We start from the raw sequence: 115343 nt of genomic DNA, 5'->3' as shown, positions 1-115343 counted from the left end.
ATTACAGTTACAACTAAAGATGGCAAAAAAACTGCCAAGTGTACTGTAACTGTAACCGCGAAATCCGAAAGCGAAAGTGAAAGTGTTGGGTTGGACAGCGTAACCATTTACAGCCCTCCCGATAGAATAGAAGTGGGCAAAACACATACTTTCAGTGCTTATGTTGCTCCCGATAATGCTACCAATGTTACCTACGAATGGTCGGTAAGCAATACGAATATTGCAGTAATTAATAAAACCAGTGGCTTGTTTACCGCTAAGGCAGTAGGCAGCGTTAAAGTTACAGTTACGGCAAAAAGCGGGGGAGTTGCCAAAACCGATTATTATACCGTTGATGTTTTGGATAAAATTATAAGTGTCACCGGTGTATCACTTAATCCTACTTCATTAACATTAAATGCAGGTGAATCCAAGCAGCTTGTAGCAACGGTTTCACCAAGCAATGCAACCAATACTGGGGTGAAATGGAGTGTTTCGGGTGACAGTGGTATTACCGTAGATAGAAATGGTGTTGTCAAAGTAAGTGAAAACATCACCAAAGATGTTAGAACTACTGTGACGGTTATCACCAATGATGGTAGGAAAACGGCAAAATGTGAAATAATTGGCAAAGCAAAATCGACGCCATCTTCTTCCTCACAGTCCGAGCCGTCATCCTCTAATTCTGAAACAAGCAGTTCCAGTAAACCTGAGAGCAGCAGCCAAGAGGCAACACCGCCTGATGCTAAATCCTCTGAAAGCAGCGCCTCAGAAAAAAGCACCTCCTCAGCACCTCCCGCCGTGACAAGTTCAAGTTCACCCCAAACAAATTCATCTGCTGCTACGTAGCGCAATATCAACGATATAATCCCTATATAAAAAATACATAATAAAATTTTATTAAAAAAGAGCAGGATTCTACAAATTTCCTGCTCTTTTCTGTTGATTTAGCTAAGAATATGCGCTATACTAAATAATTGGATGATAAAAAAACATCTTAATGTTATTAATTTAACAATAATTGAAAAATTATGATAAAAGGGAGTGCTAACCTTGTTTAAAATAATTAAGAAAAAGCAATTGAACAGTGCCGTTACATTAATGGAAATTGAAGCGCCGTACATTGCCAAAAAAGCAAAAGCAGGTCAGTTTATTATTTTTCGCGTTGATGAGCACGGCGAACGCATACCTCTCACCATTGCAGACAGCGATGCAGAGCGCGGTACCGTTACGATCATCTATCAGGCTGTTGGGCGTTCTACTATTATGCTCTCCCAGATGAATGAAGGCGATTCCATTTTGGATTTTGTTGGTCCTTTAGGCACTGCTACACATCTTGATGGTTATAAAAAGGTTTGTGTTGTCGGCGGCGGCGTCGGCAATGCAATTGCATATCCCTCGGCAAAAGCATTGTTCAACAATGGCGCGGAGGTTGATGTTATTGCAGGCTTCCGCAGTAAAGATATTGTAATTTTAGAGGATGAATTCAAAGCGGTATGCAGTCATTTGTATATCACTACGGATGATGGTACCTACGGCGAAAAAGGCTTTGTCACCAATAAATTGCAAAGTCTTATCGATGCAGGCAATCAATACGATTTGGTCATCGCGATTGGCCCTATCCCAATGATGAAGTTTGTGTCGAAGGTTACGGAACCTTACGGCATAAAAACATTGGTTTCTCTTAATCCCATCATGATAGATGGTACAGGTATGTGCGGCGGGTGCCGTGTTACAGTCGGCGGCGAAATCAAGTTTGCATGTGTTGACGGCCCCGATTTTGACGGGCACCAAGTGGATTATGATGAATTAATGAAGCGTAATTCGTTCTATAAAGAGAGAGAGCATTGCGATGTTGATACCTGCCGCATGCTCAATGCAAAACCGGAATAACACCGAATACTTGAACTAGATGGAGGTTGAACACCATGCCAAATATGGCTCCGAAAAAAGTTCCCATGCCGGAACAAGACCCTAATATTAGAAATAAAAATTTTAAAGAAGTTGCCGAAGGATATACCCCTGAAATGGCAATTGAAGAAGCAAAACGTTGCCTAAACTGCAAACACAAACCCTGCGTTAACGGTTGCCCTGTTAATGTGCGGATCCCTGAATTTATTGCACAGGTGGCAGAAGGCAACTTTGCAGATGCGTATAAAATTATTACAAGTACCAATGCGCTGCCGGCGGTATGCGGCAGAGTATGCCCGCAGGAGCACCAGTGCGAGGGCAAGTGTGTTCGCGGTATAAAGGGTGAACCTGTTGCCATAGGCAGGCTGGAGCGCTTTGTTGCTGATTGGTATATAGAAAACGGTACCGAAAAAGCAGAAAAACCCAAAAGCAATGGGCACAAAGTTGCAGTAATTGGTGCGGGGCCTGCCGGCCTTTCCTGTGCAGGCAGCTTGGCGCAAAAAGGTTTTGATGTTACAATTTTTGAAGCGTTCCATACTGCGGGCGGCGTGTTAGTTTACGGTATTCCGGAGTTCCGTCTGCCAAAATCCATCGTTGCAAAAGAAATTGATAAGCTCAAAGATATGGGCGTTAAAATTATGACCAATATGGTTATGGGTAAGGTACTGTCCATTGACGAACTAATGGATGATATGGGCTTTGAGGCTGTGTTTATCGGTTCAGGTGCAGGTTTGCCCAGCTTTATGGGTATCGAAGGCGAGGCTTTGGTCGGCGTCTACTCTGCAAACGAGTACCTCACCAGAATCAACTTGATGAAAGCTTACAAAGAGGGTTACGATACCCCAATTGACAGATGCAAGAACATTGCTGTTGTAGGCGGCGGCAACGTTGCTATGGATGCTGCACGCTGTGCAAAACGTATGGGCGCCGAGAACGTGTATATTGTTTACCGCCGTTCTATGGAGGAACTCCCTGCTCGTGCAGAAGAAGTGCACCATGCAAAAGAAGAAGGCATCATCTTTAAATTGCTTACCAACCCCGTTCGTATTTTGCCTGATGAAAACGGCAGAGTTCGCGCAATGGAATGCATTGAAATGAAGCTTGGCGAACCGGATGCTTCCGGCAGACGCAGACCGGTTGAAATTGCCGGTTCCAATTTCGAATTGCCTGTTGATAGTGTGGTCATGTCCATTGGCACTTCGCCCAACCCCTTGCTTCGTACTACTACTCCTGGGCTTGAAGCGAACAAACGTGGCTGCCTGGTTGCAGACGATAAAATGCACACCACCCGCGAGGGCGTGTTTGCAGGCGGTGACGCTGTTACAGGTGCGGCAACTGTTATTCTTGCAATGGGTGCAGGTAAAACTGCAGCAGATTCTATTGAAGAATATATACTTAACAAGTAATACAAAACTAAAAAACCTATCAGTCTTATGACTGATAGGTTTTTTTATAAGTATTTATACTTTCTTTTTTCTGTTTATAGTGGTAATGATGATAAAGCTGATAACTGAAATTGCTATAAATACATAAGTTAGAGGAATTAACGCAAACGGTTCGATAAGTATTCCTTCTGGTGATAATCTATTACCTATGATTGTATAGCCAACAGCGCACGAAATTGCAATTAATATTGATAATATTGGCAGCCAGTACCTTTTTAAAATATGCTTCATATAAATTCTCCTCTATTATAAAGTGCAAGATTACTCTCTAATATCTATTATACAGTTTCTGTTCTTATAGAAATATTATTATTTTTTAAACTAATCGTAAATTTTTCAAATTAATATAATGCAAATAATGCCGATTCTAAAATAGCGTTGGGGTTATAATTATTGGGTGCTTTTAGTGTTTTAACCAATGCTTCTGCCTGTTTGGATGTTAGTTGGCTTGGCTCAACATTATAATAATGTAATGCAGCTTCTTTTATTCCGTAACAGCCTTCTCCAAAATAAGTAATATTGCAGTATAATTCTAAAATTTCTTTTTTTGTCAGTTTCGTTTCAAGGTTCAAAGCAACAAGCAGTTCGGCAACCTTTCTTTCATATTTTTTCTCAAAAGAAAAATACAGGTTTTTAGCAAGCTGTTGTGTAATTGTACTTCCGCCCTGGATAAAGGCTCCTGCTTTTATATTGTTGTACATCGCTCTTGCTGTAGCAATAAAATCAATTCCGCAATGCCAATAAAAACGTCGGTCTTCCGAGTCGATAACCTTGTCCAAATATTCTTGTGATATTTGATCAAGCGTTACATAAGTTTCTTTGGTTTTGATTTTTTTAATTTTATCTTGTATGCTTGTTTTTTCGACAGCGCTTTGATACATTTCAACTCCTGTGGATACAACAGGGGCATATCTAATGGACGAAAAGCACACACAAATTAAAAAAGTAACCGAAAATAAACATAAAACTATTTTTTTCATAATACATCCCTCAATATATAAAACGATTCTCTAACTGTTTTTTCTTCAACTTAAAAATAGTATATTATATGGCGGCATCTCTATATCTCTTGTATATTATTATAATATTTGCCAGGTTTTCTTGCCATTGAACCGGCTTACATTTACCTTACATTTCTGTCACACAAAACTGCTGTTTGCACGGTGTTGTTTGTTATGTTTGATGTTTGTCTGCATTTTTTTATCTGTACGCTCATATGATTAAGATGAAAGTAAAACCTGAAAGCAAAGGAGCGTATACAATGATGAGCAGAGCAGAAAGAAACCAAGCACGGCAAAGATCGTCCCATCGGCAATACGGGCAGTCGCAGCGTCAGGATGCGATACTTTCTACTATGCTTGCACAAATTACGGTCTGCTTAATATTGCTGGTACTTGCTTATTGTTTTAAAATTTCGGGGCTGCCTATTTACGAGAACACAAAAGCAGCTGTCAGTGAACTACTTGGGCAAGAGCTTCACCTAAGCTTTATCGATGATGTTATGAGCAGGTGGAATGTACAGCTTCCGGTTTGGTCAGACAATAAAGAACAACCTCAACCCCAGCAACCGTCATCGCAGGCAAGCGAGAAAGAACAGTCCCAGTTAATTGATTCTGAATTAGCAGGCTATATCGAGGAGTATTTGCCGCAAGATACGCAACCTGAGAGTTCGGCAGATGAAACAACAGAAGATGAGGCACAGCCTTCATCCAAAACCAAAGTATCCGGTGAAAATAATCAAGACGGGCAGGGGGGCGGAATTAACCCTGTCCGTCTTGTTGGTACAAAGCGGAGGTTGACCGCACCAAACACGGCAACACTTTCGCCATTTTTTATAACAGACAAGCCTATCCTGCCTGTAAAGCTTGGTACGTTAACTTGCCGTTTCGGTTTTCGTAAACATCCTATAACAGGTAAAGATGACTTTCATACAGGTGTGGATATCGCTGCCCTGGAAGGAACCCCTATTTCAGCAGTGCTAAACGGGACTGTAACCGAAATCGGCGAATCTGCAATTTACGGTAATTTTATTGTTATTCAACATAGTGTGGGGTTCGAAACGGTCTATTGCCATTGCAGCGAGATTCTTGCACCTGCGGGTGCGGTGGTGCGCCAACGCGAAATTATTGCAAAAGTAGGCAGTACGGGCATGTCGACAGGCAGCCATGTCCATCTCGAATTTAAAGTAAACGGTTTGCAGGCAAACCCTGCGTGGGTGTATGATGAGTTTTAATATATTAGGCGTCTCTGTGAGCGTGAGCTACCCTTTTTTGGCGGTACTCACGGCTTTTTTAACTTTCGATAAAACGGGCCTCGGCGGGCAGATGTTTTGCGCCGCACTTTTGCACGAGTTGGGGCATCTTACGGTGATGTACCTATTTCGCCAGCCACCGCGTAGCATCGATTTTGTTTCGTTTGGCATCCGCATCCGTAAGCAACAGAGCACGGCTCTATCATATGGCAAAGAAGTTCTTGTTTTTTTAGCCGGCCCGCTTTCTAATTTTATTTCCGCGGCAATACTATACATAATAGCAGACGCGCAGTTTACACAACTTGCACTGGTACATATTCTTTTGGGGTTGTTCAATTTATTGCCCATCGGTGCATTGGATGGGGGGATGATAGTTGGAAATCTAGCGCACTGTTTTACAAGCGAGCATACTGCTAAGGTAATTTCACTTACTGTGTCGCTGCTATGTCTGCTGCCGATTATGGCAGCCTCTTTTATCTTGGCAATTCAAGGTAAAGCAAACGTCACGCTGATTGTCACATCTTTTTATCTTGCTTTCACCATTTTTGCAAGTAAAGACAGATAGTGCTTTTTGTTGAAATTATGTCCGATTTGCTGTATGATAGATAAGATAATGTCAAACAATAATAAACTGTTGTTTGTTTGGAGGTTTCAATGGAGAGCATTAAAACACAATTAGATAAAATTCTGCTTAAAGTTCAGCGCCCTGCACGTTATGTAGGCGGTGAACTGAACAGTGTAGTAAAGCAACGCGAAGAGGTAGATTTCCGCTTTGCGTTTTGTTTCCCCGATACCTATGAAGTGGGTATGTCACACCTCGGTATGAAGATTTTGTATTCTCAGCTTAACGAAATGGATGGGGTTTGGTGCGAGCGCGTGTTTGCACCCGAATCCGACATGGAGAAGCTGATGAGAGAGAACCATATTCCTCTTTACGGGCTCGAAAGCATGGATTCCATCGCAGATTTTGATATGATTGGGTTTACCCTACAGTATGAGCTTAGCTTTACAGGGGTCCTCAATATGCTCGACCTTGCGGGTGTACCTGTACGCAGTGAGCAGCGCAGCAGTTTAGCACCCTTAATTGTTGCTGGCGGTCCTTGTGCATGTAACCCAGAGCCCATCGCCGATTTTATTGATTTGTTTATGCTTGGCGAGGGCGAAGAGGTTTTGCCCGAACTGGTAAATGCTTACCGCGATGCAAAAGCCAAAGGGCTTTCTAAAGCAGAATTTCTCAAGATAGCTGCACAGATTCAAGGCGTTTATGTTCCGTCTCTTTACGAGTTTGCGTATAACCAAGACGGTACCGTCAAATCAATCACTCCGCGTGATGGTGCCCCTGCTGTTGTAACCAAGCGTATTATAAAAGATTTGGACAAGGTGTATTTCCCAAAAGAATTCATTGTACCGTTTGTTGAGCCGGTGCACGACCGCTCTATGATTGAGGTGCTGCGCGGCTGTATCCGCGGGTGCCGTTTTTGTCAGGCGGGGTTCATCTATCGTCCATTCCGCGAAAAATCTCCCGAAACGCTCAATAAAAACGGTTGGGACCTCACCTGTAATACAGGCTACGAAGAAATATCGCTTTCGTCTCTTTCTACCAGCGATTATTCCAAACTAGGAGATTTACTGGACAAAATGCTTGTGTGGACGGATAAAGAGCAGGTAAACTTGAGCCTGCCGTCGCTGCGTGTGGATAACTTCTCTGAAAAACTGCTTGAGCAGATTGCAAAGGTTCGCAAAAGCGGGCTTACTTTTGCACCCGAAGCAGGTACGCAGCGTATGCGTGATGTCATCAATAAAAATGTTACCGAAGAAGAGGTCATCCACACCTGCACCACGGCATTTCAGGGTGGATATACTGCGGTAAAGCTTTACTTTATGCTGGGGTTACCCACCGAGACCAACGAAGACTTAAAAGGCATTGTCGACCTTGCGCAAAAAGTGGTTGACCTTTATTACTCTTTGCCCGATAAACCAAAGGGAAGGGGAGTTACGGTTTCCATCAGCCTTGCAGGTTTTGTGCCCAAGCCGTTCACGCCCTTTCAGTTCGAGCCGCAGGCGACGATGCAAGAACTTCAGGAAAAACAAAAATACCTGTTATCCTGTGTGACAAGCCGCAAAATTAATGTAAAATATCACGACTCCAAAACCAGTGTTCTTGAGGGTGTCTTTGCTCGGGGCGACCGTCGCCTGTGCAATGTTATCGAAACAGCGTGGCGCAGCGGTTGTAACCTTGATGGCTGGGACAATCATTTTAAATTTGAAAACTGGATGGCGGCTTTTGATGCATGCGGCATTGACCCGACGTTCTATGCCAACCGCACCCGCCCCTACGATGAAATTATGCCTTGGGATCACCTGGATTACGGTGTTACCAAACGTTTTCTGATTGAAGAAAATAAAAAAGCACATGCCGATACCGTTACCCCCCACTGCCGTTTAAAATGCGGCGGCTGCGGTGCAAATAAACTAAACGGAGGGTGTAAGTTTTAATGGATATGTCAAACGTCCGCGATATTCGCGTGTTCTTTACCCGCCGCGATGCTGCAAAATATATTTCTCATCTTGATGTAAACCGCTGCTTTCAACGTGCGCTTGCACGTTCGCATTTGCCGGTGTGGTATACGCAGGGCTTTAATCCCCACATTTACATCACTTTTGCAATGCCCACACCTCTTGGTTATGAAAGTGATTGCGAGACAATGGACTTGCGCGTGACCGAAGAAATCTCGATGAATGAAATTAAAGACCGCCTGAATGCTGCACTGCCAATGGGGCTACGTGTTTACCATGTTGCTTCGCCAATACACAAACCCGATGACATTGCATCATGCGATTACCAGGTGTTGGTGTCTGCACCGAGTAAAACAAGTGCCGAACTGCAAGAAATGTTTCAAGCAATGCTCAATCGCGATATAATCCCTGTAGAAAAGAAAACAAAAAAAGGCTTTAAAGAAATCGACCTTAAACCATTTATCGGTTTAAAAGGCTTAGATTCTTACGAAGACGGCATTCGCCTTTTACTGCGCCTTGCAGCAGGCACTACTACAAATATCAACCCCACACTGGTGTTTGATGCTTTTTCAAAACTGTACAATATGGAGCTTGATTGCATTCGTGTAAAGAAGCTGCAGGTTTATACCGATAACCCCGTAAAAGATGAGATTTTCGAATAAAGCACTTGCATTTATTAACAAAATATGATATTCTATTAAGGCATTTAGTGGCCGCTTTGCGCCTTGCGCAGGGTGGGGATTAATGCCCGGTCTCAATGGCCGCGACATTAAAGCGGGCAGTCCTCTGTCACTTCAAAAGGGTGAGTACGAATGTCTGAAATATAAGGAGGAAGTATCAATGGATGCTTTAAAACTCATTGCACAGGATTCCATCAAATCCGAAGCCCCTTCTGTAGAAATTGGTGATACCGTTAAAGTTCACGTAAAAATCAAAGAGGGCGACAGAGAGAGAATCCAGTTGTTCGAAGGAACTGTCATTGCAAAAAGACATGGCGGGGTAGCAGAAACTTTCACTGTAAGACGTGTAGCACACGGCTGCGGAGTTGAGAGGGTTTTCCCGATTCATTCCCCGAACGTTGATAAGGTAGAGCTTGTAAGACATGGTAAAGTACGCAGAAGCAAACTGTATTATCTGCGTGACAGAGTTGGTAAGGCTGCAAAAGTTAAAGAGCAACTTCGCTAATGAATGCAAAAGGGACGTTTTTTTCGTCCCTTTTGTTGTTTATATAACACTTTTTAGTATGCATTTTTATACAGAAGGGCGGCGGTTTTACGATGAATGAATGGGAAGAAAATACATCGGAATACGAACAGAAAAACAACCGTCTGTTTGTTAAAAACGCCTTTGAATGGGTTGAATCAATCGCATTTGCGGTGATTACCGTTGTACTTATTTTTACATTTCTGTTTCGAGTTGTAGGGGTCGAGGGCAAATCTATGGAGCCCACCTTGCATGACGGTAATTTTATTGTTATATCTGACCTGTTTTTTCAACCAAAAAATAATGATGTTGTAGTCATCACACCCACCACAAGCCTCGACATTCCCATTGTTAAACGCGTTATCGCTACAGGCGGGCAAACGGTGGATATCGACTTTAAAAAAGGAATCGTTTATGTTGACGGCAAAGCGCTGGATGAGCCGTATATTGCCGAGCCAACCAATCTATACTATGATATAGTCTTTCCGCAGACGGTACCCGAGGGTTATATTTTTGTTATGGGTGACAATCGTAATCACTCACTCGATAGCAGAGACAGCACCATTGGTATGGTGGATATGCGGTATGTTTTGGGTAAAGCACTGGTGCGGATTTTACCCGTTACACAAATTGGCATTATTCGTTGATGTAAACTGTTTTTGAACGGGTAATTTATTGATATTACCCAACTAAGAACCTGCAAGGAGGAATAAACAATGACTGAGATACCATCTATTCAGTGGTTTCCGGGGCATATGGCAAAAACGCGTCGGCTGATGCAGGCAAATCTGCCGCTTGTTGATATTATTATCGAGCTTACCGATGCACGCATTCCCGCATCCAGCCGTAACCCCGAAATTGATAAACTGACAGGGGGAAAACCCAGAGTTGTTCTGCTCAATAAATGTGACGCTGCCGATGAACATATCATTGCAAAATGGTGTGATTATTATAAAAAGCAGGGCGTAGCGGCACTGCCCACCGATTGCCGCAGTGGTAAAGGGCTCAAGCAATTTATTCCCCTCGTTAAAGAAGTACTAAGCGATGAACTAGAACGCCGCGAAAAAAAGGGGATGTCCGGCAAACCAATACGTATGATGATTGTCGGCATTCCCAACGCGGGCAAATCCTCTTTTATCAACCGCATGGCAAATTCGAAACGCGCTAAGGTAGAAGACCGCCCTGGTGTAACTCGCGGCAAGCAGTGGGTGAGTTTAGACAAAGGCTATGATTTGCTGGATATGCCCGGTGTTTTGTGGCCCAAATTTGAAGATCCTACGGTAGGCGAGCATCTTGCATTTACGGGAGCGGTGAAAGACGATGTTCTTGATATTGAGCTGTTGGCAATGCGTTTGCTTGACCTTTTAAACCGAGAATATCACAATTTGCTTTGCTCGCGTTATAATCTGACCGACGAAGAAACCGCCGAGATTGAGCCGTACGATTTGCTCAAACTTGTGGGCAAAAAACGCGGCATGCTTATTTCGGGCGGAGAAGTGAACACCGAGCGTGCAGCGATTATGGTGCTTGATGAATTTCGTAGCGGAAAAATAGGCCGTATCACGCTGGAGAACCCGCCGGAGGTAACTGCATGAGTTTGTACGAGTTTGAAAAACAGGCGTATGCAGAGCATAGCTTTCGCACGATTTGCGGCATCGACGAGGCGGGTAGAGGCCCTTTGGCAGGCCCTGTCTATGTGGCTGCCGTTATTTTGCCCCGTGATATTGAAATTGAGGGGTTAAACGATTCTAAAAAAATTTCTGAGAAGAAACGTGAGATTCTTTTTCAAAAAATTATTGATAAAGCTCTGGCATTTCGCATTGAAGCGGTAGATGAACAAGTTATTGACGAAATTAATATTTTAAACGCTACTATGCTCGGGATGAAACGTGCGGCAGAAGGGCTTGCAATAAAGCCCGATATCGCTTACATAGACGGTAACAAGTGCCCTGATTTAGAGGGAATTCAAGCGGAATTTGTTATCGGCGGTGATGCAAAATCGGCATCCATCGCCGCTGCGTCTATACTGGCAAAAGTCAGCCGGGACCATTATATGCTTGAGCTTGCACAAAGCTACCCTCAATACCAATTCGAGCGCCACAAGGGCTATGGTACGAAACTGCATTATGAAATGCTTGAAAAATACGGTATTTCGCCTGTGCATCGCCGCAGCTTTCTTAAAAAATTAACGGGGGCAGCCAAGTGAATACCGTTGAAATTGGCCGTATCGGCGAAGAATATGCAGCGGGTATTCTGCAAAAGATAGGGTTAACGGTAATTGCACAGAATTACCACTCTCGTTTTGGAGAAATTGACATTATTGCCGTAAATGAACAGTATATTGTATTTGCAGAGGTAAAAACACGTGTACAGGGGTGTTTGGGTGTACCTGCAGATGCAGTAGGCATACAAAAGCAACGGCGCATTATTAAAACTGCTGCCCACTATTTAATTAGCCACCCTGTCAACCTGCAGCCCCGTTTTGACGTAGTAGAAATCATAACTTCACCCAACGGCGAAGTTATTTCAAGCAATCATTTTGCAAATGCGTTTTGTGCACAATCCAGTGACATTTTTTAGAGGGAGGACAACACTGTGAAAGTATTTGATTTGCACTGCGATACAATCATTGAGCTTTGTGCGTCCGGTGAAAATCTCATCAATCATACACGCCAGCTTTCAATCGACCGCGCATGTTTTGAAAGTTATGTGCAAACCTTTGCAGTTTTTATGCCCGATCAATATCGTGGTAAGGCTGCAATCGACTACTTTAATCGTAATCTGCATTATTTTAAAAGCCAGATGCAACGTTACAGTGAGCTTATCGAACAGGCGTATACAGGCGGCGACCTTACCCGCATACTGCAAAACGGTAAAATAGCTGCGGTTCTTTCGGTTGAGGGCGGTTCCGTATTGGCGGGCGACCTTTCTTATGTGCCATATTTAAAGCAGCAGGGAGTCTCGCTCTTAACACTTACTTGGAACGGTGAGAACGAACTGGGCAGTGGAACCGTTGCAAACAGCCATTTAACCGATTTTGGCAGAGATGCCGTTGCTGCTCTTGAGCAAAATGGAATTATCGTTGATGCATCTCATCTTTCGGACAAAGGTTTTGATGACCTTTTAGAGATTGCCTCAAAACCTTTCGTAGCCACCCACTCCAACGCCCGTGCCGTATGCGATGTACCACGAAACCTGCGGGACGACCAGTTTCAAGAAATTGTAAAGCGTCAAGGGCTGGTTGGTATTAATTTTTATCCCAATTTTTTGTGCAAACAGGATAAAGAAAACGCCGGTTTTAAAGAGATACTGTGCCATGTCGAGCATTTTCTTGCACTCGGCGGAGAAGACGCATTGGCACTGGGCTCCGATTTTGACGGCGCCTCTATGCCGGCAGATTTAAATTCTCTTGAAAAAATTGCAAATCTCTATGAGTTTATGTTACAATCTATTTCAGACAAAAAGCTTGTTGATAAAATGTTTTTTGATAATGCTTATCGCTTTTATCAAAAGCATTTGGGATAGTTTATAGAAAAAGAGGTCTTACCATGAACTACATCAGCACCAGAGATAAAACTCAAAAAGTACCCTCTGCCGTTGCCATTGCAAATGGTATTTCAAAAGAGGGCGGGTTGTTTGTGCCCGAAAGTTTTCCGCAGATTACCGAAGAGCGTCTGCTCAAGCTTTCTAAAATGAGCTACACAGAGCGAGCTAAAAACATTCTCGGCGATTTTCTCACTGATTTTACCGACGATGAATTGTATCATTGCGTTACAGGTGCGTATACCGACAAATTTGAGGATGATTCTGTTACCCGTATAGCAAAACTGGGTGACGATATTTATATGCTCGAGTTATGGCATGGCCCCACATGTGCTTTTAAAGATATGGCACTGCAACTTTTGCCCTATCTTCTCAAGACCTCTGCTGAAAAAACTGTGGACGGCAAAGAAATCGTTATTTTGGTTGCCACCTCAGGTGATACGGGCAAAGCAGCGCTGGAAGGTTTCAAAGACGTAGAAGGCACACGGATAATGGTGTTCTACCCAGAGCAGGGTGTCAGCCCCATGCAAAAACTGCAAATGGCAACACAAGAGGGCGAAAACGTTACAGTTTGTGCAATCAAGGGGAACTTTGACGATGCCCAAACCGCTGTGAAGCAAATCTTTACCGACAAAGCGCTGGCAGAACGGCTTGCTGCAAACAATATGATGTTTTCTTCTGCAAACTCCATTAACTGGGGCAGGCTTGTGCCGCAAATTGTATATTATATCAGTGCGTACTGCGATTTGCTTGCCGATGAAGAGATTGCCATAGGCGATAAAATCAATGTTTGTGTGCCTACCGGTAACTTTGGCAATATTCTTGCTGCATATTATGCAAAAAAAATGGGGCTTCCCATCGCCAAATTTATTTGTGCATCCAACGAAAACAATGTACTAACCGATTTTATACGAACCGGTACCTACAACAAAAAACGCGAGTTTCATGCTACCATATCACCGTCCATGGATATCCTTATTTCATCAAACTTGGAACGTTTGCTCTTTTCGTTGTATGAGGGCAATGATGTGGCAGTGAAAAAGTTGATGAGCAACTTGAATGAGCGAGGCAGTTATGCTGTATCAGATGTTGTACGTGAACATTTGCAGGCAGAGTTTTACGGCGGTTACTGCGACGATGTATCAACCAAAGCAACCATTAAGAATACTTTTAAAAACTATTCCTATCTCTGCGATACACATACAGCAGTTGCTATGAATGTCTACAATGGGTATGTTAAAGAAACGGGCGATAAAACAAAAACAGTGATTGCCTCAACAGCAAGCCCATTTAAATTTGCACAAAGCGTACTTGAATCGGTTGCAGGCACAACGGATGGATTTACTGAATTTGAAATGACAGATAAGCTTGCAGAACTCACCGGCTGTGCTGTCCCCGATAGCCTTGCACTACTCAAAGATAAAGCACCGCGTTTTGCCGATGTGTGCAATAAAGCAAAAATTGAAGAGTATGTAGTTTCGCAATTAAACTTAAAGTAAGGGCTAAATCAGCTAAACAGAAAGAGGAATTCATGAGCATATTTGCAATCGGCGACCTGCATCTTTCCTTGGGCACCGATAAACCAATGGATATTTTTTCGGGTTGGCATAATTATGTGGATCGTCTTACCCAAAACTGGAATAATTCCATTACACAAAATGATACCGTTGTTATCGCCGGGGATACATCATGGGCAATGTCGCTGGAGCAAACTCTTACCGACTTTCAATTTTTAAACAGCTTGCCAGGTGAAAAATACATTATTAAAGGTAACCATGATTATTGGTGGACATCAAAAACCAAGATGGAAAATTTTTTTGCTTTAAATGGGCTTTCTACACTGCATATATTGCATAACAGCGCTGTACAGGCAGAGGGAACCGTGCTTTGCGGCACACGAGGCTGGCTGTTTGAAAAAGGCGAAGCGCATGATGTTAAAATCCTTGCGCGAGAGGCTGCAAGATTGCAGCTTTCCATTGATGCGGCAAAAAATATGCAGGGCGAACGTATTGTGTTTCTGCACTATCCGCCTGTTTACGGCGATGAAATCTCTGCCGAGATTGTTGATGTTCTTTTTCGCAACGGGATTAAAAAGTGCTATTACGGGCATATTCACTCGGGAGGCTGCAACTATGCGCTTAACGGCGAATATATGGGGATTGACTTCAGGCTTATTTCGAGCGATTTTTTGCGTTTTAAACCCTTAAAAATACACGAAATGGTAGAATTTTAAAATAAGATATGTTATAATAAAAAATGTTTCGCACTCGTACAGCATTTGCGTGGCAGATGGGTTGCATTTTGGCTTCCTGTCCGATGCGCATCGCATCGCAAAATGGCAAAACTGCGGTGGGTAGTGTATAGTTTGTGCATCATTACAGGAGGAAGTAAACAATGAAATTAGTCAAAGCAGAAAAGATTGAGACCAACAAATATCAGCTTGAAATATCCATCGGTGCTGAGGAGTTTGAAGCAGCAATTGAAAAAGCATACCGCAAAAATGTAAAACAAATCAACATGCCCGGCTTCAGAAAAGGCAAAGCACCAAGAAAAATGATTGAAAAAGTTTACGGCGAAGGCGCTTTCTATGAGGATGCTATCAATGATATTTATCCCAAAGCATACAGTGATGCTGTAGACGAGGCTAAAATCGAGCCCGTGGACAAAGCTGAAATCGAAATGTCTGACGTTGACAAAAACGGCTTTACTTTTAAAGCAACTGTTACTGTAAAACCTGAAGTTTCGGTTAAAGATTACAAAGGCATAAAAGCAGTTAAATATACCGCAGAAGTTACCGACGAAGAGATTGACGCCGAACTTAACAGAATGCGCGAGCGTGCAGGCAGAATTGTACCTGTTGAAGGCAGAGCTGCACAGATGGGCGACACTGCTGTTATCAACTTTGAGGGCTTCTGTGACGGTGTTGCGTTTGAAGGCGGTAAAGGCGAAAACTTCCCTCTGCAACTCGGCTCCGGCCAGTTTATTCCCGGTTTTGAAGAGCAGGTTGTCGGCAAAGAAATTGATGCAGAGTTTGATGTTGAAGTAACCTTCCCCGAGCAGTACGGCGAAGAAAGCCTTGCAGGCAAACCTGCAGTTTTCAAATGCAAGCTGAATGAGCTTAAAACAAAAGAACTTCCCGAAGTTGATGACGAACTGGCAAAAGATATGAGTGAGTTTTCTACTTTGGATGAACTGAAAGCTGATATCAAGGCAAAAGTACAGGAGCGCAAAGACAAAGCTGCACAGGATGACCTTGAGAACAGACTCATTGATACCGTAATCGAAAACATGGAGGCGGAGATTCCTCAGTGCATGTTTGATACTAGAATTGACCAAAGCGTAAAAGAATTCGAGTACAGACTGCAGTCTCAAGGCTTAAATCTCGATTCTTACCTGCAATATACCAATATGGAGCTTGATGCATTCCGCAAAACTTTTGCTGAACAGGCAGATAAGCAAGTAAGAATCCGCCTTGCTCTTGAGAAAATCGTAGAGCTTGAGGGGCTTACCGCTTCTGAGGAAGAAATCAGCAAAGAATACGAGAATATGGCGAAAAACTATGGTATGCCTGTTGACCAAATCAAAAAGGTTCTTCCTGCAACAGAAATTGCACAAGACCTTGCTGTAAACAAAGCAATTGATTTGGTACGTGACAGCGCAGTTGTTACTACCGAGGCTGCTCCTCAGGCAGAAGAAGAGGCACCTGCTAAGAAAAAGGCACCTGCTAAGAAAAAAGCACCTGCTAAAAAGAAAACAGAAAAGGCAGAAGATGCCGAATAATTGTGCAAAGTAATAAAACTATTTGCAAAGCTTAATGGTTCGGTAAAATAACCTGTTTTTTCTTGAGTTTATGTGTGCTGTAAGGCGCATAGAAGCGGTGTAATTGACCAATCATTTAGATTGAGATTATCGCGCCGCATCGTTTAATGAGGTGTGATTTAGGGCAGGGTTTTGCTCGCGGCTTACGAAGGATATCTTCCCGCACGAAGATATCCTTCTCGTTAAATTCTCATTAAATTAATGACCGTGCGGAGAATGGGTGATTACTATGGCTTTAGTGCCAACCGTCATCGAGCAAACCAACCGTGGTGAGCGTGCGTATGACATTTTTTCCAGATTATTAAATGACCGTATCGTCATGTTGTGTGACGAAGTGAATGATACAACAGCCAGCCTTGTTGTTGCTCAGCTTTTGTTTTTGGAAGGACAGGATCCTGATAAGGATATCTCTCTTTACATCAATAGCCCAGGTGGTTCTATTACAGCAGGTATGGCAATTTTAGATACCATGAATTACATTAAGTGCGATGTTTCTACCATCTGCGTAGGTATGGCAGCGTCCATGGGTGCTTTTTTGCTTACTTCGGGCGCAAAAGGCAAACGTTTTGCATTGCCCAACAGCGAAATTATGATTCACCAGCCGTTAGGTGGCACACAAGGTCAGGCAACCGATATTAAGATTCACGCTGAGCGTATCCTGAAAATTAAAGCAAATCTTAACAAAATGATGGCAGAAGCCACAGGTCAGCCCCTTGAGGTTATTGAGCGCGATACCGAGCGCGATAACTTTATGTCTGCTGAAGAGGCACAAAAATACGGCTTAATCGATAAGGTTATTGTTAAGAGATAATACAATTAATATCGGAGGCTGATCTGATTCTTCGGGTCAGCCTGTCCGCTTTTTTAAGAGCTTATGGAGGGTAATACCAATGGCTAGATATGATGATAACAAACCGCTGCGCTGCTCATTCTGCGGCAAAACACAAGAGCAGGTTACACGTATGATTGCAGGTTCGGGTGTATGCATCTGCAATGAGTGTGTTGAGCTTTGCCAGCATGTCCTGGATGATGAGGGGTATATTCCGCAAAAGAAAAAATCTTCAAAAGAAGACCAGCAACCGGTTATTCCCAAGCCGCGCGAAATTAAAGAAACACTGGATGAATACGTCATCGGACAGGAAAAAGCCAAAGTTGCACTTTCGGTTGCGGTATACAATCATTACAAACGCATATATTTTGGTGCGGGCTCTGATATTGAACTGCAAAAGAGCAACGTATTGATGGTAGGCCCTACCGGTGTTGGTAAAACACTGTTAGCGCAAACGCTTGCTAAAATTCTTGATGTCCCTTTTGCCATTGCAGATGCCACTACTTTAACAGAGGCTGGCTATGTGGGCGAAGATGTTGAAAATATTCTTCTCCGTTTGATTCAGGCTGCCGATTTCGATGTTCAAAAGGCAGAACGCGGCATTATTTACATCGATGAAATCGATAAGATTGCAAGAAAATCAGAGAATCCGTCTATTACACGTGATGTCAGCGGCGAGGGTGTGCAGCAGGCTCTCTTGAAAATTCTCGAGGGCACGGTTTCAAACGTTCCTCCGCAAGGCGGGCGCAAACATCCCCAGCAGGAGTTTATCCAGATAAACACCTCAAATATTCTTTTTATCTGCGGTGGTGCATTTGACGGTATCGAAAAAATTATCGAAAAACGTTTGAATAAATCCGCTTCTGTGGGCTTTGGCGCACAGCTAGTCGATAAAAAGACAAAAGAGAAAGATTATCTGGTGCAAAAGATTGAGGCACACGATCTTGTAAAATTTGGCTTGATACCCGAATTGGTTGGGCGTGTTCCTGTGCTCGCACCGCTTGAAAACCTTGATGAAGATGCTCTTGTGCGTATTCTTACAGAGCCGAAAAACTCGATGATGAAGCAGTATACACGCCTGTTTGATCTTGATGGTATTGCGCTCAACTTCGAGCACGACGCCCTCATCAGTGTGGCTGAAAAGGCGATTGCTCAAAAAGCGGGCGCGCGCGGGTTACGATCCATTATGGAGGGGATACTCTCCGATGCTATGTTTAATGCTCCGTCCGATCACACGATTGAGACAATAACGGTTACAAAAAACTGCGTTGAAGGCAAAGAACCACCCATCTTTTCGTATAATCCTGCAAGAAAACCGTCAAAGATGCAGATTTCATCGAAGCGCACCCAGTCGCGTTCAAAGTCATCTTCTTCCGTATCTTAAGCACTTCAAACAGAAAAGCAGCCGGTTTACGGCTGCTTTTTGTGTATCTGTAAAATGCAGGAAATAAGCTTAACTCTTGCAAAATTTACATTTATCATGTATAATTACAATCAATACAAAAACAATCAACATTTTAAATATATGTTTTTCGTAAATTGTGAAAAACAGGTGTTGGTATTGATTACTCCAATACTAAAATGCAGGTAACTTGTTTTAAAGTTGCTGCAACGTCAAATTTCCAACAAAGGAGGAAACTTTATGGAAAATATTACAGAGCAGGAAAACCGCTTTACTATACCAATGCTTGCCCTAAGAGGTTTGGTTTTGTTCCCCAAAATGATACTTCATTTCGATGTGGGCAGAGAAAAATCTGTTACCGCTTTGAATGAGGCGATGAAAAAAGACCAGCAGATTTTTTTGGTAGCACAAAAAGATATAAAAGTAGACGACCCCAAAGAAGAAGATTTATATCGCGTAGGTGTTGTTGCAGAAGTTCGGCAGATTTTAAAATCTTCAGGGAACACTTTAAGGGTTCTGGTGGAGGGCAGTTATCGTGCACGCCTGATAGATGTTATTGATGAAGGAAATTTGCTTCAGGCAACCGTTGAAAAATATCCGCTTAAAACTCCGCGTTACCCGCGTACTGCCCTTTGTGATGCGCTTATGCGCACAGTGAAGGAGCTTTTTGAGGAATACTGCTATCTTACACCCAAAATGCCGCGCGATATGATTGTTAACGCAGTTTCCAGCGAAGACCCTGTCTATCTCTGCGAATACATAACCGCTAACATTCCTTTAAATGTCGAAGAAAAACAGCGCATACTTGAGGAATCGGTCATCGTAAAACGTCTTGAAGACCTTGCAGGTGTTTTGGAAAACGAAAATAATATACTTAGCCTCGAAAAAGATATCTACGATAAGGTCAAAGAGCAAATTGACCAAAATCAACGCGAATACTTTCTCCGTGAGCAGATGAAGGTGATTTCAGACGAATTGGGAGAGTCTGAATCACCCATGGATGAAGCAGATGAATATGTGGAGAAAATCACCAAGCTTAAACTCGGTGAAGAGGCTGAAAATAAGCTGAAACAAGAGGCGGAACGCCTTTCTCGCCTACCAAATAACTCGCAGGAAGCTGCTGTTATACGCACTTACCTCGATACATGCCTTGAACTCCCGTGGAATACTGTTACAAAAGAAAAAACCGATATTGCTCGTGCCAAAAAAATACTTGACAGTGACCATTATGGGCTAACCAAAGTAAAAGATCGTATTTTGGAGCTTGTTGCTGTACGTAAGCTTGCTCCCGATATTAAAGGGCAAATCATTTGCTTGGTCGGTCCTCCGGGAGTGGGTAAAACTTCTATTGCAAAATCAATTGCAAAGGCATTAAACCGCAACTACACACGCATTTCTTTGGGCGGCGTGCGTGACGAATCGGATATTCGCGGCCACCGCAAAACTTATGTGGGTTCCATGCCGGGGCGTATTATCAATGCGCTGAAACTTGCCGGCAGTAAAAATCCGCTCATTTTGCTGGATGAGATTGATAAACTCGGCAACGATTTCCGCGGCGACCCATCTTCTGCATTGCTCGAGGTGTTGGACAGCGAGCAGAACAATGCATTTCGCGACCATTACATCGAACTGCCGTTTGACTTAAGCGAAGTGTTGTTTATTACCACTGCAAACAACCGTGACGCTATCCCCGATCCGCTGCTCGACCGTATGGAAATCATCGAACTTACCAGCTATACTCGCGAGGAAAAGTTCCATATCGCGAAAAAATACCTTGTACCAAAACAGTCAAAACGCCATGGTTTATCGGGCAAAACACTTAAAATTGCCGATGATGCAATTTATGCACTCACCGATAACTATACGCGCGAAGCAGGTGTTCGTACTCTCGAACGCACGATTGCATCTCTCTGCCGCAAAGCTGCAAAGGTTATTGTAGCAGGCAATGAGAAAAAAGTGACGATTAACAACAAAAACATTACAAAATATTTAGGTCCGCATCGTTTCAAACCGGAAGAAGTCGAACACAAAAACGAAATTGGTTTGGTTAACGGCCTTGCTTGGACTTCGGTCGGCGGTGAAATGCTGCAAATTGAGGTTGCCATTTTAGACGGAACGGGAAAGCTGGAACTTACAGGGCAGCTCGGCGATGTCATGAAAGAATCGGCACACGCAGCGCTCAGCTACATTCGTTCGCGTGCAACATCGCTCAACATCGAGCCGGATTTTTATAAGAATAAAGATATTCACATCCATATTCCTGAAGGAGCAATTCCTAAAGACGGGCCGTCGGCGGGTGTTACTATGTGCACTGCGGTGGTGTCAGCATTGTCTGGTACACCGGTTCGCTATGATGTAGCTATGACGGGCGAAATTACTCTGCGCGGGCGTGTTCTGCCTATTGGCGGGCTCAAAGAAAAAACGATGGCAGCGTATCGTGCAGGCATCAAAACCGTTGTCATCCCTAAAAATAATGAGCCAGACTTGGCTGAACTTGACTCTGTTGTAACCGATAATATTAAATTTGTTACGGCAGAACAGGTTGATACCGTATTAAAAACGGCTCTTATTTCAGCTTACGAAAGCCATATGATACCAAACACTCCGTCCCTCGTTAAACCAACTGAGATTGTACCGCAGCAGGAAGCCATTACACAATAAGGAGAAAGCCATGAAGTGGAATCAAGTAGAATTTGAGGCATCGTATGGTCTGTTTGAACAGATCCCGCCTTGTGAAACGATTGAGTTTGCTTTTTCAGGCAGATCCAATGTAGGCAAATCTTCTCTGATCAATAAAATATTCAACCGCAAATCCATTGCCAGAGTAAGCTCTATGCCGGGTAAAACCACTACCATTAACTTTTTTAGATTGGAAAACATTCGTTTTGCCGATTTACCGGGTTATGGTTATGCCAAGGTTGCTAAAACCGAGAAAAAAAGATGGTCAGAACTGATCGGCAACTATCTGCACAGCGATAGGGATATTGTTTTGGTACTTCAGCTCGTGGATATTCGCCACGCGCCTACCAAAGATGATTTACAGATGATTGATTATCTGATTGAATCCGAAACCCCATTTGTCATTGTGCTCACCAAAGCAGATAAGCTCGGCAATCGCCAAAAAGAAGAACGCCTTGCGGCGCTGAAAACAGAAATCCCTTATGCCGACCAAATAACCATGATACCAACCTCCGCTGAAACGGGTGAGGGGATGGAGCAAATTCGTGAGATTATTGAAGAGCTAGCGCAAGCAAATGACGGCATTGAAAGCGAAAACTCCGCTATGGATGAGTAATGCAAATAATGTGTTCGTATCTTTAATCTTTACAACGAACCTGCGCTTAAAAGCTCTTATCATTCCTTGCCCTGCGGGATAAGAGACATAGTTATACTGACTAGAAATGCCGATGCAGGACGGCGGAATGGAGCTTATTATGTTTGTATCAGATTGCCTTAATGTAAATAAATTAGGCCACCTCACCATTGGCGGAATGGATACCGTCGCCCTTGCTGAACAATACGGAACTCCGCTTTATGTCATGGACGAGGCGCAGATACGCAGCAACTGCCGCAAATATAAAAACTCAATCGACCGATTTTACAGCGGTAATGGTATCGCTGCCTATGCAAGCAAGGCACTTTGCTGTAAAGCTCTGTGTAAAATCGCAATGGAAGAGGGGATGGGACTTGATGTAGTGTCAGGTGGTGAGCTGCACACCGCCATGAGCGTGGGTTTTCCCCCCGAGCATATTTTTTATCATGGAAACAATAAAACGGTTGAAGAACTGGTGACAGCATTGCAGTATGGCGTTGGCAGAATTGTTGTCGATAATCTTACCGAATTAGATGTGCTCAATCAGCTTGCGTCAGCGCAAGGCAAAAATGTCAGCATCTTTTTTCGCGTTAAGCCTGGTATCGATGCGCACACCCACGAGTTTATCCGTACAGGGCAAATCGACAGCAAGTTTGGGCTTGCGCTCGAAACCGGTGAGGCAATGCAAGCAGTAAAACTGGCATCCGCCTACAAGAATATTACCCTGAAAGGGCTGCACTGCCACATTGGTTCACAAATTTTTGATATTGAACCATTTGAACTGGCTGCACAGGTAATGCTCGGCTTTATCGCAGACATCAAGCGTGAAACCGGCATGGAATTGCAAGAACTCAATCTTGGCGGAGGTTTTGGCATCAAATATGTGCCCGACCACCAGCCGGTGGAATACGACCGTTATATGGAGCGTGTTTCTAAGGTTGTACACCAAACATGTGCACAGCTTGGGTTGCAGATTCCGTATATCATTATTGAGCCGGGGCGCTCGGTGGTTGGCAATGCAGGCATTACACTGTATACCATCGGTGCCGTAAAAAACATCCCCAATGTTCGTACCTATGTTTCGGTGGATGGCGGTATGACCGACAACCCGCGTTATGCACTCTACCACTCCGAATATCATGCATTGGTTGCCAACAAGGCAAATCAGCAGCGTGATATGACTGTAACTGTAGCAGGTAAATGCTGCGAAAGCGGGGATCTCATAGGCGAAGGAATGCTCATTCAAAAAGCACAGGCAGGTGACATATTGGCTGTGCTTGCAACAGGGGCATACAATTATTCCATGTCATCCAACTATAATCGCTTGCCAAAGCCACCTGTCGTTATGGTGAAAGACGGCGAATCCAGGGTGGTTATTAAGCGCGAAACTTATGACGATATTCTCAAAAATGATTTGCTTTAATACATAAAAAATTAAAACTGTCAATTAAAATTCATATTTATGTTGTTTACTTTCACGGTTTAGTATGTTAAACTAAAAGTAAACGCCACTTTAACAATCACAAGCGTTAAACAGTCAGATGTGTTGTCTGCTCACGCTTAACATAACATTTTGGAGGGCATATCTATGAATTCTAAACTTAAGGATATTAATGTCGAGATTTTATTTAAGGCGGTACTTTCACTGCGAACCATGGAAGAATGCTACGATTTTTTTGATGATTTGTGCACAGTACCTGAACTCAAAGCATTGTCTCAACGCCTACAAGTAGCTAAAATGCTGGATGAGCATAAGGTTTACAGCGATATTGTGAATGCCACAGGGGCATCTACCGCTACCATAAGCAGGGTAAACCGTTCGCTCAATTACGGCTGTGACGGTTATCGCATCGTTTTTGACCGTTTGGATGCTATGGATGAACAGGAAAAGGAAAAATAACCATGGCATATGCTTACTTTGCCAACCATTACGACCGTCTTACAGGCAATGTGTCTTATATTGACCGGGCACGTTATTTTGATACGATAATTAAACAACATACAGATCATGTCGAATTACTACTTGATTTGGCGTGCGGAACAGGCAGCCTGTCGGCAGAACTTGTAAATCTTGGTTACGATGTAATTGGGGTGGATAGTTCGGCTGAGATGCTGTCTTTTGCTGCGCCCAAAGTACCTACTGCACTTTTTCTGTGCCAAGACATGACTTCGCTTAATCTTTACGGGACAATCGACGTTACCATCTGTGCGCTTGACAGCCTAAACCATATTACAGACGAGCAAGCACTTCAGCAGGCGTTTAACAGGGTTGCTATGTTCACCGCACCGGAGGGCCTTTTTATTTTTGATGTAAACTCAGTATACAAACACCGCGAAATACTTGGCTGCAATACTTTTTTTTATGAAAATGATGATTGTTGCTGTGTGTGGCAGAATGAGTACACCAAACACCACCATATTGTTAATATTGATCTCGACTTTTTTGTTAAGGATGGAGAACACTATTTTCGCGAAAGCGAATGCTTTAGCGAACGTGCTTATACTCCAAACGAGATGGATGCTTTTATTAAAACAGCAGGGCTTGAGACAATAGCTGTTTATGGCGATGATACGTTCAATGACCCTACAAATACCACACAAAGGCTTATTTATGTTACGCGCAAACTGCCCGTTGAACGCGGGGGCATTTCCGCAAATAATACCAAATCTATTCGCATTCGGAGGAAAACCACATGAGCAAAATTGTACGAGCTATTTCTGCAAACGGGGGCATTGTTTGCACTGCCATAGATTCTACCGATATTGTCGCTAAAGCGGAGCAGATCCATAAAACTTCTGCTGTTGTAACGGCAGCCATTGGCAGGCTCGCAACCGCTGCATCTATGATGGGTTCAGCTCTTAAAGGTGAGCAGGATTCCATTACAATTCGCCTTGCAGGTGACGGACCTGCCGGCTCTGTTATCGCTGTATCGGATTCACACGGCAACCCGCGTGTTTATGTGCAGAACCCCATTGTAGAGCTGCCACTCAACCAGTATGGCAAGCTTGACGTAAAGGGCGCCGTGGGCACACAGGGAAGCTTGCAGGTTATTAAGGATATTGGCTTAAAAGAGCCTTACGTGGGACAAATTCCAATTGTATCGGGCGAAATTGCCGAAGATATCACAAGCTACTTTGCTGTAAGCGAGCAGATTCCCACCGTTTGTGCTTTGGGTGTGCTTGTTAATCCGAACCTTACCGTAAAAGCGGCAGGAGGATATTTAGTGCAGCTTTTGCCCGGTGCAACCGATGAAGAAATCGATTTGATTGAGAAAAATGTAAATCAGATGCCTGCTATTTCAAAAATGATTGCCGATGGTGCTACGCCTGAGCAGGTGTGTTTCAAAGTGTTGGAGGGCTTTGACCCCAATTTGCTTGATGAAGCTGCTGTTGAGTACCGCTGCAATTGCAGTAAAGAGCGTATAGAGCGAGCGCTGATTTCTTTGGGTAAACAAGAACTTAATGATATGGCGGACGAACAACCTATAACAGAAGTTGCCTGCCACTTTTGCAATAAAAAGTATCGTTTTACAAGCGAAGACATTCGTTTATTGGCCGCAAATAGCTAGTAATTATAAGGTTTTTTATGATTTGTGTAGTGTTTATGTCGAAAAAAAGAAAAAATTTCAAAAAATGCATTGACATTAAGTACAAGGTATAGTATAATAAATCTCGTCGCTAAGGAAAAGAAAAGAAAATGATGTGGGAGCATAGCTCAGCTGGGAGAGCATCTGCCTTACAAGCAGAGGGTCACAGGTTCGAGCCCTGTTGTTCCCACCACATTTGGCCTGGTAGTTCAGCTGGTTAGAACGCTAGCCTGTCACGCTAGAGGTCGTGGGTTCGAACCCCATCCAGGTCGCCATTTTCTTTCTCTAAAGCGATATGCCTTTGTAGCTCAGTTGGTAGAGCAGAGGACTGAAAATCCTCGTGTCGTTGGTTCGATTCCGACCGAAGGCACCATTTGCGGGTTTAGCTCATTTGGTAGAGCGCCACCTTGCCAAGGTGGAGGTAGCGAGTTCGAACCTCGTAACCCGCTCCAACAAAAATAAAAGGCATTTAGTAATAGCTAAGTGCCTTTTAGTATATAATAGAATGTGGCGCCATAGCCAAGCGGTAAGGCAGAGGTCTGCAAAACCTTTATCCCCGGTCCGATTCCGGGTGGCGCCTCCAAAATTACCCTCCGAGTAACTGTTTCGGAGGGTAATTTTTTTAATTGTTATCAACTTGTGTATCAAAACCCTGACAACGGAGGTATCATATGATTGCAATGCAAAATAGAGATATTATCTCAATTGTTCGTAAAACCCTCAACTTGGTAGACCATAGGCTTGTCGATCATGGTGAACGGGTTGCTTATATTGTTTGCAAAATGTTACAGTGCCAGGGCACTTGCTCCGATTATTTAATACAAAGAATATGTTTTTTAGCAATGATGCATGATATAGGTGCTTATAAAACCGAAGAGATAGATAATATAGTGGAGTTTGAAACCAAAAGTGTTTGGGATCATTCCGTATATGGCTACTTGTTTATAAATAATTTTTCACCTCTGTCAGATTTAGCAGAGGCGGTTCTTTATCATCATTTAGATTATGATAAAATTTTAGACTTAGATTGCACTCATAAAGAGATTGCAATGATGATATCGTTAGCGGACAGGCTGGACATCTATCTTAAAAACACCGGCTATCAATTTGATGAATCGCTTAGCAAGTCGTTCCCCCCAAAAAAATTCAGCGCAGAATTGTTTGAACTTTTCCTTTTAGCCAACGAGCAATTCGATATTGTTACACGTATTGCAAACGGAAGTTACCTTGAAGAATTAATTGACTTTGTGGCTCATTATGATTTCACACCTGCTGAGGTGGACCGTTATTTAAAACTGCTCGTCTATGTTATAGACTTTCGCAGCGAAGCGACGGTAACTCATACAATTTTAACGGTTGGCATTAGCATGCAAATCGCAAAACGAATCAATTTAACAGAGCCTCAAAAAAATGCAGTTTATTATGGTGCATTGCTTCACGACCTAGGTAAAATCTCAACTCCAATTCAAATATTAGAAAATCCAGGCAAGCTTACACGCCCCGAAATGGAGATAATGAAGCATCATGTAGTGGTAACCGAAGAAATACTAAAGGATTACATTGACCCGGTAATTTGCAAAATAGCAGTGCGCCACCACGAAAAAATGGACGGTTCAGGCTATCCGCGAGGATTGACAGCGCAGGACCTTACTTTAAGCGAACGGGCAGTTGCAGTTGCAGATATTATGAGCGCGTTGTGCGGTAAACGAAGCTACAAGGACAGTTTCAGCAAAGAAAAAACAATTGAGATACTCACCAAAATGGCACGTGATAATAAAATCTGTAATGAGATTGTGCAGGTTGTGGTCGAGAATTTTGATGACATACTCTACAATGCAAATAAAGATTATGAGCATGTGTTCGAAGCATATCGCAGCTTAAAATCTTCTTATATAAACCTCTACAAGCGGTGTATCGAAATATGAATCCAAAATGAACTTTTTGCAACATTTTGGATACAGTTTTGTTGTATTTGGACAAACTATATGATATAATTATCACAATATGTCTAGAATATCACGAAATGAGGACGATTATGTTAACAGCTTCAAAAATAAAATTTATAGAATTTATGATGAGCGCAGATGTTCTGCGCTTTGGTGAGTTTAAAACCAAAAGTGGCAGGTTATCGCCTTATTTTGTAAATACAGGTAACTACCGTACAGGTGCACAGATTTCTGAGTTAGGCAAATTTTATGCGCAATGCATCAAAGATACCTGCGGTAATAATTTTGATGCGATGTTCGGGCCGGCATACAAGGGGATTCCTCTTGCAACATCTGCGGCAGGGGCTTTAGCACGAGAATTTGATATTGATAAGCCGTTTTTCTTCAATCGCAAAGAAGCAAAAGATCATGGCGAAGGCGGCAGCTTGGTGGGCTACAAACCACAAGATGGTGACCGCATTATTATTATCGAAGATGTAATCACCGCAGGTACAGCAGTGCGCGAAACGGTTCCTGTTCTGCTTTCGGCAGCTAAGGTAACGGTAACCGATATGTTTATCTCGGTAAATCGTTGTGAAATAGGCCAAAATCCCAATAAAACTGCGGTTATGGAAGTGAAAGACGAGTTTGGCATTGATGTGCATTCTATTGTCGATGTACGTGATCTTTGCGAGTACCTTAAAGAAAATGGCAATTATACTCAAGTTCTTGCCGCAATGGAACGATATATTGAACAGTACTGTAAATTTTAAAAATTTTTATTCTACAAGAATTATCCTTCAGCTTTATTCATAGTTTGCTATAACAGACTTATAAAAACAAAATAGGAGGCTACATATCATGACATGTCCAAAATGCGGTGCAAACTTACCTGATGAATCGGTTTTTTGTGCACAATGCGGCTACAGCTTAAGCGGTGAGGGTCAAACCGGTAATAATACACAGCCACCACCTGTTTATGGTGAGCCACAGCCAATACCTCCGCAGTATTCTTACGATGCTCAGCAGAATAATAACATCAAATCAATCAATGGTACAACCTACTTGGTGTTTGCTATTCTCGCTACAGTGCTTTGCTGCTTACCTTTTGGCATTCCTGCAATCGTCTATGCAACAAAAATTGACAAGGCACAAGCTCTTGGCGATTTACTGGGTGCACAAAGTGCAGCTAAAAAATCCAAGATGTGGTCTATTATTGCGGCTGTATCTGCCGTTGTAGTTTTTGTTCTTTATATCGTTATTATGGCAGCTTTGGGCTTTAGCCTTGCAGAAAGCGGCATGTACGGCGGCAACTTTTAATAAATTGTGAAAAAGCGTATCTTTGTAGTCACAATTATCTGTGTTCTGATGGTATTAGGGGCAATTTGGCTTTATTTCAGCAGCCCTCAAGGTGCAGGCATCCCTTGCCCTGTGCGTTTACTTACGGGCTTTTACTGCGCAGGCTGTGGTACATCACGTGCACTTCACAGCATATTGCATCTAAAGTTTTATCAAGCGTTCCGTTATAATCCTGCTATGGTCATATTGCTGCCTTTTATTATGGTTTACATTGCAGCACGCATAATTGATTATTTAAAAACAGGGCAAAACAACATCGATAAGCGTTTGTCTTTTCGTGCATTGTTATGGGTTATAATATTGCTGCTCGTGTACAGCGTGGTGCGTAATATCCCTATATATCCATTTAATCTGCTTGTTCCTACAATTATATAAGCATAATAAAACCTCCGACTAAAAATCGGAGGTTTTTTATGCTTGCGCAGGTTATAAGCAAAGCGTCTGTAATCATTTATAAACCACACGCAGCAGCGGAGAGTTAACCTTTAGGTACACCGATTTTTACTTTTCCGGTAAGGTGGGGTAATTTGTGTCGTTTCCTATTTTGTATGCTTCAGATGAATTTTGTTGGAATTCAGTTAGATACGTCCAATAACGTTTCGGCATATGTGTCATACGGCATTTGGGATTGTAGCGTGACTCAATTGCAATGGTATCGTAATATTGCTTCCAAAGTTTGCGGTATTGCTGCTCTGTTTCATCTTCTTTGGGTAACTGCAAATGCTCTATCGGTATAATTTCTGCCTTATAAGGTGTATAGATGAGTGCCATGCCGTGTGTGACATCGTATATTAAAAAATGTTCTTCTGCATATCTTTCACAGAAATGAGCTTTCAGCAGGGGCAAAACAAAATTTTTAGGTTCTATTTTGGCAACCAGTGCACCTTTGTATTCAGAAAAGCGAATAAAACCGGTTAACAGATGTCGTTCATTAAGCAAAGATTTTACTGCATTGGTAAGTGCACAAACTGTACTATTTGTAAGCATTTGTGCTGTTTTTCCTCCGTAACGGTAGCCTAGGCAAATAAAACGGTAGATTAACATTGCTTTATCGGGTGCACAGGTTAAAAAGCCAAGCCGCGCAAGCTCTTCGGCTTCTGATGAAATACGGGTTGAAAGCGATGTGTAAACACGATGTGCGTGTGCCTCGTTTGTTGTAATTTCTCGCGTAGGGTAGAGAATTCCTTGTGGTTCATCTGCTGATAAAATATCAACAGGGGTTTCGTGCCGCGTGTAACTTTCATATACGCAGCACAACAGCCCGTCAAAACTGCCGTCGTACAGATACACTACAGTTCCCCAGTCAGGCACTGTATCACATCCTCTCTGGTAAGTTGCGGGGTGAATAAAGATAACTGCTCGGGTTGGTATGCCGGCAGCATACCTGCACAGCGTTCCGATATCAAAGCGCGCATTGCCCCCTCAGGTGTGATTTTCAATCCTTCTGCAATCTTGCCGTTGCAAGTGATGAAATACTGAGCACGCTTTAATACAATACCGATTTTTTTGAGCCCTGTAAAATCGATTGAAGTTGCACGCCGCGCAAGCAGTATGCGCTGTGCGCTTTTTACACCAATACCCGGTACACGCAGCAGGGTATCGTATGGGGCGGTGTTGATTTCAACTGGGAACATATCCATGTGGTTGAGTGCCCAGTTACACTTTGGGTCGATATAAGGATTAAAATTCTGATGCTGCTCATCCAGCAGTTCAGAGGCATCAAAACCGTAAAATCGCAAAAGCCAATCTGCCTGATATAATCTGTGTTCGCGCAGGAGGGGTGGCTTGGTATCCAGAGAAGGCAGCAGAGAGTGACTTTGTACCGGAGTGTAGGCTGAAAAAAATACGCGTTTTAAACCAAACTTGCGGTACAAATTCTGTGTAAGGTTTAGAATTTTAAAATCACTATCGGGAGTTGCACCAATAATCATCTGTGTGCTTTGCCCTGCAGGAGAAAACTTGGGTGCATGGCGGTAACGTATCAGGTCTGTAGTGTTTTCTGCAATTTTATGCTGGATAACACTCATGGGGCGCAAAATAGATACCTTGGATTTGTCAGGTGCAAGCAGTTTTAAACTGTCTTGCGATGGGAGTTCAATATTCACACTCATACGGTCCGCAAGCAGCCCGAGGCTTTGTATCAGTGCATCATCTGCGCCTGGGATGGCTTTCACATGGATGTATCCGCGAAAGTTATATTCATTTCTTAACAGAGACAGCGTTTCAATAAGCTGCTCACATGTAAAATTCGGGCTTTTTATAACCCCTGAACTGAGAAAAAGCCCCTCGATATAGTTGCGCCGATAAAAATGGATTGTGAGATCGGCAAGTTCACGCGGAGTAAATACAGCGCGCCGAGTATCATTGCTTACGCGGTTAATGCAGTATTTGCAATCGTAAATACAGCAGTTGGTAAACAGTACTTTCAGCAATGAAATACATCTTCCATCTGCCGCAAAGCTATGGCAGATGCCGGCTGATACTGCACTGCCGATACCGCCCTTGCCGCCTCTGCGGTCTGCCCCGCTTGAGGTACAGGCGGCATCGTATTTCGCGGCATCCGATAAAATTGTCAGCTTATCAAAAATATTCATAAAACACCGTCCAAAAACAAATTAGAACATATGTTCTAATAATAAGTATTGTACTCCATTCCTTAAAAAAAGTCAAGTTTATCCGCTTTTTTCCTTGCGCAACACTATTGAATTTCCCAAAATTATGATATAATACAATATAATGTATCGAGAATAGTCGGTTTTATTACATTGCACGCGAAGCGTGTTCTCGTTAAGCTATACTTAATAAAGCGAGCGAAATGCACGCATAAAGAAGGGAGCTTACACGATGAACAGCGCAGTTACTATTTTTTCCAAAGATTATTCCGAGCTTAGTAAATTGCAAAGCCAAAAAAAGGTGAACTATGGCCTGATTGAAGACGAGGTAAACGGAAAAAAGTACTATGGCATCGGTATCTCAATAGAGGAGGATGGTTTTCGAGAAAGTGATTTTCTTGAAAATCTCTCTACATCTAAAACCGACATTTTAAACATCGTAACCTTTCTTTATGAAAACTCTATCCTAATCGATACCTGGAAGGAAATTACAAGTGAGCTTTTAGGATGTTATTGTTCCGATCCGTAAGCTCATTGCATGACGGAGGATTGGCATGGGCACACATAAAATCAATGTGTTGTTGGCAGAGGACAATCTTGACATGTGCGATGTCCTCAAAAATTATTTTCAGCTGACAAACGATATTGCTGTTTGCGGTATAACACATGATGGAGAAGATGCTTTGCTGCAAATTCGGCAGTGTTTGCCGGATGTTGTGCTGCTTGATTTAGTTATGCCCAAAATGGACGGCATATCCGTACTGGAAGAACTTCAAGCCAATCCTCTTAAAAAGCAGCCGCTGCTGCTTGTTGCCTCTGCAATCGGGCAAGAGAAAATCACTGCAAAGGCACTCGAATTGGGCGCGAGCTATTATATGATTAAGCCTTATGTACTGGAAGATTTACATCGGCGTATTTTGCTTTTGGCAGAAGATTTGAAACCGGAATCGCCAGGAAGGAGAAGATTATCTGAACATGATGACATCCCGCTGATTTCCAAAGAGGTAATGAGCCTAGGTGTGCCCACAAATTTACTTGGTTATCAGTATATGGTGTCTGCATTACGCATTATTATGGGGCAGAATCGGCCATGCCCCATAGCAAAGCAGGTATACGCAACCATTGCGGATGAAAATAATACAACCTTGGAATGTGTTGAAAGTGCAATACGCAAAACAATTAACCGAATTTACCAAGTACATAACGATAATTTTTGTTCAGTCATGCAGTTGGATGTTACAGGACAAAATAAAAAGCCCTCTAACGGCAGGTTCTTAACACTGCTGGCAGAAAAAATAAAACTGCAAAAAAGTCTGATGCAAGAGAGGGCAAAGTTGTGAGTGATGTTTTGAAATGCCTAAACTTGAGCAAAGAAAAGGTATACCAATATGCACAGCAAATAAATAGAATGGGCAGTTGGGTGTATTGGTGCGATACAGAGCAGGGTTGGTGGTCGGATGAGGTGTTCGAAATCTACGGCAGACCGCAGTCCGCCGAGTTTTCAAAAGAACTGTTTTTGTCTCGTATTCATCCTGAAGACTATAAAACATTTATGGAGACTTGGCAAAAAGCACTCGAGGGTACTCCGTTTCAGATTGTGCATCGTATCGATGTAAACGGTGAAACACTTTGGCTTGAGGAAAAAGGCGAGCCTGTTGACGATTTTGTAACAGGGCAAAAATTTATTGTGGGTACAGTGCAAGATATTACCGGTATAAAAAAGCAACAAGAATATCGGCAAAGCAAACAGCTTGAATTTCAAACAATAGTACGCGGTATATCCAATCAAAAAGAGATTGAAGAAAATAACCATCTGCAGAGTTCATTCTCTATGGATAAACTTAAGCTAGAGTTTATTTCAGGTCTAACACATGAGTTTAAAACTCCTATTCACATGATTCTTTCTTCTTTGCAAATTCTTACTTTAAAAATGTCAATGGAAGATCAAGAACACTATATCAATTATTACAAAAAATTTTGCGATTATATTGAACATAATGCTTATAAAATATTGCGTTTAACTACGAATCTGCTCAATTCTACTAAGATAGAAAACGGTTTTTTGGAGCTTAATTTTGAAGTTTGTGATTTCAAATTACTGATTGAAGAATGTGTAAACTCCGCGGATATTTATGCTGCCGCCAAAGGAATAAAAATCAATATTTTGTCTTATATCAAAGCGGGACAAAACATTTACTGTGATCGTGACAAAATTGACTGCATTATGCTTAACCTGTTGTCAAATGCAATTAAGTATACGAATAATGGCGGTAAAATTGACGTAATACTTACCGAGAATGAGCAGAATTTGGTTGTAGAAGTAAGCGATAACGGAAGCGGTATCAGTAAAGAATTGCTGCCCCATATTTTTGAAAAATATCGTACAGCAAAATCAAGGCTAATCAAAAACTGTGATGGTGGAGGACTTGGCCTTTGCATTACAAAAGCATTGGTAGAACTGCACGGCGGCAAGATTACTGCGCACAGTATAGAAAAAGAGGGAAGCACCTTTCGGTTTACGCTACCAAAAACTTATAAAAATTGTGCACCGCGCGGAGAATACATTGCGAAAAACAGTAAAAATTCAACACATCGGGCTCTCGTAAAAATGGAGATGTCTGATTTGAAAGAATACAATTAAAAAAGGACGGAATTTATTCCGCCCTTTTTTGCTTATACAGCGATTAGTTTTTTAGATGTAAAACAACAGTTTGCTATAGGTGGGGTAGGGCCAGCAATCTTCACTGCACAGGGCCTCCAATTCATCTGCCACAGCTCGCAGTTCCTGCATCGAAGTAAAAATCACATCTCTGTAATAATCCGCAAGTTCTTTCAAGTCTTTTTCATGCTCTTTAGCTGCAAGCAGTTCTGTATCCAAACGAGAAGTTTTTTTGTAAAGGCACGCGGCAAGGTTGGAAAGGCGATTTACCAGCGATTCTTCCGGCTCACAGCAGCTAAGCGAAAGCAAAGTTTTCTTTTCAATGGCAGCTTTACACAGTTTTCCACTGTATTTCAGTACTGCTGGAAGAATTTGCTTTTTCACCATATCAACCATCGTTAGCGCTTCAATATTGATGGTTTTGCAGTAGCTTTCCATCAATATTTCATAACGTGAATGCATCTCTGTGGATGTAAATATTTTGTGTTTGGTAAAAAGCTCTATGTTCTTATCCGAAACAAAGTAGGGCAATGCGTCAGGAGTAGATTTAAGGTTGAGCAGCCCTCTCTTTTTTGCCTCGGCAACCCATTCTTCCGAGTAGTTGTTGCCGTTAAAAATGATGCGCTTATGTTCTGTATAGGTGTTTTTCACCAGTTGGTTGAGGGCGGACGTAAAGTCGTCTGAGCTCTCCAATTGGTCGGCAAATTGGCTAAGAACCTCAGCAACGATGGTGTTTAGTATGATGTTCGGGCCGGAAACCGAGAATGTAGAACCGGGCATACGGAATTCAAACTTGTTGCCGGTAAAAGCAAACGGAGAGGTTCGGTTACGGTCCGTGGTGTCTTTGGCGATACGCGGCAAGGTATGAACACCCAGCTTCATTACCACAGCATCTTTTTTGTTATAGCTGCTTCCAGTTTCGATTGATTCTAAAATTTCGCAAAGTTCCTCGCCCAAAAACATCGAAACAATTGCCGGAGGTGCTTCGTTTGCGCCTAGCCTGTGGTCGTTGCCTGCATTGGCGACAGATACACGAAGCAAATCCTGATACTCATCCACTGCTTTGATAACTGCGGATAAAAACAAAAGAAACTGTGCATTTTCGCAAGGGGAGTCACCCGGCTCCAACAGATTGATTCCTGTATCGGTAGAAATCGACCAGTTGTTGTGCTTACCGCTGCCGTTTACGCCTGCAAATGGTTTTTCGTGCAGCAAGCAGGTTAGCCCGTGGCGTACTGCAACTTTTTTCATCATTTCCATCGTCAGCTGGTTGTGGTCGGTAGCAGTGTTTGTATTGCTGAAAATAGGTGCCAACTCGTGTTGAGCAGGAGCTACCTCGTTGTGCTTTGTTTTCGCCAAAACACCGAGCTTCCACAATTCCTCGTCCAAATCTTTCATATAATCCAGTACGCGGGTTTTAATTGCACCAAAATAATGGTCTTCAAGCTCCTGCCCTTTTGGAGGTTTGGCACCAAACAGCGTTCTTCCGCAAAAAACAAGGTCTTTACGTTGCTCATACAGTGCTTTATCAATTAAAAAATATTCCTGTTCTGGGCCCACTGTTGTAATAACACGCGATGCAGTGGTGTCGCCAAACAATTTTAAAATGCGCAGTGCTTGCTTGTTAATAGCCTCCATAGAGCGAAGCAGAGGCGTCTTTTTATCTAAAACTTCGCCGGAGTAGGAGTAAAATACCGTTGGGATGCACAGTGTATTATCTTTAATAAATGCATATGCGGTAGGGTCCCACGCGGTGTACCCTCTCGCTTCAAACGTTGCCCTCAAACCGCCGGAGGGGAAACTGGATGCATCCGGTTCACCGCGAACCAGTTCTTTGCCCGAAAACTCCATAATTACTTCGCCGTTGGCAGTGGGTGAAATAAAACTATCATGCTTTTCGGCGGTAATGCCCGTCATAGGTTGAAACCAATGCGTAAAATGAGTTACGCCTTTTTCAACAGCCCAATCTTTCATAGCATTTGCTACTATATTTGCAATAGATAGATCAAGACTTTTACCATTCATCATTGTTTTTTTCAAAGCCTTGTATGTTTCTTTGGGCAGACGCTCTTTCATAACGTGGTCGTTGAATACCATAGTTGCGAACATTTCGGGTACACGGGTTGTTGCACTCATATAAATCCTCCTTTAAAACACTGCACATAAAAAGGCGCCGTAGGTTACACACCTACAGCGCCTTTGCTGCTATGGTTTGCATTATAATATGCTCCGTTCAATTTGTCAAGCATAATTTTTGATAGTTTTGCAGGAGGTAACTTAAATTAAATCAAATAGAGGATAAATTAAACAAAAAATTTAGTTTTGAAATACAATTTTGCAGGAAAAATTAAAATAATTGCAAACAGCTTGACACAAAGCATTCAAATTCATATAATAAATGTAGTGAACAAAGGCGTTCATGAAAAGGTAGAACCCAGTGCGGTTTTACCTTTTCATGAGCGCCTTTTTTATTATTTCGTTAAGCGGGCGTGCCCGCACACAGGGAGGGGCACTTATGTTAAAAAAAGAAGGTCAAATCAGGATACCATCGGGCTGTGCGATTTCTGGCATTTTTGCCAAAGACGGCAAACGGCTTTGCGGTGATGCAATCGTAAAATCCATTGCAACGATGCATGACCGCAGCAACGGTTTAGGCGGTGGTTTTGCAGGCTATGGTATCTATCCCGAATATAAAGATTTATATGCATTTCATGTTTTTTATGATGATATTAATGCAAGAGAACAATGTGGGCGGTTTTTGGAAAAACGCTTTGATGTTGTAAATCTTTCTAAAATTCCCATTAAAAAAACACCTAAAATAACAAATGAACCTCTTATTTGGCGTTACTTTGTTACCCCTTTACAAACAAAACTTGCCGATTCACAGTTGGATGAGCGGGAATATGTGGCTCGCTGTGTAATTCGCATCAACACTGAAATAGACGGTGCCTATGTTTTTTCCAGCGGTAAAAATATGGGCGTGTTCAAAGCGGTGGGCTTTCCTGAAGATGTCGGCGAGTTTTACCGTTTGGATGAATACGAGGGCTATTGTTGGACGGCACACGGACGTTACCCAACCAATACTCCCGGATGGTGGGGCGGTGCTCATCCGTTTGCTATGCTGGATTATTCCATCGTGCACAACGGCGAAATATCCTCCTACGATGCAAACCGCCGTTACATTGAAATGTTCGGCTATAAGTGTACCTTGCTTACCGATACCGAAGTTATCACCTACATCATCGATTACCTTAACAGGCGCAAGGGGCTTACTCTTGAGGAAATTGCCAGTGTTGTGGCCGCACCTTTTTGGAACACCATCGAGCAAAAACCTGCCGCAGAGCGCGAAAAACTCACTTATCTGCGCACTGTGTTTTCCAGCCTGCTCATCACAGGTCCTTTTAGTATTTTGCTTGGGTTTGATGGCGGACTGATGGCACTGAACGACAGGTTGAAGCTACGTTCTATGGTCGTGGGCGAAAAAGACCAAATGGTTTATATTGCAAGCGAAGAATGTGCTATCCGTGCAATTGAGCCAAATCCCCACAAAATTTGGTCTCCTAAGGGCGGAGAGCCGGTTATTATTACACTAAACGGAGGTGTGCGGTAATGTCAATTGATTTTCTTTACCCTGAATACGAAGTTGTGCGTAACCCCCAGCGTTGCATTACCTGCCGTGTTTGTGAGCGTCAATGTGCCAATGAGGTACACAGCTACGATAAAGAACTGAACCAAATGCTCAGCGATGAAAGCAAATGCGTAAACTGCCACCGCTGTGTTGCACTTTGCCCAACAAGGGCATTAAAGATAGTAAAAACAGACCATACTTTTAAAGAGAGTTCTAACTGGCCGAACGGCACGATTGGCGAAATTTATCGTCAGGCAGGCAGCGGTGGTGTGTTGCTTTCTTCTATGGGCAACCCCAAAGATTACCCTGTTTACTGGGATAAAATTCTCATTAATGCGTCACAGGTCACTAATCCATCCATTGACCCGCTGCGTGAGCCGATGGAAACCAAGGTGTTTCTCGGCAAGCGCCCCGATTTAATAGAGCGTGATGAAAATGGCAATTTAAAAAACAACCTCGCCCCCCATTTGCAACTCAAAGTGCCTATCATGTTCGGTGCAATGTCCTATGGTTCTATCAGTTATAACGCGCATGAGAGTTTAGCACGTGCTGCAACAAAGCTCGGTACTTTTTACAACACCGGTGAGGGCGGGCTGCACCAAGATTTTTACCAATACGGTGCAAACACTATCGTTCAAGTTGCATCAGGGCGCTTTGGTGTCCACAAGAATTATTTACAGGCGGGTGCAGCAATCGAAATCAAAATGGGTCAGGGTGCTAAACCGGGTATCGGTGGTCATCTTCCCGGCGCAAAAATTGTAAGTGATGTTTCTCGTACCCGTATGATTCCCGAAGGCAGTGATGCTATTTCGCCCGCACCGCATCACGATATCTACTCCATTGAAGATTTAAGACAGCTTGTCTATTCTTTAAAAGAGGCTACCGCTTATACCAAGCCGGTCAGCGTTAAGATTGCGGCGGTACACAATGTTGCAGCAATTGCAAGCGGTATTGCACGCAGCGGTGCAGATATTATTGTAATAGACGGCTTCCGCGGCGGAACAGGAGCAGCACCTACCCGCATCCGCGATAACGTGGGTATCCCCATTGAACTTGCACTTGCAGCGGTAGACCAAAGGTTGCGCGATGAAGGCATCCGCGATAACGTATCCATTGTGGCAAGCGGCAGTATCCGCAGCAGCTCCGATATTGTCAAGGCAGTTGCGCTTGGTGCAGATGCGGTATATATCGGTACAGCGGCTCTGCTAGCTTTGGGGTGCCACCTGTGCAGAAGCTGCCAGCTTGGCAAATGCAATTGGGGCATTGCAACACAGCGCGCAGAGTTGGTAAAACGGCTCAATCCTGATATTGGCAGCGAGCGCCTTGTCAACCTTGTTACCGCGTGGGACCACGAAATTAAAGAGATGATGGGCGGCATGGGCATCAACTCCATCGACGCGCTCAAGGGCAACCGTTTAATGTTGCGCGGTATAGGTTTGAATCAAAAAGAACTGGACATATTAGGTATTATGCATGCAGGTGAATAATGACATGTAAAAAGAGCTTTTTTGTTAAAAATTTGTTGTGCGATTGTATTTCAGCAATAAAAAACAAGCAGCGGTTTTGCACCGTAAAGGAGAATAAAATTATGCTAACTTCTATTGTAGGCATCAACTGGGGCGACGAGGGAAAAGGGCGTATGGTAGATTTGCTCAGCGCCGACTATGATATCGTTGTGCGTTATCAGGGCGGCAACAACGCAGGGCATACCGTCATCAACCATCTGGGCAAATTTGTACTGAATTTGCTGCCGTCCGGCATTTTGCGTCCCGAAGTTGTCAACGTAATGGGCAACGGTATGGTGATTGATCTTGAGCACCTTTGCGGTGAGATGAAACGCCTTACCGATGCAGGCGTAAAAATTACTCCTCAAAACCTTAAAATCAGCGATAAAGCGGTTATTTGCATGCCTTACCATAAGCTATTGGATTGCCTGGAGGAAGACCGTTTGGGGGATGCAAAGTTCGGTTCTACCCGCCGCGGCATTTCGCCTGTATACAGCGATAAATATATGAAAAAAGCCATCCGTATGGGCGATTTGCTTGAGCCGGAGGCACTCAAAAAGCACCTTAAGGGCATTATTGAATGGAAAAACCTCACCATCGAGGGCGTTTACCATGCTGAGGCTGTTAAATTTGATACTATTTGGAACTGGCTTTGCACCTACGGTATGCCAATGGTTGATTATATCTGTGATGCGGGGCTGTACCTTGATAACGCCGAGCAGACAGGCAAAAAAATCTTGTTTGAAGCACAACTCGGCGCACTGCGAGACATTGATTTCGGTATCTACCCGTATACTTCGGCATCTTCTACCATTGCGGCATATGCACCGATTGGGGCAGGTATCCCCAACCGCAAGCTGCACAACACCATTGGCATTATGAAGGCGTATTCTTCTTGTGTAGGCGAAGGCCCGTTCACTTGTGAAATGTTTGGTGAAGAAGCTGAAAAACTGCGCGAGGCAGGCGGTGAGTATGGGGCAGCAACCGGCAGACCACGCCGTGTCGGCCCGTTTGATGTAGTTGCATCTAAATACGGTGTACGCGTGCAGGGGGCGGATGTACTGGCACTTACAAAAATGGATGTTCTCAGCTACCTTGAAAAAATCCCCGTTTGCATTGGATATGAGGTAAAAGGAGCATTTACCGAAAAATTCCCCGTTGGTGCAAAACTTGATTCGGCACAGCCTGTGATTGAATATGTAGACGGTTGGAACTGTGACATCAGCGGCTGTAAAACGGTTGAAGATTTGCCTAAGGCTGCACTGGATTATGTGCGTTATATCGAAAATCTGGTGGAGTGCAAAATCAAATATGTATCGGTTGGTGCAGAACGCGAACAATATATTACGTTGTAAGGTGGGGGATAGATGAAACGAATATTTGTTAATGAAAAGTGGTGCCTTGGCTGTCACCTTTGCGAATACTATTGTGCGTTTGCAAATTCGGGAGAAGCCAATATGGCAAAGGCACTCAAAGATATTGTTATCAATCCGCGCATTCAAATTGAAGAGCAGCAGGGGATAAGCTTTGCTGTTTCCTGCCGTCATTGCAAAGAGCCGATGTGCGTAAAAAGCTGCATTACAGGCTCGCTTAAAATAGAAGACGGTGTAATTACGTTTGACAAAGAACGCTGTGTGGGTTGTTATACATGCATCCTTACCTGTCCGTTTGGCGCCGTTGTTCCATCCAACGATGGGGTGATTCAAAAATGCGAACTATGTATGAATAATACAAACGGTTCGCCCGCCTGTGTTGCAGGCTGCCCCAACAAAGCAATTGTTTACGAAGAGAGGTGTGAGGTATGAAGTACGTTATCATTGGCAACTCTACGGCTGCAGTGGGTTGTATCGAGGGGCTTCGTCAGATTGATAAAACCTCGCCCATTGCCGTTGTTTCTGTTGAAAAATATCACACCTATTCCCGCCCGCTAATTTCTTATCTTCTCGCAGGCAAAACAACCGAACGTAAAATGAAATACCGTCCCGAAAGCTTTTATAAAGATAATGGCTGTAAATTGATAGCAGGCAAGTCTGTAATAAAAATAGAACCTGATAAAAAAGCAATTACCCTCAGCGACGGTAAAAGTCTTGGCTATGACAAGCTCCTTTTTGCAGCAGGTTCCACACCTTTTGTACCGCCCATCAAAGGGCTGGACGAAGTAACCCATAAATATACCTTTATGTCGCTGGATGATGCCAAAGCGCTTGAGCAGGCGATAGCCAAAGACTGCCGTGTGCTCATACTGGGTGCAGGGCTGATAGGGCTGAAATGCGCCGAAGGTATCAACAAAAAAGTGCAAAGTGTTACTGTGATAGATATGGCACAGCACATTCTGCCCAGCATTTTGGACGCGGCGGGTGCCGAGGTTGTAAAAAGCCATATTGAGAAGAAGGGTATTCGTTTTGTTTTGTCTGATTCTGTACAGGAATTTCAAGGTAATTCTGCTGTTTTGGCAATCGGAAAGACTTTGGATTTCGACCTGCTGGTGATTGCGGTTGGTGTGCGCCCAAACATTCATCTGTTAAAAGAAATCGGTGCAAAAACGGTTAGAGGTATTGTTACCGATTGCTACGGTCAAACCTCTTTGCCCAGCATTTATGCTGCCGGCGATTGCACCGAATCCGTTGATGTTTCAACAGGAGAAAACCGTGTGCTGGCTCTTTTGCCCAACGCTTACATACAGGGCGAATGTGCGGGTATACATATGGCGGGCGGTAATAAACCATACGACAAAGCAATTCCTATGAACGCCATCGGCTTTTTCGGGCTGCATGTGCTCACAGCGGGCAGCTACGACGGCGAAGAGTATATCACGAAAAGCGCGGGAGTTTACAAACGCATTGTTGTTAAAGACAATCACCTTGTCGGTTTTATTCTTATCGGCGATGGGGCAAGGGCAGGCATTTATACCCACTTAATTAAAGACAGAATTCCGCTGGATACAGTGGATTTTGAACTGATTAAAGACAAACCGCAGTTGATAGCGTTTTCGCAAAGCGCGCGCAGCAAGATGTTAGGAGGTGTGGCACGATGAAAATCAACGCAAGTGAAATGCATTTTCAGACGCTCAATCAAACCATTCGAAATTGCGATAGCAGCGATATTGAAATAGATAATTGCATGGGGCAGCGGTACATAGCCAGTGGGCTGTCGGGTAAAAGAATTACGATAAATGGCACACCGGGCAATGCACTGGGTGCCTATATGGATGGCAGCAGCGTTGTAATAAACGGCAATGCGCAGGATGCAACCGGTGATACCATGAATGATGGAGAAATTTGTATTCACGGTTCGGCAGGCGATGCCACAGGCTATGCGATGCGTGGCGGCAGAATTTTAGTGCAGGGCAACACCGGGTATCGTGCGGGCATTCACATGAAAGCCTATCAAGATAAAATCCCTGTTCTGGTAGTGGGGGGCGTTGCAGGCAGCTTTCTCGGTGAGTATCAAGCAGGCGGCATCATTATTGTGCTGGGGCTGGGTGCAAACGGCAAAGCACCCATCGGCGATTTTTACGGTACAGGTATGCATGGCGGCAAGATATTTCTCTGTTGTGATGAAACACCCACAGGGCTGCCAAAGCAGGTGAGTGCTCAAGTTGCAACCACTGAGGATATGGAAGAAATCAGCCCGCACCTAAAAGCGTTTTGCGATAAATTCGCCGAAGATTATCATAAAATTTTACAAAAAAAGTTTTATATTTTAACCCCTGACACAAAAAATCCTTACAAACAGCTTTATACGAAAAACTGATTGTTGTATAATAATTTTATTAGATATTAAGCCGTTAAAATAGCGCTTAGGAGGTACCGTTATGAACTGTACAATGGCAGAGGTATTGCAATTTGTAAAGGAAAATGATGTTAAATTCATCCGCCTTGCATTTTGTGATATTTTTGGCACACAAAAAAATATATCGATTATGCCCGCTGAATTACCGCGTGCATTTGAAAGTGGTATCTCCTTTGATGCATCTGCAATACATGGATTTATGAATGTGGAGGAATCCGACCTGTTTTTGGTTCCGGATCCCGCCACTCTTTCCATTTTACCGTGGCGCCCCACCCAAGGGCGTGTGGTGCGAATGTTCTGCGACATCAAACGCCCCGATGGTACAAGCTTCGAAGGGGATACACGCAATCTACTGCGTTTGGCTGTAAAAAAAGCCGAAAATATGGGATGCCAGTGTAAAATCGGCGCAGAATGTGAGTTCTACCTGTTTGAACTGGATGAAACGGGAGAACCGACACTCGTTCCACATGACCGTGCGGGCTATTTTGATATGGCACCACTGGACAAAGGAGAAAATGTACGCCGCGAAATTTGCCTCACTCTTGAGGAGATGGGCATCCAGCCCGAAAGTTCACACCACGAGCAGGGCCCCGGGCAAAACGAAATTGATTTTCGTTACAGCGATGCCCTTTCTGCGGCAGATAACCTTACGACATTTAAATGGGTGGTAAAAACTACGGCGGCAAGAAATGGCCTGCATGCTTCGTTTTTACCAAAACCGCTTGCGCATAAGAGCGGGAGCGGGCTTCACGTGAACATGTCTCTTACAAAAAACGGTATCAACCTGTTTGACCAAACGGGTTTTGAACATAATAAAGAGGTTGAATCGTTTATGCAGGGTATTCTGGATAGAATCCCGGAAATGACCGCATTTTTTAACCCAATCGTAAATTCTTACAAGCGTTTTGGCAGTTTTGAAGCTCCTAAGTACATCACTTGGTCGCATCAAAATCGATCACAGCTTGTGCGCATTCCCGCTGCAAAAGGTGAATACAGCCGTATGGAACTCCGTTCGCCCGACCCGGCATGCAACCCGTTTACAGCCTTTGCTTTGCTTATATTTGCGGGGCTGGAGGGGATAGAACAGCACAAAACATTGTGCGCCCCTGCCGATTTTAACCTTTTTGCTGCATCCCCGCAGCAGCTTGAGGGCATCGCAACCATTCCTCAAAGCCTTGAACAAGCACTCGATATTGCACAAAGCAGTGGATTTATTAAAAGTATCTTTTCAGAGAATACATTGGAAAAATATTTGGCTGCGAAACATACCGAATGCGAAAGTTATGCTGCTGCACAGAATAAAGAGCAGTTTGAACTTGAACATTATTTTATGAAGTATTAGCACAAGTTAAGGAGGACAGGGGTGAGGACAGTATGGGTAGCGTGTTGATTGTGTCGGGCGCAAGCAAGGGCAGCCAGATATTAGCCCAACTTTGCTGTGCCAACTCATGTGAACATGTTGTTATGGCAGAAAGCGGCGCACAGGCGCGCAGGCTGCTTATTGACAACAGCTACGACTTGGTTATCATCAACACACCTCTGCACGATGAGTTCGGGCAGGAACTTGCGCTGAACCTCACAACTTCCAGTACCTCGGGTATTATCCTTATAGTAAAAAGCGAGCTTGCCGATACCGTATCCGCCAAGGTAGAAGATTACGGTGTATTTGTAGTGCCCAAGCCGATCAACCGTCAACTTTTTTACCAGTCGTTTAAACTGGTTGCTGCGGCAAGAAAGCGGCTGATGGGGTTAAAAAACGAAAACATTAAATTACAAAATAAAATTGAGGAAATACGCCTTGTAGACAGGGCAAAATATACGCTGATTCAATACCTTAAAATGACAGAGCCTCAGGCACATCGTTACATAGAAAAACAAGCGATGGATATGCGGCTTACGCGGCGCGAAATTGCCGAGGAAATACTAAAAACATACGAAAGTTAATTCATATTAAGAGGTGATAAAATGCATAACATCTATTTGATTTTAGAAAACGGCAAGGTGTTTAAAGGCGGTGCTTTTGGCGCTTATGATGAGGTGACGGGTGAAATTGTATTTACTACAGGTGTCGCGGGATATCTCGAAACACTTACCGACCCCAGTTATTACGGTCAAATGGTGGTACAGACGTTTCCTCTCGTCGGCAATTACGGTGTTATCCCAGCCGATTTTGAGAGCGATACCCCCGCACTAAAGGCTTATATTGTACGAGAATGGTGCCAGGAACCCTCCAACTTCCGTAGTGAGGGTACTCTTGACACCTTTTTAAAAGCCCACGGCATTGTGGGGCTTTGCGGTGTTGATACCCGCGAGCTCACCAAGATTATTCGTGAGCATGGGGTGATGGGTGCACGCATTGTACATTCTCTCGACCATCTGTCTGATGAGATTGAGCTTGTAAAGCAGTATCGTATTGAAGATGCGGTTGCTGCCGTAAGCTGCAAGAAAATCACCTGCGAACAGCCTGCACAATGCATAAATAAGGTTGTTTTGTGGGATTTTGGCGCCAAGGCGAACATTAAGCGCGAATTGCTCAAGCGAGGTTGTGAAGTGATTTGTGTACCATACAACACGAGCGCAGAAGAAATTCTATCCTATCAACCCGATGGCATCATGCTTTCCAACGGCCCGGGCGACCCTGCCGAAAATAGCGGTGTCATTCATGAAATCAAGCATCTTTGCAAAGCGAACATTCCCATCTTCGGTATCTGTTTGGGGCACCAACTGCTGGCTCTTGCGCAGGGCGCATCCACACGCAAAATGAAATACGGGCACCGCGGTGCAAATCAACCTGTCAAATATATTAAAACTGGCAAAGTGTATATCTCCAGCCAAAACCACGGCTATGCGGTGCGCGCCGAAAGTTTACCGCAGCATGCGCACGAAAGCTTTGTGAATGCAAACGACGGAAGTTGTGAGGGCGTGGAGTATGACAATATGCCCGCGTTTTCGGTACAATTCCACCCCGAAGCATGCGCTGGCCCGCAGGATACCGCTTTTTTGTTTGACCGCTTTATTGAGGTTATGAACATGAATAAAGGAGCAGAAAAACAATGATACTCAAATTTACAAAAATGCATGGCTGCGCCAATGATTATATCTATTTAAGTTGTTTTGGGCAGGAAGTTCCGCACCCCGAAAAATTAAGCATTGTACTGTCTGACCGGCACCGCAGCATAGGCGGAGACGGGATTGTGCTTATTTGCCCGTCGGCAGTGGCAGATGCGAAAATGCGTATGTTTAACATCGATGGCAGTGAGGGCAAAATGTGCGGCAATGCCATCCGTTGTGTTGGCAAATTTTTATATGACAAAGGAATTATACAAAAAACAGAAATCAATATTGAAACACTGAGCGGAATCAAACTTTTAAAGCTGCATGTGATGAACAAGAAAGTGGACTTGGTTACAGTAGATATGGGAAAAGCAGAACTACTGCCGGAACGTATACCTGTTGTGTATAACGGCAACCGTATTGTAAATGAACCGGTTATTGTTAACGGAGAAATTTATCACATAACCTGTGTATCTATGGGCAACCCGCATTGCGTTGTTTTTTGTAATAATCCCGATGAAATTCAGCTTGAAACAATCGGCAGGCAGTTTGAGCAGCTCTCCATCTTCCCTGACCGTGTCAATACTGAATTTATTTCTGTCATCGACAGTACCACATTAAAAATGCGGGTGTGGGAGCGGGGAAGCGGAGAAACGCTGGCGTGCGGAACCGGTGCATGTGCCGCAGTGGTTGCGGCAGTTTTAAACGGATATTGCAGCAAAGATACCGATATTACAGTTCGGCTAAAAGGCGGCGATTTAACTATAAAATATACCGATGAAGCTGTTTATATGACAGGTAATGCCCACATTGCTTTTGAAGGAGAGGTAACAGTATGACAAAATATATATTTGTAACAGGCGGTGTTGTTTCGGGGCTGGGCAAGGGGATAACAGCGGCTTCGCTGGGCAGATTGCTGAAAGCACGCGGACTTACCATTGCGGCACAAAAGCTCGACCCATACATCAACGTTGACCCCGGTACGATGAGCCCTTACCAGCATGGTGAAGTGTTTGTCACCGATGACGGAGCAGAAACCGACTTAGACCTAGGCCACTATGAAAGATTTATTGATGAAAATTTAAATCAGTATTCCAATTTGACTACCGGTAAGGTATACTGGAATGTGCTTACAAAAGAGCGTGGCGGTGAGTATCTTGGCGAGACAGTGCAGGTAATACCGCACATCACCAACGAAATAAAAAGCTTCATCTATTCCGTTGGCACAAAAACCAACGCAGACGTGGTTATCACTGAAATCGGCGGTACTACCGGAGATATTGAAAGCCAACCTTTTCTTGAAGCCATTCGGCAGGTGGGGCATGATGTGGGGCGTAAAAATTGCCTTTTTATCCATGTTACACTGGTGCCGTATATTACAAGTTCGGGCGAACATAAAACAAAACCAACCCAACACTCGGTAAAAGAGCTTCAGTCCTTCGGTATCCAGCCGGATATCATCATTACACGGTGCGATGAGCCGATTGATGAAGAAATTCGCCGTAAAATTGCATTGTTTTGCAATGTGGAACCCGATTGCGTTATCGAAAATCGTACTTTGCCGGTGCTGTACCAATGCCCAATAATGCTGGAGGAAAACGGCTTGGCAAATATTGTATGCCGCGAACTTGCGCTGAGCTGTGCGCCATGTGACCTTGCCGAGTGGCAGCAAATGCTTAACCGCATTGAACATGCGGCAGGTACGGTGAAAATTGCGTTGGTGGGCAAATATGTTAAACTTCATGATGCTTATTTGTCTGTAGCGGAATCACTTTACCATGCTGGCTATGAAAATGGCACAAGGGTTGAAATTGACTGGGTGGATTCTGAGTTTATCGACGAAAGTAATGTTGATGAACTGTTGGGCAATGCCCAGGGCATTATAGTACCCGGCGGATTTGGTGACCGTGGTATTGAGGGGATGATTTGTGCTGCAGCCTATGCCAGAACACGCCATATCCCGTATTTTGGCATCTGCCTTGGTATGCAGATTGCAGTGATTGAATATGCTAGAAACGTATTGGGTTGGCAAGATGCAAATTCCAGCGAATTTGACCAGTGTACTCAGCACCCCGTTATAGACCTGATGCCTGACCAGCAAGGGAATCTGCCCAAAGGCGGTACAATGCGTTTGGGTGCATATCCTTGCAAAATTAAACCCGATACCCTTATGGAAAAAGCGTACGGTAAGCTCGAAATATCCGAGCGTCACCGCCACCGCTATGAGTTTAACAATCAATTTCGCAGTGATTTTACCGCATGGGGGCTTACCTTTTGTGGTACTTCACCTGACGAACGCCTTGTTGAAGCGGTGGAGCTTTCAGACCATCGTTTTCACCTTGGGGTACAGTATCACCCCGAATTTAAAAGCCGCCCCAATCGTGCGCATCCTCTGTTTCGTGAGTTTATTGCGGCGGCACAAAAAAATAAAATTAATTTGACATTTACAGGAGGCTTGCTATGTGTGGAATAATCGGCTTTGCCGGAAAAAGAGACTGTGTAAAAGTGCTACTCAGCGGCTTGGAGGCTTTGGAATATCGCGGGTACGATTCAGCCGGTGTTGCTGTTCTAAACGGTAAAATACTGGAAGTACGCAAGGCAATCGGACGTCTTACCAACCTCAAATCGGAGCTGAAACGTGACCCTGTGGGTGGAAGTATTGGCATTGGCCATACACGTTGGGCAACACATGGCGAGCCGAATGCAATAAATTCACACCCGCACACCGACGCAAAAAATAAAGTAGCCGTGGTTCATAACGGTATTATCGAAAATTATGTCGAACTAAAGACACAACTGATGGAAAAGGGCATTACGTTCCGCTCACAAACCGATACAGAAGTTGTGGCACAGCTGCTGGGTTATTACAATACAGGTGATATGCTGCAAACAATGCAAAAAGTGCTGCCCATGTTGCGAGGCTCATTTGCGCTGGGCGTTGTGGCAACCGATGCACCGAACACCCTGTACTGTGTTCGCAGTGGTAATCCGCTCATTATAGGTAAGGGTGATGATGCAAACTACATTGCGAGCGATGCTTCAGCCCTGCTTACCTATACTCGAGATATTTATGTGCCTGATGATTTTGAAATTGCTGTAATCACTGCGGATAATATCACTTTTTACGATAAAAACGGTCAGCCTACCGAAAAGCAAACAACACATATCGATTGGAGTACCAGTTCTGCACAAAAGAACGGTTTTGACCACTTTATGCTCAAAGAAATTTTTGAGCAGCCGCGCGTCATTGCCGATACCTTGAACCACTATATTGATGCAGATACGCTCACACTTCGCCGCGACCGCATGCCTTTTACCAGAAAACAAGCAGTTTTACTGCGCCAGCTTACCATTGTAGCTTGTGGTACTGCTTATCACGCGGGTATGATGGGTAAAGCCCTGATACAGCAACTTGCAAAAGTTCGTGTAGATACCGAAATTGCAAGTGAATACCGCTACAGCGAAATGCTTAACACCGAAAACGAAGTGGTTATTGCGGTTAGCCAGTCGGGCGAAACTGCCGACACCGTGGCTGCTGTACGCAAAGCGCGCAAAAATGGGCAGCGCGTTATTGCACTTTGCAATGTCATTGGAAGTACCATTGCCCGCGAAACAGACGCGGTGCTTTATACTCTGGCAGGTCCCGAAATAGCGGTGGCATCCACCAAAGCGTACAGCACACAAATGCTGCTGTTCGAGCTCATTGCCCTTGACCTCGCCAATCTGCGCGGAGAACTTAGCGATGAGGATTTAAAACGGCATCTCACCGAACTTTTACAAATCCCCGCTAAAATGGAACAAATTTTGGCACAAAAAGAGACGGTGAAAGCATTTGCACAGTCTCAGTGCAAGTGCAACGATGTATTCTTTATCGGTAGATTGATGGATTATTACAGCTCTTTAGAGGCAGCCCTCAAGCTGAAAGAAATATCTTATCTCCACAGCGAAGCCTATGCGGCAGGTGAACTCAAGCATGGTACCATTGCCATGATTGATGACGCAACGCTTGTAGTTGCCATTGCAACGCAAGAATCAATTTTAGAAAAAACAATGAGCAACGTGCAAGAGGTACGTGCGCGCGGTGCAAAATTACTGCTGCTTACAAACTACCCGTTTGAACCTCCTGTAGGTGCAGAGCTATGGAATATTCCCCATACATTCGATGAATTTGCGCCCATGCTCACCATTGTTTATTTGCAGCTGTTCGCCTATTATATGGCACTGCAAAAGGGCTGCGATATTGATAAACCGCGTAACCTTGCCAAGAGTGTAACTGTGGAATAGAAGAAAAAATATAGAGAGGTTCCACTTATGAAGATTAATAAAAATTATCTGAATTTACAAGACAGCTACCTTTTTTCAACAATTGCTAAAAAAGTAGCACAATATCAAGAAGCAAACCCCGATAAAAAGCCCATTCGCCTTGGTATAGGGGACGTTACCCTTCCGCTTGCACCCGCCGTGGTTGCAGCGATGCAGGCTGCGGTTGCGCAAATGAGCTGTAAAGCTACTTTTCGCGGTTACGGCCCCGAACAGGGATACGATTTTCTGCGTGAAGCCATTGCAGGTTATTATGCATCGCATGGCGTTGCGGTAGATGCGGGCGATGTATTTGTCAGCGACGGCGCGAAGAGTGATTTGGGTAACATCCTTGGCCTTTTTGACGTAGACAATACGGTTTTGATTCCGGACCCTGTCTACCCTGTGTACGTTGATACTAACGTGATGGCGGGGCGCAAAATTTTGTATATGGATGCTAACGCCGAAAACTGCTTTTTACCCTTGCCGGAGGATAATGTAAAAGCAGATATTATTTATCTTTGTTCGCCGAACAACCCCACCGGTGCGGTTTACAACCACGAGCAGTTGGGGGCATGGGTGGATTATGCGCTCAAAAACAACGCGGTGATTCTGTTTGACGCCGCGTACGAAGCTTTTGTTCAAGATCAAACCCTGCCGCGCAGTATCTATGAGATTGACGGTGCAAAACAATGTGCCATCGAGTTTTGCTCATTCTCGAAAACGGCAGGTTTTACGGGTACACGCTGCGGATACACCATTGTACCGTCTGAACTTATTTTTGAAGATGTGCAGCTTCGCAAATTTTGGCTTCGCCGCCAAACCACCAAGTTTAATGGCGTGCCTTACATTGTTCAGTGCGGTGCGCAGGCTGTGTTTAGCGAGGCAGGTCAGCGCCAAATAAAAGCGAATATTGCGGTGTATCAAGAGAATGCAAAAATCATTGCCGATGCCCTTAAAGAAATGAATGTTTGGTTTACAGGCGGCGAAAATTCGCCGTACATCTGGCTTAAATGCCCAAGCGGAATGACTTCTTGGGAGTTTTTTGATAAACTGCTCAACGAGTGCAGCGTTGTGGGTACGCCCGGAAGCGGCTTTGGCGAAAACGGCGAGGGGTTCTTCCGTTTAACTGCATTTGGCGACAAAGCGGCTACTGAAATAGCCATGAAACGATTAAAAAGTTTATTCAAATAAAATAAAAAGACCTTCCGTGGACAGAACCAATAAAAATAGTGGAAAGGTCAAGAAAAACTGGATACAAAGTTAGGCACTTAAGAATTTTGAATTTCAAACTGCAGAGGAGCTCAATTGCAGGGGGCTCAGCCAGCTTAGAGAAGAATGAATCCGTTTGGTGTTGCAATAAGTTTCAATATACTTGAAAATATCCAGCCGAGCTTGTTGGGGCTTGCCATAATTGGCACCCTCAACGTGCTCTTTTTTAATGTGCGGTAAAAAGATTTCATTACTGCATTGTCGTAAGGATTTCCTTTCCGGCTCGTACTTTGCCAACAGCCCTACCAAAGCAGCAGCGCTTGGTACTCAGTTTATTATACCGTAAAGTGTTGTCATTCCATACAGTCATTGGAGAGGGACTATAAAAGCTGCTTATTACAAGGATATTAACTTTATGTGGAACCACGCACAATAAGATTTCCTGGAATTTCAATTTCGCTGGGGACGGGCTGTCTTTGAAAAACGGCATTTAACATTAAGAAAAGACCGGCTGCCACGTCTGCTTGTGAAAAAGATATGGTGGAAATTGGGACTACGCTAGTCTGTGTTTGTTCAATATTATCAATGCCAATGATTTTCAAATCATGGGGGACAGATCGTTTCAATTGCAGTGCGGCATTTAGTGCACCTAGCGCCATCATATCATTAGATGCAAAAATACCATCAATCGAGGGGTCTTTACTGAGAGCTGAAAAAGCAAGGTTGTAACCACTTTCGTAACTCCAATCGCCGTACAAAATATTATTAGGTTTAATCGTAAAACCGTGAGTTAACATAGCACGCTTATAGCCATCCAGTCTACGTTTTGCATTATGATAATCTTTAACGCCGGTAATATGACAAATGTTTTTACAATTTCGAGATATTAAATGGCTTGTAGCAATATAGGCACCACCAATATCATCTAAATTAACTCTAGGAAAAAGGGAAGATTCGTTGCAGCACAAAACAGAAGGAATATTTAATTCATGTGCAGATTTTAGGAGAAATTTATTCACATCACTTACCCATATAATGCCGATTACACTATTTGAATAAAGCCACTGTGGCACACTTTCGTTAATTGCTCTAGCCTTTGTAAAAATCAGGCTTTTATTCTGAACGGCACATAGCTTCTCCATATGGGCGCAAATTTCCATATGATACGGTTGCGGGCCACGTTCGCCCTCCGAGTCTGGCATCGCATATACAATAGTATTCGCTTCTTTTTCTACATTAGCTTCATGTGCGGTAGAAGAAAATATCACCTTATTGCCTGCACCCTGCATTTTTTTAATATATTTTTGGTCTGCTAAAAGGGATAAAGCTTTGCGTAAAGTTGGACGCTCTACTTTATATAGTTCACTTAATATTCGCTCTGGCGGTAAAAACGAATCAGCCAAATACTGTCCTGAAATAATTTTATTGCGCAGGTCTTGGAAAATTGACTGATACATAGGATTTTTATTTTTTTCAGCCATAGTGCAATCACCTCCAAATTGGTTTAACCAATTTATAATAAAACTATATACCAATTTGCATAGAATGTAAAGCAATTTGAAGAATAAAACAGTTTTAGAATGTGCATAAATACGAAACTGTTTATAAAACATTGACTTTCTCACGGCAAATTTGTAACATTAATATAAACCAATGTTGGTTTGTGGTTTAAAAATGGTAAAGTTGATACTGTTCCAATATTGGCGTACTAAATTAATAAGTTAAGATACTAAGGAGGATGGTTATGAAAAAGGCATTTTCTCTTGCACTGGCTTTACTGATGATTCTCTCAATGGTGGCTTGCGGAGCAAACCAAACACCTGCATCTCCCTCACAACCGCAAAGTTCGGTGGATGTAAACAATTCGTCCAATGATGCAGAAAATATTGTAATTGGTTATGCAACCAAATCTTCTTCGTCTCCGTTTTGGGTAGAAAATATTGCAGGTGCAAAAAAAGCAGAAAAAGAACTAGGCATCAAACTAAATGTGATTGGCCCTCCCGTCGAGAATGACGTAAGCGGCCAGATTGCAGTTTTAGAAGATATGATTACGAGCAAAGTAAACGCTATTGTGGTAGCACCTTGCGGAGATGTAGGTGTAGCCGATGTTGTTAAAAAGGCTATGTCTTCCCAAATCCCTGTGATTGCCGTCGATAACGGCGTAGAGGGCGTTGATGTAGACAGCTTGGTGTGTACCGATAACTATGCAGCCGGCCAGATGGCAGGAAAGTTTATTGGTGAGCAAATCGGTGGTGAAGGTAAGGTAATCATCGTTAATGGTATTGTTGCACAGGGCTCTGGTAAAGGTCGGCGCGATGGTTTTGTCGACTATATGAAGATTACTTATGGCGATAAGGTGAATGTTGTAGAGGTTACTGGTGACTGGGATGACCAAAAAGCTCTGTCCGGTTTTGAAGCTGCATTAGCGGCAAATGCCGATGTGAAAGCTGGATATGCAGCTTGGGACGGTGCTGCCCTTGCTATGCACAAGGTTTTGAAGCAAGAAGGTCGTGATGATGTTGTTCTTTGTGGATTTGATTGCTATGAAGAATCACTCAAATTGATGAACGCAGATGATCCCATTTTTAAGGGCGATATTGCACAAAATCCCTCTAATATGGGATATACAGCTATCATGACTGCTTATGCGGCAATAAAGGGCGAAAGTATTAGAAAAAATATTGATACCGGAACTACTATGGTAACTGCAGAAAATGTTGCTAACTATGCTAAGCAAATGGGTGTTGTGCTCAACTAAATGCAGTAAGGTTTGTTGCAAGGGGGAGTTTCATACTTTCCCTTGCAACTACTATGAATAATATTATAGAACAAAGCGAGGAGAATTTGCATGAGCGTACAAAGCACAAGCGAGTATGTTCTTGAACTTAAAAATATCACCAAACGTTTTCCCGGTGTTTTGGCGCTGGACAATGTGCAGTTGCAATTGCGTGCAGGCGAAGTACATGTTTTGCTCGGCGAGAATGGCGCGGGGAAATCCACATTAATAAAAGTAATTACCGGTGCTTACCTGCTAGATGAAGGACAGGTGTATTTAGATGGAGAACCAGTTACAATCAAGAGCCCGTTAGACTCACAGGCTATGGGAATCGGAGTTGTTTATCAAGAATTTAACCTAATGCCTCATCTTACTGTTGCAGAAAACATCTTTATGGGAAAAGAACCAATGAAGATGAAAAAAATGGGCTTACTTGACAAATCGACTATGGAAAAAGAGAGTAAAAAGTATTTGGAAATGGTAGGTGCTTCCTTAGATCCAAATACAAAAGTAGGAACATGTGGCGTTGCTGTACAGCAGCTTGTTGAGATAGCAAAAGCTTTGGCAGCAAATGCACGCATACTAATTTTAGATGAACCCACTGCTGTTTTAACAAATGAGGAGATTACCAAATTATTTGAGGTAGTGCAGCGTTTGAAAAAACAAAATGTTGCAGTGATTTATATTTCTCACAGATTGGAAGAAATACGAGAAATTGGAGATAGAATAACTGTTTTGCGTGATGGCACCTATGTAGAAACAGTTGATGTAGATCAAGCATCATTCGACAAGGATTATCTGATTCGTTTAATGGTTGGTCGCAGTATTGATAATCAATTTCCCAAAGCACAAGTAAGTATTGGTTCAGAGTTGTTACGAGTAGAACATCTACATAGTAAGGGCAAGGTTGAGGATGTATCTTTCACTTTGCACGCAGGTGAAATTTTAGGCGTTGCGGGGTTAGTAGGCGCAGGACGTACCGAAACAGCTAAAATTATTTTCGGTGCTGACAGTGATGCTACTGGTGATATTTATGTGGAAGGAAAAAAAGTATCTATAAAATCACCTTTGGATGCAATACGCAATAAAATTGGATTTGCGCCAGAAGACAGAAAAACGGAAGGCCTTATGCAAGGAATGAGCATTACAGATAATGTGATTGCTACCTGCTTTCAAAAGGTACGTAAAGCCGGTGTTAGAAGCACGAGCATGTGCAACAGGCTCGTGCAAGGATTGGTAAAGGATTTACGCATTGTTACCCCTGAAATCACACAGCAAGTACGAAAGTTATCTGGTGGAAATCAACAGAAAGTTGTATTAGCAAAGTGGATTGCTTCTGATAGTAAAATTGTTATCCTTGATGAACCTACGCGTGGTATTGATGTTGGAGCAAAAGTAGAAGTATACCAGCTGATGAGTGAATTGGTGGAAAAAGGCTATGGCATTATTATGATCTCATCTGAGCTGCCGGAATTGCTCGCAATGAGTGATCGGATTTTGGTGATGTATGAGCATAAACTCCAAGGTGAGCTTCAAAGAAGAGAAGCAACACAGGAGAAAATCTTGAAATTGGCATCCGGAGGTGTATTGTAATGGCACAGCTTATAAAAGAAAAAACTGCGGAAAAGAACTCTGCCCTTACACAGTTTAGCAAAAGAAATATGACACAGATTGTTACATTTGGCGTATTGGTATTGCTTAGTATTGGAATGAGCTTTCTTAATCCTAATTTTTTGACCCCTAAAAACCTTATTAATGTTATTTTGCAAGCGTCTGTAATAGGTGTTCTAGCAGTTGGAATGTCGTTTGTTATCTTCTCTGGTGGAATTGATTTGTCAGTTGGATCTGTAATGGCACTTTGTTGTACCGTTATGGGAGATTTAGTAGTAAATAAAGGTGTACCTTCTTTTTTCGCCGTACTTGCTTGCTTTGGCATTGGAGCTCTGTGCGGTGCTTTGTCAGGTTTTCTTATTTCTAAAATCAATATGCCGCCTTTCATTGTTACAATGGGTGCTATGATGCTTTGGCGTGGAGTTGCATTGGAGTGGGTAGATGGCTCTGGTATCTACGGTGTTCCTAGATCTATTGGTTGGCTAGGCGCAGAATATTTGGGTGCAATTCCATTTGCAATTATTCTTTTGGTCTTGCTTTATCTTGTAGCTTGGTTTGTATTTAAAAAGACAAGTTTTGGTATGCATGCCTATGCAATTGGTGATAATGAAAAAGCAGCAAAACTTTCTGGAATAAAAGTAGATCGCACAAAAATTTCTATTTATATCCTCAGCGGCATTATGTGTGCCATCGCAGCCATTATTGTAACAGGACGCATGAATGGTTCTACTCCTATTGTTGGTCAAGGTTATGAACTAGAGGCGGTAGCAGGGGTTGCAATAGGTGGTGCTTCTATGAGCGGTGGTGTTGGAAGCATTTGGGGTACGCTGATAGGAGTTCTAATTGTGCAGGTTATTCGTAACGGTATGAATATTCTTGCTCTTTCCTCTTATTATCAGCAAATTATCATAGGTATCATTATTATCATTTCTGTAGGTATTGATTGCTTCCGCCGCAGAAAGTCTAATTAAGTAATAAGTAGAGGAAGCGCACACCGGTTTATAATAGCTGAGGTGCGCTTTTTGCAACCCAATTTTACCGAAAGGAGCATAATTTATGCTACTAATTAACGAAAAATTTCCTGCTAACGAACGAATTCAGCGCTTGCGTAAGCGTAGCACCGATTTGTCGAAAAGTGGAAAAAGAAATGTTCTTGTGGATAATCCCGAGTTTTTGGTATATCACTGGTCTGGGCATTGTGCCGGTTTTTCACCGGCAACTGGAGAGTTGGCGCTTGGAGATGACGAACGGATTAATGTAGGAGATCACAATTGCCGTGTAGATAATGGCAAGCCCTTTCCATACGCTGACCAAATGCCCTCTAAAATCAATGGGTTTGAGTACTCTGTCACCAATTGGGCAACGGATTATGCGTTTTTTCTTGACCATAGCCCAGCGGAAGTATATCCCGACGAAACAATCGTAGGTGAATTTCATTGGCAGTTGGATGAGGCTCGAAATTTTATTTATCCTGAAGAGGTTCACGGACTAGGATTTGATTTGCGTGTATTAGGTGCTGGGGGTACCAGCTTAGCACATACTTGTCCAGATCTTTCAATAGGGCTATCTCGTGGCTGGTCAGGGCTTCTGGAAGATGTAAGAAAAAGCCTTGCTAAATGGCAGAGTTTAGGCAATGAACAGCGAGTTACATACCTTAAGGCACAGGTGATAGTGGTAGAGGCCATTATTCGTTTTGCTGAACGCCATGCCAAACGAGCTATAAACCTTTCAGAAAATGAAAGTAACACAGAACAAAAAGCACTGTACCAAAAAATTGCAAAAAATATGCAGCAGTTAGCTGTTGGAAAACCAGAAACCTTCGAACAAGCGGTTCAATGGATTCAGTTTTTCCAGGTCGTAGAACGTATCAATGGACATGGTAATGGTTATGGCCGCCTAGATCAGCTTCTAATTGATTTTTATAAATCAGATTTGAAAAGCGGTAGAATCTCTCGTGATGATGCACGCAATTTGATAGCTGAGCTTTACCTCAAATACGGTGGAAACTATTTCTCCTTTGGTGGTAGAAACCGTGATGGAAGCGATGCAACAAATGAAATGAGTTGGATCGGATTAGAAGCCTATGATATGATTGGTGGTTATAATCACTTGGGAGTTATGTGGCATGACGATATAGATCCGGCTTACTATTCCTATGCCTGTGATGTTGTAACGCGAAACGGTTGCGGAGTACCTACTCTTGTCAGCTATGATGTCATGCGTGATTCTGAATTGTATAGTGGATACTGTTGGGATGATGCTTGGAATATGTCATATAGTGGTTGTCAGTGGTATTGTGCAGTTGGAAGCGAGTATTGTGATCACGACTTAAATAGCTTTGTATTACCAGTTCCACTGCAACGTGCCATGCAGCGTGCAGAAAAAGAAGAATATATAGATTTTGAGCAATTTTGGTCTGCATACACAGAAGAAGTGGAAAAAACCGCAAGCGCATTTGCTTATTTCAAAAACAAAGTTTATGAGTGGCAAGATAAGGTATGGCCCGAAATGGTAACCTCCCTCTGCATGAAAGGCTGCATTGAAAAAGGCTTGGACGTAACCTCCATCGGCGGCGTAAACAATGCGTACACTTCTGTGAATGTATTGGGTGTGCCTAATGTCGTGGATTCCATTTATGCCATTCAGAAAGTAATCTTTAAACAAAAAAAATATACTATAGCTCAACTGAATAAAGCAATTGCCGATAACTGGAGCGACCAGGAAGTAATGCGGCAGACAATGCTTAAGCAAGAGAAATTCGGTAATGATTTAGATGGCGTCGATTTGATTTACCAACGTGTTGCAGAGAATATTCGTGCAACACTTGCGGCTCAACATAATATCAAAGGCTTTAGCTTCCGCGCATCTTTGTTTCAGTATATGGGTCACACTTATGCTGGTCCTATGTTGGGTGCGACTGCCGATGGCCGCTTGGCGGAAGAACCTATTGCTCATGGTTGCAATCCAATGCATGGTAGAAACGGAAACGGACTGACGGCAACTGCAAAAAGTCTTTTAAAAGTTCCTTTCCGTAAATACCAAGGTGGTTCGCTGCAAATAGAATTACAGCCGAAATTTTTTGACGGCAAAGACAATAAAGGTCAATATATTGAACGGTTCTCCAAGGCTTTTATGAAAAATGGCGGCATACAAATTAATTTTAACGTTATAGATTTAGAAAAGCTCAAGAAAGCTTTGGCCGATCCCACTAATCCGGAATATGCTGATATTGTTGTCAAGGTTACAGGATATAGCGCACATTTTGTTGTAATGGATCGGGAATTCCAAAAAGAGTTTGTAGCACGCGTGAATTATGAGGCAATTTAAGTATGGATAGATTTTTAAGCCCAAAGATTCAGGGGTTGGTATTTGATATCCACCGTGGAACCACGCACGATGGACCAGGTATGCGTACAACAGCTTTTTTCAAAGGTTGTCCGCTCCGATGCAACTGGTGTCAGAATCCTGAAAGCATTTCCGCACATGCCATACCTGTATGGAATGAAAAAAAGTGTATTGGGTGTGGACTTTGTGTAGAAAGCTGCACAAATCAAGCAATTTCTCTGTCAACACAAGGTGTCCTCATTGATCGCACAAAATGCCAGTCTTGTTTTGCGTGCACAAAGGAATGCCCAACGGGGGCTATCAAGCAAACAGGTATATTATACGACGTGTCCACTTTAGCCGATGAACTCTGCAAAGACAAAATATTTTTTGATGAATTTGAAGGGGGCGTCACAATTTCCGGTGGAGAGCCTGCCTTGCAACCTGATTTTCTATTTGCACTTTTGCAGGAATTAAAGCAACGTGGTGTGCATACAGCGCTGGATACCTGTGGTCTATGCTCTTCTGAAGTGCTGCTCAGCCTAATGCCGGTTACTGATGTTTTTCTTTATGATATTAAATTGTCTGATTGGAAACAACATTTTTTTTATACTGGTGTGGATAATAGCCTCATTTTAGAAAACTTTAAAACATTATGCACGCAAGTGATTGAAGGAAAATCAAACTGCCGTATTTGGGTGAGAACCCCCCTTATCCCTCGTGCTACTGCAACAGAAGAAAATATCCAGGCGATTGGTACGTTACTATCTCCATTTCATAATGTTATAGAACGTTGGGAACTATGCTCATTTAATAATGTATGCAAAGACAAATATCGTCAATTGCGTAAGGATTGGGAATATAGAATGGAGCCGCTTATGCTGCAAACTCAAGTGGATTATTTGGGTAATATTGCTCAAAAGGTGTTCCCAGCAGAAAAGGTAGTAATATCTGGCTTAACAGCAAAGTAAGTTAAAAAGATTGGCACCGGAAAACCATAAGGAGCATTCCGGTGCCAATCTTTTGGGTACTTCCCTCTATCGGCCGGTTGTAGCAGATACAGCTGGTCTGCTTTGTTATACCTAAAACCTTGTGCTTTTTCTTCCCAACTCTACTTTTAGTTTCCTTGTTTCGTAAACATGCTGATTCTCATTGAAGATTTCCACTACAAGCTCGTTTAATTCATCTTTTTTAAATTGTGGCTTCTTGTATGCATAGTAAGTACTTCGAAAAATTCTAAGCACTTTACACATTATGGAGACCTTGCTTCGACCTCAAAATGAGAAATACCCCGCCTTTACTAAAAAAGCGAGGTGCATCTATGAAAAACGAGGGTTCTGAATTTTTCATTCAAAACCCTCGTCAGGCCGCATAACCACTGGGCTTTTAAGCCCTGCATCTATTTTGACCTATTGTTATGGAGCAGGCAACGAGAATCGAACTCGCAACCTCAGCTTGGGAAGCTGATGTTTTGCCATTAAACTATGCCTGCAATCGCATTATCTATTATGCTATTTTTTTGGATAAAAGTCAACCCATTATTTAATATTATGCAATTTTTTTCTTCTTACAAATTGTTTTAATGTTTTATTTACTTTAATTCGAAAATAATATTTTTATACTATATAAATTACCCAATGTTTGAAAGCCAAACTTAGCAATAAGTTAAATTTTTCACAAAAAGCTTAGTATGCTATTGAATAGCAATACTTAGTATGCTATGATTATAGCAACAAAAGGGTAACAGGATAAAATGTTGCCTAAATAAAGAAAGAAGGAATAATATGCTAACTACATTCAAAGCAAGTGCAAAAAAGCTAAAAGAGGGTTTGCAGGTAGAAACAAACGCACGTGGTTTCAAAATCATTATGGATGAGCCGGAAGACCTTGGCGGTACTAACGCAGCTATGAACCCTGTAGAGGCGGTTCTTTGCGCGTTGGGGGCTTGCCAAACCATAGTTGCAAGTGCTTTTGCTGCAGCACATGACTTTACTTTTGAAGAATTTCACGTAGAGTTGGAGGGCGACCTTGACCCAGACGGTTTTATGGGGCTTGCAGATGTAAGAAACGGCTTCCAAGAAATTCGTTTTGTTATGCATTTTAAAACAAACGAAACACAAGAAAAAGCAGAGGCTTTTGCTGATTTTATTGAAAAAACCTGCCCTGTTGGCGATTGCCTTGCAAATGGGGTAAAACTTGTAAAATCTGGCGTAGTAATCGATTAATTTGTTATGAAACAATAAAAAGCCTATTTATATAAATAGGCTTTTTTACGTGAGGGGTACGTAATGGAAATTAAAATGTCAATCATTCCGGGCGGTAAATTAGGTAAAGTCGGTAAAATAAGCGTAAAACAAGGTGAATTTGTTAAAAACGGTGCGGTACTTGCACAGGTTGAAACAAGCAAAGGCAATCGCTCAATAAAAGCAACTGTTGATGGAGTTGTACAAAAAATATTGTTTGATGAAGGTGCCCAAGTTTGCTCCAATGCTGTTATGTTTATCATCGAAGAGAATACTGTACAACAAACAGCTGATGAAAACCCTGTAGCTGAAAAAGCAGAATTGCAGCATATCAATACCGATTTGCTGGTAATCGGCGGTGGCCCCGGCGGCTATGTTGCAGCTATTTATGCGGCTAAAAATGGGTTAAAGGTTACACTTGCAGAAAAAGCTGAGTTGGGCGGTACTTGTTTAAATGTTGGCTGCATACCAACAAAAGCTCTTGTTAAATCTGCTGAAATTTGCCGTAATATCTACGAAAGCAAACATTTTGGTGTTAATATTGATGGCGTTGCAACTGTTGATATGACAAGAGTTATCGAACGTAAGAACGAAGTTTGCTCTAGGCTCGTAGATGGCATTGACTATCTGATGAAGAAAAACAACATTAATCATATAAAAGGCAGCGCATCTTTTGTATCGCCAACCGAAGTGAAAATCGAAGGAGAAACAGACTACCTTGTAAGCGCAAAAGATGTGATTGTGGCTACTGGCTCAAAAATATCGAACATTAATATTCCCGGTATCGATTTGCCTGTTGTTATGAACAGCACCAGCGCGCTTTCGTGTAATCAACTGCCAAAATCTATTACCATTATCGGCGGCGGTGTAATTGGTATGGAGTTTGCCTTTATCTACAAAAATTTTGGTGCCGAAGTGCATGTCATTGAATTTATGGATAGACTGCTGACAATGGTAGACCCCGATATTTCACAAGAAATATATGATATTGCTACAGAAGCAGGTATAAAAGTAAACACAAGTTCTAAAGTAGTTAAAATTCAATCATCAACAGACGGCAGTGCCGTTGTGACTTATCAAAATGAAGATGGTGAGCATCTTGTAGTTACCGAAAAGGTGCTGGTGGCAATCGGCCGCGAACCAAACCTTGATGGTTTAATGATTGATAAAACAGATGCCGAACTAAATGAACGAGGCAGAGGTATCAAAGTAGATGCTCATATGCGAACCAACGTCGAGCACCTCTATGCTATTGGTGACGTTACAAATATTATTCAATTGGCGCATGTTGCCTCTCATCAAGGGATTGTTGCGGTTAAAAATATTCTTGGTAAAAACGTTGAGATGGACTATTCCGCAGTGCCCAATGTTATATTTACATCTCCCGAAATTGCCAGTGTGGGTAAAAACGAGAACGAATGTAAGGCAAACAATGTAGGTTACACCGTTAGCCGTTTTGATTTTGCAGGCAACGGCAAAGCCCTTACAATGAACGAACCGCGCGGGTATATCAAACTCATTAAAGAGAATACAACACAAAAAATTATAGGCGGTTCTATCATTGGTGCCGATGCCTCTGCACTCATCAGCGTGCTCACGCTTGCCATCCAAAATGGATTGGGCGAAGAAGAAATAGCGCATACTATTTTTCCGCATCCAACTACAAGCGAAGTAATTCATGAGGCGGCAATGGGCTTTGGGCTGGGAGCACTGCATCAATAATGAATAAAATATATCTGTCAAAAGAGAATAACCCTTATATCAATATTGCAATGGAAAAATTGCTGTTTGAGCATGCAACCGATGAAGTAATCCTTTTTTTGTGGCAAAATGAGCCGTCGGTTATTTTAGGCAGAAATCAAAATATCTACGCAGAATGCAATATTAATTTTCTCAAAGAAAACAATATTTTGCCTGTACGGCGATTTTCCGGCGGGGGAGCGGTTTACCACGATAAAGGTAACTTGAATTTTACGTTTATCACAAGCGAAAGCCGCGCCAATGAACCCCATTTTTTACGCGTTTTGAAAACTGCAATGCAAGCGCTTGGTGTCGAAGCTCAATTTTTGGGCAGAAATGATATTTTGTGTGATGGCAGAAAATTCTCCGGTCAAGCATGGCTGGTTGATGAAGGGCACTATATGTATCATGGCACAATTATGGTGGATGTTGATTTGAGCATGCTCGAAAAAGCAATCACACCGTCCAAACTCAAGTTGGAGTCGAAAGGGATATCTTCGGTATCGAGCCGGATTCTGAACCTTGCAGAAAAATTACCTCAAATTACGGTACAGGATGTTATGCTTGCGTTGGAAGAAGCTTTTTGCAAGATATTCGGCAAAAGCGAGCAGCGGCAATTTTTATCTGCCAATGCTGAGGCTATGGCGCTTGCCGAAAAGCTTTCTAGCGATGCGTGGCTCATTGGCGAATGCCCTCAATTTACAATAACATTTGAAAAAATGTTCCCTGGCAAAAATGTATCGATCAGTGCTGATGTTGAGAATGGATTAATAAAAAATGCAAAAGTATACACAGATAGCCTTGATATGCATCATATGGAAGAATGCGAGCAAGGGCTTAAAGGCATGAATTTCAGTGAAAAAAACATATTTTCCTATCTTGCAAAATTCTTTGCAATTCTATAATATTAATATAATAGTTGTAAATGTGGGGTAGGTAAATAAATGTTTGATTTAAATGACTGTATTGCGTACATTACCTGCAAAGGTGCAAAAGCTTTGGCGCAAAGGTTAGAAAAGCGTTTGGAACTTTATAATGTTACACGTGTACAGTGGACAGCCATGTATTATGTGAGTTTGGATAAGTTTATAACGCAAAAAAAATTATCTGAAAAAATGTCGCTAAAAGAGCCAACAATTGTGCGCTTGATTGACAGAATGGAAAAAGACGGCTTACTTGAACGAATTAATTCGCAGCACGATAAACGGGTGCACAATCTTGTACTGACTGCAAAAGGCAATAGTTTGAATAAAGAGCTTACAGCTGTAGCAGAGAAATTTAAAAACGATGCAATAGCCAATATCAGCGAAGCAGACCTTTCTACTTTTAAGGATGTTTTAGAACAAATGCTTGCAGATACAGAAATAAAAGATTCATGAACATAAAAAGATAAGCAGGGCAAACGCTCTGCTTATCTTTTTGCATATATAAGGGCTAGCGATGAAAGGAATTTTGAATGCAGAAATTTAATTAAGCACTTATCCCTTTGTTGAAAACGATAAAATGGTTTTTTACTGCTTCTACAATATCATAAGCTCCTTGGTTTTTCGCCCAGTCGGCAGAATAGCCGCGCATTCCAACCAAAACCATTTGTGCTATTTGTTCCACTGTAAAATCTTGTGTTATCTGCTTTTTTTGTTGACCACGAAATACAACACCTTCGATGATGATGGATAGCTTACGTTTTTGATTGGATAGGTAGTTTCGGCTTGCATTTATCAGCGGAGCAGTGCTGATTTCTCTGGTGATAGCAACGCCGCTTTTGTCGCAATACGAAGCATATTCGCATACAAAGGTTAGTATGTTTTTCAGCTCATCATTGCCGAAAGAGGGGAGGACACTGTTTTCAAAATAATCATCAATACCTTTAAACAGGATGCGGACAATATCCGATTTTTCATTAAAATAATGATAGAAAGTACCAATTGAAATATTTGCCTCTCTGCAAATGTCGCGGATGGTCAAATTTTCGTACCCTAACCTGTTTACTACTTCTACAATGGTTAGGATGAGTTCTTGCCTTTTTTGATTTTTCTTTGGATTCTCTTTCATACCCAACCCCCGCAATTAATCTTACGCTTTATTATAGCACATTACCGGATAAAAAACGAATGAACGCCCGAAAAATGTGTTCGGGCGTTCATTCTATATGCTTTTAATTTACTTTGCCTGTGCAGCAGCTGCACCTGCAATTCTGCCGAATACAAGAATATCGGTAAGCGCATTACCGCCTAAACGGTTTGTGCCGTGAATACCTCCGGTTACCTCACCGGCTGCATACAATCGGGGAATTACCTTTGCATTCTTGTCAAGTACCTGTGCATCTTTATTAATTTTTACACCACCCATTGTATGGTGCACGGTTGGAACACGTGGTGCTGCATAGAATGGACCTTTGTCAATTTTATCTTTATAAAGTGTTCTGCCAAAAGAGTCTTTCTCTTTTCCGTCCACATGTTTGTTAAAATCTTCTACCGCTGCACTTAGTTTTTCAGGGTTAACGCCAATTTTTGCAGCCAATTCTTCTAAGGTTTCACCTTTGAATGCGCGGCCCTCAGCAATCAGCTCATTTACCGACTCATTAAAGTTGTTCTTTTCATCACCTGTGGGGTAATCATGGCTGTCCAGTACAATCCACATGTGGTTATTCGGTTGCTCAAAAAGTGCTGCAGTCATTACGTCGCGGCGAGCACCTTCATCAACAAATCGGTCACCTTCGTCATTAACAAAAATTCTGTTCTCAACACCTTGTTCGATGTTTCCGCTCAGGCTGCCTGTTTTGGGGTCGCCCATCGGCAGCAGCTGGATATTTTCCATCTGGACCAATTCTGCATTTACCGTTTCAGCAAGCAAAATACCGTCGCCTGTTGCTCCGGAATGGTTTGTAGACTTAATCGAATCATCAAGTTTGGGCCATTTGGTATTATATTTCTGGCGCATTTCTACATTTCCTGCAAAACCGCCTGTCGCAAGTACAACACCTTTTTTTGCATTCAGTGTCACCTTGTTTCCGGTTTCACCTTTTGCAATCACACCGCTTACTTTACCGTCTTTCACAACGAGCTCGGTAGCCTTTGTGTTAAGCATTACTTTAATATTGTCGTTGGCATCGATATACTTCATATAAGTGTTGAAAAAGCCTGTTCCAACAGGGTCAACAGGTTTATGAGCTCTTGGCCACATACCACCCAAAACGGTGAATACGCCCGGCTTAAATTCCATTCCAAGGCCTTTTAACCATTCCACTCCGTCCCATGCATTGGTAACGAGTGTGCGAACCAATTCGGGGTCTCCCTGTTTGTCTCCGCCCTCTATCGTTTGGGTATAGTGCTTTTCTACAGAGTCTTTATTGGCAATTGCTGTTTCGCTTCCTTCATCAACTGCGTTCAGTGCTCCGCCGGACAAAATAGTGTTTCCGCCTACCTTTGGCATTTTCTCAAGAACAATCACAGAGCTTCCTGCTTGATGCGCTGTAACAGCAGCAGCAAGGCCTGCACCGCCTGCACCTACAACAACAACATCTGCATCAAGAGATACGTCTTCTGCTTTTTGTGCAGCATCGCCTTTTATTGCTTTAAGAGCATCGGTGTCAGCGCCTGCCTGCTTTAAGCAGTCGGTAACTGCCGCTAAAATTGCATTGCTTGTAATGGTTGCTCCTGCAACAGTATCTACGCCGAGACCTTGAATTTCTACGATTTTTTCAGGTAGCTGCTCTATAGGCAAGTCGCCAATTCCCGGTGTCTCTTTGTGAGAGGTTACTTTTACGCTTTCGATTTTATCTGCCGTTAAAACTACTTCAACTGCAACGTCTCCGCCCATTCCCTTGGCAGATGCTGTGTATGTACCTGCCTTAAATTTACCGTCTTGATCTCCTGCTTGCGGGGTAGCACTGTTGCCGGAGCATGCTGTTACGGTAAAAATCATAGCAACACACAACAGAATGCATAGTGCCCGATTGAAAATACTCTTCATTTTTTCTCCTCTTTCTAAAATATTAGAACAATGTTCTAAAACACGTTCGATAAAATAATAACAATGTAATTGCTGTTTGTCAATACAGATTAACAAATATTTCACAAAATATTGGCAAAGCATGTATTGATATTAATTTAAGCAATAAAAAAGTAACGCCAAAATGTTTCGGCGTTACTGCATAATACAAACTCATTTACTTTTTATATATAATTCTGATATTGTGGAAATTGGGCAAATGGTGCACCAAGTACGGGGCTTATAGATAAGGGCAAGAATAAGGCCCAACGCGGTGGTAGTCGCCATCATTGAATAAAACCGATAAGACAAATGTAATACCCAAGGAGGTGAGACAATATTGAATGCCTGTGGAATTTTGCCAAGAGGAAAAACGATGAGAAACTTCACAATATCTAATGGGGGCTTTCCGTTTGCTACTGCTATAGTTGACAAAATTATCAAAGTGAGGCTTACGGCGAAATATCCTAACATGATCCATTTCATAAAACCTTTTATAAAAAATGCGGGTGTTTTATACGAATACTTGCTAGTCAGCTTTCCACATTTACTGTAAAGGCTCGCTCTGGGGCAATAACCTTGGCACCAAGTCTTTTTGGTGTTTTTTATCAGTAAAATAATGGGCAATGTCATGCAAATTAACCCCAAAAGCGCAAAATGAATATTTAAAAACCCAAGTGCAAAATAAGTAAGAGTAAATACAAATAAATATTTATAATTCTTCATTGTCCCCTCCATTTGTATATTTTAATCTGTGATGCATGTAAAAAAGCTATTCAAATATCAATGCGCGCATTGGGCAAAACTTTACACATTTTCCACACTTGATACATTTATCCATATTAACAATCGGTGCATCAAAGCCGTTTTGCGTCAAGGCTCCCGCGGGGCAAACCCTTACCGATGGGCAAGCGTGATTTTGGGGACATCTTGCTTCTTTAACTACGAGCATTCTATTCGCGGTATTTTTTTTGCTGTTAAACAAACCATTTAAAATATTGTCAGCCATAAACTATTTACCTCCCAGTCAATTTTTGTAACGTGATTATAATATAGTATTTAAAGTTTCGTATCAGTAACCAAGTCACAGTAGAATTAGGAATATTGGACAGCTGTATTTATTGACTTCTACTCGTTATCTCTGTAAACTGTAATTAGATTTTGTTAAACTATTATGTATGTTACTGGAGTTGATACTGGTGGCGAGGCCTGTAAAATGGAGAAAGATAGAACATTTCCCAACGATACCTTACTTTATACCATCAAAAACAATTGCTGATAGAGTACCTGAAAACATCTTAAAACTTGAAGAGCTCGAAGCCATACGTTTAAAAGATTTAGAGGGGTTTGAGCAAGAAGAATGCGCCCAAAGAATGGCGGTATCTCGCCCAACCTTTCAACGCATTCTTTTAACTGCAAGAGAAAAGATAGCCGACAGCCTTATTAATGGCAAAACGATACATATACAGGGCGGTAATTTTACTCGAAATATTTGTCCCGTAAAATGTATGGATTGCGGCAAGAAATGGACGGAAAAATATGAAAACATTGTGACTTTTAAAAAAACAGAATATTCTTGTCCATCCTGCAATTCAAATAAAGTGATTTGTGATAAAAACTGCAAAGGGATGTTCTGTAAAAGGCACTGTTTGCGTTACGATAAGAGCAACGGTTAGATTTAAAATTTGAGCAATGGTGCCGGCAAACGGCGTTGTTATAATACATTTAAAAATTGCTCTAAATTAAAGAATGATAGGGGAGACATATAAAATGAAGCCAACCAGAAGAATACCCCATGAAGACGCAGTAAACATTTTAAAAAACGGAAAATTCGGTGTGCTTTCCACAGTTTCTGAGGATGGAACTCCTTATGGTGTTCCGATAAATTATTACTATGTTGAAGAAGAACATGCTGTTTATTTCCACTGTGCTATCAAAGGACGCAAAATAGAGAATATAAATGCAAACAGTCGTGTTTCATTTGCGGTGATAGGGCAGGAAGAAATTATAGAAGAGCGCTTTACTACCCATTACGAGAGCGTGATTGTAAGCGGTACAGCAACTCTCATTACAGATAATGCCGAAAAAGAAAAAAGACTCTATCAGTTATGCAATGCGTTGACACCCAATTCAATTACACGCAGAAAAGAAGTAATTCAAAAAAGCCTGCCCGCTGTTATGATTATCAAACTTGAGATTGGTGAGATTACGGGCAAACGCAACAGGGATAATTGATTGTTTTTTATTAAAAATAAACAATTCTATACTTTTATAACCCTAATCTTTTTGAATCTTCCTTTCTTGATAAAAATCTGATGAATATTTATAAATTGCTGCATTTTTATTCACTTTTAATAGTTTTTTATAATATAAGTTTAATATTATTAGTAATATTTTTCCATTAAAATTTATTTGAACTGGTATATTTTTGCACTTTTACCGCTATCTATGTTTTTGGAAGGTGCAAGCGTGGTTAAAAAATAAATCATAATGTTTTTATTGATCTTTAATAAGACTTGATAATGCCACATTATAGATGTATAGTAAAAAGGATTAAAGAAGCAAATCAACAGATTATCTGCAATAGTAAATTTTCTGTACTGAAATACGGTTGCTGCGGTTGGCGCAGAAATTTGAAATATGGATTTAAACAGAAGTTTTACAGGGTGACTTTGAAGAATACTTAATTCTAATTGGAAAAATGCAGATATTAGCATCTAGTTTGCTTTAAAATAAAGGTAGTATAGAAACCGAAATGAGACGTGATAACATGAATATTATAACCTTAACAAAAAATAACCTTGAGCAAGAGCATATTTGCTGTGCAATTTCAAACAGCAAAGACAGCCAAGTAGCTTCAAAAAAGCAGTGGCTCTACAGAACGTTTGACGATGGGCTGGTTTTTAAAAAGTGTGACGTACGCGGAAAATGCTTTATAGAATATATCCCTGCCGAAAAAGCATGGTCACCTATTGAAGGTAATGGTTATATGTTTATTAATTGTCTTTGGGTATCGGGGCAATTTAAAGGGCAAGGATTTTCAAATTTGCTTTTAGAAGAATGTATCAAAGATAGCAAAGAAAAAGGTAAAAACGGGCTGGTAGTATTGTCATCAAAAAAGAAACTGCCTTATCTTTCTGACCCTGGTTTTTTAAAACACAAAGGATTTCTGTTAGCAGACACAGCCAAGCCTTACTATGAGCTTATGCACTTGCCCTTTTGTGAGAATATAGCTGCTCCGCATTTTAAAAGGCACGTAAAAACACCACATATTGCAGAACCCGGATTTGTATTATATTATACAAATCAATGCCCTTTTACAGCAAAGTATGTACCTATTATTGAAAGTTTGGCAAAGCAAAAAGCAATACCATTCAAAAGCATCCGGTTTGAAACAGCCGAACAAGCGCAAAACTCACCTGCCCCATATACCTCTTACAGCCTTTTTTATAACGGTGAGTTTGTAACGCACGAAATTCTCAATGATAAGAAATTCGATAAAGTTTTAGCAGATAAAGGCTTGTAATCATATAAGATTTGACGAAAGCTGTAAGTTTTTTGCCAAATAAAAATGCTCTTTCACAAAAGTGAAGGAGCATTTTTATTTATTTGGCTACCATAGTGAACAAATTAACTGTCCGTTAAAATTTCGGCTATGCTGCAAGTTCCAGTTCTTCTTTTTTACGGCGTTTCTTGTTCATTTTATCTACCACAACACTGATCATTATACTAAGATATAATAAAATAACCATAGGTATTGCAAGCATTAGCTGTGAAATTACATCCGGCGGTGTGACGATTGCCGCAACTATAAAGATAATAACAATCATGACACCTTTGTATTTTTGCAAGAAGCTGGGCTTTAAAATCTCCAATTTCGTAAGCATAAATACAATGACAGGCATTTCGAAAACAATACCAAAGCTTAACAGCATAACATTGACAAAACTTGTATAAGATTTTACAGAAATCATAGCCTTTACTTCACTGATTGCTATGCGGGTAAAAAACTGCAAAGTAACCGGAAGCACAATTCTATAACAGAAATAAACTCCGCCCGCAAAACATATCAAACCAAAAAGTAGCGAGACCAATACATAAATCTTCTCTCTTTTATACAGGCCTTTTTCTACAAACGCCCATATCTCGTAAATGGTTATGGGGCTGCAAACTATAAATGCCGCCAAAAAAGAAATATTCATGTAAATCAGAAACAACTCGGACGGTGAAATGTACACAAGCTGCATTCCGGGGTTAATGGCAAGTAAATATTCCATTACTATTCCGGCAAAGTTAAAAATAATCATGGCTGCACCTACATTGGTAACAACCACAATTATAAGTCTTCGTCTGAGCTCGCTTAAATGGTCTAAAAGAGGCATTTCATTCTTCTTTTTCAAGGGTTGTGCCTCCCAAAGTCGTATTTATTTTTGATACCCATGCCTTTTTACTTAGCAGATGTTTCTTGTTTTTGCGGCTCGGTTTCAACCGGCTCGTCGGCAAGTTTTTCTATTTTACTTGTTACTTCCTGAGAGCCTTTGCGGAACTCCCTGAGAGCCTGCCCCATACTCTTAGCAAGTGCGGGCAGCTTGGACGGGCCAAAAATTAAAAGAACAATACTCAAAACAAGGAGAAGCTCCCCCATACCAATTTTTCCGAACATTTTACATTGCCTCCTTATTTTTATTTAGTGATTGTGAACAAGTAAATTACTGTTTACACCAAAGAATAGACAAGACCTTATAAATATATTTTAAGGATGTCCGTTTTTCAACCCCGTTATTGGCAACGCTCTCGCTCTACTTCTAGGTATTCACAAAGAGATTGCGCATATTTTTTGCTCATAAATTCTGAGGAATAAATACAGATGTTTCCGTTGCTGGCTTTTACTGTATCAATATCCTCATAGCCTTCTTCCAGCTTCAATCTTGCAATTGCTCCTAATATTTCGTCTTTTGTATAGAAATAAGGGCTGTCCATCAAGGCAATTGTTCTGAGAGGTCTTGGGTATACTTTGCAGTCGTGTCTTGCTGTCGCAGCAATGGTTGCTAAGATATCTTTATCCTCAAGCAATGCCTGAACAGCAGCAAACCTTTCTGTCCACATCTTGCTGTCGTACAAATAAATATCCTTTTTGCCATCAATCTTCTTTATACCATTAAGTGCGGCATCCTGCTCAAGATTGCTTACAATTTCCACTATTTTCTCTTTTGTAAGCCCCTCAGGCGGCTGAAGCTTGATTTTGGAGAAGCAAACAAGCTTTTCTGTTGCATTGATTTTTCTTATGTAATCGGCCAGTATTTGAGATGGTGTGAGCGTTGAAGCTTGTTCTTTCTCCACCTCGTCAAGAGCCTTATCAATCGCCTCCAAAGTTTCTGCATCCATATGCTCTTCGATTTTTTTCAGGTCTTCGTCTGTAAACTCCTTTTCGTGCGACATAAAATCACCCTTTGACTAAATACTGTTTTAATTACAGGTGAAGGGCATTTTCCCTTCACCTGTAATTTTGGTTAATAAATGTTACGGAAGAAGATTGAGTTCTGCAAGTTTATCGGCTACATCTTTGAGGTCAAATTTCTCAAGGGTTTCACGAGTAGGCGCGCCGGTTTTTTCATCCCAGCCCATTTCTTTGTAAATCATGGAATACGCAGTTTGCATATCTTTGCGGTCCATCTTAATGGTGCCTTCTTCAAACGGCTTAAAATCGGGTTCCATATCAAACACCCAATCATTGATACCATCATGCTCGTTGCGCATATCGGTTGTACCAAGCCACATCACCTGCATTGCACGCTGGAGTTGCAGAACTCTCTCGGCAGCAAAGTCCAGAGATTCTTCTGTCCAGTTTTCGCCAGTGATTGCGGTCATGTACTGTGCCTCAACGGATAGATCGCCCTTATAGCCTCTGTCTTTTCTGGGTGAGAAAGTCATAGGCCATACCCAGTTGCAAAGCGTAAATGAGTCGTGCAATGTTTGCCTTACCACACCGAACTTAGCAAACTTAGCTTTTGCCTGGTTCATGGGGGTATAAGCCTTTGGTTTATCCAATGCGCCCGCGCCAAAGCGTTCTTCTATAATGCTCTTTTGCAGGTCGTACGGAAGACCAGAACCCACAATATTAACAATGGTGTGGCACATACAGTCGCGGTTAAAGAATATGTTGGTAATTGCGCCAACTTGTGCTGCAGTTTCGTTACCGTGATGCTTGGACCAACCGAGCGGTGACCAGATAGACATATTTTGGTCGTTGAGGTATTTGCCGCCGAGAAGCTTTTTATAGCGCTCGTTAACAAAATAAGCCCCCTCTGCCAATGTAGCCAAAACACCTTCCTGTTTTGCTATTCGGTACATAATATCCTTGATGAAAGCAGGGTCACCCGCTTCATAAAGATCCCACTTCAACGAATCAAATTCTTCTTTGGGGAGGATTTGTTTTAAAAGACCGTTGTCAATGAAATATGTAATTGTTTTTGGCAGTTCGCCGTAGTTATCCCACAAGCCAAGATCATCCGCAGTGGACATTGATGCGACGTTGCAGTAAAACAATCCGTCATCTTTTTCAACATAGTCCTTGTGGTTTTTCATAATCTCCGCCCACATAAAGTTTGGCATGCAAGTATTGGATACAGCAGCAACATAGCCTTCTTTTTCAAGTTCGGGCAGATAGACAGCAGCTGAACAGCGGATAGGGCACGAGGTGCAGCCTGTCATTTTAACAGTGTATTTTTCAGAAACCGGGCCATAGTCTTTGTAAGCTTTTTGGCAACGGTAACCTACTTTATTCGGCTCTCCCGGAGGTGAATCTCCCGTATCAACAGGCCCGCCCTCAGCAGCACCCCATGTAAGGCCGGGGCGTCCGGTCCAACGGCTTCCTTTGTCGGAGAATTCCGCCCACGGGCGCTCGGTTGAGGGAACCACGTGGTTGTTGTTGGAGCCGATTAAATCACTGAGCACATAGTTGTTCAGCTTTAGGATTTCTTGGGGGTTGGAAACTTGTACAGAACCTTTGCCGTATACAGCAATCGCTTTTAACTTTTTCGAGCCTAGAACAGCACCCGAACCTGCACCGCCACAGTGGTTTGCAGCATTGATGACGCAAGAGAGATTCACCATGTTTTCACCTGCAAGACCAATGGAGGTGACGGTATAGCCCTTCCCTAGCTTGTCTATGATAGAAACGCTGGTTTCGCGAGTTGTTTTACCCCACAGTTCCGTTGCGTCTTCAAGTGTTACAGATTCGTTATCTATTTTCAGATATACAGGAGATGCAGATTTGCCCTCGATGACTACAGCATCAAAACCTGCATATTTAAGCTGAACTGCCAACTCACCGCCCATATGAGCGTTAACCACCATATTGCCCTTTGTAAAGGTACTCAAAGATGTAATGGTAGTTCTGCCTGAGCACGGCGCACTTGTGCCTGTATTGGGGCCAACAGCAAATACTATTTTATTAGCCTCATCGTATGGTTTTGTTCCGACAGGAACTTCTTCATACATAATGCGGTCGCCAATACCGGTACCGCCAATGTATTTGTTATATTTCGAGGAATCTTCTGTTGCGATTTTGCCTGTTGAAAGGTTTACGCGGAGAAGCTTTCCGGTCCAACCATATGCCATTGAAATAACCTCCTTTTAGAAATGTTTGGTATCTTAACGTATGTAGATGCTACATTGCCACTGCAATGTCCTTCCAATCCACAATGGAAAGCGCACCTGTAGGGCATCCCGCAACGCAAGCACCGCATGTGATGCATTTAGTAGATTTCTTCGTTTCCGGATCCACAACCGGCATATGCCACGGGCACATGTTTGTGCAGGTGCCGCAGCCAACGCACTTTTCTTTGTCGATTGTGCGTGCACCTGTTGCCGGGTCGGCAAAAATCGCCTCCACGGGGCATGCTGCAACACATTTAGGATCTTTACACTGCTTGCAAGTTGTGGGCCCAAAGTTCCACACACCATAAATGCCATCACCATGGCGGTAGTCTTCAGCTACGCCCTCTTCGCCTACATTAAGGTTATCACGCATTTTAAGGCGGCCAATGTAAGGCATTGCCTTACCATCATTGGCAAGCGAACAATTGGTCTCGCAACGTTGGCAGCCAACACACTTTGCACGGTTTGCAACCAGCAAGCCCGTGGGCAGCGGAGTGGTAGCCACTAGACCTTCGTCTACCTCTTTTTGAGTACATCCGAATAAAGAAAGCATTGCCGCAGTTAAAGTAACGCCAGCTAAACCCTTACCTGAAATTTTAAGGAACTGGCGCCTGGAATACTCTTTATCAAATATTCCTTTGTTTCCTTCTTTAGACATTTGTCCTCCTCCTTTTCATCTTTACTTTTCATTTTGCTATATGAAAATTGAGCCAAGTTTCAGGAGGCTAACACCCACTTTTTTCTTGTATCAATCATCACCATGTATACCAGCGGCTACGTGTTAGCCCTGGTTTTGCGCAATAAAAACGGCGTCAAAGTTCTGCCGAGCAATGATACTTTTTTAAGTAGTCGGATTGCGATTTTATTTATATTTGTAAAAATATGTATTAAAATTTTCATACATTATACTTCTATACATATTTATGACAAGAATACACGATTAAGAGCTATTTGTCAATTATTTATCAAATATTTGCTTAATAAATGTCACTATATAAATTCGACTAAATCACCAATAAATTTAGATAAAAATAGATTATTTAGTATAATTATTGAGATGCAAGTTGTTTGAAACCTAGATTTTCTGCTTTTGTATGATCAAATTTATAGCAAAAACAAGCTTTAATTTAAAGAAATATTTCTAATATTGCAGGTTAAAACATTGACAATATTTGGAGTTCAAGTTATACTATGCATAATTTAACATCTCCGAGCTTTGGCAGCTTTGCTGCAGCCTAAGGGTATGTACCTATGGCACAAAGCCTGGGCGGCAAAAGAAATTTTGTCACCTTCCTTTTGAAAAGGGGATTGCATAGTATACGAATGCGTTATTGCTTAATTGTACCGCGGTTTGTATATTGGCAGCCTTTTTTAAGGCTGTTTTTTTATTGCCATTTTTAAACTTTGATTAGACAAAAATAAGTGAGGACATTCTATGAAAAAAATTTTTGCCATATTAACCATGTTTGCTGCTCTGTGTATGATAACAGCCTGCCAAAGTCAACCATCAAAGGCTGAATTCGCCTCAGAAAACCTAAGTCAAAATGCGGCATTTGCAGCAACGTCCGGCAGCTTTACCCTAAAGAATGTTGAGGGAACCGATGTGACAGTAGATGTTAAAGAAATTATAGAGCTTGAACCAATTACAAAAAAAGTTGTCCAAAAAACCACATCAGGCGAATCTACAATTACCGTAACCGGAGCAGATTTTAACAAGCTGCTGGAGAAACACAAGCTTTCCCAAGATAAGCTCCAATCACTGCGTTTTGAAGCAGTCGACGGCTACTCTATGGAAATACCGAGCGAATTGCTGGCAAATAGGCAAATTCTGCTGGTTTACAGTGTAGACAGCAAACCTCTTACTGAAAAAGAAGCCCCAATATGGGTTGTTATTCCAGAAGAACGGGCAATGTACTGGGTGAAAAACATCCAATATATTCACTTGAATGAGACCGCGGCATCTGCAGCTGTAGCCGCCGGTAAAATCACATTTATGGAAACCGCTTTTCAAAAGCTTACCTCCGCAGATTACGATGGTGAAAAGACAGTTTTGGGCAAAGAATTGCTTGAGACCGCCGGAATGAACGAAAAGACCGCAAAGCTGACAATTTTTGCAGCGGACGGACTGATAAAAAGCGAAACATTTCAAATCCTCTCGTCTGCTCAAATAAGCACAGAGGGTGAATATGCACCCAAGATAACCGGCGATAAAATCCCCGAGGGAATGCGCGTTAAAAACCTGTTAAGCATTTGTGCAGACGAAAATGCGCTTGTTTCTTTTAACAGCTGTTTGGTCGCAACAGGTTCAACTACTATGGGTGAAAAAACAGGAATTGCCGTAAGCAAACTGTTTAAACTCCTAAGCATGAACGAAGCAGAGTTCTACACATTTACCGCCGCAGACGGTTACACAAAAGATATTGCCAAATCCGATATTGCAAAAGGCATTATTTTAATGAATGACAAAGGCGAACTTGAAACATACTTTGACGGTCTGCCAAAAAACACCTGCGTGAGAAACCTTGCTTCTATTATTGCAAAATAGCTTTTGTACGAGTTTTTCGTACATTTGAGTACATTTAATAACTCCTTTTCATTTTACACTTTGGAGTCAGGGTACCTGAAAGCCCTGGCTCCAAAGCAATTTTTAGAAAGCAGGGTGATGGGTATTTCTCGCTGGTTTTTAAAATATACGGTGTTCGATTTGGTGCTGATGGCAAGCTTAGCCGCCCTCGGTATTGCAATTAAGCCTGTAATTGTACCACTAGTTCACTTTATTACGGGGCCTTTGCTCATTCCCGGTGGCTCGGTTGCAGGCGGAATTTACATGATGTGGATTGTGCTTGGCGTAGCACTTGTAGGCAAAGCAGGCAGCGGCACAATTATTGCATCAGTCCAAGCTGTTGTTGTGATTGCCACAGGCATTTCGGGCAGCCACGGGATACTTAGCATAGTAACATACCTTTTGCCGGGCATTGCGGTGGATGCAACCTTGTTTCTTTTAAAAAAAGTAAAGTGTTATAAAATAAAAATGTTCGTTTGCGGTATGACTGCAAACGTATTTGGCACTCTACTATCCAATATCTTGTTTTTTCGGCTTCCTACAATTCCACTTTTGCTAAGCCTTAGCGCGGGAGCTTTTTCAGGTGGTATAGGCGGGCTGATTGCCTATGGTATCCGAAAGCGATTAATGGTGTTTGGATTATTTGAGCATAGCGATAAGCACATGAGCGCAGATACACAAGAAATGCAAATATAGATTTATGATTCCCCCTCGAATTTTCGGGAGGGAATTATGTTGTTTAAAGAGGATTAATTTTAGATGGAGAAATGTTGGATATGAAGAACTTAAAACAGAAAATCAGTTCTAATTTTATCATTATAGTGATACTCGCTGTGCTTGCCGTTTTTGCAAGCACTATGGCCTTACTGAACCTGCAGCATGCCGAAAACAAGTTAAAACAAACCTCGCATAAAGAGATTCTTATTTCATTAAACAACCAAGCTGCAGCCCCGATTACTTGGGAGGATTTGTGCAGTATCGAGGCAGACGAATTCTTAGCTGTTCAAAAATCTAATGGAAAGCCCCCTGTTGAAAGAACATTTAAAGGTACTGCCTTAATCAATGTACTTGATTTAAAGGGAGTTTCAATAAACGACAGTGCACAAGTTGCGCTATCTTCAATCGACGGGTATACCGTTACTTTTTCAGCCGACGAGGTAAAAGATAAACACAATATCTGGCTAGCCTGGGAAATGGACGGCTCTGCGCTGGATGAAAACAGCGGCCCTTATATGGTTGTTGTGAGAAAAGACCCGTTCAGCCAAAGATGGGCCAAACAGCTTTGCGAAATAATTGTGAAATAAAAGGGATTTTGTTATGGATTTATTAACTGCTGTGGAGGTAACCCAACTTTGCCTCTCTTACGGAGAGCGCGATGTTTTTTCAGACATCAGTTTTCGAGTTAATTTTGGTGACATCATTGGCATAAGCGGTAAAAGCGGATGCGGTAAAAGCAGCTTGTTGCATTGCCTGTGCGGCATCATCCCTCGGTTTATTCCTGCCAATATAAAAGGGACTGTCAAAATAATGGGTTGTGATTTGGCACAAATGAGTCTGGCTGAAATTTCAACCAAAATCGGCTTGGTAGGCCAAAACCCTGAAACACAGGTTTTTATGCCCACCGTAGAGGATGAAATCGCATTTGGGCTTGAAAATATGTGTATTGCACCGGTCGAGATTGAACAGCGCATTGATTGGGCTTTGGATTGTGTGGGTATGAATGGGCACCGTAAGACAAAACCAGCTTTGCTTTCGGGCGGGCAAAAACAACTGATTGCACTCGCCTGTGCCCTTAGTATGGATGCCTCTATATTTTTATTTGACGAACCTCTCGCCTTTGTGGATGAAGAAGGCAGAAAAAAGCTGCTGCCCATTATAAAAAACTTAGCGCAAGATGGTAAAGTTGTAATTATGGTGGACCATATGAGCGAAAATTTACAGATATGCAACAGCATCATTGGTTTGGAAAACGGTACAGCAAAGGAGCATTTTAATGATACATACACAGCCCGCTATTGAGGCGTTAAACGTTTGTTACCGTTACCCCAAGGCACAAACTTTTGTGATAGAAAATGCTTCTTTTTCATTGCATCAAGGGGAATTTGCAGCAATAACAGGTAAGAACGGAGTAGGCAAAAGCACCCTTGCTAAACTATGTACTGCCATCCTTAAACCAACCTCAGGTAAAATACAAGTGTATGGCAAAAATACCGCAGATACACAGACTGCACAGATTGCCAAAGATGTTTGCTATTGCCTCCAGCACCCTGCCAGACAGCTTTTTACTGCTACGGTTGAGGATGAAATTGCCTTTGCTCTGCGATATCAGAACTATACCGAGATTGAAATACAAGCTCGGGTAGATAATATGCTGGAGCTTTTCGATTTATTGCATCTTCGAAAGTGCTTTCCTCTGCAATTATCGGGTGGCGAACAGCAGCGGCTTGCTATTGCAGCAGGGTTAGCTTTGAAACCACGTTTTTTGTTGCTGGACGAGCCTACTGCATGTTTAGATAGGCACAAAGTAGATGAGCTTTCTGCACTTTTAGAACGTTTGATTAAGAGCGAAAACATCGGAGTTGCCGTCATCAGCCATGACAACAACTTCGTTAGAAAAAATGCTAATAAAGTTTTTACAGTACGTGGAGGTGCCGTCTATGCTGATTAATTCTGACCCTCGCTCAAAACTTTGTGTTGTGGCTGTTTTATCCACCCTTGCAATTTTTTGCAGCAACGTGTTCCCACTGGCTTTTTTGCTGTGTACTGCGGTTCTTTGCACTGTTATGTTCGGCTGCAATGTGAAAGAACTGTTTGCAAGCTGTAAATCCTTTTTTAACGTTATTCTGTCAATTGCCCTAATTCAAAGTGTTTTTGTAAAAGGCGGTAAGGTTCTTGTAGAATTGTTATCCGTACCTGTACTTACATATAACGGAGTGGCAACCGCCCTAAGCTTTGTGCTGCGTATGTTTATCATCCTCTGCTCGGCATTCGTACTCGGCACATCCTCGGAACGAGAAATCATCCAGGGGCTTATCCAAATGAAAATACCCTTTGAAATTGCTTTTATGGCAATGATGGGCATTCGTTTTTTGCCACAGCTGAGAGAGCAAATTCAAGACAGTATAGTTGCAGTTCAATTGAGGGGCATAGACCTAAAAAAGCTTAAACTTACTGAGAAAATCCGTCTTTTCTCTATTATGCTAGCCCCTGTAGTGGCAGGTACTGTTGTACATTCAAGGCAGCTTTCTGTATGTATTCAGCTTAGAGGGTTCAGAGCTTTTAGCAAACGAACCAGCCGTTTTCATCTGGCTATGAATACTATGGATATTATTATTATGTGTGTTAGTCTGGCTTTTTTTGTATGTTTTGTTTTTGCATGGCGTAATCGATAGTAAAGGAGGCTTTTTTAAATATGAAAATTTTGACCGTTGTGGGTATCAGCAATTCGGGCAAAACCACAGTTGTGGAGGGTTTAATCAAAGAACTGAAAGCCAGAGGATATTCAGTAGGCTCGGTGAAATCAATCAGCTGCGGTTCGCGCTGCCACTTGCTGGTGAACGGCAAATGCAAGTGCTCGGCAGGCCGTGACCACCGCTTTACCATAGATACCGATATGAAAAACTCCGCAAGGCATCGGCTTGCAGGTTCTGCCCAAATTACCACATGGGCAGAAAGTGAAACCGCCGTTATGTATCAGCGTGAGCTCAGTTACAAAGAACTGGTTGATTTATATGATTACGATTATCTTATTTTTGAAGGGGATTACTATAACCACGCCCCAAGAATTGTAACAGCATCGACTGCAGAAAGCGCAAAAGAGCGTATAACCGATATGACCTTTGCTGTTTGCGGACGAATTGGCGAACAGATGGTGGAGCTTGACGGACTGCCTGTTATAAACCCTGTATCAGATATAAACGCCCTTGCGGATTTAGTGGAGGAAAAAGTATTCCCTATGCTGCCCGAAATCGACAACTTAAATTGTAGGCTTTGCGGCAGCACATGCAAAGAATTGGGTGTAAAAATCCTTCGTGGGCATGCATCTGTAAATGACTGTAAGCTGATAAAGCAAAGCACGTTACTTAGCTATAACAATAACCGTGTAGATATTTCAGATACACAGCAAAAGAAACTTGTTGCAGCCATTAACCGTGTATTGGAGGAAAACAACCTGCTCCCTTCCAATGTCCCAATTGAAATCAATATAACAACGGATGGTTATTAAATATGAGATACAGCATATCAGAATCACTTTTATCTAAGCGCAACTATGTATTTTTGATAAACACCGATAACGTAAGTTATCCCAAAGCGGTATTGAAAAAATTTTCTGATATTAACGGATTTGAGGCGGAAACACAAGCTATGCAAGCTTTATGCAAGCACAATATTGCTGTACCAACAACGCTTTTGATTGAAGAGCAAAGCATTGTTTATGAGCATATTAATGGCAAGTTGTTGGTAGATTACCTGGATATGCTTGAGCATGATAAACACAGTGACGAAGTATTTTTTATTTTTGACAAGCTGTGTCAATGGCTTGCGGAATGCTACACCGCCCTTGAAAGCGAATATGGCTGCGAAATGGTTTTAGGTGATGCACATTTACGAAATTTTATTTATTCCGATAAGATTTATGGGATAGACTTTGAATGTGTAAAAGAAGGCAAAAAAGAAGAGGACATCGCTGACCTTGCAGTGTTTACATTAGTCTATTCCCCTATGTGCACACAACAAAAATATAAACTTGCCGCGCATATATTGGAGTGTTGCAACCGTTATATGCAGCTTAATGCTCAGCTAATTGATTCTGAAATTTTACACCACATCAAAACAGTGGAGCAACGTCGCGGTATTAGCCTTCCAAAAAATATATCCCATAACTTAAGCAGCGTTTTATATCTTCAACAGGAATTATAGAATGATTAAGATATACAAAAACTGACACCGTAATTATGCAGTGTCAGTTTTATTTTATATAATCTACAAAAATTGTCACTAAAATAGAAAAGCGGAGTATTTGCTCCGCTTTTTTAAGCTGTAACAATGCAATAACCTCGCAATTCAAATTCCCAGCCTGCTTCTTTTAAATCATTTACCCCTTTGCCCATACTGTTTAGCATTTTTATAACTATACCATGGATAAACAGCAGTGTACCTATTTTAAAATCGTTTACTTTTACACATAATGGGTGTTGCAAATAAGCCATTTTTTTCAAAACAGAAAACTGTTTGAAAAAAAGCTGAGAAATAAAATCCGGAGCTTTACTTATTTCTTCCATCAATTTTTGGGAATAGTATTCTTCTTTGGGTATTGATGATACTTTTAATTTACTCAACGATAAACTGCCCGTATCTACAATGAAGGAGCTTTGAAATAAATAATTAGATATAGCAGGGAATGAATTTAATTCTCCTAATTCATATAACTCTGAATACTCTCTTTCAATCTCTATAGCTTGCAAGATAATATTTTCTTTTAATATTTCATTCTGCATCATCCACTTCACTTTAAAAAATCTAATTTTTATTAATGTAACGTAGATGAAACAGCATAACAATGCCAATAGAGAAAAGGCTACGTAACTAAACATTGACATTCCCCCTTTCTAACATTTTATTCAAAGAAAAAATTAAGTGACACTACTTTACAGAATTTGATGCTTTGATCATCTTTCTCAATTCGGCAAATGCTTGTTGATGACATTCTCGAATTTCTTGCAGAGAAGTTTCAAACATAGAGTTGATTTGCTTTAAGCTTGCCTTGTTTTGATGCGAAAAGAAGAACATTAATAAAATAATTATTAATGTATAAGGGGAATTTACTGCTAATTCTTTACATGCTGCGGTTAAAAAGTCTATATCCATCAAATCACCTCAATTTACTATAATTTACCATATATGTATGGTAAATACAATAGCTTTTGAGGTAAATTTACAATTAGCAGCCTTAACTCAATAAACCAGCTAACTTTCTATATCATATCAATACTATTAAAGTTTATTTTACTTTAGAATTAATTTTATTAAAAGATATAACTCAAAAAGAAATATTGGCACTTTACAGTATTTTATTCATAGAGTAACAGCCATCAAATTTGCTTTAATCAAGAATATTAAGTAGATTTAATAAAAAAGAAAAAATTTAAGAGAGGGAACATTTGTAAAATAGGATGTTTGTGCGCATTGGCTCCTATAACTATGATGATGTCTATTCCTAATTTTTTACCTACAGGAAATGAATGATTATATGGGATCGAAACTCATTAATAACCGTACCCCAGAAGAAAAAGAACTGAACTGCCATAAGCAAAACAAACGACTATTGATGGAGAATGATATCCTAAAGCAAGCGGCTCTGATAATGGGACGAAAGTAAACTGTTTCATCTCCTGTAATCTTGTACCATACATAAATGCTCTCGACATTGTTCTCATTCCTTTCAATTTCGGTAGAAATAAAAAAGCACCAAGCCTTTGTTTTTATCCAAAGACTTGGCTGTTCTCATTCTATAAAGTTCTTGTTTTGCAGTGGCGCCCTTTTTGAAGAAAAAGCCTCTATAAACGCCAATAACATCGGGAATTTCCCGATGTTATCTTTTTTGAGCGTCGTTCTTGGTGCGAAGGATGGGACTTGAACCCACACAGTCGTGAAACCGCTAGCACCTCAAGCTAGTGCGTCTGCCATTCCGCCACCCTCGCATATTCGTTCCTGTCACTGTGGAACGAATATTATTATATCAAGAGATGTTAAAAAAGTCAAGGGTTTTTTTCATAAATTTTCTTTTTTCGCTATTTTATCACTACGATACTATGTTGCACGTACTGCCCGACTTGGTAGAAGTTACATTTATGCGTGTAGGAATGCGATCTTTCAACTCGCTCACATGAGAGATAATACCTACAACACGTCCATCTTCACCCAATGACATTAGCGTTTGAACAGCCGAACTTAATGATTCATCATCCAATGTGCCAAAACCTTCGTCAATAAACATCGTGTCGATTATTACTCCTCCTGCATACATCTGCACAATGTCTGCCAGGCTTAATGCCAAAGCAAGCGATGTTTTAAAACTTTCACCGCCTGAAAGAGTCGTTATATGGCGTGCCTTCCCACTATAATTATCGATTATTTCAAGGCTCAATCCGGATGCCCGCCCGAATTTTTCACGGTCGGATTTACGGCGAAGTTCATATCGAGAAAAAGTCATTTTACTAAGCCGCATGTTTGCCAATGCGATAATATCATCAAAATAGGATGCGAGAACATAACTTTCAAACGAAATTCGCTGTGCATTGTTACCGCTTGCAAGGCGGTAAAGTTCGCTTACATCTTTATATTGTGAATATAGTTTTGCCATTCCGTTATAACGTTCACGAATAGAACCAACCGCCTGCGTATTAATTTTAACTCGTGCAGCCAGTGTTACCTTCTGCTGATTGAGATCTGAAATTCGTGCAGTAAGTTCTTTGTGTTGTGCACTTAATAGTTCAACGTCTGCCTGTGTTTTATCACGCAATTCAGTTTCTAAAGAGTTGAGCTCTGTGGTAGCAGCCGTACAAGCGATGTTATAACTATTGATAATTTCTTCAATTTCTGTTGCTTTATCGATAAGGGCGCGATGCTCTTCATACATTTCACGCGATGTAAAGCGAAAGATGTTTAAATCGGCGTGGAATTGGTTTTGGGCAAGGCTAAGCTGATTGTTCAAATTAAACATCTTGCTGCGCGAAATTTCTACTGTTTTGCAAAGTTTATCGTATTCCGATTTTGCATCCATAAAACGCTGCGTGGTCGAAGCTATTTGTTCGTTAATCTGTACGATTTGTTTATCGGTAGCTTCAATCTCTGCCTTTAATTGTTCCGCATCCTTAATATCAGCTGACAGTTGCTCATATAATTCATCAATTTGTCTCTTTTTACTGTCAATTTCAGCTTTTGATTTAAGCAAACGGTTGGTGACTTTGGCTATTTCATCAAGTACTGCGATTTCATCATCATATTTCTCATCGGGTTTGGCAATATCGGTCAGCTCTGCAACTTCCAGTTCAATTTCTTGAATTTGATTTTGTAAGGCAGATACATGGCGCTCAAAATTTTCTTTTGAAGCAGAAATCTCAGAAGGATAGCTTAAAACTTCCTCTTCTTTAAAGCTATACACATCGTCCATATAATTAATTTGACGAAAACAAGCTTTTATGTCCGTTTCCAAGGTGTTCAGCGCAGCCGTCAACGCGTCTAAATCGTTGCGGGTTTCATCCAAGCTGGCTTGCGTCGGTACGTCCTCAGCAAGTTTTGCGGGCGCTGGGTGGTCGAAAGAGCCGCAAACAGGGCAGGGGAGATGATCTTCTAATGTACGAGCTAAAACACCTGCTTGGGCGCTTAAAAAGCGGTCGTACTGCAAAATATAATCTTCTTTTACCGCTGCAAACGCTTTGTTGCCTTCAATCGCTTTTTCGCAAAGTAACGACAGCTGCTCAATATTGGCAAGTTTTTTTCGTGCTTCCCGAAGTTGTGCAATCATAACCGAGCGTTCTTTTAACTTTTGCAATATATATTCATTTTTTTTCAGCCGTTCACGTGCTTTTTTTAGTTCCAAAAGTTCTGCATTGCATTGCTCAATTTTAAAAAACACATTTTGTGTGGCTGCTAACTTTGTTCTGTGCTCGATTAGATTTTGTTTTACTTCTTCGCGCGATTTTGCTTCGTATAACGCAGATTGTGATTGGCGCATTGTGTTTGCAAGCAAGGGCAGGCGGTGTTGGCAATCCTGCATTTCTTTTTGATACTCTGCTATCTGTGCACTGAGTTGAGCAATCATATCATCAGATTTGCTAACCTGCTGTGCACCGCGAATCAAATCCAATTTATTTTTTTGCTCGGCAATATAACCTTTTCGGCTGAGCAGTACATTGGTTTTCTTTTGTAAATCTTCAAGTTTTTCAAATTTATGGTTAACTTCTACAGCTTGCTCTAAATTCAGTTTATCTCTCAATGCATTTAAATCGAGTAATTTCTGCTCCAGCTTTTCAAGCTTTGCTCGGTCTTGCTTTACAAAAGTTTCGGCAGCAGCAAGCAATACCTCAACGTCAATGGAGGGTGCTTGCGTTAAAGCGTAAAACTCGGCATCTCCGCCGCAATCCATACCGGATGCACAGACTGCAATGGCATCGGTCTGCTTTCCGATAGCTGCATCCAATGTGCGTGTTTTTTCGCCTAGTTCTTGTGCAAAACGGTCGAACAATTCAGTTGAAAAAATACGGCGAAAAATTTCTTGTTTTTCATCGGAGGATGCTTCCAAAAGACGCTGAAATTCGCCCTGTGCCAACATAACAATTTGTTTAAACTGATTAAGGTTGATACCCAATATATCATTGATGCGCACATTTACGTCCAAAGCGCCGGTTATTACATCACCATTTGGCAAAGTAAGTTCCACCTTGCTTGGCACCATCGTGTAAGTGCCTTTGCTTGTTAATTTTTGCTGCTGCGGCTGCCGAAAAAGGCAAAACACCTTTCCGCGTAGCTCAAACTCAAAATAAACGTTGCATAATGTGGTTTCGGGTGCAAAGTCGCTTTTAAAGTTTTCGTTTTGCCGGTTGTCACCGCTTGCTCTGCCGTACAGTGCAAAGCAAATGGCGTCAAAAATTGTGGTTTTCCCCGCACCTGTGGGGCCTGTAATTAAAAAGATTCCGCTTTGTATAATGGTTGTAAAATCAATGGTCTCACTGCCTGAAAACGGGCCGAATGCATTCATCGTTAGTTTAATTGGTTTCATCGTCGTACCCTCCTTGCAGTTTGCTGAACAATTTACTTGCCATCGTACGGCGCGAATCGGTAATTTCTTCTCCTTTTACGGCAGAATAAAACTCTTCAAACAACTCCTGAGGTGTTTTGTTTTTCACCGCGGCGGCAGCACTTACCGAAGCATCAAACTCATGTTTACGCCCAATCAGTTCCATACCCATAATATTGGGGTATACCGTGCGCAACTTGTCCATTGCGCACGGAATTAAGCTGTCGTCCGTAAGCTGAGCATACACGTAGTCTTCGCGGTTGCCCTGCACATTTGCAGCATTGCTTAGCTGTTCAAAGCTTCCTAACAAAACACGCATATCCCGCCGAGGGGTTAAGCCGTATTTTTTTATACTGAGTTCACCTTTTTCACGCATCTCGATCGTAGTAATCGATTTTTGCGATGTACTTTCCTGTATCGAATATTTTAGCGGAGAACCGCTGTAGCGGATATTATCCCGCCCCGCTTTTTGCTGCCGATGCAGATGCCCCAGTGCCACATAATCAAACATATCTACATAAGAGGCATCAATCAAATCGCTGCCCCCAATGCTGATTTCGGAGTCGCTGCGCTCGACAGCGTCGGGGTTTTTAAGATAAGAGAAAAAGCCATGCGTTACCAGTACATTTCGCTCGGTAAGGTCGATTTCGGTAAGGTTGTGGTGAATCAATGTACGAAAAGCATCGTCGTAGCTGTGAATCTTTTCATCGGGGAAATCTGCCCTTACAATTGCAGGCTCAATATAAGGCAGACAATAAAAATGTATATTACCAAATTCGTCTTGCAATGTAATTTTTCGAATCGTCTTATTATAGATACCTTCAACGTACAGCCCCGAACGCTCGTAAATTCTGCTTGCAAAGTTAAGCCGCTGCGGGCTGTCATGGTTGCCGCTTACCGCTATGATTGGAATTCCCGCTTCTACCGTAATACGGTAAAACACTTCGTCTAATAGGGATACTGCGTCTGCCGGCGGTATCGAACGATCATACAAGTCGCCCGCTATCACCAGCAATTCCGCTTTTTGCTGCACTAAAAAATCGATCATTTGCTTTAGTATAAATCGTTGATCGTCCAGCATCGAAAATTCATTTACGATTTTACCAAGATGCCAGTCCGATGTATGTACAATCCTCATAATATGCTGCCCTCCGTCGAATATTGCAGAAATAGATAATTCTATTTTAAACCGTACCTCAACAATAGTCAAAGGTTGGTTGTATATTTTCTTCCTGTTGTGAATATAGTTGGACTAGCACATGACTTTGACAATAACAGGGAGGACTGAAATATGGCAAGACGTGAACCAAAAAACTGCGGATATGCCGGACTTACTACCCAGCAGGCAAACAAGCGCTTGTTTGAGTACGGCGAAAATGTGTTGGCAGCCGGGAAAAAGCACAGTGCACTAAAAATGTTTGTTGGTCAATTTAAAGATTTGATGGTAATTATTCTACTGATTGCAACCGTACTGTCGGTTTTTATGGGGGAGGCAGTTGAAGCACTTACCATTGTATTGATTGTTCTGGTAAATGCTATTTTGGGTTTTGCACAAGAATTTCGTACCGAAAAGACGCTGGAAGCACTCAAAAACCTTGCTGCACCTCACGCAAAGGTAATAAGAGACGGTAAAAAGACGGAATTGGAAGCAATTGAACTTGTACCGGGAGACTTGATTTTGCTTGAAGCAGGCGATAGAGTGCCCGCCGATGCTCAGGTGCTTGAAGCAAGTGCTCTGCAAGCAGATGAGGCAATGCTCAGCGGGGAATCGGTACCGGTAGAAAAGTTTGAAGATGAAAACTTTGAGCACCCCGCCCGTGAACATAACAATATGGTTTTTATGGGGACAAACATTGTAAAAGGGCGTTGCAAAGCAATTGTGCTCGATACCGGTATGCGTACCGAGATGGGGAAAATTGCGGGTCTGCTCACAGAAATATCGGAAGAAAAAACCCCACTGCAAGAAAAACTGGATGGCATGAGTAAATATCTTGCTATTGGCTGTTTGGTCATCTGTGCTATCGTTACGGTTACAGGTATTATTCGCGGTGAGCCTGTTTTTGATATGATTCTTACCGGTATTTCTCTGTCTGTCGCTGCCATACCGGAGGGACTGCCCGCTGTTGTTACCATTGCTTTGGCACTTGCTGTCTCACGTATGCTCAAACGCAATGCGCTGATACGTAAGCTTCACGCAGTGGAGACAATGGGGTGCGCAGGTGTCATCTGTTCGGACAAGACCGGAACGCTTACAGAAAATAGAATGACGGTAAAAGAACTGTTTACAATCGAACGGCAGATTACCGTAACGGGCAACGGCACCGAAAAAAGCGGCGAACTTCTTTACCATGGCAGCAGTGTTGGTGTTGCTGCACAGCCGGATATACGGTTGCTGCTTGATATTGCTGTAATGTGTAACAATGCGCACATTGAGAATGAACAGGATGATATATTTTTACGACATAAAAGCAAATTGAATTGGCAGGTAAATGGGGAGCCTACTGAGGTAGCCCTCATGGTTATGGCGGCAAAAGGACATGTCACCGAAAAATCATCGGCGGTTAGTTACACGCGTATGGACGAATTGCCGTTTGACTCTGTACGCAAGTGCATGTCGGTAGTAGTGCAAGACCGCAGCGGTACCAGATACCTGCTTACAAAGGGCGCGCCGGATATGATTTTGGAGAAATGCAATTGTTATCAGCGCGGAAGAGAGCAGGAAACAATGACACTTTCCATTCGCCGTACGATTGAATCGGCAAATGAGCAGATGGCAAAAAAGGCACTGCGCGTTTTGGCTTTTGCTTACCGAGAATTGCGGGAAGGAGAAACACCAACCAAAGAAGAAAATCTCACTTTTGTAGGGCTGGCAGGTATGATAGATCCTCCCCGTAAAGAAGCATTTGATGCCGTACGAAAATGCCACAGAGCGGGTATAAAAACAATTATGATTACAGGTGACCATAAGCTTACTGCATCTGCCATTGCATCGGAATTAAATATTTTACGCAAAGGGGATATGGTTTTTACCGGCAAAGAGATTGACAAAATGAGCGATGCCGAGTTTGAAAGCAATATTGGAAAAACTACAGTATTTGCGCGTGTCAGCCCCGAGCATAAACTCAAAATTGTACGTGCCCTTAAAAAGCAGGGGAATATTGTAGCTATGACAGGTGACGGTGTGAATGACGCACCTGCTGTAAAAGAGGCAGACATTGGTGTTTCTATGGGCGAAGGCGGAACCGACGTTACCAAAGAGGCGTCTTCGGTGATATTGCTTGATGATAACTTTGCAACCCTTGTGGCTGCCATTGAGGAAGGACGGGTAATTTACCGCAATATCCGTAAGTTTATCCGTTATCTTCTTTCCTGCAATATCGGCGAAGTCATCACCATGTTTGTCGGTATGCTCATGGGGATGCCTGTCATATTGCTCCCCATACAGATTTTACTGATCAACCTGGCAACCGATGGTTTACCTGCCATTGCCCTCGGGCTGGAGCCTGCCGACCACGATGTTATGGAGGTGCGTCCGCGCAGTAAAGGAGAGAGCATTCTATCGGGAGGATTGCTTTCTACCATTATCTTCCGAGGGTGCCTCATCGGGCTTACGACCATTGCGGTATTCAGTAATTTTATGCGCGAATTTGGGGATATCAACCTTGCACGTACCGGCGCATTTGCAACATTGGTTATCACACAGCTGATTCATGTATTCGAATGTAAGAGCGAAGAACACGGTCTGTTTCGTATCAACCCGTTTAACAATATCAAATTGATTTTGGCGGTATTGGTATCAGCAGGTGTGCTTTGGGCAGCAATTTATGTACCGTTTCTCAATAATGTATTCAAAACGGTTCCGCTCGGCTGGCATCATCTTATGACTATGCTTGTGTATGTAATGTTTGCACCCGTCCTTTCATCTATTCTTATTCTAACAAAGCGTAAAACTCGGTTCCTGTCTCCCAACGAAATAAAAGAATAAACATAAAAAAAGAACCCTTCATATACGAAGGGTTCTTTTTTATGTTACAGAACTTGAAGAATTTTTTAATAGTTATGCTTTACACAGTTCAATTGCAACTTCTGCTGCAGTCGAAGCATCGGGTGTATAACGATCTGCGCCTATCTGTTGGCAGAAAGCATCGGTAACAGGTGCGCCGCCTACCATGATTTTTACTTTATCACGAATGCCTGCAGCCTCTGTAGCGGCAACTACATCTTTCATAACGCCCATGGTTGTGGTGAGCAGGGCAGAGCAGCAAATAACGGTACAACCTTCGTTTACAGCTGCTTCAACATATTTTTCAGGCGGTACATCTGTGCCAAGGTCAATAACCTCTAAGCCTTTGCCCTCCATCATCATTTTAACAAGGTTTTTTCCAATGTCGTGCAGGTCACCTTTAACGGTACCTATGCAAACTTTTCCGTTTGCTACAACGCCTGCTTCACTCAGCAGAGGTTTTAGCAAAGCAGCACCGGCGTTCATTGCACGGGCAGCAATTAAAACTTCGGGTACATATACCTCGTTGTTTTTAAATTTTTCACCGATAATACCCATACCGGAAAGCAGACCTTCCTCAAGAATCTCTTTTGCAGAAATTCCTTGGTTAATTGCGTCCTCAACCAGTTGCTTTACGATTTTTGCCTTACCTTTTTGAAGATTCTCAGAGATTTCAGCTAAAATACTCATTTAAAATCGACTCCTTTTTTATAATCTTAAAACTTAATTTGCTTTTTTAGGTTTGATTAAGCCTCTTGACTCACGATATTTGCCGGGGGTAATACCTGTCATTTTTTTAAATACCTTTGAAAAATAACTCTGATCTTCAAAGCCCACAATTCCCGAAATATCAACAAGCTTGATTTTATCGGTCAAGAGCAATTTTTTACTTTTTTCAATACGTATTTTATTTAGGTAGGTATTAAAGTTGCAGTCCATTTCCTCTTTAAATACCTTACTGAAGTAAGACGGAGAGAGGTATACATAAGAGGCAACTTCTTCCAGCGTAATTTTCCCAGCGTAATTTTTACGTATGTATTCTGCCGCTTTGCGTATAACATCAATATGCTTTACATCCGAAAATTTAAATACCAAATCAGTGTATCGACTCATTACGGTTGATAGCCAGTAACACAATTCATCTACAGATATAATGCGTTCAATCTCGCCCATATAGCGGTGATTCATATCGAAAACCAGCGATGTTTCAGCACCTCCATCTATTGCGGCACGTGACAGTAAAACAATCAACTCATAAACGCGTGTCTTTATAATTTTAAAATCACCGCCGGATGAAAAGAAAATGTGCCCAAGCAATTCATTTAGCAGACGCTGAGAGTTTGGTTTGTCCGAATCTATAATGGATTGCATCAGTTCATGTTCTTTATTCAACGGGTAAGAAGAAGCATCCTTATTATTTTCCAGCTTTAACTGATGAACAAAGTCACCAACCTGCCCTTGAATTGTATCAGAATTTTGCGTTTTTAACAGTTGGTTGTAGGAGGCTATGTTATTTAAAAAACCAACTGACATAAAAAGTAAGGTAGACATGCGCGACACCCGTTCGGGGCTAACATAAGGGATATTATGAATAACGCTTAAAACTTTCTCAATTTTTTTGTTTGAAAGTTTTAGGTTATTGAGGTCAAAGTTAATGTAATCATCGGTTTCTACCATCAGCAACGGTCCTGCGGTTACTAATGCAACTCCTTCATTCTCACTCATAATGGGTGAAACAAAGCAAGTAAGCCCCATAGGACAATAATATATATATTTGCCGCCAAAGCGTTCTGCCTGCATCATTCCATAAAGGAGCGCATCCTTACATTTCAGTTCTGCATCTTTTTTTTCATTTATAATTGAACAAACTTCGCAGCAACTGCAACTGTACCCGATACTGTGTAGCACATTGCCGTTCAAATCAGAAACCGTGCAACCAATACCCGTTGATAATGAAAATGCATCGGCGCATTCTTTTGCAAGTGCAAGATCAAAGCGACTGATTGGCTCTTCAAAAATCTGCGGCATTTGTACACCATCCTTTTCTATAGTTTATCATAGGGGCAGATGCGGTTCTAATAAAATTATTGTTTTTTTGGTAAATTATTATGACATGTTTCATAATTTTGTACAATTTTAAGGTAAAACTATTGTCTACTATATCGATAGGAATATTATTTTATGCATCAGATAAAAACTTCATCACACTATATCTTATCTCAAGGCAATTATAATTGCTATCTAATTTAATTTCTTTTTTAAGCCAAATTTTGCGGTAATTTTAGGAATTTGGGGCAAAATAGGAAGGTCGAAAAAATTTTAAATTTACATGAAGCTATATTATCAGCCGATTCAGCCGCTTAATTTTCATTGGTTTTAAATCAGGAAATTAATTTTATCATCGGAAAATCATAACTGTCAAAGGAAGATTTGCACATAACAAAATTGATAACCAATTTAATAACATTTTGCCTTTCATAAAAATCATCCGTCCGTCCAAAATAATTGATGTCGATGATTATTATTTTAAAAGATGTGAGGATGAATTATGAAAAATTTTTTAAAAGCGACAGTGAGTGCCTTTGCAATTTGTATTGCGGCACTGCTGTGTTTTCTATTTTATATCAGTAATTTACTACCCGATCGCTATATGATTGCAGAAGGAGAAGAATTTTCTATCCGCTCTCAATTAAATGTAACTGCAAGTGTTGAAAATAAAAATAGTTTACGGCAGGTGTTGACACAATCAGGCAATACCTATCAAGCACAGTTAAAACTATTTGGTTCTATACCGCTTAAACAGGTCACAGTACAGGTAGTGGATAAACAAATGGTAGCAGCGTGCGGTTCACCTTTTGGCATTAAGATGTTCACTGAAGGTGTAATGGTAGTTGGCTTAAGTGACCTTGATACCGAAGCAGGTCCAATAAATCCCGCGAAAGAAGCCGGAATACGAATTGGCGATGTTGTTATGCGCATCAACGGGAAAGAAGTTTATTCAAATGAGCAAGTAGGAGATATTCTTGAAAAAAGCGGAGGTAAACCGCTTAAAGTTAACTTAAAACGAAAAAATACTCCTATGACGGTTACACTTGTTCCGCGCAGAAGCGGTGTAAGTGATGAATTTAAAGCAGGTATGTGGGTGAGAGACTCTTCTGCAGGAATTGGTACAATGACTTTTTACGACCCTATATCGGGCGTTTTTGGTGGCTTGGGGCATGCTGTATGCGATGTTGATACCGGTGAAATTTTGCCGCTGATGAAAGGCGAGGCGGTTCAAGTAGATATTACAGGCTGCGTAAAAGGCGAAAGCGGCGTACCGGGAGAATTACAAGGCAATTTTTACGAAAATGGTAAGCTTGGTAATCTGTATTTAAATAATGAGACAGGCATTTATGGTACGCTCAATTCAAAAATTACTCCTCCTGTGCTTATTCCCATTGCATTTCGTCAAGAGGTTAAAGCAAGCTCAGCAACTATTTTAACTACACTTAATGGCAGCACACCTCAAGAATACGACATAATGATAGAAAAGGTTAATTTTGGTGACACCAATCCTACCAAAAACATGGTAATTCGCATCACCGACCCCAAACTTCTTGCAAAAACCGGGGGTATAGTACAAGGAATGAGCGGCAGCCCCATTTTGCAAGATGGTAAGTTAATTGGTGCCGTTACACATGTATTTGTTAATGATCCGACACGTGGTTTCGGCATATTCGCTGAGAATATGTATTATTCCATCGACAATGTAGAAAATGCAATGCGAATGGCTTCGTAATAATTGACAAAAATTTACGTAAATGTTATAAATAATATTGTGATAAAAAGACGAAAAAAGTATTGCCAATTTTGGAAATATATGGTAATATATAGAAGACGGAAATATTACAGACAACTTGGAGGAATTATCATGGAAAACAGGCTAAAAATTATTATTGCGGACGATAATAAAGATTTTTCAGTTCCCTGTTCCAATCTCTTGAAAACCTACGGCTTTGACACCACAATTCTTGAAAAGGACGGTGCGATTTTGCTTGAAAAAATATCAGAGCAAAAGCCGGATGTTGTGCTGTGTGACATTTTTATGCCGTATTTCGATGCGATTTCTGTTATGAAGCAAGTAAAAAATGCCGGCACAGCAAAACCTCTGTTTATGGTTATGTCTACTTTCGACAATCCAACTTTGCAAAAAGAAGTAATGGATACCGGAGCATCTTATTTTTTCTTAAAGCCGTTTGATGTTGAAGTTTTGGTTGAAAGAATTGTTCAACTGACCGGAATTCGTAAAATGACGAATATTTCAAATGCACAAGTGTTGCCTTTTGTCAAATCAGAACCCGATATAGAAATGATGGTAACAGAAATTATTCATCAAATCGGTGTTCCTGCTCATATTAAGGGATACCATTATTTGCGCGAATCGATTATGCTTTGCATTGAAGATCACGACATTATCAATTCGGTTACAAAACAGCTTTATCCCACAGTTGCAAAACGCTACAATACCACTTCCTCCAGGGTAGAGCGTGCAATCCGTCATGCAATTGAAGTTGCCTGGGACAGAGGCGACGTGGATATTCTCAACAGTTACTTTGGATATACCATTCATAATTCGCGCGGTAAACCGACTAACAGCGAATTTATTGCCCTCATCTCTGACAAGCTTACCCTTCGCTTAAAAGGGATGCGTACCGAGGCAGAAGCGGTTAAATGATGGCTTACCTAAGCGGTTTTTTAATATTTTATTACAAAGTTTTCAAGCAAATAAATATTATGCATGATTGGTTTATTTTTCTATACACAAGTTATTAGCCAAAATAAATTATTAATTATAGTGCAATAAACTCCTTTGCTTTATGGGGTATACCCTTAAAGTAAAGGAGTTGTTTTAATTGGTACAATTTGACTAGCATTTCTTCTTTCATATTATCTACAAGAGGCTCGAAAAGTGCTGCACCTTTTATTATCCAATTGGATAATAGTCTGCCCTGAAATCAGTAAAGCTGCAAGCTGAATTAATCACAATATTTTAAATCCACCCAAGTTTTAAAGCTTCAGTAAGGCTTTGTCTGTGTGGTTATTTGACGGTTACAATATTAATATAATTTATCATAAAAAAACGCAAACAGAATTTCTGTTTGCGTTTTGTACTATAAACGGTTACATTATTTCTTAGTATTTCCTATTTTGTTCATATAACCAATAATATCCCCTGTTATATCCAGTAGGGGGAGTTGCTTTGTTACTGCACCTATATTATACGCAACCATCGGCATACCGTAAACAACACAACTCTCTTTATTTTGGCCGATTGTGTATGCGCCGTTCTTGCGCATATTTAACAGCCCTTTGGCGCCATCTGCTCCCATGCCTGTAAGCAAAATACCAATCGCGTTAGAGCCTGCAATGCTTGCCACAGAGTCAAATAAAACATCTACTGACGGGCAATGACCGCTAACTTTTTGGCCGGGGCGGCTTTTTACGTAAAATCCTCTTGCATCACGTGCGAGAGTCAAATGATTTTCGCCTGCCGCAATTATCACTTTGCCTTTTTCTACACGATCCAAGTTTTCTGCTTCTTTTACACTCATAATGCAATTTTTATCAAGGCGCTGAGCATACATTTTTGTAAATACAGGCGGCATGTGTTGTACTATTACAATACCAGGGGTAGTAACAGGCAAATCTTTAATAACAGAAAGAATCGCCTCCGTTCCACCTGTGGATGCTCCTATGGCTATCACCATATTATCTATATCCGCGGTAAACTGAGTTGCCGGCTGTGGAATAGCAGATAATTTTTTGCCTACATGAGCTGTTGAGGCAATTTTAATTTTTACAATTAACTCGTTGATAAAATCAGTTATATCCGATGATGATTTTGCTGACGGCTTTCTTACAAAATCAACTGCACCGGCGTCCAAAGCTTCAAAAGCGTTTATGGGCAAAGAACTTACAACAACAACAGGCAGCGGGTCAGTTGGCATCAACTTTTTTAAAAAATCTATGCCGTTCATTTTGGGCATTTCAACATCCAATGTCAGCACATCAGGCCGCAGCTGCTTGATTTTTTCCATAGCATCAAAAGTATCTGCTGCAGAACCAACTACTTCAAGCTGCGGGTTGGCAGATAGTTTTTGGCTGAGTGTTTCGCGGAAGACGATAGAATCATCGACAATAAGTACACGGATTTTTTTCATTGGTCTCATCTAGCATTCTCCCCCTTCTGGTAGACAGCGGGTTTGATGTAGCGGTATTTTGTGTTTTCACGATTTATGGTTTCTGAATGGCCGATAAAAAGAAAACCTCCATTTGCTGTGCAATCGTAAAATTTGTTAACCAAGGTAATTTTAGTGGGAGCATCGTAGTATATCATTACATTTCTGCAGAAGATGATATCAAAAGGTTTTTTGTAATTAAACGGCTCCATCAAATTGGCATGGCGAAAAACCACTTCTTTTTTAATACGGTCGCAAATCTCAAAAGTACCGTCTTTTTTATCGATGAAATACTTTTGCATCCATTCGGGGGGAACATCCTTTATGCTTTCTGCAGAATAAATCCCCGTTTTTGCCTGTTCTAAAACATGGGTAGACAAATCGGTCGCTAAAATCGTTGTATCCCAAGAACTGCTTTGATTGCCGAAAAAATCGGCAATCACCATTGCCATTGTATAAGGTTCTTGTCCGGCAGAGCAGCCGGCACTCCAAATGCGCAAATCTTTGTTTTTACGGTGTTTTACCAAATACGGCAGCACATACTCCTTTAAAAATTGAAAATGATCCGATTCTCTTAAGAAAAAGGTGTGGTTCGTAGTAAGCTTATTTAACAGCACTTTCATTTCCTGCCCCGATTTATCATTAAAAATCAGGTTCAAATATTCCTCAAAAGAGGATAATCCTTTTGCTGTAATCGTGTTGGAAAGGCGGCCTTCTATTAAAATACGTTTTTTAGTAAGATCTATTCCGTAATTTTGTTTAACGAATTTTGTGAGTGTGTCGAATTCTTTATCTGTCATAGCGATCATATACAGTTGCTCCTTTCCATATTAATATTATTTGCAAACCGGCTAGAGTATTCCGCCGATTTCTTCAAAGAAAAAGCGTTCCAAATCAATGTTAAGAATCACTTTATCTTCTATTTTAGCAATCGAACTTAAATACTGGTTGGTTGAAGAAGAGCTTAATTCCGGCGGTGCAGAAAGCCCAACATTATCAATATCCACTACTTCCGATACGCGGTCAACAATTAATCCTACCGACATTTCGTCAATGCTAACAACAATGATGCAAGTACGCTCATCGTACTCTCTTTCTTCTTTACCCAGTTTCAAACGAACATCTACAACAGGTACAATTTTACCTCTGAGGTTGATAATGCCTTTGATATAGTTAGGAACTTTCGGAACACTGGTGATTGCTTGAATGCTGATGATTTCTAATACATGCAGCAGTTCAACGCCATAAATGGTATCGCCTATGTAAAAGGTGAGAAATCGCCCCATAAGGTCGTCAAGAGCTGTAGATGCATTGATATTTTCATTCATGATAAAACCTCCTTAGTACTGCTTGAGCAGATTGTGGACATCGAGAATCAGACTGATACCGCCGTCCCCAAGAATGGTACAGCCCGCCATACCTTTCGCCTTTAGGTTGTGATGATTGAAGAAAATAGGGAAGGGTTTTACAACAACTTGTTGTTCGCCAACAAGTTCATCCGCAAACAGGCAGGCAACCTTATTTTCATTTTCAACAAGGATAGCAATACCGTCAGTCAACGCTGTTTTATCGGTTTGAATATCATAAATTTCGTGCAGACGAATGATAGGGTAGCACTGCCCACGCACCATAATGATTTCGCAGCCGTCTGTTCCGTATATTATTTTTGTTTCCTCAGAGATTTTAAATGATTGTTTAATCGATATAATGGGCAGTGTAAATGCTGTTTCGCCAACAGAAATCTCCATACCGTCAACAATAGCCAATGTAAGGGGAATTTTGATAGTAAAGGTGGTGCCTACGTTCTTTTTACTTTCTACCGAAATAGAACCGCCTACTTTTTCTATGTTTTTGCGTACAACGTCCATTCCTACGCCGCGGCCAGAAAATTCTGTTACAGCTTCGTTTGTCGAAAAGCCCGGAACCATGATCAAAGAAAATATTTCTTTCTCAGTGTATTCGCTTTCCGGTTTTGTAAGAATACCGTTTTCTTTTGCTTTCTTCACGATTTTATCTCTGTCCAAGCCTCTTCCGTCATCCGCTATGGTTATTACAATTTCACCGCCGACATTTTGAGCAGCCATTGTCACTTTACCGGTTGGAGATTTCCCCAGTTCTTGTCGTTCTTCCGGTGATTCGATAGCATGATCCATAGAATTACGGATCATATGCATAAACGGGTCGGTAATAGAATCAATAATTGTTTTATCAACCTCGGTCTCACCGCCTGAAGTAACCAAATCAACCGATTTATTAAGTTTTTTACTCATATCGCGTACGATACGGTTCATTTTTTGAAATACACCGGTGAGCGGAACCATTCGGATAGACATAACAATGTCCTGCAGTTCGTCGGTAAGTTTGCGCAGTTGGCGGGTTGCTTTATGAAATCCATCCAGCTGAAGACCTTTTAAATCCGAACTGCCTGACACCATGGATTCGGCAATTACAATCTCACCAACAATATCCATCAGCTGGTCTAGTTTGCTTTGGTTTACACTGATTAAGCTTTGTTTGCCTGCCTTACTGCTTTGTGAGTTGGAGGAAGAGTTCTCCTGTGACGAACCGGATGATGATGCAGTACCGGTACCCTTTTTACCTGTCTTTGCAGTTTTCTTTTGCTCAGCGTCAATATTCTCGTAAGATTTAATATTAATAGAGTTTTCCAGTACGGAATAGATTTCGTCCAGTGGGGCTGCAGGAACAAACCGAATCAGAAAACCGTTTTTGATGATTTCTGCAGATAAGTTGGAGTCTTTTTCAGGATGAGGGGGGACTGTCGAAATAGAATTGCATAACTCAGATATTTGAGACACCAGCATAAATGCACGGATATTCTCCATTTGACATCCGTCCTCAAAAAATACTCGTATCTGTTGTTCTTCTTCGCTTGTCTTGTCTGCAGAGAGGGCAGGCTGTGCCGAGGCAGATACCTGGGTAGGCTGCTGCGCTTCCGAATCCTCCTCTTTTTTAATAAGCGAAACCAATTTTTTTAGGCGATCCAGTAAATCAGAAAAATCGGTTTCTGTATAATCGTCATTTTGAATAAGTTCAACTTCTGCTTTTAAATAGTCGGATGCTTGAAAAACGATATCAAAAATTTCTTCATGCCCTTTGATTTCATCAGGATTTTCACGTATTAGAAAGAAAAGATCTTCTATTCTATGCGAAAGGGTAGAAATGCCCTCCAACCCCATCATAGCAGAAGAACCTTTTATAGTATGCATAATACGAAAAATTTCATCAATATTTTCGGAGCTTAAACTATCTTCTTTTTCCGATTCCAAAAGAATTTCGTCAAGCTGCTCTAAAAGGGTGCTTGTTTCATAAATAAACATTTCAAGCATAGGTTCCATACTAACGTCAATACCGCTCATAAAACCACCATTTCTCCGCGCATATGTTAAATAGTTACATACGGCACCTAACGCGGAAGATGCCGTATTTATATTTGATATTCTTATAAATATTGTCGACACATTTCAAAAAAACTTTATTTATATCCTCAACTTTTATGTAAAAAATACGATATAATAAATAGGGATAAAAATTAATTCTGTATTTGGCAGAATAAAAAATAAAAAAGATGCGGTAAGGGGAGCAATATGGCAGATATTTTAAAAATAACAGCACCGCTGATTAATAAAAATGCAATTCAGCCTAACAAGCAGTCTACCGACCCAACCGTACCTTTTAACTTGCAGGATATAACAAAGGTCATAAAGTCCAATCCGCAAAGCGAATTGCTTGGGCAAAACAATAAATTGCTGCAAAAAGATGAAGGCGCAAGCATATTAATGAACCTGCTTAAAGACCCTGCAGTAACGGTTCAGTTTCTTAAAAATATCTTTATGCTGCAAGAAATTATTAGCTTGCTGCCAGTAAATAACAGCACAGTAACACAAGAAATTCAGCAGCTTTTTAACGCACTGCTTATTAATCCTGATCAAATCGTGGAAGAAATGCTGCGTCAAGAGTATGCATCTACCGTTTTTAAAGGGGATTTGTTTGATTTTCTTCGCAAGCTGATATCAGAAAAGCCACAGCTAAAATCAAGCGAAGAACTCACCAATTTACTAAAATCAATAAATGGTATCTTGGCAAAGCAGGATGTCTTGGATTCGGTAGCAAACAGTTTGCAATTTCTCTCTGAAAGCCTTGCACCTAGTAAGAGCCTTGCAGAGAGTTTACAGCAATTATCTTTAAAATTTCGCCAAGAGGATGCGATAGGGCAGTTCAGCACTTTAAAGCAGGAGACTTTGGAATTACTCAAAGAGGTAGAAAACAGCATTTTATTTTCACCAAAGCTTGCAAAAATTGTACCCATTGTAATTTACAACCTGTCGCGCTTTCAAGATAACCCAGATTTTCTGGGGGAATCTCTTGCAGATATCATGATGTTTATCAACGGTGCAGAGCAGAAAATGCAGTTTAGGCAGCTGGTAGCAGACTATATCGCTACTTTCGGCGAGAATCATAAAAATGCAGACCATTCTCATATCATGAATACAATAGCAGATATCATCGGCAGGCAGAACGAAGATGTTTCTTCCATTATGCTGGGCGGTGAAAAAATAGAAAAAATTATACACAGCCTGCTATCTTCTCCTTGTAATTTTACGCCGCTGCTGCATTTTGTTATTCCTGTAGAGTATATGAATATAAAATCTTTTGCAGAGTTTTGGATTGACCCGAACGATACTTACAGTGCACAGCAAGGCACAGAAACAGACCAAAATATACATATGCTGATTGTATTTGACATAAGCGGAATCGGTGAGTTTGAAGCGGAGCTTTGGGCGCAAGGGGAGAAAATTCAATTTTCATTATTTTGCCCTGTGCAATATTTGTCCGAATTTTCTGCATTATCGAGTAAATTATCGCAGATTACTCAAAATTCAAGCTATAAATTTGAACGAATTACCATAGATAAGCTGGAACGGCAGCGCTCCTTAATGGATGTGTTTAAGACGTTACCATATAAAAGGACGGGTGTTGATGTCAAAATCTAGAAAGAACAAAGCAGTTGCGCTTAAATATAACGCAGAAGAAGATGTAGCCCCCGTGGTTATTGCTTCGGGATACGGAACGATTGCAGAAAAAATTATTGATATTGCCGAACAGAAAGGCATTCCCGTATTTAAAGATGACAGCGCTGCGTCTTTGATGTGTATGTTAGAGGTTGGCAGCAATATTCCGGTAGAATTATACGAGGTCGTTGCAGCAATTTACCGCCAACTGCTTGAGATTTCGGCAGACATAAAAAACAAACATAAGCCGATTGAAACAAAAACGGGCAGAATTTCCAACAAACTCAATCTTGTTTCTCAAAGGAATCATCCCGATATGATTGAGGAAGAAGTTCCTGAAGACGAGCAACAAGTTGGCAGTTTTGTGGAAGGTTGATTTATGCTGAGGAAAGGGAGTTTAATATGCAAGACAATTATGAAGCAATTTCTTTTGCAGCCGGTCAAGAAGAAAGCGAGAGCCTTGACGGTAAGTTTTTGACATTCTGGACAGATAACCAACTTTTTGGAATCCCAATTGCAGATGTCGTGCAAATAGTGGGTATTCAAGAAATAACACCGGTTCCTGAGTATCCGGTGTATGCAAAAGGCATCATCAACCTGCGTGGCAACATTATCCCCATTATTGATGTTCGTCTGCGTCTGCATCGCGCAGAAATTGAATACAACGAGCGTACCTGTATTATTGTTGCAAATCTAAAAGAGACATATATTGGTTTTATTGTAGATGCTGTAGATGAAGTGACAGATATTGATGAAAAAGATATCTGCCCGCCGCCCAGAATATTAGGAGATAACAAAAATGCATTTATTGCAGGGGTTGGTAAACTTGCTGCTAAGGTTGTGTTGCTTTTGGATACGGAGAAAATATTAAATCAGGATGAAGTAGAGCAACTGCTTTGTACAGAACAGTAGTTTATTAAGTACTGTAAATAGTTGGAGGAGATAACTTATGCTGCCGATTTCTGAAAAATATGCAGGATCGGTTTGTGTCCTAAAATCTCGCAGCAACGATCTGCTGGCATCGGGTGTTATCGGCAAAATAACATCCGGTTACGTTGATGTGATTGATGTGAGAGGCGAAATGCCGCTGATTGCTTATAACACTTTGGTTAAAATGAATATTTACAACAGTGTTTTAGGCTTTAGGGTTCTGATAGGCAGAATGTACATATCTGCAAAAAACCTTGCACGCATTACCGATGTAACGGCTCTTTCAGAATTTGAAAAGCGCCTTTATTTTCGCGTAAATGCAAAAGAAAAGGCACAGCTGCTTATTTCGAGTGAGCCGGCAGAACAGGAACCACGCATGGTTGAAATAGAACTTGTGGATGTCAGCTTGAACGGGATGCAATTCACCACGACCGAAAAATTTGATGTAGAGGATGTGGTTTTTCCCATTTTGCAGTTGCCTGATGGTCCTACGCCTTTTAACTGTATTATTCGCAGGATAATCAGAGAAGGCGATGAAAGTAAAATAGGATATGGCTGCGAATTCATCGGTATTACCGACCGACAATCTGATATGCTTTACAAATATATACTCAACAAACAAAACAAGCAAAACAAAAAAAAGAAAAAATATCGATAAGATACAAAGAATAATTCGGAATAAAACTAAGAAAACACTATACTCCTGCTATTGTTTACTGAAAATAAAATATTTTCAGCCTATTTTAACTTAAATAGCGTAGTTCTTGAGTATGAAGTAGTGGGTATAGTAAATCAACGCTTAGATGCTCCAAGCACCGGATAAAAGATTCGTTGCTTATAAATAAAAACACCATCTCAGGCAAACCTGAAATGGTGCTTATAAAGACATTATTGATTTTTGAGACTTCCTGTTCTTGAATTTCGGTTAACATGCAGCATTACTTTCGTAAGCCGTATGCTTGTTCGTTCTCCAACTTCGGGACACCTCTTTTCTCAATAGTGTCTGTATTAATTTACCCTTTTAAGCTTAATATATTAGCGTAAATATTTGGATATAGTTTGTTTTAATGTACTTAAACTAAAAAATCATATAAAAAAGACCGATGATTTATGTTCTTGAATTAACTCCAAGAGTAAACCATTGGTCTTTTTTGTAGAATATTCAATTTAATGGGTATAATGTGGGCTCAAGTCAAACCACAACCTCAAAAAACGAAATGTTATCCTTGACCATTGGGTATATAAAAACAAAGATAAAAACCGCCGTATCCGCCGCTAAACATCAATGTTTAACTCGATACTATTTTTTTGAGTGTTATTTTTGGCAAAGCGATAGGTTTCAAACCCACAGTAGGTGGAGGACATAATGGAGTTAAAGTCCTTGTTAGCTTATCGGATAGTACATCCTTAGCCTTGAAATTGTGATAAATCCAGTTTGCATACTACTTCTCGAACGGGGAGAATGGATGGCACGCTGACCGATAATTCATCAATGCCCATCGAGAGAAAGTGCGGGGTAAGCAAGGTGTCAGCTGCTGCTTCTCCGCAGATGCCCACCCATATACCGTTTTTATGCGCATTTTGTATTGTGAGATTGATAAGCTGTAGAACAGCCGGATGGGATGTGTTAAATAAATGCCCTATCTTTTCATTCATACGATCCACCGCCAATGTATATTGAGTCAAATCATTGGTACCGATGCTGAAAAAATCTACTTCCTGTGCTAATTGGTCACTAATTAAAGCGGCTGCAGGGGTTTCTATCATAACGCCCAGTTCCAAGCTGTCACTTACGGCAATACCTGCTTCGATTAACTGCTGCTTTTGCTCTTGAACAAAAGCCTTAATTTCGCGCACTTCATCAACAGAAATAACCATAGGGAACATAATGGCAAGTTTGCCATATACAGAAGCCCTTAAAAGTGCACGTATCTGCGGACCAAAAATATCTTTTTGACTAAGGCAAATACGGATGGCGCGATAGCCCAATGCGGGGTTGGCTTCTTTCGGCAGTTCAAAGTAATCCACATGCTTGTCTGCTCCAAAATCGAGTGTTCGTACAACAACGCGTTTCCCTTGCATACGCTCCAGCATTGATTTATAAATTGTAAACTGCTGTTCTTCGGTGGGAAAGCTGGATGCGTTCATATAAAGGAATTCACTGCGCATAAGCCCGATTCCCTCGGCGCCGTTAAGCAATGCGTTTTCTATCTCATCGGGGTTGCCTATATTTGCACACAGTTCCACACGGCGGCCATCCAAAGTGATGCTTTGCGCATTCTTAAATTTTTGCAGATTACACAAAATCTCCTGCTGCGCTAGCAGTTTGCTGCGGTAATTCTGTAGTGTATTTTCATCCGGATCTGCTATCACCAACCCTTGTGTGCCATCAACAATTAGCAGCTCCCCATCACTTATGCACTCAAGGTTATCTCCCAAGCCTGCTACCATGGGGATTCCTAAAGAACCTGCCAATATGGCAGCATGAGAAACGGCAGAGCCTTTTCCGGTGATAAACGCGAGTATTCGGCTTTTATCCATCTGCATGGTGTGTCCGGGTAGCAAATCTTCAGCGCCTACCACAATTTTGCCTGTACCGTAAAGCAAGCCTTTTTCGGTTCCCATTAATACATCTATTACCTGCCTAGAAATGTCTATCACATCTGCAGAGCGTTGGTTCATATAAGCATCTTCCATAGACGAAAATATTTCTGAGAACTTTTTGGATGTAACCGAAACCGCATGTTCCGCGTTGCATTTATCCTGCAAAATCAAATTGTGGATGCTGTCCAGGTAATCCAAATCTTCCAGCATCATAGCATGAATATTAAAAATCTCTGCATTCTCACCCAATAATTCTACATTTTCAGTATAAACTTGATTGAGTTTGGCGATAACATTCAGCCTTGCGGTTTCAAACCGCTGATATTCTTCCTGTATGTTTTCTACTATTCTGTAAGGTATCTTTACATCTGCTATTTGCAATGCCTGATACAATCCGATAGCAATTCCGCGCGACGCAGCAATCCCGTGCATTTCTTTCATGGATGTATTGTTTCCCCTTTACAAATTACTGCTGCAAAACGCTTGTAAGTCCTGCGCAGCGTCACTTTCGTCCTCACCATCAACCACGAAGGCAATGGTTTCGCCTTTTTTAACAGCAAGGCTCATCACAGCAAATAACCGTTTGGCATCTGCCGTTTTATCCTCTTTTTTAATCGTAATTTTGCTATTCCATGCCATAGCTTTTTTAACCAATAAACCTGCCGGACGTGCATGCAAGCCTAATTCATCCACAACTGTATATTCAAACTGTTTCATTTTTTCCTCCAAATTAATGTATAATAAATTTTTAATGACTATAAATTATTTAAAACGGTTGGGAGTAACATATTTTTCTCTATTAATAAAATATTTCTCGAAGATAGCAGGCAAGCTGACGAGTTTTTCCAGTTCACAGGCAAGGGTATAACCCATATCTGCTTTTTCCCATCCGCAGGGGCATGTAACAACAAAACCTGTTGCAAGCCGACTGTGCGGGATAGTAAAACCGCTGCATCCACAGATATTGACAGCTTTTACAAACGATTTGCTTGCGTTTGCACAAAGCGTTTCGGGGAGTGGACCTTCAAATTTTTTAGGAATAGTTTCATCGTAGCTGTAAACATCGATTGGTCCTTCTAAAGTTAAAAACAAATCGGCAACATCCGCGGCAATTAGCCGGTTTATCTCTTCCACTAGAGCTGTACGGTTATAACAGTCGGCAAAGGTGTGTTCCTGAATTATAAATTGTTTGGGCAGTTGGCTGAGTATTGGCTGCAAAACGGTGTGGGCGTCCTCTCCGGTTGGCAGCATCATACATCCAGATGCAGGTGTCATTATGCGGATAGACTCATTGGTTTTTGTAAAAGCCCTCCCCGTCAATGCCTGTATTGCTTTGCGGATTGGATTGAGCCGAGTGGAGATAACCCCTACACCGGGTGCAAACGGCAGCCCGTCGGTAGAAAGGCTGCCGTTTTTCAGCATCAGCCCTACACCTTTACCCATAAAGGAATATAAATTGGTGCTTAGTGCGGGAGCCAGCACCGAACCACCACCATCCGTGCCGATGCACAAATCGGTAATGCCTTTGAGGATGTTGACACAGCCGCCGCTGGTCGATCCCGTCATACAGCGATAGGTTAGGGGATTGACCAAATCAATATCTACGCTGCGCCCTAAATCCGCCATTTTATCAATGGTAAGAAAAAGAAAGTGCTCATTTTGCCGTAATTTATTAATCAGGCTATCTGGGATATCTTCCGTATTCTTTACACCGAAAATAGAATACTCTTTTTGTTTTTGAAATTGTTCTTGTTGTGCAGTCGCGTTTATTCGCACAACCGAACGCCCTAAATTTGCTTGCGCAAGCTGCATTGCTTTTTCAAGTTTCGTCATGATTATATCCTCAGCAGAGGTAAAAAGCTTTTGCCATTCTGCGGCTTTGGTTGATGAAAATAGTCGGCAACGGTTGCCCCTACGTCAGAGAGTGTACTGCGAACGCCCACGTTTTTAGGCGATGAGCTACCGCTGTAGATCATCAGCGGTACCATTTCTCGCGTATGATGAGGATGACCGATGGTAGGGTCATTTCCGTGGTCTGCCATCACGATTAATATGTCCTCTTTCTTAAGCTCAGGTAGAATACGACCAATGACTTCATCCGCAGTCTGCAGCTTTTCAGCATAAGCATCTACGTTTTCTCGGTGCCCGCACAAATCGGTTTCTTGTACATTGGTGCAAATAAACCCTGAATCCACCGAATGTACAAGCTCCAAAGTTTTTTCTAGTACGGCACGAGTATCCACCATGGGGTAGCTGGTTCCGTAATCGTTTATTACAACATCGGCTACTTTACCAAGCAAATAAACTGGGACGCCTGCTTTGCCTAAAATGGTAGGTATTTGCACTTGTGGGTCTACTCCGTAACCGAGGTGTACGCAGTGGTAATCGTTGTTGTAAACACCCGAAGCAGGTGCATTCACGCCGATGTACTCGCCATGTTCCTCAACTGCGGCAAGTATATCATCAAGATGGATGCCATGCCCGCCAAAAGTGATTACACGTGGCACCACAGATACAGAACGCACTAGTTTTCCTATCTTTACAACCTCGCTGAACTCGATATCATCCAATGCAGAGGTGATATTAAACGCCTGCCCAGGGTCACATTCAATATTATCGGCTACCGTAAGGCACTCTTCCACTACCAGCAGCTTTTCTTTTACGCCTGCATGCAGCCTTACTTTATACCCGTGTTCCTGCAAAGTTTGCATAATAAGTTCAAGCTTATTTTTAATGGGTTCGCCAAAAGGCTTTTCGGGGCGAGTGCCCATAATTTCTTGGTGCCCAAAAAAAGTATCTGCGCCGTCGTGCATAAGCTGTGCTTTGCCAAACGTGGCTGTTTTACTATATTTTAAGTTTGGTGTTTCTTGCCCTATAATATTGGCAAGCCCTAAACGTTCTAAAGTCGGCAGGCTTAAATTAGGTTTTCTTTCAAAAATATGCATACAAGTATTTGCCCCCATATCCTGAGGGCGTACCTGCAGCACGTCCGGCATAGTTCCAATGCCGAAGCCATCGAGAACAATTACTATGAATTTACCCATCTAAACAATCCTTTCATTTTAGTTTTTCACCTAAGGATGAATAGACCCCGCATATTTGCGGTTTTCCTTTGGAAATACCGCTTACAATAGCTACTTCGCTGCGTGTAACGAATATTTGCGTGCGAAAACTCATGACCACAGCATGGGATACATGGGCGTTCTCTGACAGTTCAAAATGATAGTCTATGCTTTCATCGGTTGGCGGAGTAACATCCATCAAGCGGGCATCATCAATACTTGTACCCACCAACCCATGCTGTAGATGGCCGCGTCGATAATGACCGCCCCCGTAACAATAAGCTTTATCACCAAGATTATGGCTCACTTCAGAGACATAAACCAATGCTGGTCGTTCTTCATCAGCACTACAAACTGCATGATAGGGGGTCGTGCCTGTCAAACCATGTCCCGGTTCGGCATGTGTTCCTCCGTTTTGAGCAATAAGTTTGATACTGTGCATGCATGTGGCGGATGGCATATTGAGCTGTAGGTTTTGGTATCCTGCTTTCTTTAAAAAAGCCGCGCCTTCTCTGACAGTTTGCATATTAGGAGTAGGCACAATATCCTGCCTTTCTTCGTTATACAGAAGGCATGGAAAAGAACAAACTCCGGCAATGCGAATATTCTTTAAGGTTTGCAGGTGTGCTATGGTAGCCTCCATATTTTCCAGTGCAAATCCGCCGTACTGCCCGGGGTAAAGTATATCCTGCTTACCTAAAACGCGCAGCATAATTGGCTGGATATACCCCAGTTTGCTGCAAACTGCATTGATTTCTGCAGCTTTTTCCAAAGAATAGACGGTCATAATCTGTGGATGTGATGCCAGAATCTGCTCAAGTGCGGCGCGAGGTGTTTGTACCAAATGCCCAACATGCCCCAGCGGAACACCTGCCCGCATCATAGTCAGTGCTTCTCTGTAATCAACACACACGGCACCGCTGTATCCAATTTCCATAAGCCTTTTTGCTACATCGGGAATTCTTCCGATTTGTTTTAGCATAAAGTAAAGGGATACTCCGGCAGCATCTGCTTCGTGCTGAATCAATTGTGCATTTTCTTCTAATGTGTCCAAATCCAGCAAATAGGTGTCGGGTAAAATTGCGCCGCTGCGCTGTGCCCAAAAAGCAAACTCTACAAGAGCGCGGTTTTTTTCAATTGTAGTATTTAAAAACATCTAAAAATCCCCCTTAGCAGCCTTTCGCAATCTCGTCCATAGCTTGTTTTAAAATACGAAGAACTGTGTCAGGGCCGCTGCGCATAGGATTAATTCGAATCATTCGTTTTTCGAGTGAGGGGTCTTGCTGGCGAAAGGTTCCGCTAATGCGGTAAATCATGGGGGCAAACTCGTATTTGCTTTCGCTGCCCACCGGATGTGCTGCCGCACCATATTTGGGAGTGACTTCAAGAACTTTTTCTGCAATTTCTTCTTCGAACTCCACCAGTAATATTTTGCTTTGTGCATTGGCTAAAAAAGCATGCTTGATACCCGGAATTTCTCCCGAACAAATCCGAGTAACGAGTTCTTCATTTACCTCCGATTGCACTGCCAATGCCATCGGAGCATATACAAGCCCTCTTAATGCTTCCATTGCCTCATGCCCCTGTACCTGGCTCCCGCCCGAGTACTGAAAGCTGCCGGCACGCTGAATGTATTTTTTGTCACCCACCAGTACCCCAATGCCTTCTGGGCCTAAAATCTTAAAGCAAGAAAAGGTGCTGATCTCTGCCCCTGCTTGGCATCCTATTTTTTCCACCTTTAAAGCCGCATAGTTATCGTCGGTTAGAATTGGAACATTCGGGAGTAGACCCTTTATTTGCTTAATTACTGTTTCCAAATCATAGGCATCATTTATTTTTTGCCGTGTATGCTGGATGAGAACACCTGAAATTTCGTTTTGATGTTTACCGATTACATAGGCAACATCTTCGGGGGAGTTAAAGTTTGCATATATGGTTTTCAGCCCCATAGTCTCTATCGCTACCTTTGTGGTAGGGTAGATGGGTGCTTGATGCAGTAAGATAGTTTCTCCCGGTTTCATCATGCTCACAAGTCCCCAACGGATTGCTGCCGTACCCGCACCGCGAACCAGCAATGCATCTTGTGCACCAAAAAAATCTGCAAAAACCTTTTCTGCCTTGAAGGTATAATTGGGTTTATTCAACCCTTTTACAACACCGAGGTCACCTGTGCTTAACACCTCATAGCCGTCAAAATGCCGAGTAATACAATCAATTGCATGAAATTGAAGTTGTTTTGCCTGTTCTATTGTAATGGAATGAAGCGGATACGTTTTCATAATACATCCCTTTCTGGATTGTTGTAGATACGAGCCGGTGTGTGAACCAGCAGATTTTCAACGTTTTGGCGGGAACATCCTGCATCAAGCAATGCAGGCACAAACGATTCGAGCAAATATGCGTAACCAATGCCGCCGTTCTTTTTATAGTGCGATTTTCGGGTAATGTCTACACTCAGCACAATTTGCGGGCTAAAGCCGCGTTTACACAGTTCTAACAGCCATTCAACCCGCTTTTCATCCGGCTGATAATTATTTTTTCCTACCGTATCAAAAGCAATGTTGACTCCTTTATCTAAAAGCCTAAGCATATAGTCCAAATCTCCAGATAAGTCAATGTGGCTTAGAACTACTTTTTGCAAATCCACTCCATACTTTTGAAAAATAGCAATTTGCTCGATTCCTAAAGTCCCCAGCGTGGTGTGTGTGCAAATTGATGCGCCAGTATCAGCATGAGCACGGCTTGCTGCACAAAATATTTTTTCTTCAACAGGTTGGATGCAGTCCTTGCCTGTACCGATTTCGCCGATAAACTCTGCTCGAATACCACTTTGCTCTATGCCGTTTGTCAATTCAGATACCATTTTGGACGAAAGCTGCTTTTCATCCATTCGATAGCATTCTTCGGGAAGAAACGGCTCTTTATAGTAACCGGTTGACTGTGCGATGGTTATCCCTACAGCCTCGGAGACCTCCCGAACATAGTTCGGGTTACGCCCCATACCGTTATTTGTCTGATCTATAATTCTTGAAACGCCAAGCTGTGCCAGTTTACCGAATTCTTCTATGATATCCGTTTTGTTATCCAAGCAACAATCCATATCTTGCTTAATACCGGATAAATCAATGGTTGTATGTTCGTGTGCGTAGATAATATTTTTAAATAAGCTCATTTTTATACCTCATTTTTGCTTTTTGAAGAAGTAAAAGGGCAGCTTTATAAAAACTGCCCTTTTATTGTCTCAATCAAACTTATGCTGCAGGAACAAACAACTTCAATAGGTACAGTACATTAATAAGTAAGCCCACTACAATTGCGCCGACCGGTCCAATCGCCATAGAGACCAAAGGCTTTTTGCTGCATTTATTCAAACAGAACAAACCGATAATCACAAACAATCCAAACCCGGGAGCCATTGCCTGTGCCGCCATCATACCACCGAGCAAAAGTGCAACTTCCAGCACACTGCTCATTGCTGTACGAATATTATCACCACAGCGTTTTACACCGGGGAAGCGGTCCAGACCTTTTGCAATAAGGTTAAGCAAGATAATTTCAAGCCCCATTGTAATGGCGCCTGCTACAAATGCGATAATGGGATTGCGGATTGCAAGACCAATTACAAATACAAATGTCATACCTGCCGGTGCATATACACCGGTTGTAATAGCAGTGGTAGCAACCAGCGGGATAAATCCGATTGCGCGGGCAAAAGCGGTCAGTGCGGCTTCTCCGTTTTTACCTTCTGCCAAAAGGTTCAAACTGATAGGATCACCTGCCATGATAGCCATACTGGTACCGGCAGCAATCAAACCACCCATAACCATAAGAATGGGCATCGATTTACGAATCCGCTTGACCTTTTCTTCAAAGATTTTTGTCAGCATTTCATTAGAGTTGCTCTGATCCTGCTTATCCATGATGGCGAATGCAATCATAATAATCATACCGGCAAGCAGCGCCATACCATCTTTGTTCAGCACGATGGATGAAGTTTCGGACAAAGTAAACTTACCATATAATTCCGCAACTTGTCGAACCAAAAGAGTAATAGCAGCTGTCAGTATTCCTTTTTTATAACCAAACTGCAACCCGACTGTAACTGCCGGGAAGATGGCAAATGCAACAGTAATCGGTGTTGCAACCATGCCAAGCGAAGATAAGAAGTTAATAGGCAGTTTGTTGAACAAATCGACGATAAACTGCAAACCAAAAAGCAAACCAACGCCATAAACAGCACCTAAAGCGCCCGCCGCAATCATCCCTTTTTTGCCTGAGGGGCACATAGTTCCAATAACATCTGTACTTAACAAAATACAATGGATTAAAATAATGCTGGCTGCCAACGATGTTGGAATAGCGAACCCAATAATCAAACCAAAACTGATTGCAAGGCTTGTGGCTGCCAAAGCCTTACGGTCCATACGCCCTTCGAGATATTCAGGGATAACAGGACGAAACCCATCGTTAAATACCGCAATTCCTGTATTGGAAAGAATCGAAGCGAGAGAGCCAATTAATCCAATAATCACAAATTTTAAAATTTCCAAACAAAACCCTCCTCAATAAAAATGAATTTAGAGCAGATACTTCAGAATAAGCGGTACAAGGGTTTCAATGTGCTGTGCTGTAAATCCAAAAGCTTTTTTCCCTGCTTTCACTTCCGCCGCAATCTCCGTTTCGCTTTTAATCGTACCCGGCATAGATATTGTTGCACATTGGTTCATACCCAAAAGCGCAATCGCCATGGCAAGCGCACCGCCGCCGCCCGTGTTGCAGGCACCCAAGTAAATATCAGCATCACCATTTTTGACTGCCATCGCGGCTTCAATATCTCCCATTACCCGAACATTCGCCTTGTCCTTGGCAATAGAACACGCCAAATCTGCAATCTTTTGCTTATCGATTTGCCCGCCTACTACAATTTCCATTCATTTTCCTCCTCAATTTAGATTTATATAAAAAATTACAGCCTTCTTACTGATATTGTGCTGGCAGTGGTTATATCCTTCCTAAAAGAACCCCAATATGCATAATAATAAACTTCAATTCTGAATCAGGAATTTCAGGCAGCATTGCCTGCAAATCTTTGCTGATTAATACAGCTTGGTCAAAAGTAGATTCTTCTTTTACAGAGCTGTAGACGTCTTTGTCAATTTCGTTGATTTTTTCCCCTTTACTAATCCGCTCAAGCGAGCTGCATAAATGAGTAATAAATGTTGCAGCATTTTCTTCGTTCAAATCGATATTCTGCTTTTCTTTAAAATAAGAGATAACTTGTTGTATTTTATGGTAATTGTTATCGCTAAGCATTTCGCTTTGGCGCAGAATCCCTAATCGTAATTCCAAACTCATCAAAAAAGACCTCCATTAATATCTTGGTACACGTTGTTCGTTTATAACTTCTGTTTGCTGCTGTTGTATCGTGTGAACCGATAGCATTTGTTCAAGCAGCCTTGCTGTAAGAGTATCGTCATTTCTGCAAGCAATCACCGCCTGTGAAGCGTGGCTGCACATATCAAAATCATTCAGCGCGCATGTTTCAAAACCTCTGGCTTCAAAATCCATATCATCGGTATTCCAAACTACTGCATCGATTGTTTCTTTTTGCAGATAAGAAAATATCTGATTGTATATCATAGGAATCAGCACTACTTTTTTATCCAAAAAATAAGACAACGTCATCAATCGCTGGTCAACGGAAGAATCATCGATCCCAACCCTTATTTTATCCCAGTTCCCACTGAACCCCTTTCGCACGATAACCATATGTTTTCCAACATAGCTGTTATCGCCCAAGTTACATATCTGCTTTAAAAAATGCCCATTTTCGTTGTAATAATCGAAAGATAGCCTGCTTAATACCAAAAAGTCGTAGCGGCCTTCGTTCAAACTTCTAATGCGATTTTCCGAACCGCGCATAAATGCGATACCGGAACGAAGT

109 protein-coding genes, 7 tRNA genes and 1 riboswitch (2 of these 117 cut by a window edge) are annotated in these 115343 nt (G+C 41.9%); of the genes, 77 read left to right on the top strand and 39 right to left on the bottom strand.

The features are described from left to right. The 3 genes from EDD70_RS08140 to gltA form a co-directional block, all read left to right on the top strand. Positions 1-828, top strand: the 3' portion of a protein-coding gene (locus tag EDD70_RS08140; protein ID WP_092751201.1) for an Ig-like domain-containing protein. 3129 nt of this gene lie to the left of the window's left edge; only the last 828 of its 3957 coding nucleotides appear in the window; its start codon lies beyond the left edge, outside the window; it ends in the stop codon at positions 826-828. A 204-nt stretch (positions 829-1032) separates the two neighbouring features. Then, on the top strand, positions 1033-1872 hold the full coding sequence (locus EDD70_RS08135; protein WP_092751203.1) for a sulfide/dihydroorotate dehydrogenase-like FAD/NAD-binding protein: 840 nt from the start codon (positions 1033-1035) through the stop codon (positions 1870-1872). Positions 1873-1907: 35 nt separating this feature from the next. Then, positions 1908-3296: an NADPH-dependent glutamate synthase gene (gene gltA, locus EDD70_RS08130; protein ID WP_092751205.1), complete on the top strand. Its 1389-nt coding sequence runs from the start codon at positions 1908-1910 to the stop codon at positions 3294-3296. 54 nt (positions 3297-3350) lie between these two features. Here gltA and EDD70_RS08125 read toward each other — a convergent pair whose 3' ends face one another. Together EDD70_RS08125 and EDD70_RS08120 are read right to left on the bottom strand one after the other, a co-directional pair. Further along, on the bottom strand, positions 3351-3566 hold the full coding sequence (locus EDD70_RS08125) for a DUF3955 domain-containing protein (RefSeq protein WP_092751207.1): 216 nt from the start codon (positions 3564-3566) through the stop codon (positions 3351-3353). A gap of 110 nt (positions 3567-3676) precedes the next feature. After that, complete coding sequence (locus tag EDD70_RS08120; RefSeq protein ID WP_092751209.1) at positions 3677-4315, bottom strand: biosynthetic peptidoglycan transglycosylase; 639 nt, start codon at positions 4313-4315, stop codon at positions 3677-3679. A 281-nt stretch (positions 4316-4596) separates the two neighbouring features. Between EDD70_RS08120 and EDD70_RS08115 the strand changes: the two genes are divergently transcribed. From EDD70_RS08115 to EDD70_RS07970, 30 genes are all read left to right on the top strand, one after another. Continuing rightward, positions 4597-5568, top strand: a complete 972-nt coding sequence (locus EDD70_RS08115; protein ID WP_162840765.1) for a M23 family metallopeptidase — start codon at positions 4597-4599, stop codon at positions 5566-5568. 16 nt (positions 5569-5584) lie between these two features. After that, positions 5585-6151: a site-2 protease family protein gene (locus EDD70_RS08110; RefSeq protein ID WP_162840766.1), complete on the top strand. Its 567-nt coding sequence runs from the start codon at positions 5585-5587 to the stop codon at positions 6149-6151. An 89-nt stretch (positions 6152-6240) separates the two neighbouring features. Then, a complete protein-coding gene (locus EDD70_RS08105; RefSeq protein ID WP_092751215.1) occupies positions 6241-8082 on the top strand; it encodes a TIGR03960 family B12-binding radical SAM protein in 1842 nt (613 codons plus the stop codon). Continuing rightward, positions 8082-8765, top strand: coding sequence for a TIGR03936 family radical SAM-associated protein (locus EDD70_RS08100; protein ID WP_092751217.1), 684 nt, complete (start codon positions 8082-8084; stop codon positions 8763-8765). The genes EDD70_RS08105 and EDD70_RS08100 overlap by 1 nt, the downstream gene beginning before the upstream one ends. 178 nt (positions 8766-8943) lie before the next feature. Continuing rightward, positions 8944-9288: a 50S ribosomal protein L19 gene (rplS, locus tag EDD70_RS08095; RefSeq protein WP_092751219.1), complete on the top strand. Its 345-nt coding sequence runs from the start codon at positions 8944-8946 to the stop codon at positions 9286-9288. A 92-nt stretch (positions 9289-9380) separates the two neighbouring features. Further along, the gene (gene lepB, locus EDD70_RS08090) at positions 9381-9953 is read left to right on the top strand and encodes a signal peptidase I (protein ID WP_092751221.1); all 573 of its coding nucleotides are present in this window, start codon (positions 9381-9383) and stop codon (positions 9951-9953) included. A gap of 69 nt (positions 9954-10022) precedes the next feature. After that, complete coding sequence (gene ylqF / locus EDD70_RS08085) at positions 10023-10901, top strand: ribosome biogenesis GTPase YlqF (protein WP_092751223.1); 879 nt, start codon at positions 10023-10025, stop codon at positions 10899-10901. Further along, a complete protein-coding gene (locus tag EDD70_RS08080) occupies positions 10898-11512 on the top strand; it encodes a ribonuclease HII (protein WP_092751225.1) in 615 nt (204 codons plus the stop codon). Before ylqF ends, EDD70_RS08080 begins: the two co-directional genes overlap by 4 nt. Next, positions 11509-11886 carry a YraN family protein gene (locus tag EDD70_RS08075; protein WP_162840767.1) on the top strand — a complete coding sequence of 126 codons (378 nt, stop codon included), beginning with the start codon at positions 11509-11511 and terminating at the stop codon, positions 11884-11886. Before EDD70_RS08080 ends, EDD70_RS08075 begins: the two co-directional genes overlap by 4 nt. Before the next feature lie 15 nt (positions 11887-11901). Next, entirely contained in the window at positions 11902-12831 is a 930-nt protein-coding gene (locus tag EDD70_RS08070) for a dipeptidase (protein WP_092751229.1), read from the top strand. Positions 12832-12854: 23 nt separating this feature from the next. Further along, positions 12855-14348, top strand: coding sequence for a threonine synthase (thrC, locus tag EDD70_RS08065; RefSeq protein ID WP_092751231.1), 1494 nt, complete (start codon positions 12855-12857; stop codon positions 14346-14348). A gap of 32 nt (positions 14349-14380) precedes the next feature. Then, positions 14381-15082, top strand: a complete 702-nt coding sequence (locus tag EDD70_RS08060; RefSeq protein WP_092751233.1) for a metallophosphoesterase — start codon at positions 14381-14383, stop codon at positions 15080-15082. 161 nt (positions 15083-15243) lie between these two features. After that, entirely contained in the window at positions 15244-16629 is a 1386-nt protein-coding gene (gene tig / locus EDD70_RS08055) for a trigger factor (protein ID WP_092751235.1), read from the top strand. Positions 16630-16897: 268 nt separating this feature from the next. Then, the gene (clpP, locus tag EDD70_RS08050; RefSeq protein ID WP_092751237.1) at positions 16898-17479 is read left to right on the top strand and encodes an ATP-dependent Clp endopeptidase proteolytic subunit ClpP; all 582 of its coding nucleotides are present in this window, start codon (positions 16898-16900) and stop codon (positions 17477-17479) included. Positions 17480-17558: 79 nt separating this feature from the next. Next, positions 17559-18881 (top strand): ATP-dependent Clp protease ATP-binding subunit ClpX, encoded by a 1323-nt coding sequence (clpX, locus tag EDD70_RS08045; RefSeq protein ID WP_092751239.1) that lies wholly within the window; start codon positions 17559-17561, stop codon positions 18879-18881. Positions 18882-19139: 258 nt separating this feature from the next. Beyond that, positions 19140-21560 (top strand): endopeptidase La, encoded by a 2421-nt coding sequence (gene lon, locus EDD70_RS08040; protein WP_092751241.1) that lies wholly within the window; start codon positions 19140-19142, stop codon positions 21558-21560. Between the two features lie 10 nt (positions 21561-21570). Next, complete coding sequence (gene yihA, locus EDD70_RS08035; protein WP_092751243.1) at positions 21571-22194, top strand: ribosome biogenesis GTP-binding protein YihA/YsxC; 624 nt, start codon at positions 21571-21573, stop codon at positions 22192-22194. A gap of 139 nt (positions 22195-22333) precedes the next feature. Further along, positions 22334-23635, top strand: a complete 1302-nt coding sequence (gene lysA / locus EDD70_RS08030; RefSeq protein WP_092754428.1) for a diaminopimelate decarboxylase — start codon at positions 22334-22336, stop codon at positions 23633-23635. 165 nt (positions 23636-23800) lie between these two features. After that, positions 23801-24112 carry a YerC/YecD family TrpR-related protein gene (locus tag EDD70_RS08025; protein WP_092751245.1) on the top strand — a complete coding sequence of 104 codons (312 nt, stop codon included), beginning with the start codon at positions 23801-23803 and terminating at the stop codon, positions 24110-24112. Between the two features lie 2 nt (positions 24113-24114). Beyond that, on the top strand, positions 24115-24909 hold the full coding sequence (locus EDD70_RS08020) for a class I SAM-dependent DNA methyltransferase (protein ID WP_092751247.1): 795 nt from the start codon (positions 24115-24117) through the stop codon (positions 24907-24909). Next, positions 24906-25781, top strand: coding sequence for an Hsp33 family molecular chaperone HslO (hslO, locus tag EDD70_RS08015; RefSeq protein ID WP_092751249.1), 876 nt, complete (start codon positions 24906-24908; stop codon positions 25779-25781). The genes EDD70_RS08020 and hslO overlap by 4 nt, the downstream gene beginning before the upstream one ends. A 135-nt stretch (positions 25782-25916) precedes the next feature. Continuing rightward, positions 25917-25992, top strand: a tRNA-Val gene (locus EDD70_RS08010). Positions 25993-25997: 5 nt separating this feature from the next. Beyond that, positions 25998-26074 (top strand) — tRNA-Asp (locus EDD70_RS08005). 22 nt (positions 26075-26096) lie between these two features. Continuing rightward, positions 26097-26172: transfer RNA gene (locus tag EDD70_RS08000), tRNA-Phe, on the top strand. Positions 26173-26175: 3 nt separating this feature from the next. Next, positions 26176-26251, top strand: a tRNA-Gly gene (locus EDD70_RS07995). Positions 26252-26308: 57 nt separating this feature from the next. Then, positions 26309-26382, top strand: a tRNA-Cys gene (locus tag EDD70_RS07990). A gap of 88 nt (positions 26383-26470) precedes the next feature. Continuing rightward, positions 26471-27724 (top strand): HD-GYP domain-containing protein, encoded by a 1254-nt coding sequence (locus EDD70_RS07985; protein ID WP_092751251.1) that lies wholly within the window; start codon positions 26471-26473, stop codon positions 27722-27724. Positions 27725-27834: 110 nt separating this feature from the next. Continuing rightward, positions 27835-28497, top strand: coding sequence for an orotate phosphoribosyltransferase (gene pyrE, locus EDD70_RS07980; protein ID WP_092751253.1), 663 nt, complete (start codon positions 27835-27837; stop codon positions 28495-28497). An 88-nt stretch (positions 28498-28585) separates the two neighbouring features. Then, a complete protein-coding gene (locus tag EDD70_RS07975) occupies positions 28586-29044 on the top strand; it encodes a CD225/dispanin family protein (RefSeq protein ID WP_092754431.1) in 459 nt (152 codons plus the stop codon). 6 nt (positions 29045-29050) lie between these two features. Then, a complete protein-coding gene (locus EDD70_RS07970; protein ID WP_092751255.1) occupies positions 29051-29458 on the top strand; it encodes a DUF2752 domain-containing protein in 408 nt (135 codons plus the stop codon). Positions 29459-29584: 126 nt separating this feature from the next. On the opposite strand, the gene EDD70_RS07965 is transcribed toward EDD70_RS07970, so the two are convergent. Beyond that, positions 29585-30394 carry a TIGR03915 family putative DNA repair protein gene (locus tag EDD70_RS07965; protein ID WP_092751257.1) on the bottom strand — a complete coding sequence of 270 codons (810 nt, stop codon included), beginning with the start codon at positions 30392-30394 and terminating at the stop codon, positions 29585-29587. After that, on the bottom strand, positions 30373-31677 hold the full coding sequence (locus EDD70_RS07960) for a putative DNA modification/repair radical SAM protein (protein ID WP_092751259.1): 1305 nt from the start codon (positions 31675-31677) through the stop codon (positions 30373-30375). The genes EDD70_RS07965 and EDD70_RS07960 overlap by 22 nt, the downstream gene beginning before the upstream one ends. A gap of 250 nt (positions 31678-31927) precedes the next feature. Here EDD70_RS07960 and EDD70_RS07955 point away from each other — a divergent pair, with 250 nt between their 5' ends. Genes EDD70_RS07955 through EDD70_RS07945 form a run of 3 tightly spaced genes read left to right on the top strand, consistent with a single transcriptional unit; the run spans position 31928 to position 34336 of the window. Then, entirely contained in the window at positions 31928-32224 is a 297-nt protein-coding gene (locus tag EDD70_RS07955; protein ID WP_092751261.1) for a DUF6514 family protein, read from the top strand. A 25-nt stretch (positions 32225-32249) separates the two neighbouring features. Then, positions 32250-33035 (top strand): response regulator, encoded by a 786-nt coding sequence (locus EDD70_RS07950; RefSeq protein WP_092751263.1) that lies wholly within the window; start codon positions 32250-32252, stop codon positions 33033-33035. Further along, positions 33032-34336 (top strand): PAS domain-containing sensor histidine kinase, encoded by a 1305-nt coding sequence (locus tag EDD70_RS07945; RefSeq protein WP_092751266.1) that lies wholly within the window; start codon positions 33032-33034, stop codon positions 34334-34336. Before EDD70_RS07950 ends, EDD70_RS07945 begins: the two co-directional genes overlap by 4 nt. A 51-nt stretch (positions 34337-34387) precedes the next feature. Here EDD70_RS07945 and EDD70_RS07940 read toward each other — a convergent pair whose 3' ends face one another. After that, positions 34388-36490 (bottom strand): glutamine synthetase III family protein, encoded by a 2103-nt coding sequence (locus EDD70_RS07940; protein WP_092751268.1) that lies wholly within the window; start codon positions 36488-36490, stop codon positions 34388-34390. 379 nt (positions 36491-36869) lie between these two features. Between EDD70_RS07940 and EDD70_RS07935 the strand changes: the two genes are divergently transcribed. From EDD70_RS07935 to EDD70_RS07875, 13 genes are all read left to right on the top strand, one after another. After that, the gene (locus tag EDD70_RS07935) at positions 36870-37964 is read left to right on the top strand and encodes a class II glutamine amidotransferase (protein WP_092751271.1); all 1095 of its coding nucleotides are present in this window, start codon (positions 36870-36872) and stop codon (positions 37962-37964) included. Continuing rightward, on the top strand, positions 37964-39469 hold the full coding sequence (locus tag EDD70_RS07930; protein ID WP_092751273.1) for a glutamate synthase-related protein: 1506 nt from the start codon (positions 37964-37966) through the stop codon (positions 39467-39469). The genes EDD70_RS07935 and EDD70_RS07930 overlap by 1 nt, the downstream gene beginning before the upstream one ends. Positions 39470-39570: 101 nt before the next feature. Continuing rightward, complete coding sequence (locus EDD70_RS07925; protein WP_092754434.1) at positions 39571-40842, top strand: adenylosuccinate synthase; 1272 nt, start codon at positions 39571-39573, stop codon at positions 40840-40842. A gap of 12 nt (positions 40843-40854) precedes the next feature. After that, positions 40855-41292, top strand: coding sequence for a 4Fe-4S dicluster domain-containing protein (locus EDD70_RS07920; protein ID WP_092751275.1), 438 nt, complete (start codon positions 40855-40857; stop codon positions 41290-41292). Then, positions 41289-42521 (top strand): NAD(P)/FAD-dependent oxidoreductase, encoded by a 1233-nt coding sequence (locus EDD70_RS07915; RefSeq protein ID WP_092751277.1) that lies wholly within the window; start codon positions 41289-41291, stop codon positions 42519-42521. The genes EDD70_RS07920 and EDD70_RS07915 overlap by 4 nt, the downstream gene beginning before the upstream one ends. Beyond that, positions 42518-43240, top strand: a complete 723-nt coding sequence (locus EDD70_RS07910) for a GltB/FmdC/FwdC-like GXGXG domain-containing protein (RefSeq protein WP_092751279.1) — start codon at positions 42518-42520, stop codon at positions 43238-43240. Before EDD70_RS07915 ends, EDD70_RS07910 begins: the two co-directional genes overlap by 4 nt. A 61-nt stretch (positions 43241-43301) precedes the next feature. After that, positions 43302-44621 carry a glutamine synthetase family protein gene (locus EDD70_RS07905; RefSeq protein WP_092751281.1) on the top strand — a complete coding sequence of 440 codons (1320 nt, stop codon included), beginning with the start codon at positions 43302-43304 and terminating at the stop codon, positions 44619-44621. 32 nt (positions 44622-44653) lie between these two features. Beyond that, on the top strand, positions 44654-45223 hold the full coding sequence (locus EDD70_RS07900) for an ANTAR domain-containing response regulator (RefSeq protein ID WP_092751283.1): 570 nt from the start codon (positions 44654-44656) through the stop codon (positions 45221-45223). A 21-nt stretch (positions 45224-45244) separates the two neighbouring features. Further along, the gene (locus EDD70_RS07895; RefSeq protein WP_092751285.1) at positions 45245-46336 is read left to right on the top strand and encodes a carbamoyl phosphate synthase small subunit; all 1092 of its coding nucleotides are present in this window, start codon (positions 45245-45247) and stop codon (positions 46334-46336) included. Continuing rightward, complete coding sequence (gene dapF / locus EDD70_RS07890) at positions 46333-47172, top strand: diaminopimelate epimerase (protein ID WP_092751287.1); 840 nt, start codon at positions 46333-46335, stop codon at positions 47170-47172. Before EDD70_RS07895 ends, dapF begins: the two co-directional genes overlap by 4 nt. Beyond that, a complete protein-coding gene (locus tag EDD70_RS07885; protein WP_092751289.1) occupies positions 47169-48806 on the top strand; it encodes a CTP synthase in 1638 nt (545 codons plus the stop codon). The genes dapF and EDD70_RS07885 overlap by 4 nt, the downstream gene beginning before the upstream one ends. Then, the gene (gene glmS / locus EDD70_RS07880; protein ID WP_092751291.1) at positions 48794-50617 is read left to right on the top strand and encodes a glutamine--fructose-6-phosphate transaminase (isomerizing); all 1824 of its coding nucleotides are present in this window, start codon (positions 48794-48796) and stop codon (positions 50615-50617) included. The genes EDD70_RS07885 and glmS overlap by 13 nt, the downstream gene beginning before the upstream one ends. A 27-nt stretch (positions 50618-50644) precedes the next feature. Beyond that, positions 50645-51826, top strand: coding sequence for an LL-diaminopimelate aminotransferase (locus EDD70_RS07875; RefSeq protein ID WP_092751293.1), 1182 nt, complete (start codon positions 50645-50647; stop codon positions 51824-51826). A gap of 93 nt (positions 51827-51919) precedes the next feature. On the opposite strand, the gene EDD70_RS07870 is transcribed toward EDD70_RS07875, so the two are convergent. Together EDD70_RS07870 and EDD70_RS07865 are read right to left on the bottom strand one after the other, a co-directional pair. Next, a complete protein-coding gene (locus tag EDD70_RS07870; protein ID WP_162840768.1) occupies positions 51920-52141 on the bottom strand; it encodes an IS3 family transposase in 222 nt (73 codons plus the stop codon). A 116-nt stretch (positions 52142-52257) separates the two neighbouring features. Then, the gene (locus EDD70_RS07865) at positions 52258-53325 is read right to left on the bottom strand and encodes a substrate-binding domain-containing protein (RefSeq protein WP_162840769.1); all 1068 of its coding nucleotides are present in this window, start codon (positions 53323-53325) and stop codon (positions 52258-52260) included. Between the two features lie 263 nt (positions 53326-53588). Between EDD70_RS07865 and EDD70_RS07860 the strand changes: the two genes are divergently transcribed. The 5 genes from EDD70_RS07860 (at position 53589) to EDD70_RS07840 (ending at position 60526) form a co-directional block, all read left to right on the top strand. Further along, complete coding sequence (locus tag EDD70_RS07860) at positions 53589-54602, top strand: sugar ABC transporter substrate-binding protein (RefSeq protein ID WP_162840770.1); 1014 nt, start codon at positions 53589-53591, stop codon at positions 54600-54602. Positions 54603-54692: 90 nt separating this feature from the next. Then, positions 54693-56213: a sugar ABC transporter ATP-binding protein gene (locus EDD70_RS07855; protein ID WP_092751301.1), complete on the top strand. Its 1521-nt coding sequence runs from the start codon at positions 54693-54695 to the stop codon at positions 56211-56213. Continuing rightward, the gene (locus tag EDD70_RS07850; protein ID WP_092751303.1) at positions 56213-57202 is read left to right on the top strand and encodes an ABC transporter permease; all 990 of its coding nucleotides are present in this window, start codon (positions 56213-56215) and stop codon (positions 57200-57202) included. Before EDD70_RS07855 ends, EDD70_RS07850 begins: the two co-directional genes overlap by 1 nt. 85 nt (positions 57203-57287) lie before the next feature. Further along, positions 57288-59558, top strand: a complete 2271-nt coding sequence (locus EDD70_RS07845; protein ID WP_092751305.1) for a pyruvate formate lyase family protein — start codon at positions 57288-57290, stop codon at positions 59556-59558. A gap of 2 nt (positions 59559-59560) precedes the next feature. Continuing rightward, entirely contained in the window at positions 59561-60526 is a 966-nt protein-coding gene (locus tag EDD70_RS07840) for a glycyl-radical enzyme activating protein (RefSeq protein ID WP_092751307.1), read from the top strand. Positions 60527-60973: 447 nt separating this feature from the next. On the opposite strand, the gene EDD70_RS07830 is transcribed toward EDD70_RS07840, so the two are convergent. Further along, positions 60974-61047, bottom strand: a tRNA-Gly gene (locus EDD70_RS07830). Positions 61048-61339: 292 nt separating this feature from the next. Between EDD70_RS07830 and EDD70_RS07825 the strand changes: the two genes are divergently transcribed. The 4 genes from EDD70_RS07825 to EDD70_RS07810 all read left to right on the top strand — a co-directional run bounded on the left by EDD70_RS07825 (position 61340) and on the right by EDD70_RS07810 (position 64917). Beyond that, positions 61340-61780: an OsmC family protein gene (locus EDD70_RS07825; RefSeq protein WP_092751309.1), complete on the top strand. Its 441-nt coding sequence runs from the start codon at positions 61340-61342 to the stop codon at positions 61778-61780. Between the two features lie 63 nt (positions 61781-61843). Beyond that, positions 61844-63520, top strand: a complete 1677-nt coding sequence (lpdA, locus tag EDD70_RS07820) for a dihydrolipoyl dehydrogenase (protein WP_092751311.1) — start codon at positions 61844-61846, stop codon at positions 63518-63520. After that, a complete protein-coding gene (gene lplA / locus EDD70_RS07815) occupies positions 63520-64443 on the top strand; it encodes a lipoate--protein ligase (RefSeq protein WP_092751313.1) in 924 nt (307 codons plus the stop codon). Before lpdA ends, lplA begins: the two co-directional genes overlap by 1 nt. A 39-nt stretch (positions 64444-64482) precedes the next feature. Beyond that, complete coding sequence (locus EDD70_RS07810; RefSeq protein WP_092751315.1) at positions 64483-64917, top strand: MarR family winged helix-turn-helix transcriptional regulator; 435 nt, start codon at positions 64483-64485, stop codon at positions 64915-64917. A 91-nt stretch (positions 64918-65008) separates the two neighbouring features. Here the strand turns inward: EDD70_RS07810 and EDD70_RS07805 are convergent, their stop codons facing one another. The 4 genes from EDD70_RS07805 to EDD70_RS07790 all read right to left on the bottom strand — a co-directional run bounded on the left by EDD70_RS07805 (position 65009) and on the right by EDD70_RS07790 (position 68537). Next, positions 65009-65590 carry a TetR/AcrR family transcriptional regulator gene (locus EDD70_RS07805; protein ID WP_092751317.1) on the bottom strand — a complete coding sequence of 194 codons (582 nt, stop codon included), beginning with the start codon at positions 65588-65590 and terminating at the stop codon, positions 65009-65011. Between the two features lie 108 nt (positions 65591-65698). Further along, the gene (locus tag EDD70_RS07800) at positions 65699-67510 is read right to left on the bottom strand and encodes a flavocytochrome c (protein WP_092751319.1); all 1812 of its coding nucleotides are present in this window, start codon (positions 67508-67510) and stop codon (positions 65699-65701) included. A 192-nt stretch (positions 67511-67702) separates the two neighbouring features. Further along, a complete protein-coding gene (locus EDD70_RS07795; protein ID WP_092751321.1) occupies positions 67703-68254 on the bottom strand; it encodes a 4Fe-4S binding protein in 552 nt (183 codons plus the stop codon). Between the two features lie 46 nt (positions 68255-68300). Next, complete coding sequence (locus EDD70_RS07790) at positions 68301-68537, bottom strand: DUF362 domain-containing protein (RefSeq protein ID WP_341465105.1); 237 nt, start codon at positions 68535-68537, stop codon at positions 68301-68303. A 190-nt stretch (positions 68538-68727) separates the two neighbouring features. Here EDD70_RS07790 and EDD70_RS07785 point away from each other — a divergent pair, with 190 nt between their 5' ends. The 3 genes from EDD70_RS07785 to EDD70_RS07775 all read left to right on the top strand — a co-directional run bounded on the left by EDD70_RS07785 (position 68728) and on the right by EDD70_RS07775 (position 71054). Continuing rightward, entirely contained in the window at positions 68728-69204 is a 477-nt protein-coding gene (locus tag EDD70_RS07785) for a DUF134 domain-containing protein (protein WP_092751322.1), read from the top strand. Between the two features lie 94 nt (positions 69205-69298). Further along, complete coding sequence (locus EDD70_RS07780) at positions 69299-69763, top strand: pyridoxamine 5'-phosphate oxidase family protein (protein ID WP_092751324.1); 465 nt, start codon at positions 69299-69301, stop codon at positions 69761-69763. 535 nt (positions 69764-70298) lie between these two features. Continuing rightward, a complete protein-coding gene (locus EDD70_RS07775; RefSeq protein WP_123811025.1) occupies positions 70299-71054 on the top strand; it encodes a YoaP domain-containing protein in 756 nt (251 codons plus the stop codon). Positions 71055-71181: 127 nt separating this feature from the next. Here the strand turns inward: EDD70_RS07775 and tatC are convergent, their stop codons facing one another. The 5 genes from tatC to EDD70_RS07750 all read right to left on the bottom strand — a co-directional run bounded on the left by tatC (position 71182) and on the right by EDD70_RS07750 (position 75845). Next, positions 71182-71928 (bottom strand): twin-arginine translocase subunit TatC, encoded by a 747-nt coding sequence (tatC, locus tag EDD70_RS07770; protein ID WP_092756681.1) that lies wholly within the window; start codon positions 71926-71928, stop codon positions 71182-71184. A 47-nt stretch (positions 71929-71975) separates the two neighbouring features. After that, on the bottom strand, positions 71976-72191 hold the full coding sequence (locus tag EDD70_RS07765; protein WP_092756683.1) for a Sec-independent protein translocase subunit TatA/TatB: 216 nt from the start codon (positions 72189-72191) through the stop codon (positions 71976-71978). A 116-nt stretch (positions 72192-72307) separates the two neighbouring features. Then, positions 72308-72967 (bottom strand): hypothetical protein, encoded by a 660-nt coding sequence (locus EDD70_RS07760; protein WP_092756685.1) that lies wholly within the window; start codon positions 72965-72967, stop codon positions 72308-72310. 81 nt (positions 72968-73048) lie between these two features. Beyond that, complete coding sequence (locus EDD70_RS07755) at positions 73049-75148, bottom strand: aldehyde ferredoxin oxidoreductase (protein ID WP_092756687.1); 2100 nt, start codon at positions 75146-75148, stop codon at positions 73049-73051. A 49-nt stretch (positions 75149-75197) separates the two neighbouring features. Next, a complete protein-coding gene (locus EDD70_RS07750) occupies positions 75198-75845 on the bottom strand; it encodes a ferredoxin-like protein (protein WP_092756689.1) in 648 nt (215 codons plus the stop codon). Positions 75846-76382: 537 nt separating this feature from the next. Continuing rightward, a riboswitch (molybdenum cofactor riboswitch) is annotated at positions 76383-76510 on the top strand. A 112-nt stretch (positions 76511-76622) separates the two neighbouring features. Here EDD70_RS07750 and EDD70_RS07745 point away from each other — a divergent pair. The 8 genes from EDD70_RS07745 (at position 76623) to EDD70_RS07710 (ending at position 82670) form a co-directional block, all read left to right on the top strand. Further along, positions 76623-77732, top strand: coding sequence for a molybdopterin-dependent oxidoreductase (locus EDD70_RS07745; protein WP_123811024.1), 1110 nt, complete (start codon positions 76623-76625; stop codon positions 77730-77732). Positions 77733-77849: 117 nt separating this feature from the next. Continuing rightward, entirely contained in the window at positions 77850-78446 is a 597-nt protein-coding gene (locus tag EDD70_RS07740; RefSeq protein WP_092751330.1) for an ECF transporter S component, read from the top strand. Positions 78447-78526: 80 nt separating this feature from the next. Beyond that, the gene (locus EDD70_RS07735; protein ID WP_092751332.1) at positions 78527-79054 is read left to right on the top strand and encodes a molybdopterin-dependent oxidoreductase; all 528 of its coding nucleotides are present in this window, start codon (positions 78527-78529) and stop codon (positions 79052-79054) included. Positions 79055-79067: 13 nt separating this feature from the next. Beyond that, complete coding sequence (locus EDD70_RS07730; protein ID WP_092751335.1) at positions 79068-79769, top strand: ABC transporter ATP-binding protein; 702 nt, start codon at positions 79068-79070, stop codon at positions 79767-79769. Next, a complete protein-coding gene (locus tag EDD70_RS07725) occupies positions 79744-80418 on the top strand; it encodes an energy-coupling factor ABC transporter ATP-binding protein (RefSeq protein WP_092751337.1) in 675 nt (224 codons plus the stop codon). Before EDD70_RS07730 ends, EDD70_RS07725 begins: the two co-directional genes overlap by 26 nt. After that, positions 80408-81142: an energy-coupling factor transporter transmembrane component T family protein gene (locus EDD70_RS07720; RefSeq protein WP_162840771.1), complete on the top strand. Its 735-nt coding sequence runs from the start codon at positions 80408-80410 to the stop codon at positions 81140-81142. Before EDD70_RS07725 ends, EDD70_RS07720 begins: the two co-directional genes overlap by 11 nt. 20 nt (positions 81143-81162) lie before the next feature. After that, complete coding sequence (locus EDD70_RS07715) at positions 81163-81975, top strand: molybdopterin-guanine dinucleotide biosynthesis protein MobB (RefSeq protein ID WP_092751341.1); 813 nt, start codon at positions 81163-81165, stop codon at positions 81973-81975. A gap of 2 nt (positions 81976-81977) precedes the next feature. Continuing rightward, positions 81978-82670, top strand: a complete 693-nt coding sequence (locus EDD70_RS07710) for a BUD32 family EKC/KEOPS complex subunit (RefSeq protein WP_092751343.1) — start codon at positions 81978-81980, stop codon at positions 82668-82670. A gap of 113 nt (positions 82671-82783) precedes the next feature. On the opposite strand, the gene EDD70_RS07705 is transcribed toward EDD70_RS07710, so the two are convergent. After that, positions 82784-83344: a hypothetical protein gene (locus EDD70_RS07705; protein WP_092751346.1), complete on the bottom strand. Its 561-nt coding sequence runs from the start codon at positions 83342-83344 to the stop codon at positions 82784-82786. A gap of 49 nt (positions 83345-83393) precedes the next feature. Beyond that, entirely contained in the window at positions 83394-83618 is a 225-nt protein-coding gene (locus EDD70_RS07700) for a hypothetical protein (RefSeq protein WP_092751348.1), read from the bottom strand. A gap of 382 nt (positions 83619-84000) precedes the next feature. Between EDD70_RS07700 and EDD70_RS15215 the strand changes: the two genes are divergently transcribed. Next, positions 84001-84129, top strand: a complete 129-nt coding sequence (locus EDD70_RS15215; RefSeq protein ID WP_278320599.1) for a hypothetical protein — start codon at positions 84001-84003, stop codon at positions 84127-84129. A gap of 236 nt (positions 84130-84365) precedes the next feature. On the opposite strand, the gene EDD70_RS07695 is transcribed toward EDD70_RS15215, so the two are convergent. The 3 genes from EDD70_RS07695 to EDD70_RS07685 all read right to left on the bottom strand — a co-directional run bounded on the left by EDD70_RS07695 (position 84366) and on the right by EDD70_RS07685 (position 88687). Next, positions 84366-84451, bottom strand: a tRNA-Leu gene (locus EDD70_RS07695). A 101-nt stretch (positions 84452-84552) separates the two neighbouring features. Then, the gene (locus EDD70_RS07690) at positions 84553-87531 is read right to left on the bottom strand and encodes an AAA family ATPase (protein WP_092751350.1); all 2979 of its coding nucleotides are present in this window, start codon (positions 87529-87531) and stop codon (positions 84553-84555) included. Beyond that, positions 87518-88687, bottom strand: a complete 1170-nt coding sequence (locus EDD70_RS07685; RefSeq protein WP_092751352.1) for an exonuclease SbcCD subunit D — start codon at positions 88685-88687, stop codon at positions 87518-87520. Before EDD70_RS07685 ends, EDD70_RS07690 begins: the two co-directional genes overlap by 14 nt. A gap of 153 nt (positions 88688-88840) precedes the next feature. Between EDD70_RS07685 and EDD70_RS07680 the strand changes: the two genes are divergently transcribed. After that, positions 88841-91534 carry a cation-translocating P-type ATPase gene (locus tag EDD70_RS07680; protein ID WP_092751354.1) on the top strand — a complete coding sequence of 898 codons (2694 nt, stop codon included), beginning with the start codon at positions 88841-88843 and terminating at the stop codon, positions 91532-91534. A gap of 72 nt (positions 91535-91606) precedes the next feature. Here EDD70_RS07680 and EDD70_RS07675 read toward each other — a convergent pair whose 3' ends face one another. Together EDD70_RS07675 and EDD70_RS07670 are read right to left on the bottom strand one after the other, a co-directional pair. After that, positions 91607-92242, bottom strand: coding sequence for a cobalamin B12-binding domain-containing protein (locus EDD70_RS07675; RefSeq protein WP_092751356.1), 636 nt, complete (start codon positions 92240-92242; stop codon positions 91607-91609). Positions 92243-92275: 33 nt separating this feature from the next. Beyond that, positions 92276-93580, bottom strand: a complete 1305-nt coding sequence (locus tag EDD70_RS07670) for a PocR ligand-binding domain-containing protein (RefSeq protein WP_092751358.1) — start codon at positions 93578-93580, stop codon at positions 92276-92278. 520 nt (positions 93581-94100) lie between these two features. On the opposite strand from EDD70_RS07670, the gene spoIVB reads away from it, so the two are divergent. Both spoIVB and spo0A read left to right on the top strand, forming a co-directional pair. Next, positions 94101-95333 carry a SpoIVB peptidase gene (gene spoIVB / locus EDD70_RS07665; RefSeq protein ID WP_092751360.1) on the top strand — a complete coding sequence of 411 codons (1233 nt, stop codon included), beginning with the start codon at positions 94101-94103 and terminating at the stop codon, positions 95331-95333. A gap of 132 nt (positions 95334-95465) precedes the next feature. Beyond that, positions 95466-96269 carry a sporulation transcription factor Spo0A gene (gene spo0A, locus EDD70_RS07660; protein WP_092751362.1) on the top strand — a complete coding sequence of 268 codons (804 nt, stop codon included), beginning with the start codon at positions 95466-95468 and terminating at the stop codon, positions 96267-96269. Between the two features lie 451 nt (positions 96270-96720). Here spo0A and EDD70_RS07655 read toward each other — a convergent pair whose 3' ends face one another. The 4 genes from EDD70_RS07655 to EDD70_RS07640 are packed head-to-tail and all read right to left on the bottom strand — an operon-like array spanning position 96721 to position 101150. Next, the gene (locus EDD70_RS07655) at positions 96721-97764 is read right to left on the bottom strand and encodes a protein-glutamate methylesterase/protein-glutamine glutaminase (RefSeq protein WP_092751365.1); all 1044 of its coding nucleotides are present in this window, start codon (positions 97762-97764) and stop codon (positions 96721-96723) included. Further along, positions 97761-98582, bottom strand: coding sequence for a CheR family methyltransferase (locus EDD70_RS07650; RefSeq protein WP_092751368.1), 822 nt, complete (start codon positions 98580-98582; stop codon positions 97761-97763). Before EDD70_RS07650 ends, EDD70_RS07655 begins: the two co-directional genes overlap by 4 nt. Before the next feature lie 42 nt (positions 98583-98624). Then, positions 98625-99101: a chemotaxis protein CheW gene (locus EDD70_RS07645; protein ID WP_092751370.1), complete on the bottom strand. Its 477-nt coding sequence runs from the start codon at positions 99099-99101 to the stop codon at positions 98625-98627. A 12-nt stretch (positions 99102-99113) separates the two neighbouring features. Continuing rightward, on the bottom strand, positions 99114-101150 hold the full coding sequence (locus tag EDD70_RS07640; RefSeq protein WP_205408575.1) for a chemotaxis protein CheA: 2037 nt from the start codon (positions 101148-101150) through the stop codon (positions 99114-99116). 228 nt (positions 101151-101378) lie between these two features. Between EDD70_RS07640 and EDD70_RS07635 the strand changes: the two genes are divergently transcribed. From EDD70_RS07635 to EDD70_RS07620, 4 genes are read left to right on the top strand one after another with little or no spacing between them, the layout of a single operon-like run. Next, the gene (locus EDD70_RS07635; RefSeq protein ID WP_092751372.1) at positions 101379-102785 is read left to right on the top strand and encodes an antitoxin; all 1407 of its coding nucleotides are present in this window, start codon (positions 101379-101381) and stop codon (positions 102783-102785) included. Continuing rightward, positions 102772-103179 (top strand): EscU/YscU/HrcU family type III secretion system export apparatus switch protein, encoded by a 408-nt coding sequence (locus tag EDD70_RS07630; protein ID WP_092751374.1) that lies wholly within the window; start codon positions 102772-102774, stop codon positions 103177-103179. Before EDD70_RS07635 ends, EDD70_RS07630 begins: the two co-directional genes overlap by 14 nt. Before the next feature lie 26 nt (positions 103180-103205). Further along, positions 103206-103715: a chemotaxis protein CheW gene (locus EDD70_RS07625; RefSeq protein ID WP_092751376.1), complete on the top strand. Its 510-nt coding sequence runs from the start codon at positions 103206-103208 to the stop codon at positions 103713-103715. Positions 103716-103752: 37 nt separating this feature from the next. After that, positions 103753-104391, top strand: a complete 639-nt coding sequence (locus EDD70_RS07620) for a PilZ domain-containing protein (protein ID WP_092751378.1) — start codon at positions 103753-103755, stop codon at positions 104389-104391. A gap of 749 nt (positions 104392-105140) precedes the next feature. Here EDD70_RS07620 and ptsP read toward each other — a convergent pair. From ptsP to yhfZ, 11 genes are all read right to left on the bottom strand, one after another. Then, on the bottom strand, positions 105141-106778 hold the full coding sequence (gene ptsP, locus EDD70_RS07615) for a phosphoenolpyruvate--protein phosphotransferase (protein ID WP_092751380.1): 1638 nt from the start codon (positions 106776-106778) through the stop codon (positions 105141-105143). A gap of 18 nt (positions 106779-106796) precedes the next feature. Continuing rightward, positions 106797-107054 carry an HPr family phosphocarrier protein gene (locus tag EDD70_RS07610; protein WP_092751382.1) on the bottom strand — a complete coding sequence of 86 codons (258 nt, stop codon included), beginning with the start codon at positions 107052-107054 and terminating at the stop codon, positions 106797-106799. A 45-nt stretch (positions 107055-107099) separates the two neighbouring features. Continuing rightward, positions 107100-108170, bottom strand: coding sequence for an amidase (locus EDD70_RS07605; RefSeq protein WP_092751384.1), 1071 nt, complete (start codon positions 108168-108170; stop codon positions 107100-107102). Between the two features lie 2 nt (positions 108171-108172). Beyond that, complete coding sequence (locus EDD70_RS07600) at positions 108173-109381, bottom strand: phosphopentomutase (RefSeq protein ID WP_092751386.1); 1209 nt, start codon at positions 109379-109381, stop codon at positions 108173-108175. A gap of 13 nt (positions 109382-109394) precedes the next feature. After that, complete coding sequence (locus tag EDD70_RS07595; RefSeq protein ID WP_092751388.1) at positions 109395-110555, bottom strand: YhfX family PLP-dependent enzyme; 1161 nt, start codon at positions 110553-110555, stop codon at positions 109395-109397. Between the two features lie 13 nt (positions 110556-110568). Continuing rightward, positions 110569-111678: an aminotransferase class V-fold PLP-dependent enzyme gene (locus tag EDD70_RS07590; protein WP_092751390.1), complete on the bottom strand. Its 1110-nt coding sequence runs from the start codon at positions 111676-111678 to the stop codon at positions 110569-110571. Then, positions 111675-112571, bottom strand: a complete 897-nt coding sequence (locus tag EDD70_RS07585) for a phosphotriesterase family protein (RefSeq protein ID WP_092751392.1) — start codon at positions 112569-112571, stop codon at positions 111675-111677. The genes EDD70_RS07590 and EDD70_RS07585 overlap by 4 nt, the downstream gene beginning before the upstream one ends. A 79-nt stretch (positions 112572-112650) precedes the next feature. Further along, on the bottom strand, positions 112651-113949 hold the full coding sequence (locus tag EDD70_RS07580; RefSeq protein WP_092751394.1) for a YhfT family protein: 1299 nt from the start codon (positions 113947-113949) through the stop codon (positions 112651-112653). A gap of 27 nt (positions 113950-113976) precedes the next feature. Next, positions 113977-114330, bottom strand: coding sequence for a DUF2620 domain-containing protein (locus tag EDD70_RS07575; RefSeq protein WP_092751396.1), 354 nt, complete (start codon positions 114328-114330; stop codon positions 113977-113979). Between the two features lie 70 nt (positions 114331-114400). Next, positions 114401-114754 (bottom strand): PRD domain-containing protein, encoded by a 354-nt coding sequence (locus tag EDD70_RS07570; RefSeq protein WP_092751398.1) that lies wholly within the window; start codon positions 114752-114754, stop codon positions 114401-114403. Between the two features lie 15 nt (positions 114755-114769). Continuing rightward, positions 114770-115343: the 3' portion of a GntR family transcriptional regulator YhfZ gene (yhfZ, locus tag EDD70_RS07565; protein ID WP_092751400.1), read on the bottom strand. 344 nt of this gene lie beyond the right edge of the window; the window shows 574 of its 918 coding nt (coding positions 345-918); its start codon lies off the right edge, out of view; its stop codon occupies positions 114770-114772.

It is taken from the genome of Hydrogenoanaerobacterium saccharovorans (assembly GCF_003814745.1).
Classification (GTDB): domain Bacteria; phylum Bacillota; class Clostridia; order Oscillospirales; family Ruminococcaceae; genus Hydrogenoanaerobacterium; species Hydrogenoanaerobacterium saccharovorans.
This window is presented reverse-complemented; position numbering and strand designations above follow the sequence as displayed.

Excerpts from the sequence above, each read along its gene's own strand:
- gltA (WP_092751205.1), top strand. The coding sequence starts at position 1,908 with ATGCCAAATATGGCTCCGAAAAAAGTTCCCATGCCGGAACAAGACCCT.
- EDD70_RS08125 (WP_092751207.1), bottom strand. The coding sequence starts at position 3,566 with ATGAAGCATATTTTAAAAAGGTACTGGCTGCCAATATTATCAATATTA.
- EDD70_RS08120 (WP_092751209.1), bottom strand. The coding sequence starts at position 4,315 with ATGAAAAAAATAGTTTTATGTTTATTTTCGGTTACTTTTTTAATTTGT.
- EDD70_RS08115 (WP_162840765.1), top strand. The coding sequence starts at position 4,597 with ATGATGAGCAGAGCAGAAAGAAACCAAGCACGGCAAAGATCGTCCCAT.
- EDD70_RS08105 (WP_092751215.1), top strand. The coding sequence starts at position 6,241 with ATGGAGAGCATTAAAACACAATTAGATAAAATTCTGCTTAAAGTTCAG.
- EDD70_RS08100 (WP_092751217.1), top strand. The coding sequence starts at position 8,082 with ATGGATATGTCAAACGTCCGCGATATTCGCGTGTTCTTTACCCGCCGC.
- rplS (WP_092751219.1), top strand. The coding sequence starts at position 8,944 with ATGGATGCTTTAAAACTCATTGCACAGGATTCCATCAAATCCGAAGCC.
- lepB (WP_092751221.1), top strand. The coding sequence starts at position 9,381 with ATGAATGAATGGGAAGAAAATACATCGGAATACGAACAGAAAAACAAC.
- ylqF (WP_092751223.1), top strand. The coding sequence starts at position 10,023 with ATGACTGAGATACCATCTATTCAGTGGTTTCCGGGGCATATGGCAAAA.
- EDD70_RS08080 (WP_092751225.1), top strand. The coding sequence starts at position 10,898 with ATGAGTTTGTACGAGTTTGAAAAACAGGCGTATGCAGAGCATAGCTTT.
- thrC (WP_092751231.1), top strand. The coding sequence starts at position 12,855 with ATGAACTACATCAGCACCAGAGATAAAACTCAAAAAGTACCCTCTGCC.
- EDD70_RS08060 (WP_092751233.1), top strand. The coding sequence starts at position 14,381 with ATGAGCATATTTGCAATCGGCGACCTGCATCTTTCCTTGGGCACCGAT.
- tig (WP_092751235.1), top strand. The coding sequence starts at position 15,244 with ATGAAATTAGTCAAAGCAGAAAAGATTGAGACCAACAAATATCAGCTT.
- clpP (WP_092751237.1), top strand. The coding sequence starts at position 16,898 with ATGGCTTTAGTGCCAACCGTCATCGAGCAAACCAACCGTGGTGAGCGT.
- clpX (WP_092751239.1), top strand. The coding sequence starts at position 17,559 with ATGGCTAGATATGATGATAACAAACCGCTGCGCTGCTCATTCTGCGGC.
- lon (WP_092751241.1), top strand. The coding sequence starts at position 19,140 with ATGGAAAATATTACAGAGCAGGAAAACCGCTTTACTATACCAATGCTT.
- yihA (WP_092751243.1), top strand. The coding sequence starts at position 21,571 with ATGAAGTGGAATCAAGTAGAATTTGAGGCATCGTATGGTCTGTTTGAA.
- lysA (WP_092754428.1), top strand. The coding sequence starts at position 22,334 with ATGTTTGTATCAGATTGCCTTAATGTAAATAAATTAGGCCACCTCACC.
- EDD70_RS08025 (WP_092751245.1), top strand. The coding sequence starts at position 23,801 with ATGAATTCTAAACTTAAGGATATTAATGTCGAGATTTTATTTAAGGCG.
- EDD70_RS08020 (WP_092751247.1), top strand. The coding sequence starts at position 24,115 with ATGGCATATGCTTACTTTGCCAACCATTACGACCGTCTTACAGGCAAT.
- hslO (WP_092751249.1), top strand. The coding sequence starts at position 24,906 with ATGAGCAAAATTGTACGAGCTATTTCTGCAAACGGGGGCATTGTTTGC.
- EDD70_RS07985 (WP_092751251.1), top strand. The coding sequence starts at position 26,471 with ATGATTGCAATGCAAAATAGAGATATTATCTCAATTGTTCGTAAAACC.
- pyrE (WP_092751253.1), top strand. The coding sequence starts at position 27,835 with ATGTTAACAGCTTCAAAAATAAAATTTATAGAATTTATGATGAGCGCA.
- EDD70_RS07975 (WP_092754431.1), top strand. The coding sequence starts at position 28,586 with ATGACATGTCCAAAATGCGGTGCAAACTTACCTGATGAATCGGTTTTT.
- EDD70_RS07960 (WP_092751259.1), bottom strand. The coding sequence starts at position 31,677 with ATGAATATTTTTGATAAGCTGACAATTTTATCGGATGCCGCGAAATAC.
- EDD70_RS07955 (WP_092751261.1), top strand. The coding sequence starts at position 31,928 with ATGAACAGCGCAGTTACTATTTTTTCCAAAGATTATTCCGAGCTTAGT.
- EDD70_RS07950 (WP_092751263.1), top strand. The coding sequence starts at position 32,250 with ATGGGCACACATAAAATCAATGTGTTGTTGGCAGAGGACAATCTTGAC.
- EDD70_RS07940 (WP_092751268.1), bottom strand. The coding sequence starts at position 36,490 with ATGAGTGCAACAACCCGTGTACCCGAAATGTTCGCAACTATGGTATTC.
- EDD70_RS07935 (WP_092751271.1), top strand. The coding sequence starts at position 36,870 with ATGTTAAAAAAAGAAGGTCAAATCAGGATACCATCGGGCTGTGCGATT.
- EDD70_RS07930 (WP_092751273.1), top strand. The coding sequence starts at position 37,964 with ATGTCAATTGATTTTCTTTACCCTGAATACGAAGTTGTGCGTAACCCC.
- EDD70_RS07925 (WP_092754434.1), top strand. The coding sequence starts at position 39,571 with ATGCTAACTTCTATTGTAGGCATCAACTGGGGCGACGAGGGAAAAGGG.
- EDD70_RS07920 (WP_092751275.1), top strand. The coding sequence starts at position 40,855 with ATGAAACGAATATTTGTTAATGAAAAGTGGTGCCTTGGCTGTCACCTT.
- EDD70_RS07915 (WP_092751277.1), top strand. The coding sequence starts at position 41,289 with ATGAAGTACGTTATCATTGGCAACTCTACGGCTGCAGTGGGTTGTATC.
- EDD70_RS07910 (WP_092751279.1), top strand. The coding sequence starts at position 42,518 with ATGAAAATCAACGCAAGTGAAATGCATTTTCAGACGCTCAATCAAACC.
- EDD70_RS07905 (WP_092751281.1), top strand. The coding sequence starts at position 43,302 with ATGAACTGTACAATGGCAGAGGTATTGCAATTTGTAAAGGAAAATGAT.
- EDD70_RS07900 (WP_092751283.1), top strand. The coding sequence starts at position 44,654 with ATGGGTAGCGTGTTGATTGTGTCGGGCGCAAGCAAGGGCAGCCAGATA.
- EDD70_RS07895 (WP_092751285.1), top strand. The coding sequence starts at position 45,245 with ATGCATAACATCTATTTGATTTTAGAAAACGGCAAGGTGTTTAAAGGC.
- dapF (WP_092751287.1), top strand. The coding sequence starts at position 46,333 with ATGATACTCAAATTTACAAAAATGCATGGCTGCGCCAATGATTATATC.
- EDD70_RS07885 (WP_092751289.1), top strand. The coding sequence starts at position 47,169 with ATGACAAAATATATATTTGTAACAGGCGGTGTTGTTTCGGGGCTGGGC.
- glmS (WP_092751291.1), top strand. The coding sequence starts at position 48,794 with ATGTGTGGAATAATCGGCTTTGCCGGAAAAAGAGACTGTGTAAAAGTG.
- EDD70_RS07875 (WP_092751293.1), top strand. The coding sequence starts at position 50,645 with ATGAAGATTAATAAAAATTATCTGAATTTACAAGACAGCTACCTTTTT.
- EDD70_RS07865 (WP_162840769.1), bottom strand. The coding sequence starts at position 53,325 with ATGGCTGAAAAAAATAAAAATCCTATGTATCAGTCAATTTTCCAAGAC.
- EDD70_RS07860 (WP_162840770.1), top strand. The coding sequence starts at position 53,589 with ATGAAAAAGGCATTTTCTCTTGCACTGGCTTTACTGATGATTCTCTCA.
- EDD70_RS07855 (WP_092751301.1), top strand. The coding sequence starts at position 54,693 with ATGAGCGTACAAAGCACAAGCGAGTATGTTCTTGAACTTAAAAATATC.
- EDD70_RS07850 (WP_092751303.1), top strand. The coding sequence starts at position 56,213 with ATGGCACAGCTTATAAAAGAAAAAACTGCGGAAAAGAACTCTGCCCTT.
- EDD70_RS07845 (WP_092751305.1), top strand. The coding sequence starts at position 57,288 with ATGCTACTAATTAACGAAAAATTTCCTGCTAACGAACGAATTCAGCGC.
- EDD70_RS07840 (WP_092751307.1), top strand. The coding sequence starts at position 59,561 with ATGGATAGATTTTTAAGCCCAAAGATTCAGGGGTTGGTATTTGATATC.
- EDD70_RS07825 (WP_092751309.1), top strand. The coding sequence starts at position 61,340 with ATGCTAACTACATTCAAAGCAAGTGCAAAAAAGCTAAAAGAGGGTTTG.
- lpdA (WP_092751311.1), top strand. The coding sequence starts at position 61,844 with ATGGAAATTAAAATGTCAATCATTCCGGGCGGTAAATTAGGTAAAGTC.
- lplA (WP_092751313.1), top strand. The coding sequence starts at position 63,520 with ATGAATAAAATATATCTGTCAAAAGAGAATAACCCTTATATCAATATT.
- EDD70_RS07810 (WP_092751315.1), top strand. The coding sequence starts at position 64,483 with ATGTTTGATTTAAATGACTGTATTGCGTACATTACCTGCAAAGGTGCA.
- EDD70_RS07805 (WP_092751317.1), bottom strand. The coding sequence starts at position 65,590 with ATGAAAGAGAATCCAAAGAAAAATCAAAAAAGGCAAGAACTCATCCTA.
- EDD70_RS07800 (WP_092751319.1), bottom strand. The coding sequence starts at position 67,510 with ATGAAGAGTATTTTCAATCGGGCACTATGCATTCTGTTGTGTGTTGCT.
- EDD70_RS07795 (WP_092751321.1), bottom strand. The coding sequence starts at position 68,254 with ATGAAGAATTATAAATATTTATTTGTATTTACTCTTACTTATTTTGCA.
- EDD70_RS07790 (WP_341465105.1), bottom strand. The coding sequence starts at position 68,537 with ATGGCTGACAATATTTTAAATGGTTTGTTTAACAGCAAAAAAAATACC.
- EDD70_RS07780 (WP_092751324.1), top strand. The coding sequence starts at position 69,299 with ATGAAGCCAACCAGAAGAATACCCCATGAAGACGCAGTAAACATTTTA.
- EDD70_RS07775 (WP_123811025.1), top strand. The coding sequence starts at position 70,299 with ATGAATATTATAACCTTAACAAAAAATAACCTTGAGCAAGAGCATATT.
- EDD70_RS07765 (WP_092756683.1), bottom strand. The coding sequence starts at position 72,191 with ATGTTCGGAAAAATTGGTATGGGGGAGCTTCTCCTTGTTTTGAGTATT.
- EDD70_RS07760 (WP_092756685.1), bottom strand. The coding sequence starts at position 72,967 with ATGTCGCACGAAAAGGAGTTTACAGACGAAGACCTGAAAAAAATCGAA.
- EDD70_RS07755 (WP_092756687.1), bottom strand. The coding sequence starts at position 75,148 with ATGGCATATGGTTGGACCGGAAAGCTTCTCCGCGTAAACCTTTCAACA.
- EDD70_RS07750 (WP_092756689.1), bottom strand. The coding sequence starts at position 75,845 with ATGTCTAAAGAAGGAAACAAAGGAATATTTGATAAAGAGTATTCCAGG.
- EDD70_RS07745 (WP_123811024.1), top strand. The coding sequence starts at position 76,623 with ATGAAAAAAATTTTTGCCATATTAACCATGTTTGCTGCTCTGTGTATG.
- EDD70_RS07740 (WP_092751330.1), top strand. The coding sequence starts at position 77,850 with ATGGGTATTTCTCGCTGGTTTTTAAAATATACGGTGTTCGATTTGGTG.
- EDD70_RS07735 (WP_092751332.1), top strand. The coding sequence starts at position 78,527 with ATGAAGAACTTAAAACAGAAAATCAGTTCTAATTTTATCATTATAGTG.
- EDD70_RS07730 (WP_092751335.1), top strand. The coding sequence starts at position 79,068 with ATGGATTTATTAACTGCTGTGGAGGTAACCCAACTTTGCCTCTCTTAC.
- EDD70_RS07725 (WP_092751337.1), top strand. The coding sequence starts at position 79,744 with ATGATACATACACAGCCCGCTATTGAGGCGTTAAACGTTTGTTACCGT.
- EDD70_RS07720 (WP_162840771.1), top strand. The coding sequence starts at position 80,408 with ATGCTGATTAATTCTGACCCTCGCTCAAAACTTTGTGTTGTGGCTGTT.
- EDD70_RS07715 (WP_092751341.1), top strand. The coding sequence starts at position 81,163 with ATGAAAATTTTGACCGTTGTGGGTATCAGCAATTCGGGCAAAACCACA.
- EDD70_RS07710 (WP_092751343.1), top strand. The coding sequence starts at position 81,978 with ATGAGATACAGCATATCAGAATCACTTTTATCTAAGCGCAACTATGTA.
- EDD70_RS07705 (WP_092751346.1), bottom strand. The coding sequence starts at position 83,344 with ATGTTTAGTTACGTAGCCTTTTCTCTATTGGCATTGTTATGCTGTTTC.
- EDD70_RS07700 (WP_092751348.1), bottom strand. The coding sequence starts at position 83,618 with ATGGATATAGACTTTTTAACCGCAGCATGTAAAGAATTAGCAGTAAAT.
- EDD70_RS15215 (WP_278320599.1), top strand. The coding sequence starts at position 84,001 with ATGGGATCGAAACTCATTAATAACCGTACCCCAGAAGAAAAAGAACTG.
- EDD70_RS07690 (WP_092751350.1), bottom strand. The coding sequence starts at position 87,531 with ATGAAACCAATTAAACTAACGATGAATGCATTCGGCCCGTTTTCAGGC.
- EDD70_RS07685 (WP_092751352.1), bottom strand. The coding sequence starts at position 88,687 with ATGAGGATTGTACATACATCGGACTGGCATCTTGGTAAAATCGTAAAT.
- EDD70_RS07680 (WP_092751354.1), top strand. The coding sequence starts at position 88,841 with ATGGCAAGACGTGAACCAAAAAACTGCGGATATGCCGGACTTACTACC.
- EDD70_RS07675 (WP_092751356.1), bottom strand. The coding sequence starts at position 92,242 with ATGAGTATTTTAGCTGAAATCTCTGAGAATCTTCAAAAAGGTAAGGCA.
- EDD70_RS07670 (WP_092751358.1), bottom strand. The coding sequence starts at position 93,580 with ATGCCGCAGATTTTTGAAGAGCCAATCAGTCGCTTTGATCTTGCACTT.
- spoIVB (WP_092751360.1), top strand. The coding sequence starts at position 94,101 with ATGAAAAATTTTTTAAAAGCGACAGTGAGTGCCTTTGCAATTTGTATT.
- spo0A (WP_092751362.1), top strand. The coding sequence starts at position 95,466 with ATGGAAAACAGGCTAAAAATTATTATTGCGGACGATAATAAAGATTTT.
- EDD70_RS07655 (WP_092751365.1), bottom strand. The coding sequence starts at position 97,764 with ATGAGACCAATGAAAAAAATCCGTGTACTTATTGTCGATGATTCTATC.
- EDD70_RS07650 (WP_092751368.1), bottom strand. The coding sequence starts at position 98,582 with ATGATCGCTATGACAGATAAAGAATTCGACACACTCACAAAATTCGTT.
- EDD70_RS07645 (WP_092751370.1), bottom strand. The coding sequence starts at position 99,101 with ATGAATGAAAATATCAATGCATCTACAGCTCTTGACGACCTTATGGGG.
- EDD70_RS07640 (WP_205408575.1), bottom strand. The coding sequence starts at position 101,150 with ATGAGCGGTATTGACGTTAGTATGGAACCTATGCTTGAAATGTTTATT.
- EDD70_RS07635 (WP_092751372.1), top strand. The coding sequence starts at position 101,379 with ATGGCAGATATTTTAAAAATAACAGCACCGCTGATTAATAAAAATGCA.
- EDD70_RS07630 (WP_092751374.1), top strand. The coding sequence starts at position 102,772 with ATGTCAAAATCTAGAAAGAACAAAGCAGTTGCGCTTAAATATAACGCA.
- EDD70_RS07625 (WP_092751376.1), top strand. The coding sequence starts at position 103,206 with ATGCAAGACAATTATGAAGCAATTTCTTTTGCAGCCGGTCAAGAAGAA.
- EDD70_RS07620 (WP_092751378.1), top strand. The coding sequence starts at position 103,753 with ATGCTGCCGATTTCTGAAAAATATGCAGGATCGGTTTGTGTCCTAAAA.
- ptsP (WP_092751380.1), bottom strand. The coding sequence starts at position 106,778 with ATGAAAGAAATGCACGGGATTGCTGCGTCGCGCGGAATTGCTATCGGA.
- EDD70_RS07610 (WP_092751382.1), bottom strand. The coding sequence starts at position 107,054 with ATGAAACAGTTTGAATATACAGTTGTGGATGAATTAGGCTTGCATGCA.
- EDD70_RS07605 (WP_092751384.1), bottom strand. The coding sequence starts at position 108,170 with ATGACGAAACTTGAAAAAGCAATGCAGCTTGCGCAAGCAAATTTAGGG.
- EDD70_RS07600 (WP_092751386.1), bottom strand. The coding sequence starts at position 109,381 with ATGGGTAAATTCATAGTAATTGTTCTCGATGGCTTCGGCATTGGAACT.
- EDD70_RS07595 (WP_092751388.1), bottom strand. The coding sequence starts at position 110,555 with ATGTTTTTAAATACTACAATTGAAAAAAACCGCGCTCTTGTAGAGTTT.
- EDD70_RS07590 (WP_092751390.1), bottom strand. The coding sequence starts at position 111,678 with ATGAAAACGTATCCGCTTCATTCCATTACAATAGAACAGGCAAAACAA.
- EDD70_RS07585 (WP_092751392.1), bottom strand. The coding sequence starts at position 112,571 with ATGAGCTTATTTAAAAATATTATCTACGCACACGAACATACAACCATT.
- EDD70_RS07575 (WP_092751396.1), bottom strand. The coding sequence starts at position 114,330 with ATGGAAATTGTAGTAGGCGGGCAAATCGATAAGCAAAAGATTGCAGAT.
- EDD70_RS07570 (WP_092751398.1), bottom strand. The coding sequence starts at position 114,754 with ATGAGTTTGGAATTACGATTAGGGATTCTGCGCCAAAGCGAAATGCTT.